The organism is Bacillus sp. FSL K6-3200, assembly GCF_038630485.1.
GTDB lineage: Bacteria > Bacillota > Bacilli > Bacillales > Bacillaceae > Bacillus > Bacillus safensis.
The window spans coordinates 979,615-1,094,957 of the sequence record NZ_CP152032.1 but is presented as its reverse complement, the minus strand read 5'-3'; the positions used below and the strand labels follow the sequence as shown (position 1 = coordinate 1,094,957).

Annotated in this window: 69 protein-coding genes and 1 riboswitch (1 of these 70 running past the window's edge); of the genes, 48 read left to right on the top strand and 21 right to left on the bottom strand. The window is 44.1% G+C overall.

Annotation, left to right across the window (positions count from 1 at the left end; all coding sequences use genetic code 11):
• Positions 1–54: 54 nt before the first annotated feature.
• Positions 55–483: a NucA/NucB deoxyribonuclease domain-containing protein gene (locus tag MHI60_RS05440; protein WP_144472865.1), complete on the bottom strand. Its 429-nt coding sequence runs from the start codon at positions 481–483 to the stop codon at positions 55–57.
• A 367-nt stretch (positions 484–850) separates the two neighbouring features.
• On the opposite strand from MHI60_RS05440, the gene MHI60_RS05435 reads away from it, so the two are divergent.
• The 12 genes from MHI60_RS05435 (at position 851) to MHI60_RS05380 (ending at position 53,813) form a co-directional block, all read left to right on the top strand.
• Positions 851–2,920, top strand: a complete 2,070-nt coding sequence (locus MHI60_RS05435; protein WP_144485906.1) for a hydantoinase/oxoprolinase family protein — start codon at positions 851–853, stop codon at positions 2,918–2,920.
• Complete coding sequence (locus MHI60_RS05430; RefSeq protein ID WP_144485904.1) at positions 2,910–4,898, top strand: hydantoinase B/oxoprolinase family protein; 1,989 nt, start codon at positions 2,910–2,912, stop codon at positions 4,896–4,898. The genes MHI60_RS05435 and MHI60_RS05430 overlap by 11 nt, the downstream gene beginning before the upstream one ends.
• On the top strand, positions 4,895–5,980 hold the full coding sequence (locus MHI60_RS05425; RefSeq protein WP_095407704.1) for an ABC transporter substrate-binding protein: 1,086 nt from the start codon (positions 4,895–4,897) through the stop codon (positions 5,978–5,980). The genes MHI60_RS05430 and MHI60_RS05425 overlap by 4 nt, the downstream gene beginning before the upstream one ends.
• An 8-nt stretch (positions 5,981–5,988) precedes the next feature.
• A complete protein-coding gene (locus tag MHI60_RS05420; protein WP_144485902.1) occupies positions 5,989–7,080 on the top strand; it encodes an ABC transporter ATP-binding protein in 1,092 nt (363 codons plus the stop codon).
• Positions 7,080–7,949 (top strand): ABC transporter permease, encoded by an 870-nt coding sequence (locus tag MHI60_RS05415; protein WP_048238120.1) that lies wholly within the window; start codon positions 7,080–7,082, stop codon positions 7,947–7,949. The genes MHI60_RS05420 and MHI60_RS05415 overlap by 1 nt, the downstream gene beginning before the upstream one ends.
• Positions 7,942–8,745: an ABC transporter permease gene (locus MHI60_RS05410; RefSeq protein WP_024424298.1), complete on the top strand. Its 804-nt coding sequence runs from the start codon at positions 7,942–7,944 to the stop codon at positions 8,743–8,745. Before MHI60_RS05415 ends, MHI60_RS05410 begins: the two co-directional genes overlap by 8 nt.
• A gap of 368 nt (positions 8,746–9,113) precedes the next feature.
• Positions 9,114–9,207, top strand: a riboswitch (cyclic di-GMP riboswitch).
• A 145-nt stretch (positions 9,208–9,352) separates the two neighbouring features.
• Positions 9,353–20,065, top strand: coding sequence for an amino acid adenylation domain-containing protein (locus MHI60_RS05405; protein ID WP_342502675.1), 10,713 nt, complete (start codon positions 9,353–9,355; stop codon positions 20,063–20,065).
• 21 nt (positions 20,066–20,086) lie between these two features.
• The gene (locus tag MHI60_RS05400) at positions 20,087–30,781 is read left to right on the top strand and encodes a non-ribosomal peptide synthetase (protein WP_263639919.1); all 10,695 of its coding nucleotides are present in this window, start codon (positions 20,087–20,089) and stop codon (positions 30,779–30,781) included.
• 44 nt (positions 30,782–30,825) lie between these two features.
• Positions 30,826–34,659 (top strand): non-ribosomal peptide synthetase, encoded by a 3,834-nt coding sequence (locus MHI60_RS05395; protein ID WP_144486097.1) that lies wholly within the window; start codon positions 30,826–30,828, stop codon positions 34,657–34,659.
• A 63-nt stretch (positions 34,660–34,722) separates the two neighbouring features.
• Positions 34,723–44,856: a non-ribosomal peptide synthetase gene (locus MHI60_RS05390; RefSeq protein WP_144486099.1), complete on the top strand. Its 10,134-nt coding sequence runs from the start codon at positions 34,723–34,725 to the stop codon at positions 44,854–44,856.
• 14 nt (positions 44,857–44,870) lie between these two features.
• Positions 44,871–53,066 (top strand): non-ribosomal peptide synthetase, encoded by an 8,196-nt coding sequence (locus MHI60_RS05385; RefSeq protein WP_144486101.1) that lies wholly within the window; start codon positions 44,871–44,873, stop codon positions 53,064–53,066.
• 6 nt (positions 53,067–53,072) lie between these two features.
• On the top strand, positions 53,073–53,813 hold the full coding sequence (locus MHI60_RS05380) for an alpha/beta fold hydrolase (RefSeq protein WP_144473071.1): 741 nt from the start codon (positions 53,073–53,075) through the stop codon (positions 53,811–53,813).
• A 36-nt stretch (positions 53,814–53,849) separates the two neighbouring features.
• Here the strand turns inward: MHI60_RS05380 and MHI60_RS05375 are convergent, their stop codons facing one another.
• The gene (locus MHI60_RS05375) at positions 53,850–54,764 is read right to left on the bottom strand and encodes a DMT family transporter (protein WP_095407721.1); all 915 of its coding nucleotides are present in this window, start codon (positions 54,762–54,764) and stop codon (positions 53,850–53,852) included.
• A 130-nt stretch (positions 54,765–54,894) separates the two neighbouring features.
• Here MHI60_RS05375 and MHI60_RS05370 point away from each other — a divergent pair, with 130 nt between their 5' ends.
• Positions 54,895–56,232: a PLP-dependent aminotransferase family protein gene (locus tag MHI60_RS05370; RefSeq protein WP_144473067.1), complete on the top strand. Its 1,338-nt coding sequence runs from the start codon at positions 54,895–54,897 to the stop codon at positions 56,230–56,232.
• On the opposite strand, the gene MHI60_RS05365 is transcribed toward MHI60_RS05370, so the two are convergent.
• The 3 genes from MHI60_RS05365 to MHI60_RS05355 all read right to left on the bottom strand — a co-directional run bounded on the left by MHI60_RS05365 (position 56,229) and on the right by MHI60_RS05355 (position 58,334).
• The gene (locus MHI60_RS05365; protein ID WP_144473065.1) at positions 56,229–56,921 is read right to left on the bottom strand and encodes a 4'-phosphopantetheinyl transferase superfamily protein; all 693 of its coding nucleotides are present in this window, start codon (positions 56,919–56,921) and stop codon (positions 56,229–56,231) included. The two genes, MHI60_RS05370 and MHI60_RS05365, sit on opposite strands and share 4 nt — an antisense overlap.
• 93 nt (positions 56,922–57,014) lie before the next feature.
• On the bottom strand, positions 57,015–57,605 hold the full coding sequence (locus tag MHI60_RS05360) for a hypothetical protein (protein WP_144473063.1): 591 nt from the start codon (positions 57,603–57,605) through the stop codon (positions 57,015–57,017).
• An 84-nt stretch (positions 57,606–57,689) separates the two neighbouring features.
• A complete protein-coding gene (locus MHI60_RS05355; protein WP_095407726.1) occupies positions 57,690–58,334 on the bottom strand; it encodes a YitT family protein in 645 nt (214 codons plus the stop codon).
• 544 nt (positions 58,335–58,878) lie between these two features.
• Between MHI60_RS05355 and MHI60_RS05350 the strand changes: the two genes are divergently transcribed.
• From MHI60_RS05350 to MHI60_RS05340, 3 genes are all read left to right on the top strand, one after another.
• Positions 58,879–63,360 carry an isopeptide-forming domain-containing fimbrial protein gene (locus MHI60_RS05350; protein ID WP_342502674.1) on the top strand — a complete coding sequence of 1,494 codons (4,482 nt, stop codon included), beginning with the start codon at positions 58,879–58,881 and terminating at the stop codon, positions 63,358–63,360.
• A gap of 6 nt (positions 63,361–63,366) precedes the next feature.
• The gene (locus MHI60_RS05345; RefSeq protein ID WP_025093656.1) at positions 63,367–63,927 is read left to right on the top strand and encodes a class D sortase; all 561 of its coding nucleotides are present in this window, start codon (positions 63,367–63,369) and stop codon (positions 63,925–63,927) included.
• Between the two features lie 104 nt (positions 63,928–64,031).
• Positions 64,032–64,316 carry an AbrB/MazE/SpoVT family DNA-binding domain-containing protein gene (locus tag MHI60_RS05340; RefSeq protein WP_111289658.1) on the top strand — a complete coding sequence of 95 codons (285 nt, stop codon included), beginning with the start codon at positions 64,032–64,034 and terminating at the stop codon, positions 64,314–64,316.
• A gap of 40 nt (positions 64,317–64,356) precedes the next feature.
• On the opposite strand, the gene MHI60_RS05335 is transcribed toward MHI60_RS05340, so the two are convergent.
• From MHI60_RS05335 to tcyA, 3 genes are read right to left on the bottom strand one after another with little or no spacing between them, the layout of a single operon-like run.
• Positions 64,357–65,100 (bottom strand): amino acid ABC transporter ATP-binding protein, encoded by a 744-nt coding sequence (locus MHI60_RS05335; protein WP_041089051.1) that lies wholly within the window; start codon positions 65,098–65,100, stop codon positions 64,357–64,359.
• 12 nt (positions 65,101–65,112) lie between these two features.
• Complete coding sequence (locus MHI60_RS05330) at positions 65,113–65,805, bottom strand: amino acid ABC transporter permease (protein WP_024427294.1); 693 nt, start codon at positions 65,803–65,805, stop codon at positions 65,113–65,115.
• Positions 65,792–66,607, bottom strand: a complete 816-nt coding sequence (gene tcyA / locus MHI60_RS05325) for a cystine ABC transporter substrate-binding lipoprotein TcyA (protein ID WP_095407730.1) — start codon at positions 66,605–66,607, stop codon at positions 65,792–65,794. The genes MHI60_RS05330 and tcyA overlap by 14 nt, the downstream gene beginning before the upstream one ends.
• 318 nt (positions 66,608–66,925) lie before the next feature.
• Between tcyA and MHI60_RS05320 the strand changes: the two genes are divergently transcribed.
• Together MHI60_RS05320 and MHI60_RS05315 are read left to right on the top strand one after the other, a co-directional pair.
• Positions 66,926–67,540, top strand: a complete 615-nt coding sequence (locus tag MHI60_RS05320; protein ID WP_144473059.1) for a dienelactone hydrolase family protein — start codon at positions 66,926–66,928, stop codon at positions 67,538–67,540.
• Positions 67,541–67,896: 356 nt separating this feature from the next.
• A complete protein-coding gene (locus MHI60_RS05315; protein ID WP_047202728.1) occupies positions 67,897–69,288 on the top strand; it encodes an amino acid permease in 1,392 nt (463 codons plus the stop codon).
• A 46-nt stretch (positions 69,289–69,334) separates the two neighbouring features.
• Here the strand turns inward: MHI60_RS05315 and MHI60_RS05310 are convergent, their stop codons facing one another.
• A complete protein-coding gene (locus MHI60_RS05310) occupies positions 69,335–70,828 on the bottom strand; it encodes a peptide MFS transporter (protein WP_144473057.1) in 1,494 nt (497 codons plus the stop codon).
• A 263-nt stretch (positions 70,829–71,091) separates the two neighbouring features.
• On the opposite strand from MHI60_RS05310, the gene MHI60_RS05305 reads away from it, so the two are divergent.
• The 10 genes from MHI60_RS05305 (at position 71,092) to MHI60_RS05260 (ending at position 82,190) form a co-directional block, all read left to right on the top strand.
• Positions 71,092–72,879, top strand: a complete 1,788-nt coding sequence (locus MHI60_RS05305) for a right-handed parallel beta-helix repeat-containing protein (RefSeq protein ID WP_144473055.1) — start codon at positions 71,092–71,094, stop codon at positions 72,877–72,879.
• Positions 72,880–73,077: 198 nt separating this feature from the next.
• Positions 73,078–74,403 (top strand): LLM class flavin-dependent oxidoreductase, encoded by a 1,326-nt coding sequence (locus tag MHI60_RS05300; RefSeq protein ID WP_144473053.1) that lies wholly within the window; start codon positions 73,078–73,080, stop codon positions 74,401–74,403.
• A 17-nt stretch (positions 74,404–74,420) separates the two neighbouring features.
• Entirely contained in the window at positions 74,421–74,924 is a 504-nt protein-coding gene (locus MHI60_RS05295; protein WP_024427303.1) for a GNAT family N-acetyltransferase, read from the top strand.
• Between the two features lie 21 nt (positions 74,925–74,945).
• Positions 74,946–75,740 carry an amino acid ABC transporter substrate-binding protein gene (locus MHI60_RS05290; protein WP_095407736.1) on the top strand — a complete coding sequence of 265 codons (795 nt, stop codon included), beginning with the start codon at positions 74,946–74,948 and terminating at the stop codon, positions 75,738–75,740.
• Positions 75,741–75,763: 23 nt separating this feature from the next.
• Positions 75,764–76,438, top strand: coding sequence for an amino acid ABC transporter permease (locus MHI60_RS05285; RefSeq protein WP_041089072.1), 675 nt, complete (start codon positions 75,764–75,766; stop codon positions 76,436–76,438).
• Between the two features lie 12 nt (positions 76,439–76,450).
• Complete coding sequence (locus MHI60_RS05280) at positions 76,451–77,197, top strand: amino acid ABC transporter ATP-binding protein (protein ID WP_111289674.1); 747 nt, start codon at positions 76,451–76,453, stop codon at positions 77,195–77,197.
• 43 nt (positions 77,198–77,240) lie between these two features.
• Positions 77,241–78,389 carry an amidohydrolase gene (locus MHI60_RS05275; RefSeq protein WP_186437344.1) on the top strand — a complete coding sequence of 383 codons (1,149 nt, stop codon included), beginning with the start codon at positions 77,241–77,243 and terminating at the stop codon, positions 78,387–78,389.
• Positions 78,380–79,714 (top strand): MmgE/PrpD family protein, encoded by a 1,335-nt coding sequence (locus tag MHI60_RS05270; protein ID WP_144486104.1) that lies wholly within the window; start codon positions 78,380–78,382, stop codon positions 79,712–79,714. Before MHI60_RS05275 ends, MHI60_RS05270 begins: the two co-directional genes overlap by 10 nt.
• Before the next feature lie 366 nt (positions 79,715–80,080).
• The gene (locus tag MHI60_RS05265; protein WP_144486105.1) at positions 80,081–80,773 is read left to right on the top strand and encodes a response regulator transcription factor; all 693 of its coding nucleotides are present in this window, start codon (positions 80,081–80,083) and stop codon (positions 80,771–80,773) included.
• A complete protein-coding gene (locus MHI60_RS05260; RefSeq protein WP_111289680.1) occupies positions 80,763–82,190 on the top strand; it encodes a HAMP domain-containing sensor histidine kinase in 1,428 nt (475 codons plus the stop codon). The genes MHI60_RS05265 and MHI60_RS05260 overlap by 11 nt, the downstream gene beginning before the upstream one ends.
• Before the next feature lie 38 nt (positions 82,191–82,228).
• Here the strand turns inward: MHI60_RS05260 and MHI60_RS05255 are convergent, their stop codons facing one another.
• From MHI60_RS05255 to MHI60_RS05235, 5 genes are all read right to left on the bottom strand, one after another.
• Entirely contained in the window at positions 82,229–83,074 is an 846-nt protein-coding gene (locus MHI60_RS05255) for a GAF domain-containing protein (RefSeq protein WP_048238099.1), read from the bottom strand.
• 164 nt (positions 83,075–83,238) lie between these two features.
• The gene (locus MHI60_RS05250) at positions 83,239–84,615 is read right to left on the bottom strand and encodes an aspartate kinase (RefSeq protein WP_144486107.1); all 1,377 of its coding nucleotides are present in this window, start codon (positions 84,613–84,615) and stop codon (positions 83,239–83,241) included.
• A gap of 174 nt (positions 84,616–84,789) precedes the next feature.
• On the bottom strand, positions 84,790–86,223 hold the full coding sequence (locus tag MHI60_RS05245) for an MDR family MFS transporter (RefSeq protein WP_144486109.1): 1,434 nt from the start codon (positions 86,221–86,223) through the stop codon (positions 84,790–84,792).
• A 16-nt stretch (positions 86,224–86,239) separates the two neighbouring features.
• Entirely contained in the window at positions 86,240–87,106 is an 867-nt protein-coding gene (locus tag MHI60_RS05240) for a TetR/AcrR family transcriptional regulator (RefSeq protein WP_223250936.1), read from the bottom strand.
• A 139-nt stretch (positions 87,107–87,245) separates the two neighbouring features.
• Positions 87,246–87,620: a hypothetical protein gene (locus tag MHI60_RS05235; protein WP_144486112.1), complete on the bottom strand. Its 375-nt coding sequence runs from the start codon at positions 87,618–87,620 to the stop codon at positions 87,246–87,248.
• A gap of 126 nt (positions 87,621–87,746) precedes the next feature.
• Here MHI60_RS05235 and MHI60_RS05230 point away from each other — a divergent pair, with 126 nt between their 5' ends.
• Positions 87,747–88,058, top strand: a complete 312-nt coding sequence (locus tag MHI60_RS05230; RefSeq protein WP_144486207.1) for a metalloregulator ArsR/SmtB family transcription factor — start codon at positions 87,747–87,749, stop codon at positions 88,056–88,058.
• Between the two features lie 31 nt (positions 88,059–88,089).
• Here the strand turns inward: MHI60_RS05230 and MHI60_RS05225 are convergent, their stop codons facing one another.
• Positions 88,090–89,514, bottom strand: a complete 1,425-nt coding sequence (locus MHI60_RS05225) for a PLP-dependent aminotransferase family protein (protein WP_342502673.1) — start codon at positions 89,512–89,514, stop codon at positions 88,090–88,092.
• Positions 89,515–89,623: 109 nt separating this feature from the next.
• Here MHI60_RS05225 and gabT point away from each other — a divergent pair, with 109 nt between their 5' ends.
• From gabT to MHI60_RS05210, 3 genes are read left to right on the top strand one after another with little or no spacing between them, the layout of a single operon-like run.
• Positions 89,624–90,940, top strand: coding sequence for a 4-aminobutyrate--2-oxoglutarate transaminase (gene gabT / locus MHI60_RS05220; protein ID WP_144486116.1), 1,317 nt, complete (start codon positions 89,624–89,626; stop codon positions 90,938–90,940).
• A gap of 21 nt (positions 90,941–90,961) precedes the next feature.
• Positions 90,962–92,350, top strand: coding sequence for an APC family permease (locus tag MHI60_RS05215; RefSeq protein WP_095407750.1), 1,389 nt, complete (start codon positions 90,962–90,964; stop codon positions 92,348–92,350).
• Positions 92,325–93,719 carry an NAD-dependent succinate-semialdehyde dehydrogenase gene (locus MHI60_RS05210; protein ID WP_144473035.1) on the top strand — a complete coding sequence of 465 codons (1,395 nt, stop codon included), beginning with the start codon at positions 92,325–92,327 and terminating at the stop codon, positions 93,717–93,719. Before MHI60_RS05215 ends, MHI60_RS05210 begins: the two co-directional genes overlap by 26 nt.
• A gap of 43 nt (positions 93,720–93,762) precedes the next feature.
• On the opposite strand, the gene MHI60_RS05205 is transcribed toward MHI60_RS05210, so the two are convergent.
• The 3 genes from MHI60_RS05205 to MHI60_RS05195 all read right to left on the bottom strand — a co-directional run bounded on the left by MHI60_RS05205 (position 93,763) and on the right by MHI60_RS05195 (position 96,801).
• Positions 93,763–94,359 carry an NAD(P)H-dependent oxidoreductase gene (locus tag MHI60_RS05205; protein WP_111289701.1) on the bottom strand — a complete coding sequence of 199 codons (597 nt, stop codon included), beginning with the start codon at positions 94,357–94,359 and terminating at the stop codon, positions 93,763–93,765.
• Positions 94,360–94,537: 178 nt separating this feature from the next.
• The gene (locus tag MHI60_RS05200) at positions 94,538–95,152 is read right to left on the bottom strand and encodes a DUF1775 domain-containing protein (RefSeq protein WP_048238085.1); all 615 of its coding nucleotides are present in this window, start codon (positions 95,150–95,152) and stop codon (positions 94,538–94,540) included.
• Positions 95,153–95,166: 14 nt separating this feature from the next.
• A complete protein-coding gene (locus MHI60_RS05195; RefSeq protein WP_144486118.1) occupies positions 95,167–96,801 on the bottom strand; it encodes a copper resistance CopC/CopD family protein in 1,635 nt (544 codons plus the stop codon).
• Between the two features lie 508 nt (positions 96,802–97,309).
• On the opposite strand from MHI60_RS05195, the gene MHI60_RS05190 reads away from it, so the two are divergent.
• The 5 genes from MHI60_RS05190 to MHI60_RS05170 all read left to right on the top strand — a co-directional run bounded on the left by MHI60_RS05190 (position 97,310) and on the right by MHI60_RS05170 (position 102,873).
• Complete coding sequence (locus MHI60_RS05190) at positions 97,310–98,752, top strand: PTS mannitol transporter subunit IICB (protein WP_144486120.1); 1,443 nt, start codon at positions 97,310–97,312, stop codon at positions 98,750–98,752.
• Between the two features lie 95 nt (positions 98,753–98,847).
• Complete coding sequence (locus MHI60_RS05185; RefSeq protein WP_012008933.1) at positions 98,848–99,282, top strand: PTS sugar transporter subunit IIA; 435 nt, start codon at positions 98,848–98,850, stop codon at positions 99,280–99,282.
• 1 nt (position 99,283) lies between these two features.
• Entirely contained in the window at positions 99,284–100,405 is a 1,122-nt protein-coding gene (locus MHI60_RS05180) for a mannitol-1-phosphate 5-dehydrogenase (protein WP_144486122.1), read from the top strand.
• 100 nt (positions 100,406–100,505) lie between these two features.
• Entirely contained in the window at positions 100,506–102,254 is a 1,749-nt protein-coding gene (locus MHI60_RS05175; protein ID WP_111927525.1) for a methyl-accepting chemotaxis protein, read from the top strand.
• Between the two features lie 226 nt (positions 102,255–102,480).
• Complete coding sequence (locus MHI60_RS05170) at positions 102,481–102,873, top strand: RidA family protein (protein ID WP_041106521.1); 393 nt, start codon at positions 102,481–102,483, stop codon at positions 102,871–102,873.
• Between the two features lie 170 nt (positions 102,874–103,043).
• Here the strand turns inward: MHI60_RS05170 and MHI60_RS05165 are convergent, their stop codons facing one another.
• Both MHI60_RS05165 and MHI60_RS05160 read right to left on the bottom strand, forming a co-directional pair.
• On the bottom strand, positions 103,044–103,337 hold the full coding sequence (locus tag MHI60_RS05165) for a DUF5316 domain-containing protein (RefSeq protein ID WP_144486124.1): 294 nt from the start codon (positions 103,335–103,337) through the stop codon (positions 103,044–103,046).
• Between the two features lie 25 nt (positions 103,338–103,362).
• Complete coding sequence (locus MHI60_RS05160; RefSeq protein ID WP_144486126.1) at positions 103,363–103,740, bottom strand: VOC family protein; 378 nt, start codon at positions 103,738–103,740, stop codon at positions 103,363–103,365.
• 184 nt (positions 103,741–103,924) lie between these two features.
• On the opposite strand from MHI60_RS05160, the gene MHI60_RS05155 reads away from it, so the two are divergent.
• The 8 genes from MHI60_RS05155 (at position 103,925) to MHI60_RS05120 (ending at position 110,620) form a co-directional block, all read left to right on the top strand.
• The gene (locus MHI60_RS05155) at positions 103,925–104,194 is read left to right on the top strand and encodes an excalibur calcium-binding domain-containing protein (RefSeq protein ID WP_144486128.1); all 270 of its coding nucleotides are present in this window, start codon (positions 103,925–103,927) and stop codon (positions 104,192–104,194) included.
• Between the two features lie 175 nt (positions 104,195–104,369).
• Positions 104,370–105,077: a Cof-type HAD-IIB family hydrolase gene (locus MHI60_RS05150; RefSeq protein ID WP_240193837.1), complete on the top strand. Its 708-nt coding sequence runs from the start codon at positions 104,370–104,372 to the stop codon at positions 105,075–105,077.
• Positions 105,078–105,255: 178 nt separating this feature from the next.
• Positions 105,256–106,014, top strand: coding sequence for a 5-oxoprolinase subunit PxpA (locus MHI60_RS05145; protein WP_144486132.1), 759 nt, complete (start codon positions 105,256–105,258; stop codon positions 106,012–106,014).
• 26 nt (positions 106,015–106,040) lie between these two features.
• Positions 106,041–107,258 (top strand): NRAMP family divalent metal transporter, encoded by a 1,218-nt coding sequence (locus MHI60_RS05140; protein WP_144486134.1) that lies wholly within the window; start codon positions 106,041–106,043, stop codon positions 107,256–107,258.
• A 5-nt stretch (positions 107,259–107,263) separates the two neighbouring features.
• On the top strand, positions 107,264–108,055 hold the full coding sequence (locus tag MHI60_RS05135) for a putative hydro-lyase (protein WP_144486136.1): 792 nt from the start codon (positions 107,264–107,266) through the stop codon (positions 108,053–108,055).
• Positions 108,056–108,073: 18 nt separating this feature from the next.
• Complete coding sequence (pxpB, locus tag MHI60_RS05130; protein ID WP_025093620.1) at positions 108,074–108,820, top strand: 5-oxoprolinase subunit PxpB; 747 nt, start codon at positions 108,074–108,076, stop codon at positions 108,818–108,820.
• Entirely contained in the window at positions 108,817–109,863 is a 1,047-nt protein-coding gene (locus tag MHI60_RS05125; protein WP_111289746.1) for a biotin-dependent carboxyltransferase family protein, read from the top strand. The genes pxpB and MHI60_RS05125 overlap by 4 nt, the downstream gene beginning before the upstream one ends.
• A complete protein-coding gene (locus tag MHI60_RS05120) occupies positions 109,847–110,620 on the top strand; it encodes an IclR family transcriptional regulator (protein WP_111289748.1) in 774 nt (257 codons plus the stop codon). Before MHI60_RS05125 ends, MHI60_RS05120 begins: the two co-directional genes overlap by 17 nt.
• Before the next feature lie 33 nt (positions 110,621–110,653).
• Here the strand turns inward: MHI60_RS05120 and MHI60_RS05115 are convergent, their stop codons facing one another.
• On the bottom strand, positions 110,654–111,289 hold the full coding sequence (locus MHI60_RS05115; protein ID WP_003214444.1) for an FMN-dependent NADH-azoreductase: 636 nt from the start codon (positions 111,287–111,289) through the stop codon (positions 110,654–110,656).
• A gap of 406 nt (positions 111,290–111,695) precedes the next feature.
• Between MHI60_RS05115 and MHI60_RS05110 the strand changes: the two genes are divergently transcribed.
• From MHI60_RS05110 to MHI60_RS05100, 3 genes are all read left to right on the top strand, one after another.
• Positions 111,696–112,328 carry a GDSL-type esterase/lipase family protein gene (locus MHI60_RS05110; RefSeq protein ID WP_111289750.1) on the top strand — a complete coding sequence of 211 codons (633 nt, stop codon included), beginning with the start codon at positions 111,696–111,698 and terminating at the stop codon, positions 112,326–112,328.
• An 89-nt stretch (positions 112,329–112,417) separates the two neighbouring features.
• A complete protein-coding gene (locus MHI60_RS05105) occupies positions 112,418–113,500 on the top strand; it encodes a C45 family peptidase (protein ID WP_144486138.1) in 1,083 nt (360 codons plus the stop codon).
• A 131-nt stretch (positions 113,501–113,631) separates the two neighbouring features.
• On the top strand, positions 113,632–115,343 hold the 5' portion of the coding sequence (locus MHI60_RS05100) for a BglG family transcription antiterminator (protein ID WP_144486140.1). Its footprint extends 376 nt past the window's final position; 1,712 of the gene's 2,088 nt are visible here — the first part of the coding sequence; its start codon is at positions 113,632–113,634; the stop codon falls past the right edge of the window.

Genomic DNA, 115,343 nt, shown 5'->3' with positions numbered 1-115,343 from the left:
ATACCTGCATGCAGTCATATGAAAATTTTTTTAATATAGAAAAGGGAAAGGCTGCTAATCGATGATAAATTGAATTCTTGTGCCATCAGGATCATCTGATAGTTGATGACTTACCCACGAGCCTGCGCCTCTATTATCTGAAGGGCTTACATATTTGACAGAAGCTCCTGTGCCCCCTTCTTTACACATCGCCATTGGCCATTCGTCCCGATCATACCCGCGCTTTGTTGGAACGCCATGTAATGATTGATCTCTCTGCTCATCGCTATGTTTACGGTCAATTGTGCAAATGGACGAATGACCTTCATCAATGGCTTCTTCTATGTGCTTGGCTGTTTCGGGATAGCGATCTGATGGAAAGTGAATGGTTTTGTCATAAGATGAATTCGCTGTCTCTTGTTTCCCTTGCTCCAGCTTGATATAGCCTGTTGCTACACCAATGACAATTAATAAAAGCAAGAGAATGATTTTAAGAAGTTTCATAGATGCTAGCTCTCTTTCTTGTTTGCGTATTTTGTAAACAGAAGTATAGCAGAATTACTTACCAATTTCTCCTGGTTTTGAAAAAACGTCTTTTAAAATTCAAAAAACAGATTTTACACGATTTCTTGATTTTCATTTTTGTAGAAATTCATAAAAATTTTAATTTTGTGGATCATATAACGAATATGTTCATTCAAAAGGGCTTTATCACTGCTTTTTGAGCTAATTTCAAGAATTTAACACACAGAAATTTTAAAAAATTAAAATTGACTAGACCGATCTGCTTTAATAATATGGAGTCAAATATCAAAAAATGTCGTAATTTATCAAAATATGATTCTAATTACATTGTAGGAGGGAAGTACAAATGGCGGATGTCTCATACCGGCTCGGAATAGACATAGGCGGAACATTTACTGATTTATCGCTGATAAATGAGGCAACTGGGGAGTTAACTGAACTCAAGACGCCCACAGTGACAGATGACCCAGCCCAAGGAATTATCAATGGGCTAAATCTTCTAAAAAAAAGAGGTGTTGATTTATCCAAAATCCAATACCTTGTTCACGGAATGACAATCGGTCTTAATACATTATTGCAGCGAAAAGGAGCAGACTTAGCCCTTTTTGTGACGGAAGGCTTTCAAGATATATTGTCACTTCAACGTTTACGATTACCCATTCCTTATGACTTCAATTCTCGTTTGCCAGAACCATTGATACCACGAAAGCATGTATATCCAATCTCTGAAAGGTTGATACACGATGGCACGATCAAAAAACCTCTCCATCTGCAGCAATTAGATGATGCAGTCCAGCATGTTATGTCTAAAAAGTTAGCAGGTATCGTCATTTCTTTTTTACATAGTTATCAAAACCCAGTTCATGAATTACAGGCAAAAGCTTATATCAATCATCATTATCCACAGTTAGAAGTCCTTACCTCATCTGAATTATGGCCTCAAATGAGGGAATACGAGCGTACAGTGATGTCTGTTGTTAATTTGTACATTCAACCAAAGGTGAAACAGTATTTAAAAACATTGAAAAGCCGTTTGAAGGAAGAAGGTGTACCAATTTCTCCATACATTACCCAATCAAATGGTGGTTTAATGGATGCAGAAAGTGCGGCTGCCTCACCTGTTAAGACTCTCTTTTCTGGTCCGGCAGCTGGTGTCATCGGTGCGGCAAGAATTGCAGCATCAGCGAGTGAACCTAACTTGATCACTTTTGATGTCGGGGGAACGAGTGCGGATATCTCGATTATTCAAAATGGACAGCCTACAATGGCTCAATCGAATCAGCTTTCAGGTTTCCCTATTATTCTTCCATCTGTTGCGATGTATTCAATAGGAGCAGGGGGGGGTTCGGTAGCATGGATTGATCAGGGCGGGCTTCTCAAAGCAGGACCGGAATCAGTTGGCTCAAACCCGGGACCAGCTTCGTATGGGAAGGGAGAAAAGGCGGCTTTAACCGATGCGTTTCTCATATGTGGTTATCTCAATCAAGAACGTTTTGCCGGAGGACATTTACAATTACAACTGTCTGCAGCGAAAAAGGCCTTTCAGCCAATTGCTGATCAGCTCAACAGAACGGTTGAAGAGGCGGCTGACCAGCTCATTCAAGTAGCCGTAGCCAATATGTACACAGAATTAAGCAATGTCATGGAGGAGCAAGGGTTTGACCCTAGAGATTTTAGTTTGCTGGCGTTTGGCGGAGCAGGACCGGTTGTGGCGAATTTCCTTGCGAGAGAAATTCATGCGAAAAATGTGGTTGTTCCTCCAAGTCCGGGTACATTATGTGCGTTAGGTGCTTTAACAGCTGATTTTATTCATGATGCGGTGCTGTCTAAGAAAATTTGCTTACAAGACTATTCGATCAACCAACTAAAACAAGATTATGAGATGCTGTCGCGAAAAGCGACTGATTGGGTCAGTCAGCAGAACATTCAGCATATCAATCAGACATCCATTCTATTATTAGCAGACGCACGTTATCAAGGACAGGCATTTGAGATTGAATTGCCATTATCGATTGATTGGCTAAAGCAGGAACAAGATATGCATCAACTCATTGAAGCCTTTCACAAATTGCATCAGCGTCAATATGGTCATAGGGATGATCAGGCAAAAATCGAATTTACGCATTTACGTGTTCGAGTCATAGGCGAGACGCCTCCGCTGCCTTTCTCACCTGTTCATGAAAGCATTGGTCAGTCTTTGAAACCATATGAATATAGACGAATTTTTATAGAAGAAAAAGAATACGAAGCATCGGTTTATAACCGGGATACGCTGTCAGTAGGTTCTATTGTAAATGGGCCTGCCATTATTGAGCAGGATGATACGACAACATTAATTTTGCCAAACTGGACAGGCAGCATTGATCTATCAGGTAACTTAGTGATTTCAAAGGAGGTGGCTTTACATGAGAACTGATCCAGCAAAGCTTGAGATGATGCGCAGTTATTTTAATGCGATTGCATCAGGCATGGGACATGTCATTGAACGAACGTCATTTACGACCTTCGTCAAAGAATCTGCTGACTTTGCGACAGCATTAGCCACGCCTTCTGGAGATTTCTTTGTTTATCCGAAGACAGTAGGTGTGACGATCTTTTTAGGGCTGAGTCTAAGAAAAGCGATTGAAGAAAGCGGGCCGATGCAGCCAGGAGACATTATCATCACAAATGATCCTTATACGACAGATGGCTTGGCGACTCACCTGCCAGATGTCCATATCATTAAGCCGATTTTTGTAGATGGTGAAATTGTCAGCTATGCTTGGTCTTTTGTTCATGTCAGTGATGTGGGTGGACTTGTGCCTTCGAGTATTTCACCGACAGCGACGGATGTTCATCAAGAAGGATTAAGAATTCCGCCAGTAAAAATTTATGAAGGCGGGGAAGAAAATCAGGTCGTACGTACCTTTTTAAGAGCTAACAGCCGCGCGAGTCATTTAAATGATGGTGATATCAATGCGATGATTGCTGCAGTCAATACAGCAGATATTCGGTTAAAAGAAATGATTGAAAAATTTGGAAAAAACGAAGTAAAACAAGGCATGATAGACTTGCTGAAGCAAGCCGAGGATCGTGCTGGAAAGGTCATTGAAGCTATACCGGATGGGACGAGTGAATTTGCTGATTATTTAGATGATGATATGATTTCGGACGTCCCTATTCGGTTGAAAATCAAGCTAACGATCAAAGGGAAACGGCTGACGCTCGATTTTTCTGAGTGTGATCCGCAAGTAAAAACAGCCTTTAACCTTGTCACCAATGGTCAGAAGCACTCCTTTCTTTATCAAGGGTTGATTAATTACATCATTAGTAAGGATCCTTTTATACCGATTAATGGTGGAATAACGTATCCAATTGACGTGGTCTCTCCTAAAGGAACGCTGGTGCACCCAGAATACCCTGCCTCTGTCGGAATTCGGCATTCGATTACAATGAGGCTGTACAATGTCGTGCTAGGCGCCATTGGTAAGCTGTTACCTGAAGCAGTGCCAGCAGCAGGTGCAGGCCAATCTGCCATTGTGGTTCTCTCTGTACCTGATGATCAAACGGGTGGCAGGAAAATGTCCGTTGTTGAACCATTAGGCGGAGGAGGCGGTGCTCAAAATGGTACTGATGGAGTGGACGGTATTGATCATTCATCTGGCTTTTTGAAGAATACCCCAATTGAGAGCTTGGAACAGCATATTGATATTCATGTTCATCGATATGAGCTTCTGCCGGATACAGGTGGAGCTGGTGAAAATCGAGGCGGACATGCGATTGGTTTGGAATTTGAAATGATGAAGCCTGAATCGATGGTGACAGCACGAGGAATGGAACGGATGAAGTTTCAGCCTTGGGGGTTAATGGGCGGCCGAGCAGGAGCGGTTGGTGAGGTCAAGCTGATCACAGCTAATGGTGAGAAACAAGATCAGCCCAAAATAGATGTTCTGAGACTTGAAAAAGGTGATATCGTTCAATTGGTCTCACCAAGTGGAGGCGGCTGGGGGAATCCGTTTGCTAGGAAGAAAGAAAAAGTCCTTCAGGAAGTGGAGGCAGGTCTATTAAGTGAAGAAAGAGCACTGCAGCAATATGGTGTAAAAGTGTATTTAGACCAAAATGAATGGAAGATTGATGAAGTGCAGACGAGCAGGGTACGTGAAAAGGTTGATGATTCTGCATCTGCTGATATGTGGGATTTTGGAGAACAAAGAGCAGCATATGAGAAAGTATGGACGGACGAAGCGAGCAGTGAGTTAGCCGTTCAGCTGCGTTCCTATCCGGCTAATGAACGTACACACTATAAACATGCTGTTCATCAACATTTCAGTCATAGAAATGAGCCATTAACAAAGGAAGATATTACTCAAGCACTTCGTCAAATGAATGGACAAAAAGGGGGAAATGAATCATGAAAAGAAGATTAATCGCTATTTTTGCAGGCATTCTATCAATCGTTTTACTGCTGACCGCTTGTGGTGGAAATGGAAAGGATCAAGGCAAACAGCAGCAGACCGTGATTGTTGGTGTATATGGAGGCGATTGGGAAAAGAATATCAAACCAATCCTTGAAAAGTTCGAAAAAGATACGGGAATTAAAGTGCAAACCGTCTCTGGGGCGGATTCTGAATGGTTTACAAAATTAAAAGCGTCAAATGGTAAAAATCCACCGTATGACTTACTTATTTTACAGCCTGATACCATTCAAAGAGGTATCGCAGCAAACGTTCTTGCGCCTATCGATGAAGATCAAGCACCGAACGTCAAAAAACTTTACCGTTCTGTCCAAAAGAAGCTCACTGTTGATGGAAAACAATATGCAGCAGGCTTTAGTATGGGGCAGCTTGGGATTGCTTATAGAAAAGACCTCGTAAAGCAGGAGCCAAACAGCTGGACTGACCTATGGAGCAGTCAGCTGAAAGGGAAGGTAGCCATTTCATCTCCGACTTATTCAGCCGGTTTACAATTTTTCTCTGCACTTGTTCATGCTCAAGGGGGGGCAGAATCAAATCCTAAGGATATTGATAAAGCATTTAAAAGTCTCGCGCAATTAAAAGGTCATGTAGCTGCTTTTCCAGATAACCCAGGATCGATTCAAACCTTGTTAGAACGTGGCGACGTCGCGGCTGTTCCATATTGGGACGGGCGAGTATTTGCACTTGAAGAAGAAGGAATGGATATTGGTTTCTCATATCCGAAAGAAGGCGCTGTTGCAGCTGTTGCGAGCTGGGCTTTAACGAAGGGAAGTCAGCATGAAGAAGCGGCATACAAACTATTAAACTACTTAAGTGGAAAAGAAGCTCAGGAGGCTTTCTCTGAAAAATCTTATTATGGCATGTCGAATTCTGATGTGAAATACGGTGACAAGATTAAGGGGAAGGTGAAAGTCGGAGAAAACTATTACAGCAAGCTGACTTGGGTAGATTATGAAACAGCGACCTCGGAGCTTGGCAATTGGACTAATCGATGGAACGAAGTATTAGGCGGAGGAAAATAGGTGATCGCATGAGTGGAATTCATTTAGAACACATCAGTCAGCACTTCGGTGAGCAGATTGCTCTCAACGATGTCAGTCTTACGGTGAATGAGGGAGAGTTTTTCTCCCTTCTTGGTCCCAGCGGCTGCGGAAAATCAACGTTATTAAACATCATTGGCGGTTTTTTAGAACCAACAAAAGGCGTCGTCTATATTGGTGATCAGGATGTGACAGCTTTGCCGCCTTACCAAAGAAAAACAGGTATGGTCTTTCAAAGCTATGCACTCTTTCCGCATCTGACTGTATTTGATAATGTAGCGTACGGACTAAAAGTTCAAAAGAAAAAGAAGGCGGAAATCAAAGAGAAGGTGATGGAAAGCTTGTCTCTTGTTCAATTAGAGGCATTTGCGAAACGGATGCCCCACCAATTAAGCGGTGGTCAGCAGCAGCGGGTAGCGATTGCAAGAGCGCTGGCCATTCAGCCGTCTGTTCTCCTTCTTGATGAACCGCTCAGCAACTTAGATGCCAAACTAAGAAAAAACATGCAGACAGAGCTTCGAAATATTCAAAGAAATGTCGGGATTACAACCATTCTTGTGACACATGATCAAGAGGAGGCCTTAAGCCTTTCTGATCGGGTTGGAATTTTAGGAGAGGGGAGAATTCAGCAGATTGGGACGCCTTTAGAGGTGTACCGCCAGCCAAATAATCGATTTGTAGCTGAATTCATCGGACAGGTGAACATCTTTGAGGCCGTGTACAATGAAGCTGATGCTGCATTTACGGTTCCGCATGTAACCCATTCAAACGGTCAGCATCTTCAGCTGCAGGCTGCGGCACATCAAGAGAAGAGGGAAAAGCAATTACTTATGCTACGTCCTGAAAGAGTCAGCATCTCTTCTGAACGGGAGGAAGTAAAGCCGAACCATGTATCAGGCGTGCTGTCAGATGTGAGTTATATCGGGCATTCATTACGTTTGGTTGTGGGGCTTGATAATGGTGAAATCATTGTCCATGCTTCTGATGCCGAATTTCCTGAGCTGCCTAAAGTTGGAGAAATCGTTCATATCCATTGGCAGCCTGAAGATATTGTTTTCTTGGATTCGAAGGTGCATACGTGATGCGAATCAAGAAAAAGAATCAACGATTTCATTGGTTTATGCTGCTGCCAGCCTGTTTGTTTCTTGTTGTATTTCTACTAGCTCCGCTTGTGATGATGCTCGTTCTCAGTTTTCGCGATGTCGATTCGATGATGAATACATTACAAACGTATAGTTTTTCTCAATATATTCATGTGTTCACGACAGATGCATATGTGAAGGCGATTGGAAGTACTGTGTGGGTGGCTTTGCAGACAACGGTGATTTGTTTATTGATGGCATACCCCGCAGCATACTTGCTCGTCAAAGCACCTAATCCGCGTCTGCGGGCATTTTTCTATATCTTACTTGTATCGCCGCTTTTGACAAGTGTTGTGATTCGGACGTTTGCATGGATTGTTCTTCTTTCGCAAAATGGTCTGATCAATGGCATGTTACTAGATTTACATGTGATTGAGAAGCCGCTCTCGATGCTGTGGAATATGAATGCGGTCATTATTGCCTATGTCCAAGTCATGCTGCCATTTGCAGTACTGCCGATCGCAACAAGCTTAACCGATATGGATCGTCACTTAAGACCGGCTTCTATGAGTCTTGGAGCTGGCCGTATTCGAACCTTTTTTCATGTCACCTTACCACTGACCATTCCAGGCATGGTGACTGGCGCGATCATCGTCTTCTCACTGGCAGCAGGAAGTTATATCACCCCGCTGTTAGTCGGCGGACGGATGCAGCCTCTGCTGCCGCTGTCAATTTATCAGCAGGTGATGCAGGTTTATAATCTGCCTCTTGCTGCAGCTATGTCCTTTACATTATTGGTTTGTGTGCTTGTGGTGGTCAGTCTATTAAGCTATTTATTGAAGCGTTGGGAGGCGAGGATGCATGCGTAAAAAGTCAATAGGGGACCGCTTGCTTTCCATCCTGATTTGGACTGCTGGATCTTTGGTTTATCTTTTTTTAACCATACCTGTTCTTGTGATCGTCCTATCTGCTTTTAGTCCAAATGCTTTTCCTGAATTTCCACCGACTTCGTTCTCTGTTCGTTGGTTTCATGAGGTCGTGTCAAATCCAGAATGGATGGAATCTCTTCGGATCAGTGTGATTCTGCTATTCATCGTGACGCCTCTCACGGTTCTTTTAGGGACAATGGCTTCGTATGCTTTAGCCAGGCTTTCCTTTAAGGGAAAGGAGGCTGTCCAAGCTTTCATTCTGTCACCTCTCATGATTCCTCAGGTGGTATTAGGGATTGCTATGCTTTACTTGTTTACGGCTATGGGCTTTACAGGATCTTTGTGGGCGCTCGTTATTGGTCACGTCATCATTGGTTTTCCCTATGTGGTTCGAACGGTAGGCGTAAGTGTTTCGAATTTAGATCCGCGGCTTGAGCTGGCTTCAATGAATCTTGGCGCAGGACCCATTCGTACGTTTTTTCGAGTCACACTGCCTTTGATTAAGCCGGGAATCATTGCAGGCGGAGTGTTTTCAGCGGTGACGTCATTTGGGGAAATATCGATCAGTTTGTTTGTTTCTTCTCCTCAAACCATCACTATTCCCGTCAGGACCTTTAATTACATTGAGCAGACCTTTGATCCGAGTGTCAATGCGATATCTGTCATATTTATTATCATTTCTATCATTGCGCTGCTCATTATTGAGAAAACGATTGGTCTGTCTAAGGTGATGTAAATATAATGAAGAAACAAGGAGTTGTCATTAGAAATGGCAGCTCTTTTTTTGTTGTTTTTACAGTAAAAAAAATCATTTTTTTTAGGGAATGTAGTTCTTAAGATTTAAGAATTTGAGAGGGACGAAAGGAGACCTCTATCCTACATTTTCGGTCATATTTACAAAATTTAAGGGAAAATATGAAATTTTTGCGGTATTTAGTCGATTATTTTCGGTTGAACGCAACTATTATTAGTTATTTTCGGTAAATATCGTCAATTATCAGGTGATCCCTTCGGTATGACGCATGAATCTTTACACCCATTTTTCGGTGAAAAAAACAATATTTTCATATAAAGTGGACGTAAATAGAAAATATCTAGAAGAAAAGAAGAAAAAGGCAAATCTATGGAAACATAGAGACGCAAAGCCATGTCCTAAGGTAAATGATTCTTTTTTTGCTATGGTCGGCAGGCTACCGAATGAAAATGGGAGTCCCTCCGTTTTATTCGGGGTGGGCTCCTTTTCTGTTAAACCGTCTATTTTAATGAAATAGACTTGGTTCTTTTGATATAGAGGGTGCAGGGTGAAATTGGTGGAGAAAACATAGAAGAGGCGGAGGATGAGAATGAATACAGTTTATTACCCCTTAACACATGCGCAAAAGCGAGTATTCTACACGGAAAGATTTTATCCAGGTACAAGTATTTCTAATTTGGGTGGTTTCGCCAGATTGAGATCAGTATCAGGTCTCGATCCTTCTTTGGTCGTTGATGTGCTTCAAGCATACCTTCGACAAACTGACTCTCTTCGGCTGAGGCTCGTGTATCGAGATGAAGAGGAGGAGCCCGTTCAATATATCAAACCTTATGAAAAACAGCCGATTCGTATGGAGAAGGGCTGGAGTGAAGGGGAAGTAAGGGCTTGGGCAAACGAGCAAATTCGTGAGCCGATGCCATTGATTGACAGCCCCTTGATTGAATTTACGGTGTTTCAAATCAGTGATCAAGAATGCTGGCTGTTCTGTAAAGCACATCATATTGTGGCGGATGGTATTTCCATCATTCTAATGGGAAATCGCATTATTGATTTATATCATGACATGCTGCAAGGAGTAGACATCTCGCCAGTTGAGGAGATTTCCTTCGTTGATCACATCATGAGTGAGCAGACATATGAATCTTCTAAACGTTTTCAAAAAGACCAAGCTTTTTGGAATGAGCAATTTGCTCTTATTCCAGACTTCGCATCTTTAAAACCGCATAAGGGATACGAGATGAGTTTACATGCGGAGCGATTTTCAGGGGATGTTCCAGATTCTTTAAAGGAGAAGCTTCGTGCCTTTTGTGAAGAGCAGAAAGTCAGCATGCTTTCAATGTTTATGTCCACTGTCTATATTTACTTACATCGGTTTAGCGGTATGGAAGATGTCGTTCTTGGAACCTTTATGGGCAACCGGACGAATGCCAAAGAAAAAAAGATGATTGGAATGTTTGTATCCACAATTCCAATGCGTGCATCTGTTCAAGGGTCGCAAACGTTTCTTGATTTCGTAAAACAGGTCATGGCGGATCAAATGAAGATCTTACGTCACCAAAAGTACCCTTACAATCTGCTCATGAATGATTTGCGGGAAAGAGAAGGGTTTACAGGACGCCTTTTTGACATTTCTTTAGAATACCAGGTCATGCAGTGGCAGAAAAAAGAGAACCTGTCGTTCATTACTGAACCGATTTTTAGCGGGAGCGGAATGAATGACATTTCAATACATGTGAAAGACCGCTGGGATACTGATACATTGACCATTGATTTGGATTACCGTACAGATGTATTCACAGAAGAAGAAATGAGTAAGATGTTTGATCGATTCTTGATATTACTAGAAGCGGCCGTCTCTCAGCCTGATCAGCTGATTGGGACACTGCCTTTACTTTCAGCAGGGGAACAAAAGGAGCTGCTGCAATTATCTGAGGGAGAATCATTTGAAAGACCAGCAGCAAAACCGGTTCATCACATATTTGATGAGACAGCAAACAAGTATGCAGATCGGGCTGCTGTTGTAGCGGAAAATGGAATATTTACTTATGGAGAGCTGCATCGACAGGCAGAAAAGCTGGCACGGTTTTTACAAATGAAAGGTATCTCACGTGATGTGCCTGTTGCTGTATTGATGGATCGGAAGACAGATGCCATGGTGGCGGTCTTCGGCATATTAAAGGCTGGCGGGGCATATGTACCAATTGATCCGGCATTACCTGAGGAGCGTATTCAATTTATTGTGGAAGATTCAGGTGCTTCTATTGTGTTAACAGAGGAATCGTTCATTCAAGAGTACCCAGCCCTCTCGGAAAAATTGATCGTGCAGCAGCAAATATTATTAGGTGATGCACAGCTGCCTGAGCTCGTAGATCAGACGGCGCCGGAGGATTTAGCCTACATGATTTATACATCGGGTACGACTGGAAAGCCAAAGGGTGTCATGATTGAGCATCTTCAGCTTCATCATTTGGTCCATGCTTTGCATCATGAGATTTATCAAGGGACGAATGAGCTTCAAATGGCGCTTCTAGCCCCATTCCATTTCGATGCATCGGTGAAACAAATCTTTGCTGCCCTTTTATTTGGACATACGCTTCATATCATCCCGCGAGAAACAACGAGAAATGGGATGCAGCTAGCGGCTTATTACAGAAAACATCAAATTGAAGCGGCAGATGGAACACCGGCGCATGTGCAGCTTTTACTTGCTGCGGATTTGGACGGGCTGTCATTGACGCACATGTTGATTGGGGGAGAAGCGCTTCCTGCGAAAGCAGCACGTTCACTCATCGAAGCGGTTCGTATGAGTCAACCTAATTTTACTCTGTGGAATGTGTATGGTCCAACTGAGACGTGTGTGGATGCGGCGGTTCATCGTCTAGATCTCAGTGAGCTGAGCGTATTAACTGAACAGCGCTATGTTTCGATTGGAAAACCGCTTGGTCATCATCGAATTTATATTTTAAATGAACATGATCAATTACAGGTGCATGGGGCTGCAGGAGAGCTTTGCATTGCCGGTATAGGTGTTGGGCGAGGCTATGTGAATCAGCCTGAATTGACAGAGAAGGTATTCACGGCAGACCCGTTTTCTCCGCATGAGCGGATGTATCGAACGGGCGATCTAGTCAGGTGGCTTCCAGATGGCACGATTGATTATCTTGGCAGAATGGATGATCAAGTGAAAATAAGGGGTTATCGCATAGAAACAGGCGAGATTGAAGCGGTGATGGAGCAGGTAGATGGAGTTGATAAGGCTGTCGTGCTAGTGGTTGATGAAGCGGATGGAGAAAAGGCGTTAAGTGCTTACTATCAAGCTTGTCAAGAAGGTGTGTCTGTTGACATGCTGCAAGCGACTATCAAACATCAGCTTCCAGCCTACATGATGCCTCTTTATTTCAAAGAGCTCGATGCTTTTCCACTCACAGTCAGCGGCAAAGTCGACCGTCGTGCACTTGCTGCGTTAAAAGGTGATAGAGCGGTTCATGCCATTTATACGGCACCTAGAAACGATATAGAAACGAAGCTTGTTCATTTGTGGGAAGACATTCTTGATCAAGAGAAGATCGGTGTATATGATTCTTTCTTCGATCGAGGCGGGCATTCGCTCAAAGCGATGACTGTACTTACACAGGTTCAGCGAGACTTTCAAGTAGAAGTGCCGCTGTCGGTTTTATTTGAACAGCAAACGATTGCTGCTTTGGCTGCTTATATTGAGCAAGCGGATAGGTCTTCTGAAACGGTGATACCAAAAGCGCCGGCTGCAGATCATTATCCATTGTCACCTCCACAGCAGCGCGTCTATATGGTGAGTCAACTGGAACAAAGCACTGCATATCATATGCCTGCTGTTGTGAGGTTAAAAGGAACCCTGCAGCTTGAGAAGCTGATTGAAGCCTTTGAAAGGCTGATTTCACGTCATGATATGCTGCGTATTTCTTTTCATACGATAAAAGGTGTTCCTCGTCAGCGGATCGCTTCATCAGTGTCCTTTCAAATAGAACAGCTGACAGGCGGTACGATAGAAGAAAACATGCAGCAATTTGTCAGACCTTTTGATCTTGAGTGTGCACCACTTCTTCGAATTGGTTTGCAGTCATTGCATGATCAGGAGCATTTGCTCTTTTTCGATATGCATCATCTGATTTCAGATGGTCTTTCGATCGATTTAATGCTGCGTGAGCTGTCAGATGCTTACGAGGGATCGGTCAGAGCACCATTGAAGCTTCAATACCAAGATTATGCAGTTTGGCAACAGCACCAAGGCTTTCAAAAAGAAGAGGCATTCTGGCTGCAAGAATTTTCGGGCGATATTCCGGCTTTACAGCTGCTGACCGATTATCAGCGTCCAGCTGTCCAGTCTTTCGCAGGTGATCGTGTCATCAAAGAAATAGATGAAACGTTAAAGAATCAATTACAGCAGCTTGCAGCGAATCACCACACGACATTGTATACGGTGCTGCTTTCTGCTTACTATACATTGCTTGCGAAATATACGGGTCAAAAGGAATTTGTAGTCGGAACACCGGCGGCAGGGCGTGTGCATACAGATTTGAATGACATGATCGGTATGTTTGTCCAGACACTTGCTTTGCGGTCAGAGGTAGATCCGAATGGAACCATGTCTCAGTTGATTGAGCAAGTAAAGAAAAAGACAATGCAGGCATTTGAGCATCAGCAATATCCATTTGAACGGCTGCTTGAAAAGCTGAATGTGCCAAGAGATTTTAGCCGTCATCCATTGTTTGATACCGTCTTTACACTGACGCCGGATCATGGAGCAGCCCAGCATATTGGAGACATGCTGGTCGAGGTTGAAGAAACCAATTTCCATATTGCGAAATTTGATTTAACACTGCAAGCCATGGAGTCAGATCAAGGCTTATCCTTTGTACTAGATTACAGTACGGCGCTATTTAAGCGAACTACAGCAGAGCAAATGCTTAAGCATTATGTTTATCTGCTGGAACAGATGGTTCAAACACCGCAGGAAGCTATTCAATCCTATCGATTACTGTCTGAACAAGAAGCAGAAGCTCAGTTAAATAGGTGGAATCCGTTACCTTCGCCTTATCCAGCAGAAGAAACCATTGTGACGCAGTTTGAAAAACAGGTGCAGCAGCATGGAGATCAGCCTGCATTGCAATGTGAAGATGTGGTTCTTTCTTATCAAGAGCTGAATGACCGAGTGAATCAGCTGGCTCATTATTTGAGTGAAAATGGTTTTGAAAAAGGGATGAAAGCGGCCTTATTCTTTGAACGGTCTAATGACATGGTGCTCTCTGTTTTGGCTGTGCTTAAGGCGGGCGGTGTCTATGTACCAATTGACCCCGATTTCCCTGATGAGCGCGTGAAGCACTTTTTAACAGACAGCGGTGCACAATTTTTACTGACACATCAAGTGCTGCGCCATCGCTCAGTGCTCACTGCATTTGAGGGAACCATCATAGAAACAGAAGATCAAGCGATTGCTCAGCATTCAGACAGCCCTATAGATGCTCATATTTTACCTGAGGACTTGGCGAATTTGACCTATACATCAGGTACAACCGGTAAGCCTAAAGGAAATATGGTGACACACCGGAACATTTTGAGAACGGTGAAGCAATCGAATTATCTCACGGTTCATCATGAGGACACGGTGATGAGCATTTCAAACTATGTATTTGATGCCTTTATGTTTGATGTGTTTGGTGCTTTATTAAACGGAGCGAAACTCATTGTTCTGCCAAAGGACCAAATCTTAAACATGAATGAGCTCTCTGGAGCGATTGAGAAGGAAAAAGTCAGTATTTTAATGATCACGACAGCTCTTTTTCACTTACTCATCGATATGAAAAAAGACAGCCTGAAAAACGTAAGAAAAGTGCTGTTTGGCGGAGAACGTGCTTCTGTGCCTCATGTAGTGACTGCACTTGAGACAGTTGGGGAAGACAGGCTTGTTCATATGTACGGACCTTCTGAGAGCACAATTTTCACCACCTATTATCCTGTGAATCACATTGAGAAGCAGGCGTTATCTATCCCAATCGGAAAGCCAGTGAGTCAAACGGCTGTTTATATTGTAGATGAGTTTGGACATGTTCAGCCGCCGGGCGTGGCGGGAGAGCTATGTGTCGCTGGTGATGGACTGGTGAAAGGATATTATAAGCAGCCAGAACTAACAAACGAAAAGTTTGTCAAAAATCCTTTCCGCCCTGAAGAAACCATGTATAAAACGGGCGATCTTGCACGCTGGCTGTCAAATGGAGATATTGAATTCATTGGACGGATCGATCATCAAGTGAAGATTCGCGGACAGCGTATCGAGCTTGGAGAAATTGAACACCAGCTGCTGCGGCATCCTCAGGTGAAGGAAGCTGTCGTCATTGCAGCTCCGAATGACACGTTATGTGCGTATTTCACAGCAGAAGGATCTGTCTCGTTAACTGATTTACGTGAGCAAGCAGGACGTGAACTGCCTGTGTATATGATGCCGGCATTTTTCATGCAATTAGACGAGCTTCCTTTGACGAATAACGGCAAGGTCGATAGGCGGGCGCTGCCGGCGCCTGATCTCAGTGAGCAGGGGGAAAATGAATACACCTCTCCTCAAACAGAAACAGAGCGTCTGCTGGCGAACATTTGGGAGGAAGTTCTTGAAGTACCGCGCATCGGCAGGCATGATCATTTCTTTGAATGCGGGGGCCATTCGCTGCGCGGCATGAAAATGCTGAACAGGCTGTATGAAGAGATGCAGGTGGAGCTCACTTTGAAGTCCTTATTTGAATCCCCAACATTAGAGGCGTTCGCCCTTGTGGTGGATCAAGCGGATCAAACGGAGATCAAGCGAGTAGAAATCGCCAAAGAGGCGGCCTATTATCCAGTGACATCTGCTCAGAAAAGACTGTTTGTTTTGGAGAAAATGACTGATGCAGAGCAAAGCTACCATATGCCGGCTGCCTTAAAGCTAGAAGGCGTCTTTGATGAAAAACGATTTGAAAAGGCGATTGATCAGCTAGTCCAACGTCATGAAGCTTTCCGAACGAGCTTTGATTTTGTTCAGAATGAACCTGTTCAACGGATTGAAACAAATGTCTCTATAGACATTGAAAAAATTGAACAGAACGGCCGAGACATACAGGAATTAATGAATGACTTTATCAGGCCATTTGATGTAGAAAAAGCGCCTTTACTCAGAATAGGGCTGGTTTCCGTCTCCGTAAATGTCCATTATTTACTGATTGATATGCATCATATCATTTCAGATGGTGCGTCTGTTGGCATTTTAATTGAGGAACTTTCGGCCCTGTATCGAGGAGACAAACTAGAGGAATTGCCTGTTCAATATAAGGATTATGCAGTTTGGTCAAAAAGTGAGGCATCTGCTGCGCAAAAAGCAGCTGAAGAGGCATTCTGGCTGGATCAATTACAAGGGGAGCTGCCTGTACTGGCACTGCCGGAAGATCTGCCAAGGCCAAAAGTGCAAACATTCGCAGGAGATCGTGTCTCATTTACAATCGAAGGTTCGCTTAAAGCGAAATTGGACGAGCTTGTAAGAGCGCTCAACAGTACGACTTATACAGTCCTGCTGGCTGGCTACAGTCTTCTTTTAAGCAAACTTTCAAGACAAGAGGATATCATCATTGGTTCTCCGGTTGTGGGCAGAACCCATCCTGATATTCAATCTGTGATCGGCATGTTTGTGAACACGCTGGCACTTAGAACAAGACCAGCAGGACATCAGACAGCTGCTGAATTTGCGTCAAATGTTCATCAGCTTGTGTTAGAGGCAAACGAGCATCAGCTGTACCCATTTGAAGAATTGGTAGATCAAGTGCAAACGGTTCGAGACACAAGCCGTCATCCAATTTTTGATGTGGTCTTCTCAATGGAGAATGCGGATATTCGTGATTTATCTATGGATGGGCTTCAGGTTGTTCCACAGCCATTCGAGGAGAATATCGCTAAATTTGATTTGACCTTAACTGGAAACGAATCCGCAGATCAAATTGAGCTCGTGTTTGATTTTAATTGTTCTATCTTTCAAAAGACGTCAATTGAAAAGTGGAAAGAATATTTCCTTCATTTGCTGGAACAAATGGTGTCAGCTCCAGATCAATTGTTAGATCAAATGCAATTATTGTCACCGCAGCAGCAGCAAAAACTGCTGATTGAATGGTCAGGGCCTGTCCTAGACGTTCCGTCAGATCAAACTGTTCATGCGCTAATTGAGTCTAAGGCACATGAAGCACCGCACCAAAAAGCGGCAACCTTCTGCGGAAGGGACTGGACGTATAAAGAGTTGAACAGCCGGGCGAATGTAGTCGCTTCAAGACTCATCGCAAGCGGCACAAAACCAGGAGACCGCGTCGGTATTCTTACCCGTCCATCCCTTGATATGACAGCTGCTGTCCTTGGCGTTCTCAAGGCAGGTGCGGCATTCGTTCCGATTGATCCAGATTATCCGGCGCAGCGTATTGCGTACATGCTGGAAGACTGCGGGGCAGAAGTACTTCTGATGCAAAAAGGACTCACTGCGCCATCTTCATTCACAGGTCATGTCCTGTTCATAGAAGATGCGGTAGAGGGAGAAGCCCACGAGATTCAGGTTCATATCAAACCAACGGATCTTGCCTACATGATTTATACCTCTGGGACGACGGGGCAGCCGAAGGGTGTCATGGTCGAGCACCAGTCCCTTGTAAATCTTGCATTCTGGCACAATGATGCGTTCCAGGTGACGGACGAGGATCGAACTGCGAAATATGCCGGCTTTGGCTTTGATGCCTCCATTTGGGAAATGTTCCCGACGTGGATCGCCGGCGCAGAGCTGCACATCATCGACGAAGCAATTCGTCTCGATATGATCAAGCTCAATGCGTATTTCAATAAAGAAGACATCACCATTGCCTTCCTGCCAACGCAGTTATGCGAGCAGTTTATGTCAATGGACAACCATTCTCTACGTTATTTACTCACAGGCGGAGACAAGCTGAAACAGGTAAAGCCAGTTCCATACAAACTCGTCAATAACTACGGTCCAACTGAAAATACAGTTGTAGCGACAAGCGGGATGATCGATCCAGAACAAGGCACGCTTCCGATTGGAACGGCGATTGCCAATACACGTTTCTACATCATGGGTTCGTTATATGACCTGTCGCCGCCAGGCGTACCGGGCGAGCTCGTCATTGCAGGAAAAGGACTGGCGAGAGGCTACTGGAATCTTCCAGAAGAAACCGACAAACGATTTGTCCCAGATCCATTTTATCCAAGCGAGCGCATGTACCGTACAGGCGATTTAGTGAAATGGACAGACGATGGTGAGCTGATCTATCTCGGCAGAATAGACCATCAGGTCAACATCCGCGGCTTCCGTATTGAGCTGTCAGAAATTGAAGCCCAGCTTCTGACGCTAGATTCGGTCAAAGAAGCTGTCGTGACCACGGTCAAAGATGCAAGTGATCAGGACGCCCTTGCCGCTTACGTGATTACGGAGAACGATACAGATACAGAGGACTTAAAAGAAAGCCTGAAATGCACGTTGCCAGAATATATGGTACCAGCATGGATCGTAAAACTAGACCAATTTCCAATGACGGCCAATGGAAAAGTCGATCTGAAAGCATTGCCAGCTCCTGATATGGAAGCGAACCAAACGGTATACGAAGCTCCAAGAGATGAAGTGGAAACACTGCTTTGCGGCATTTGGGAAGATGTCCTTGGCGTCAGCCAAGTCGGTATCCACGATCACTTCTTCTTCCTTGGCGGAGATTCGATTAAAGGTATCCAAATGGCAAGCAGGCTCACGCAAGCGGGCTGGAAGCTCGATATGAAACTTCTATTCCAGTACCCAACGATTGCGGAGCTGCGCCCATATATCGAGGAAGCCGATCTTCTCACAGCAGACCAATCACCTGTCGAAGGAGAAGTCATTTTAACACCGATTCAGCGTTGGTTTTTTGAACGAAACTTTACGAATCAGCACCATTGGAACCAATCGGTTATGCTCCAAGCACCAAATGGTTTGGATGAACAAATCGTTCAGCAAGTGCTAGAGCAGCTCATGATTCATCATGATGCATTGCGAATGGTGTATCCGCTCGAAGAAGGGCGCGTCATCCAGCGTCATCGAGGAATCGAGGAAAACAATGTGGCAATTGATGTGGTGGAAGTAAAAGGAGAGCTGTCGCAGCAGATCCAGCAGGTAGAAAAGCTGGCAAATGAAGTGCAGGCGAGTATGTCGCTAGCGGAGGGACCACTAGTGAAACCTGCCATTTTCCGAACGGACCAAGGGGATCATTTATTGCTCGCTGTACATCACCTTGTCATTGATGGTGTGTCATGGCGTATTTTCCTTGAAGATTTCATGGCTCTTTATGAACAGTCAAAGCGCGGGGAAACTCTTACCCTTCCTGAAAAAACACACTCCTTCCAAGAATATGCACAAAAGTTGACTGAATACGCTGTGTCAGATGAGGTGCTATCGGAAAGAGATTATTGGAAAAAGGTACTTGCGCATTCCGTTCGTCCGCTTCAAAAGGATCATGTCACGGAGGATCAACGAATGCTTCATACAGAGACCGTTCGTTTTACATTGTCTGAGGAGGAAACACGCAGTCTGCTGACGGATGTACATGAAGCCTACCAAACGGAAATCAATGATATTTTGCTGACGGCATTAGGGTTGTCCATGAAAGAGTGGACAGGTGAAGACAGACACTTTATTCATCTTGAAGGGCACGGGAGAGAGGATATCCTCCCTGCGGTCAATGTATCACGGACCATTGGCTGGTTTACTAGCATGTATCCAGTATTACTGGATATGTCGCATGCAGACGATCTTTCTTATCAGATCAAGCATTTAAAAGAGGAACTCAGGCACATTCCGAACAAGGGAATCGGCTATGGCGTTTTAAAATACTTAACGCCTGACAAGATGAAGGACGATATCGATTTTCAAGTCACACCAGATATCAGCTTTAACTATCTTGGTCAGTTTGATGAACAGATCGGCGGCGGTGAACTGAGACGCTCTGCATGGCATGCGGGACAATCGCTGAGCCCTGAATCCGAGAAACCTCATGCGCTGGATATTGTTGGTTTCGTAGAACAAGCCATGCTCCATGTGACGATATCCTATCATCACCTTGAATTCGAAGAACGTACGATGGAACAGTTCAAGGAACTCCTAGAAAAGAATGTGAAGGCATTAATCTCACATTGTCGATCACAGGATGAGAGTCAGATCACACCTAGTGATGTGGGGGATGAGGATCTCACCATGGATGAACTTGAAAAGCTAATGGACCTATTTTAAGCAAAACGAAGAGGTGGACTTATGAGCAAGCAGAAAATTCAAAAGGTATATCCTTTAACACCAATGCAAGAGGGCATGCTGTACCATGCCATGCTAGACCCTAATTCCTCCTCTTATTTCACACAGCTTGAGCTTGGAATAAGCGGAGATTTTGATCTCGATCTTTTTGAAAAGAGTCTCAATGAACTCGTACGGACATACGACATTCTGCGTACAGCCTTTGTCTATCAGCAATTACAAAAGCCTCGTCAGGTTGTACTGGCTGAACGTCATTTAGATGTGTATAGAGAGGATCTATCTCATCTGAATCATCAAGAGCAGAAAAAGGTATTGGATCAATATAAAAAGCAAGTGAGAAAGCAAGGATTTCACTTAACGAATGATCTGTTGTTGAAAGTCGCTGTTTTTCAACTAAATGAAACAAACTGGCATCTGATTTGGAGCAACCATCACATCATTATGGATGGTTGGTCCATGGGTGTGTTGATGAAAAAACTGTTTCATTACTATGAATCTTATCGGAACGGCCGAACGCCGGATCGCTCACAAGGTAAGCCTTATGCGGACTATATCCAGTGGCTTGGAAAGCAAAACAAACAAGAAGCGGAAGACTATTGGACGGAGCGGCTGGATGGTGCTGTACAGCACCAAGGGCTGCTGCAGCAAAAAGAAGCGAACGGACAATATGACCATCAGGAATGGACGTTTACATGGGACGCTCAAACGGTACAAGCCATTCAAGATGCGGCAAGACAATGCCAAGTGACAGCACCGAACCTTTTTCAGGCTGTCTGGTCCGTTCTTTTAGGCACCTATCATGCATCAAATGATGTCACATTCGGAACAGTCGTATCAGGCAGATCCCCAAGTGTGTCTGGGATTGAGCGCATGGCAGGGCTGTTTATCAATACGATACCTGTTCGGGTGACATTGGATCAGGAACAGACCTTTAAACAGCTGTTTCAAAAGGTTCAGCAGCATGCACTGGAAGCCGAAAACTATGATTTTATGCCGCTTTATGACATTCAGCAGAAAACAGCTGCTGGAGGAAAGCTCTTTGATCATTTGGTTGGGTTTGAAAACTATCCTTTAGATCAGGAGCTGTCTGGTGACACCATGTCTGCACGTCTCGGTTTTGCCATTGATGTAAAGGACGGATTTGAACAAACGAATTTCGATCTCAATGTTCTTGTCTATCCTGGTGAAACGTGGACATTGAAATTTAAATACAATGCGGTGGCTTTTGAAGAAAAGGTCATTGAAAACATATCAAAACATCTGACCAATCTCATGAAACAAATCATTCACAATCCTGACGTACGTCTTTATGAAGTGACATGTATTACAGAAGAAGAAAAGCAGCTGATTGAAGCGTGGAACCAAACGGAGCGAGATTATCCGAAGCACCTGTCCATTCCTGAGCTGCTCAATGAACGTATCAAGGCGCATCCTGACCATCCGGCATTAGTCGAAGGCGAGCGAACATTCACATACGAAGAGCTTGGACAGGAAATCCGTCGTTTAGCCAGCAGTCTTGTTGAAAACGGCGTTCAGCCGGGGGATGCTGTCGCAGTGTATATGAACCGATCAGCAGATGCAGTGATCTCCATTTTGGCTATTTTACATGCAGGGGCTGCTTATGTACCGATTGATCCAGCTCAGCCTGATGAGAGAATCCGTTGGATGCTTGAAGACAGCGGCGTATCCATTTTGCTCTATGCTGACAGCCAGCCGCCAGTTGATGAAAGCATCAAAGCTGTTCATGTGACCGGCATGTCTCATCACTCACAAGCGGAGTTATCGGTCGAGACGTCTCCATCTCAATTGGCATATATCATGTTCACATCGGGCTCAACTGGACGGCCAAAAGGAGTTCAAATTGAGCATCAGCATATTGTGAGGTTGGTATGCTCTCAGGAGAAAATAGGATTGAACACGTCGGATCGTATGGCGCATACAGGAGCTGTCAGCTTTGATGCGATTACCCTTGAAATCTTCACTACACTTCTGAATGGGGCGACGCTTTATCCTGTTGACCGTGATACTTTATTGGATATTCACCGATTTGAACAATTTATCCAAACACATCAGATCACAGCGCTCTTTTTAACGACTGGTTTATTTAATCAGCTCGCTCAGCAGCGGCCGCAAATGTTCAAAGGGTTAAAAACATTATTCACGGGCGGTGATGTGATCAATGTGAAAAGTGCGGAGCTTGTGAAAAAGCATCATCCAGCACTTACCTTACTGAATGTCTACGGCCCAACAGAAAATACAACCATCTCGACCTTTTACGAAGTAAGAGGAGATGAAACGGGTCCGATCCCAATTGGTCAGCCAATCAATCACACGTCAGCTTATATTTTAGATGACTATCAAAGACTTCAGCCAATAGGAGCGCTAGGAGAGCTTTATGTGGGCGGAGATGGTGTTTCAAGAGGGTATATCAAACGTCCAGATTTGACTGATCAAGTATTCATGGCAGATCCTTTTAAGCCGTCAGGACGGATGTATCGAACAGGGGACTTGGCTAGATATGGTGCGGATGGTCAGATTGAATTCCTCGGCCGTGCCGATGAACAGGTGAAAATTCGTGGTTTCCGTATTGAGCTTGGTGAAATTGAATCAGTGCTTCACCAAGAAGCGGGCATAGATGAAGCAGTTGTACTTGTTCAGCAGCTTTCTTTAGATGAAAAGGAAATCATTGCATACTTTACAGGGACGCACACAGAAGAAGAGGTGCGAGATGTATTTAATCAAAAACTGCCAGCTTATATGGTGCCGCACCATGTGATGAAGCTGGATACCTTTGCGCTGACATCGAACGGGAAGGTGGATCGAAAAGCTTTACCAAAGCCTGACGAAGTGCATCGCGAGGAGATCAAAATCATTCTGCCTGAGACTGAGACAGAAAAGGCACTCGCTGACATTTGGGAGGAGCTTCTTGGGAAAACGGTTGGGATAGACGAGCATTTCTTTATGGCTGGCGGGCACTCGCTCAAAGCGATGATGATGTCTGCGAAGGTTCAAGAAGTGCTTCAAAAGGAAGTGCCGATTCAAGTGATTTTCGAGAAGCCGACGATTCGTTCATTAGCGGCTTACATCGATCAGGATGGTCAAGAAGAAACCGGACATCCTATTTTACCAGCAGAGCAGGCGGAAGAATATCCGGTATCACCAGCTCAGCGCCGTTTATACATTTTGCAGACACTTGAACCTGACAGCACGAATTATCATATTCCGATCGTCTTAACGCTTGAGGGAACACTCGAATATCAGCGGCTCAAATCAGCATTTAATCAGTTAATCCAAACGCATGAAATCTTAAGAACGAGTTTTCATATGAACGGAGAAGACATTGTCCAAAGGGTGCATGAATGGACTGCGTTTGACCTTCCTGTTCATGACATCAAGGAAGAAGAGGCGGAGGCATTTCTTACTGAACGTCAATCGCCATTTGATTTAACAGCGGCACCCCTTTTGCGAGCTCAGCTGCTGAAAGTCAGTGAGAACCGTCACCTTCTCGTCTTGGAAGCACATCATCTCATTACAGATGGCAGCTCGATGAAGACGTTCATTCAAGATTTGGCGAAGGCTTATGATGGAGAAGCTCTTGCTGAACGAGCCATTCATTATAAAGATTACGCTGTCTGGCAGCTAAGTGAAGAAGAAACGGAGAAACAGAAGGAACATGAAGCGTATTGGCTGAAGCAATTCGAAGGAGATTTACCGGTTTTAGAGCTGCCAACTGATTATCCGCGTCCAGCAGAACGTGATTTTTCTGGAGAACGATTCATGTTTGGCTGTGATCAAGCAACGACTCAGCGGATTCATGAACTGCTTCAGAAAACCGATACGACCATGTATATGTTCTTGTTATCTGCCTTTCAGGTGCTGCTTGCCTCCTATAGCGGGCAGGAAGATATCATTGTGGGTTCGCCTGTTGCTGGACGGACACACCCTGATATTCAGGACATGCCGGGGATGTTTATCAACACCATTGCGATGCGCGGAAAACCAGAACAAAGCAAAACATTTTTACAGCTGCTTGAAGAAATAAAAGAAACAAGTGTTGACGCTTTTGCACATCAAAGCTATCCACTCGAAGAGTTAATTGCACATCTTCCATTAGACCGTGATACAACTCGGAGTCCGCTTTTTAGCGTCTCATTTAACATGCAGAACATGGAGGTTCCGGCGCTGAAGCTCGGCGATCTGCACATTTCGCCTTATGCCATTCAGCATCACTCGGTCAAATTTGATCTATCTCTAGAAGCATTTGAACGCGAGGGAGCATTAAAGCTGAGCTTTGACTATGCAGCAGCCTTATTTAAAGAAGAGACCGTCCGACGTTTTGGAACTCATCTCCTGGCGATTATTCGTGAGGCGGTTCGTCATCCAGAGGAACAGATCGGCTTGCTCCATATACTGGATCAGCAAGAACAAATAGAGCGTCTGGAGAAAAAAGCCGAAGGACAAACGAATCGTCATGAGCCATTCCATGTCCAATTTTCACGTCAGGCTAAGGAAACACCGGATGCTATCGCCGTCATGGATGATCAAAGAAAACTCACCTACCGCGAGCTTGAGGATATGTCATATGCACTTAGCTGTGAGCTTAAAAAACGAGGCGTCGAGAAAGAACAAGCTGTGGCACTGATCCTTGACCGCTCTGTCTATGTCATCGTCTCCATGCTTGGTGTGATGAAAGCAGGAGGAGCGTTTGTCCCGATTGATCCAGCTTTTCCGGCTGAACGAATCCGCTACACATTAGAGGATTCAGATGCACAAGTCATCGTGACAAATGAGTCTCTTGCAGATTCCTATCAGAATCACAAGTCGATTCAAGTGGTGCAGGTTGAACAAGCAGTGCATCAAAGCCACTCACTAGAACTGCCGGAAGTATCGGTTGATCAGCTCGCTTATGTGATTTACACATCTGGTACCACAGGGCAGCCGAAGGGTGTACAGCTCACGCATCGTAATCTATCACACTATGTCAACTGGCTGACAAATGAGGTGACATTGCAAGAATGTGATCGGACGGCACTGCTTTCTTCTTATGCATATGATCTTGGTTACACAAGCATTTTCCCTGTTTTAAAAGCAGGGGGGACACTCTATGTTCCTCATGAAGACGTGTATACAGACCCTGTACGTCTGATGCGGATGATTGATGAACAAGAGCTGACTTATATCAAAATGACACCATCTCTATTTCATATGATGGCAGATTCTAAGGAACATTCGTTTAACGCTTTACGCCTAGTGGTCCTTGGAGGAGAACCGATGATCCCTGAGGATGTTGAGACATTTATGATGCAGCATCCATGCGTGGCAGTAATGAACCATTACGGTCCGACTGAGACAACCATTGGTACAGTGACCAAGCTGATCACACCGCAAGAGCTGGACGCTTTGAAGGAACGATCTTTGATCGGGCAGCCAATTGCTCACACAAGAGCGCTCGTATGCAATCAGCAGCAGCGGCTTGTCCCGTATGGCGCGCCGGGAGAGCTTTATATATCTGGAGAAGGCGTGTCGAGAGGATATTTAAATCAGCCTGAATTAACAGCGGAACGTTTTCTTGAAAATCCATATGATCCTCAAGAGAGAATGTATCGCACAGGGGATTTGGTCAGACAGCATGCAAATGGAGATATTGAGTTTCTTGGAAGAGTCGATGACCAAGTGAAAATCCGCGGTTATCGCATTGAGAAACAGGAAATTGAGCATGCAGCACGTGCTCTGGCATCTATTCAAGAAGTCTATGTGAAAGTCTTGCACCTGTCCCGTTTACCGGAGCTTGCACTCTATTACACAGCGTCTGAACACATTGGAACACTGACGTTTAGAGAAAATCTTGCGGAGACACTGCCGGATTATATGATTCCTACGTACTTTGTGAAAGTCGATCACATTCCCCTTACCCAAAACGGAAAGGTAGATGCGAAGTCTCTGCCGCTTCCGCATGAGGTGCATATGAACCATGCGGCGCATGTGGCACCAGAAACGGTACTTGAGCGGGCGCTGTGTGACATTTGGTCAGAAGTTCTTGGAGTTGAACAAATGGGGGTTCTTGACCACTTCTTTGAATTGGGAGGTCATTCCCTCAAGGGCATGGTGCTCATTTCGAAGGTGCAGGCGAAGCTGAACAAGCATGTGCCGCTCAAAGTCCTTTTTGAAAAACCAACCATACGGGCAATGGCAGCCTACTTGGAAGAAGCGGATTCTTCGGTGGTGACATCCATTCAGCCGACGGAAAAGCAAGATTTCTATCCCGTCTCTTCTGCTCAAAAGCGGATGTATGTACTGCAGCAGCTGCATCCTGAAGCAGTCACTTATCATATGCCAGCGGTTTTAATGATGGAAGGCAGCCTTGATGTGAAGCAGCTAGAAGAAGCGCTTCAAGCCTTGATCGACAGACATGAATCATTGCGGACTGCCTTTGTCGAAATTGACGGCGTACCCGTTCAAAAAGTCTATCGCCAAGTACCGTTTACATTAGAGGTTGTTGAAATAGAGGGCGATCAGGAGCAGTCTGTCGTCGAGTCATTCATTACACCATTCTCATTACATCAAGCACCATTAATGAGGGCAAAAGTGGCGAAGCTTTCTGATGAGAAATATGTATTCATGATGGATATGCACCATATCATTGCAGATGGTGTCACACGCAGCCTGCTTATTCAAGAACTCGCAGAGCTGTATGAGAAAAAGACGTTACCGCCAGTTCAGCTGCATTACAAGGATTTTGCAGTATGGCAGCAGGAAGAAAAGCAGCAGGCGATGCTTGAGAAACAGCGGCAGTATTGGCTGGAGCAATATGCACAGCCGCCGGAAGACTTAGCATTGCCCCTTGATTTTCCGCGTCCTCAAGTTCAGTCATTTGAAGGAGGGCGAGTCGATAGATGGTTGTCTGCTGAAAAGGTGCAATCCATCAAAACGCTCATGGCGGAAAAAGGTGTGAGCTTGAACATGGTGATGCAAACGGCATTTGCCATTTTCCTTTCGAAATTAACTGGGCAGACAGATATCGTCATAGGCGCTGTAACGGCAGGACGTACGCATGCTTCAATCGAACGGGTTCCAGGCATGTTTGTCAATACGCTGGCTCTTCGAAACGAAGTGCAGCCAGAAGAAACGACAGCACAGCTGCTTGAAAAAATGAAAGATCGCAGTCTATCAGCCTATGAACATCAAGAATTCCCGTTTGAGGAATTGGTGGCTCAGTTAGATCTTCCGAAAGACACGAGCCGCAATCCATTGTTTAGTGTCATGCTGACAACAGATGACCGTGACCTGACGTTACCGGATTTGAATGGACTCAAGCTGTCGCAAAAGCAGCAAGATACCGTTCAGGCAAAATTTGATATAACGCTCGGTGTATTTGAAGAAAATGACCAAGTAGGTTTGCGCTTTGAGTATGCAGCGGCCCTGTTTAAAAAGAGCACCATTCAGCGCTGGAGCCGATATATTGAAAAAATCATAGACGATATGGTGGCTAAACTGAATCAGCCGATTTCAGCGCTATCTCTCATAAATGAAGAGGAAAAACGAGAGCTGATCAATGAATGGTCAGGACGAGACCTTGACGTTCCGTCAGATCAAACCGTTCATGCGCTAATTGAATCTAAGGCACAAGAAGCACCGCACCAAAAAGCAGCGACCTTCTGCGGTACAAGCTGGACGTATAAAGAACTGAATAGCCGGGCGAATGTAGTCGCTTCAAGACTCATCTCAAACGGCACAAAACCAGGAGATCGCGTCGGTATTCTCACCCGCCCATCCCTTGATATGACAGCTGCTGTTCTTGGCGTTCTCAAGGCAGGTGCGGCATTCGTTCCGATTGATGCAGATTATCCGGCGCAGCGTATTGCGTACATGCTGGAAGACTGCGGTGCAGAGGTACTTCTGATGCAGAAAGGACTTACTGCACCAGCTTCATTCACAGGTCATGTCCTGTTCTTAGAAGATGCGGTAGAGGGAGAAGCCCACGAGATTCAGGTTCATATCAAACCAACGGATCTTGCCTACATGATTTATACGTCTGGGACGACGGGGCAGCCGAAGGGTGTCATGGTCGAGCACCAGTCCCTTGTGAATCTTGCATTCTGGCACAATGATGCGTTCCAGGTGACGCACGAGGATCGAACTGCGAAATATGCCGGCTTTGGCTTTGATGCCTCCATTTGGGAGATGTTCCCGACGTGGATCGCCGCCGCAGAGCTGCACATCATCGACGAAGCGATTCGTCTCGATATGATCAAGCTCAATGCGTATTTCAATGAAGAAGACATCACCATTGCCTTCCTGCCAACGCAGTTATGCGAGCAGTTTATGTCAATGGACAACCATTCTCTACGTTATTTACTCACAGGCGGAGACAAGCTGAAACAGGTAAAGCCAGTTCCATACAAACTCGTCAATAACTACGGTCCAACTGAAAATACAGTTGTAGCGACAAGCGGGATGATCGATCCAGAACAAGGCACGCTTCCGATTGGAACGGCGATTGCCAATACACGTTTCTACATCATGGGTTCGTTATATGACCTGTCACCACCAGGCGTACCGGGTGAGCTCGTCATTGCAGGAAAAGGACTGGCAAGAGGCTACTGGAATCTTCCAGAAGAAACCGACAAACGATTTGTCCCAGATCCATTTTATCCAGGCGAGCGCATGTACCGTACAGGCGATTTAGTGAAATGGACAGACGATGGTGAGCTGATCTATCTCGGCAGAATAGACCATCAGGTCAACATCCGCGGCTTCCGTATTGAGCTGTCAGAAATTGAAGCCCAGCTCCTGACGCTGGATTCGGTCAAAGAAGCCGTCGTGACCACGGTCAAAGATGCAAGTGATCAGGACGCCCTTGCCGCTTACGTGATCACGGAGACCGATACAGAGGACTTAAAAGAAAGCCTGAAATGCACGTTGCCAGAATATATGGTACCAGCATGGATCGTAAAACTAGACCAATTTCCAATGACGGCCAATGGAAAAGTCGATCTGAAAGCATTGCCAGCTCCTGATATGGAAGCGAACCAAACGGTATACGAAGCTCCAAGAGATGAAGTGGAAACACTGCTTTGCGGCATTTGGGAAGATGTCCTTGGCGTCAGCCAAGTCGGTATCCACGATCACTTCTTCTTCCTTGGCGGAGATTCGATTAAAGGTATCCAAATGGCAAGCAGGCTCACGCAAGCGGGCTGGAAGCTCGATATGAAACTTCTATTCCAGTACCCAACGATTGCGGAGCTGCGCCCATATATCGAGGAAGCCGAGCTTCTCACAGCTGACCAATCATCTGTCGAAGGAGAAGTCATTTTAACACCAATTCAGCGCTGGTTCTTTGAACGAGCATTCAGCGATCAGCACCATTGGAATCTCTCGATGATGCTTCATGCGCCAAATGGATTTGACCTTTCCATTACAGAACAAGTCATGCAAAAACTGCTTTCACATCATGATGCACTGCGTATGGTATACAGGCAGGAACATGGCGGTATCCTGCAATACAACCAGCGGGAGCTCACGGAACCGCTGAAGATTATTTCTCATGATGTCTCAAAAGAGCACGACGTGAAAAAGGCTATTTCCACATATGCCAATGAGTATCAGCGTCAGTTGAATATCGAAACAGGTCCGTTAATGAAAGTGATTTGTTTCCATGCAGAAGATGGCGATCATTTACTCATCGTGACACACCATTTAGTCATTGACGGTGTCTCATGCCGGATTTTACTAGAGGACTTTATGTCTCTATATCAGCAGGCAGCTCATGGGCAAACGCTTGTCCTGCCGCTGAAAACTTATTCGTTTAAAGAATGGGCAGAGGCCATTGAACGTTATGCACAGTCACAGCCTTTAAAAAGTCAGCAGGAGTATTGGGCAGAGATTGAAAGCAAACCATTAACCACATTACCTGTTGATCATGAAGTGACGAAAAGAAAAGTTGCCGAAACCAAATCGGTTCAAATGCAGTTGACAGAAACAGAAACTGAGCATCTTTTAACCGATATTCATCTGCCGTACACAACGGAAATGAACGATATTCTTTTATGTGCTCTCGGCCTTGCTGTTCAAGAGTGGACAGGTGAGTCCCATGTACATGTGCAGCTTGAAGGTCATGGAAGAGAGGATATTTTATCAGGGCTGGATGTCTCTCGCACGATTGGCTGGTTTACGAGCATGTATCCAGTTGTTCTTGAAGTGAAGCCGGATCAGACCATAGCTGATGCTATTAAAGGAACAAAAGAAATGCTGCGCAGTGTGCCAAATAAAGGAATTGGCTACGGGATTTTAAAATACATGACAGCCACTGAACTGTCAGGACAGCACGTACATCCTGAAATCAGCTTGAACTATCTTGGTCAGATTGATCAGGAAGTGACGACAGAACTCTTTAGGCCGTCGACTTATGATATGGGACGACAAGCAAGCTCTGATTCCGAAGCTGTTTATAAGCTGAACCTTAGTGGTCTTGTTCAACACAATCGATTCATTTTGTCTTGTTCCTATTGTGCAAGTGAATATGAAGAACAGACGATACAGCAGTTCATGGCATTGTTGAAGGAAAAAATCCAATCCATCATCACTCATTGCTTAGCGCAGCACGAACGGGAATTTACGCCAAGTGACTTCTCTGCGGCTGACCTTGAAATGGATGAAATGGACGACATTTTTGACATGCTTGAGGAGAAATTGACTTAACAACACGAGATCAGTCATAAAAAAAGGAAGGGAGGATGAAATAGATGAGTCAATTTAAAAGGGACCAAGTTCAAGACATGTATTATCTGTCACCGATGCAAGAAGGAATGCTGTTTCATACCCTCCATCATCAAGAAAAGGGCTTTTATATAGAGCAGATGGATATGAACGTTAAGGGCACACTGCGTCATGACTTACTTGAGAAAAGCATGAATATCATTGTGGAGCGGTACGATATTTTTCGTACCGTGTTTCTCCACGAAAAAGTAAAGCGCCCTGTCCAAGTTGTACTAAAGGAACGTCCTTTTACAATTGATTTTGTGGATGTGCAAAATCTTTCTGAAGACGAACAGCTTGAACGTATAAAGAAATTCAAACAACAGGATCAGCTGAGAGGATTTGACCTCTCAAAGGATTCTCTTATGCGGGCATCTGTTTTCCAAACGGGCCCTGCCAGCTATCGCTGGATATGGAGCTATCATCATATCCTTCTTGATGGCTGGTGCTTTGGGCTTGTGGTGCAGGAGTTATTTGCGATTTACCATGCACTTTTACATGACGTTCCTTACAAGCTAGAACCGGTCAAACCATATAAAGAATATATAAAGTGGCTGGAAAAACAAGATAAACAAGCATCACTTCAATATTGGCAGCAATCATTAGCAGGGTTTGATGGACAATCGACCTTTAAAGAACAGCGAAAACAAACGAATGAACATGAATTAGGCGAAATTGAATGGTCCATGAGCAAAGAAGAAACGGCCGCTTTATCAGAGTTAGCGCTGCAGCAAAATGCTACGTTAAGCAGTGCGCTTCAATCCGTTTGGTCGATTCTGCTGAGCAGGTATCAGCGGTCAAATGATGTGCTGTTTGGAACAGTTGTGTCAGGACGTCCTGCTGACTTGGCTGGTGTTGACAGGATGGTTGGATTGTTCATCAATGTCATCCCAAGAAGAATTCAGCTGACAGATCACATGACATTTCGTGCGCTCCTGTCAGAAACACAGCAGCAGTCTCTTGCAGCCGAGCCGCACCAATATATTCCGATTTATGATATTCAGGCAAAGACAGGTCAGCAGCAGCTCATTGATCATATTGTTGTGTTTGAAAATGTCCCAGCCGCAAAGAAGGACGAGCAAGAAGCACGGTTAGGGTTCACGGTAGAGGACATGAATGTCTATGAAAAATCAAACTATGATCTCAATCTGCTCGCATCGCCTGGAGAAGAATTACTATTGAAGCTGGCCTTTAACAAAAGAGCGTTTGATCCTCAATTTGTTCACAAGTTAAAGGAACAGCTCAGTCTATTGATAAATGAGGCGGTCAAGCATCCCGAACAATCGGTTCATACAATCCCACTCGTCACGAAACAGGAAAAACAGCTGATTCTTGAGGAATGGAATGCACCTGAGCTTGAGCATGACCAGTTGTATTTGTCGAAATGGTTTGAGCATAATGTCCGCAAACAGCCAAATGCAGTTGCGCTATCAGCAGAAGAGCAAACGATGACATATGCCGAGCTGAATGAACAGGCCAATCGATTGGCAAGGCATTTGCAAAAAAATGGGGCCGAACATCAAACGGTCATCGCCATTTTAGCTGATCGAACACCTGAACTCATTGTGAGTCTGCTTGCTGTCTTAAAAGCAGGCGCAGCCTATGTGCCAATTGATCCTGATTATCCAGAAAGCCGCATTCAATACATGCTTAAAGACAGCGGAGCGACGCATCTTCTGACTCACTCATCCTTTATTGGTCAGGCGAAGGGACTTGGGTTTGCTGGCACGTATCTGTTTGCAGATGATCAGGAAATTTCACTGATGAGCTCAGAGAATCTGCCGCTGGAAGCAGGTTTACACGATACAGCTTATATCATGTATACATCAGGCACAACGGGTCAGCCAAAAGGCATCATGACAACCCATTCCAATATTGCCCGGGTGGTCAAAAATACGAACTACTTAACCATTTCAGAAACAGATACACTGCTGTCGCTATCCAACAGCGTATTTGATGGCTTTACCTTTGATGTATATGGTGCGCTTTTAAACGGAGCAAAGCTTGTCCTGCCGAAAAAAGACACCATTTTAGATATGCACGAGCTGACGGAGCTGATTAAAAAAGAAAGCATTTCTGTCATGTTTATCCCAACTGCTTTATTTAATCTTCTCGTTGATGAAGAAATTGATTGGATGCGCAGTGTGCGCAAGGTGCTGTTCGGAGGGGAGCGTGCATCTGTACAGCATGTGAGAAAAGCCTTTGGTGTCATGGGAAAAGGCAGACTAATCAATGTCTACGGCCCAACCGAATCAACGGTTTTCGCCACCTATTATCCTGTAGATGAAGCTCCGCCGATCGAAGCGCATTCTATTCCAATCGGAAAGCCGATTAACCAAACGGGTGCTTATATATTGAGCCAGCAAGGACAGCTTCAGCCGATTGGAATGGTCGGAGAACTTTGTCTCAGCGGCAAAGGACTTGCAAAGGGGTATTTGAATCGTCCTGATCTGACAAAAGAAGCCTTTATTACACATCCATTTGCTGCGGGAGAAAGGCTGTATCGTACGGGAGATTTGGCTTATTTTCGAGCAGACGGTCTGATTGAGTATGCAGGCAGAGTGGACGATCAGGTGAAAATTCGCGGCCACCGAATTGAGCTGACAGAAATTGAAGTCCACCTTCTCATGCATACAGGCGTAAAGCAAGCTGCCCTTATAACGGATCAGCATGGTTCGCAGCATACAAGGCTGCTCGCCTATATGACGTGTGAGGAGGAGTGGAAGGACAAAGTTGATGTGATCAAGTCAGGGCTGAAGGAGAAACTTCCGGCTTACATGCAGCCTCATGAACTGATCAGACTTGAGAAAATGCCGCTGACACCAAACGGAAAGGTTGATAAACGTCAGCTGCCAAAGCCAGAGGCGCCTCAAGGAAACCGCCATGTGAAACTTCCGGCAAATGAGGTAGAACAAAAGCTGCTTGTCATGTGGCGTGAAGTGCTTGAACGAGATGATATCAGTACAGATGACCATTTCTTTGAGCTTGGCGGACATTCTTTAAAAGCGATGTCGCTTTTATCAAAGGTGTCAAAGGAATTCGATGTTCAAGTGCCTATTCACTTGCTGTTTGAGACGCCGACAATTGAAGCAATCAGCCGTTATATTCAACAGCAGGATCATGAAGCTGCCGGCTATCTTGTATTCAATGAATCTCAAACTCCAACAGTCTTTGCTCTTCCGCCATTACCAGGCTACGGCTTTATCTATCAGGAAGCCGCCAACACGCTTGATAGCGTTCGTTTGATCGCTTTTGATTTTATTGAAGCTGATCACCGCATGATGCAATACGTTCAGCATATTCAGCACCTTCAGCCTGAAGGGCCGCTGACTTTGATGGGCTACTCTGGCGGGTGCTATCTGGCCTTTGAGCTCATTCAATCGCTTGAACAAGCAGGGCGGACGGTGGAAAAGGTCATCATGATCGATTCCTATAAAAAAATTGGAGAAAGTGATTTAGAAGGACGATCCATTGATGACGATATCGCAGCGATTGTCCATCAATCGAAGCAAAGTGAACTTGCCCAAGAAGAGCTCGTTCAAGAAGCGCTTGCTCAAAAAACGCGTGCCTATTATGAAACATTTGTGAAGGGGGTGAATCGAGGAAAGATACAAGCAGATATTGATTTCATCCAATCAGAAGAACAAATTGAGATTCCAGACTGGATGGGTCATTGGGAAGAAGCGACGACCGGTGCTTATCGCCATTATCAAGGCTATGGTCAACATGCTGACATGTTCAAAAACAAAGAATTTGCAGCTCAAAATGCCCAGTTGATCCAAAAGATCGTGAATCAAAAAAATAGAGAAGCTGTTTTGTAAACTTTAGATCAGGCAGGGGTGCACATTGGCAGCTCTGCCTGTCCAAAAAGGAAAGGAACTCATATGAAACCATCAATTATGAACCAATCAAATGTACATGAATCAATGGATACGATTTTACAAGATGTACAGAGAACCATTTTACAAACCAACGAAATCGAACGCTTCGCTGTTTTTTCTCGTGAAAAAACCATTCGACCGCGGCCATATCACCTCTCTCATTTATTTCTCGACAATCACATGGAGCAGGAGGCCGCAGTTCAATCGATACAGATGCAAACGGCTTCCCCTGCTTTAGCGGACATGCCGCCTGCCCTTTCCTATGGAGGGGATCTAGATGTTAAGGAAGGAGCCCAAACCTTGCAGGACGCCTTAACAGAGGCGGCAAAAACGACAAATGGGCTGACTTATATCGTCAATAGTGAAAATGAACTCACACAATCCTACGCGCAGTTAAAGGAGGACGCTGAGCGGGTTTTGACAGGTTTGAGGGCGCTCGGACTTGAACCGGGTGATCCTGTGTTCTTTCAGTTTTCATCCAATCATGCGATGGTAACAGCCTTTTGGGCGTGTGTGTTAGGGGGATTTGTTCCAACACTAGTGTCCGCTGCACCGACCTATCGTGAAATGAATGCCTCCGTGAAGAAGCTTCATCATGCGTGGAACCTGCTGGAGCATCCGCTCATTTTAACAGATGACTCGCTGATTGAAGAGGTGCAAGGCTTAGCATTATTGTGGCATACAGACAAGTTACGAGTCGCAGCCGTTGAACCGATGCTTTCTTTAGAAAGAGATATAGAGGCTTATCCAGCGTCACCGGATGATTCAGTCTTTTTTATCTTAACGTCTGGAAGTACAGGGATGCCCAAATGCGTAGAGCATTCTCATCGAAGTGTGCTGGCGAATGTCAAAGGAACAGTGGCAGCCAATGGGTTTACACAAGAGGATGTGTCGTTAGACTGGATGCCTTTAGATCATATTGGCGGCATTGTGATGTTTCACCTTGTCAATGTGTACACGGGCTGTGAGCAGGTTCGGGCAAGAACAGATGATTTTATCGCTCAGCCGCTGCGCTGGCTTGACTGGATGGACCGCTACCGTGCAACGAAGACATGGGCGCCTAACTTCGCATTTGCGATGATCAATGATTATGAGAAAGACATTTCGTCAGGATCTTGGGATCTTTCTGCTATGACTTGTATGATCAATGGGGCAGAAGCGGTCGTACCGAAGACGATTCACCGATTTTTACACTTGCTGGCTCCGCACGGCTTAAAGGGAGACGTCATTAGACCGGCTTTCGGCATGTCTGAAATCTCTTCAGCTGTTGTCTTCTCTTTTGCGATAGAGCGGGGAGATGAAAGCAGCGGGGTTCTAACCTTTGAGGAAACATCACTCACAGAGCAGCTAAGACCAGCGGAGGCACGTGAGACAGGAACTGTCAGCTTTACAGAGCTGGGAAGACCGATTCCTGGTATCACGATTCGTATTGTTAATCATCAGCATGAGCTTCTTCCCGAAGATCATATTGGCAGTGTTCAAATTAAAGGGCCGACGACAATGAAGGGCTATTACAAGAATGACGAAGCGAATCAAGAAGTCTTTCAAACAGACGGCTGGTTCCACACAGGGGATTTAGGTTTTCTGCACGAAGGAAGGCTGACATTAACCGGAAGAGAAAAAGACATGATCATCATCAACGGGAAAAATTATCACAACTATGAAATAGAAGTCATTGCAGAGGAAGTACCCGGCGTCGAAACGAGCTTTGTAGCCGCCTGTTCCGCTCGGATGGAAGCATCTGCATCCGACGAGCTGATTCTCTTTTTTACACCGAAGCTGTATGAACCTTCTTATATCATGAGGGCAAGTCAGACTATTAAATCCCATATTGCAACAAAAATGGGGCTGTCAGCATCGCGCGTGATTCCTGTCCAGAAGCATGCCTTTCCGAAAACAAGCTCTGGAAAAATAGAAAGGGCACAGCTCAAGAAGCGATGGCAGGAAGGCGAATTTGATGAAATCATTAAGGAGCTGGACATTAGACTTGAAAATGAACACACCTTGCCTGATTGGAGTTTACAAAAAAAGTGGACACCTGCTCCGCTTTATAAAGCTGAAAAACAAACAGCAGGGGACACGGTGATCTTTGCAGACACATTAGGGCTGACAGATCAATTGAGATCCCTTTCAAGCAATGAACAAACTTATATTACGGTTGAACCGGGTCAAGCATTCACACAACTCACACAAACACACTTCATCATCCACCCGAATCGGCCGTCTGACTACGAACAACTCTTTGAGACGCTCCGTTCGTATGGCGTTTCGGTGAAACAAATCATTCACCTTTGGAACTACACAACTCAAGAAGACACACTTCATGCGGCGTTGGCGAAAGAAGCACAGGAAGCTGGCAGCATGAGTGCATTATATGTAACAAAAGCGATCGCTGCCTATGAGGAGCCGGTAGAGATCACCTTTGTCTCTGCTCATGCGATGAATTTGCCAGAAGATCAAACACATGATGTGGAGAAAGCAACGACAGCAGGACTGATGACAGCTGTTCAGCATGAATGGCCGTTTATCAAGGTGCGGTGTCTTGATTTTTCTCTGGCAGAACCGGACGCTGGCCGTTCTCATGCATCATCAATCATGACAGAGCTCACACATGACACAAGCCATCATATCGCCGCTTATCGCGAAGGTGTTCGTTATACTCCTCTTTTAACACCGCTTCATCTGGAAAAAGAACAAAGGATGAAGAAACCGCCATTTGAATCATCCGGGCTTTATGTGATGACAGGCGGGCTTGGCGGCATTGGACGAATGCTGAGTGAGCACCTGCTGACATCCTATCAAGCGCAACTTGTGCTGGTTGGAAGAAAGGCGAGAGAGGCTTTATCTATGGAGCAGCAAGACGTATTGATTTCACTTGAGAAACTAGCGGAAAAGCGCGGAGGCACAGTTCTTTATGAAAAAGTAGACATCACTGACGCAAAAGCCATTGAAGAACTGATCTCAAGACAGGAGACGGCTTTAGGCAAAAGGCTTCATGGCGTTATTCATTTCGCTGGCATCATTCAAGAAGAGCTGCTTCGTGATATGACGTCTGTGTCATTACATGCGATGTACGAAGCGAAGGTATATGGCACGATTGCGCTTCATGAAGCAGCCTCTAAACGGCACAATGTCTTATTCCTTTCTAGCTCGTCAGCGCGAACGTTAAAGGGCGGGATGACCGTTGGGGCTTATTGTGCAGCCAATGAGTTCGTTGAACAATTTGCTCATTATCAGAGGCTGACATCTTCAGTGAAGCCGTATTGCTTTAGCTTTAGCATGTGGGATGAGACCGGAATGAGTGAAGGCTCAATGATCAAAGGCATGCTAAAAGAAAGGGGCTATCTCCCGATTTCAAAACGGGCGGGCATTCAAACAATGCTAGCATGTTTGATGACAGAGGCTCCTCTCATTTATATCGGGTTGGATCGATCGAAGCAGGAAATTCAAGAAATGATACAAGGGGAGATACAAACAGAGCAGGCCGTATATGTCTTTTTCAAGACCGATCAAACAAAGGCTGTTGAAGAAAGGCTGTATCAGTCCATTTATACGTGTATACTGTCTCGTCTCTCTGGTGAATGTTCCGTCCATCTATATCCTGAAGAATACTGGAAAGAAACAGAGGATGGGATGCCGGACGAAGTGCATTTCAATGAATTAATAGAGGAAAGTGGACATGCTTCAGAGGACAGAGCACCTCAAACCGAGACGGAGAAACTCTTGGCACACATTTGGTCCGAGCTGCTTGATGTCTCAAACATCAGCTGTGGTGATCATTTCTTTTTACTCGGAGGTCATTCGCTCAAGGCAACGCAAATGCTGTCTGCTGTTAGACAAAAAACGGGATTTGACGTACCGCTCGCTGTTCTTTTTGAGCATACGAGACTTGGAGAGTTAGCGGACTGGATGGATTCACATGCCAAAGCCGATGAAGCAATTCCGATACGGAAGATAGAAAAGGGTCAGGAGCTTCCGATGTCCTATGCCCAGCAAAGACAATGGTTTCTCTATCAATTACAGCCCGATCTGCCATTATACAATAATACAATTTCCTTTCGGATGAATGGACCTTTAGATGTAAAGGTGCTTCAACGCAGCCTGCAGGAAATGGTGCAAAGGCATGAATCACTCAGAACATCCTTTGCGATGAACGGCGATGAACCGGTACAGATCATACATGAGCATATGATTCTTCCAGCGCTTGAGGTGGTTGATGTATCAGATTTGGCATCACAGGAAGAAAAAGAACAAAAAGCGGCTGAGTGGGCGAAAAAAGAAGCGGGCACACCTTTCCGCTTAGAGCATGATGCACTTTTTCGCGCGAAACTGATTCGACTGTCAGAAACAGATCATTTGCTGCTGATGTCCATTCACCACATCGTGTCAGATGGCTGGTCGATTGGCATTGCCGCAAGGGAGCTGTCCGAATGGTATACAGCGATGATCGAGGGGAGGGAGCCTGATCTCTCACCGCTGCCGATTCAATATGCAGATTACGCACTTTGGCAGAAGGAGTATTTGACTGGAGAAACACTGCATCAGCAGCTTTCTTATTGGAAGGAGCAATTTGCGGTACCTGTGGAAGAGTTGCTGCTGCCGTATGATTATACGCGGCCGGCCGTTCAATCTTACAGAGGAAAGACGAAAAAATACCGCCTGTCGAAGCCGCTGTCTGAGCAGCTGGCTGCTCTTTCTAAAAATACAGACAGCACCCTTTATATGACATTACTTTCGGCTTTCTCTACCTTGCTGCATCGATTGTCTTCACAGGATGAGTTTGTCATTGGATCCGTCATTGCCGGGAGAAATCGAGCAGAGATGGAGCAGCTCATCGGATTTTTCGTGAATACACTGGCACTTCGGATCGATCATAGCGGGAATCCGGCTTTCACAGAGCTATTAGAGCGAGTGAAGAAAACAACAATGGGCGCCTATGCGCATCAGGATGTGCCGTTTGAGATGATCGTAGATGAGCTGAATATTGTACGTGAGGCTGGCAAGCAGCCGCTGTTTCAGGTCATGTTCGTTCTGCAAAACCTGCCCCTTGAAGCTTCTCCAATGGGTGAGGCGACATCCGTTTTAGCCATTGAGGATAACGATACGGCTAAATTTGATCTATCCCTGTTTGTTTTTGAAGGAGCGGAGGGTCTTCAATTAAAACTGGAGTATGATGCAGATTTATTTTCTGACGACACGATGGATCGGTTCCTTTGTTACTACGAGCAGCTGCTTGCATGTATTTGTGAAAATCCAGCACAGCCGATCAGACAAATGAATTATCTGCCAGAGAAAGAGAGGCAGCAGCTGCTCTATGAATGGAGCGGCAAAACAGAACAACCAGCAGGCCCGCTTCTCATCACAGAACGGTTTGAAGCGCAGGTGAAAAAGACACCTCATGCGATCGCCCTCGAATCGGGGGAATACCAGTGGACGTATCAGGAGTTGCAAGAGAAAGTCGATCGGCTTGCTGCTTATTTGCAGCAGCGAGGAGTGAAGCCGCATGAACCAGTAGGGCTTCTGATCGACAGGTCGCCTGAAATGATTTTTGGGGTGCTGGCAATTGTAAAAGCAGGCGGGGCCTATGTCCCAATTGATCCTGAATATCCAGAAGCACGCATTGATTATATGCTCAGGGATACAGGTATTCAGCTGTTACTAACAAAAAATGAATGGCTGAAACAAGTCTCGATCAGTCAAACCGAGCTCATTTGTCTTGATCAGGGGTATGAAGAGTTTTTATCAGAGGTAGAATTCAAACCTGCTGCTTTAAAACCTGATGGACTTGCTTATATCAATTACACATCAGGATCAACCGGTCAGCCAAAAGGGGTTTTAATTCCGCATCAAGCGGTCATCCGGCTTGTATGTGAAACAGATTATGTCACCCTTGATGAACATACGCGCATTTTACAAATCGCGAGCTTTTCCTTCGATGCCTTTACGTATGAAATATGGGGAGCCCTGCTCAACGGAGGAAGACTGATACTGACCGATCGAAATACGATTTTATCAATGGATACGCTGGCTGACACGCTGACATCTTACAAGATCACAACAGGATTTCTGACAGTGCCGCTGTTTAACCGGTTAACAGAGGAACATCCAGAAGCTTTATGTGGATTCGAAGCATTATTGGTCGGTGGTGATGCTTTATCAGCTGCTCATATCCGTAAAGCGCTGCCGTATTTACCTGAAGGCCTTTTAAACGGCTATGGACCAACTGAGAATACGACGTTCTCCTGTGTGCATCACATTCGGGCACTGGATGACGGGCAGACCACGGTTCCTATCGGTCAGCCAATTGCGTATTCACAAGCCTATGTACTAGACGACCAGCTGCAGCCGGTTCCGCAAGGTGTTATTGGAGAGATCTATGTAGGCGGTACAGGGCTTGCACTCGGATACCTTGGAGATGAAGAAAAAACATCGCAATCATTTATCCCGCATCCTTTCCAAGAAGGAGCGCGTTTATATAAAACAGGCGATATGGGCCGCTGGCTGCCAAACGGCATCATCGACTGCCTTGGAAGAATCGATCATCAAGTAAAAATTCGCGGACACCGCGTCGAATGCGGAGAAATTGAAGCCGCTATGCTGCGCTTTGAAGACATCATAGAATGTGCGGTCATTCCGCATCAGCATGAGAGTGGTCATAAGCGTTTGATCGGTTATTTTGTCCAAAAGGGCAGCATGACCACGCAAGACATTCGCCATCAATTAAAAGAAATACTCCCAGATTATATGGTTCCAAGCTTATTAATAGAGCTGGAGGAACTCCCGCTCACGGCAAATGGCAAGGTAGACCAAAAACGTCTCCCGCCGCCAGAGTGGAAGCAGGAAGAAGTGGACAAACCGGCTGACAGGGCACTCAGTGAGGAAGAACGTGTACTGGAAAAAGTGTGGACTCAGCTGCTCGGTACTCCTTCGATTGGCGTACATGATAACTACTTTGAGCTTGGCGGAGATTCAATTATTGTTATACAAATGGTGGCGCGCTTAGCACAGGAAGGCTACGTCATTCAGCCGAGAGATGTATTTGAAAAACAGACGATTTCACAGCTGGCACTCGCAATGAAAAGGGCAGATGTTTCTGTAACCTATGATCAGTCGCCTGTCACAGGAGCTGTTCGCCTGCTTCCGATCCAATCATGGTTCTTTGAGCAATCATTGACAAACCAAGATTATTGGAATTTATCAGCGCATATGGAATTCAAGCAATCCATACAGCTAAAGCAGCTGACACAGGTTCTCTCAAAAATTGTCGATCATCACGATATGCTGAGAGCGGTATATACAAAAGCAGCAGATGGCTCGTGGATTCAAACCATTCGTGCGCCTGGCATCACCCCTTGTGTCACCTTCTTTGATTTGACGGGTGTTTCTCAGAAAGAAGCGCTGGAACAAATCCGCATGGAGACCGCCGCTTGTCAAGGAACGTTGTCATTAGAGCGAGGAGAATTGATCAAAGCCATCCTTTTTCACACAAGTAATGGTACGTCAGAACTCTTTATCGCTGCCCACCATCTTGTGATGGATGGAATCTCATGGCGCATCATACAGGAAGACCTATTAAATGGACTGAAGCAGCTTGCGGCAGGGCAGGAAATCGAGCTTGCAAAGAAAACGGCGTCCTATCAGCAGTGGGCAGATGCTCTTTATGAATATGCACAAACCGATCAATTACAAGAGCAGGTTCCTTTTTGGCAAAAGATCACGAGCCAAGAGGAAGAGGGTTCTCCTTTTCAAACACCTGCGCTTTTCAATATAGAAGAACATGCAGAGATCCTGTCTATTCAATTGACGAAGGATCAAACAGATATTTTACTAAGACAGGCATCACAAGCGTACCGAACAGAGGTAAACGATTTACTCTTATCAGGACTCACGCAAGCCGTTGGAAAGCCACTACTCATTACGTTAGAAGGGCACGGACGCGAGGATTTATTTGAACAGATGGATTTGTCACGAACAGTCGGATGGTTTACAAGTTCTTATCCTATTTTTATTCCTTTTATTCAAACCGATGTTGAGAGACAAATCAAAGATGTCAAAGAAACCTTAAGAGCTGTGCCGCAAAAAGGAATCGGCTATGGCTTGCTTCAATACATGACAGCATCTCGTTTACTCAAAAAAGCAGCGCCGCAGATGAGCTTTAATTATCTTGGACAGTTAGATCAAATAGACGGTGAAGCACATCTTTATTTAGCAGATGAACGAAATGGACATGTACATGATCCAAAAGCAGAAAGACAGCATTTGATCGATGTGTACGGATATGTTGTGAACGGTCAGCTTCAGATGAATTTTATGATCCATCGTGAACTGCTTCAGTATGAAGAGGTGCGCTTGTTACCTGAACGATTCAAAGAAAAAATGGAGGATATTCTGACGCATTGTATAGAGACAAAAGGCGGCTTTACACCATCTGATTTTCCAATGGTTCAGCTGACACAAAAGCAAATCGATGAGCTTCCAGAGAATGTAGTGGATGTGTATCCACTATCTCCAATGCAGCAAGGGATGCTGTTTCATGCACTATTAGATCAAGCATCACAGGCGTATTTTGGTCAAGTGCATATGACGCTCGAAGGCTTAACGGACGGCGCAGCCTATGAAAAGGCCTGGAATCTGCTTGTAGAGCGTCATTCGATTTTGCGGACAACATTTGCTTGGGAAGGGCTAAAGGAGCCTGTTCAGTTGATTCAATCAGAAGGAAGCATTCATCTCACTCAGCACGATGTGCGCCACCTGAGTGAAACGGATCAGAAGGAAGCCATCAAGCAATATTTGCAAACAGATCGTTTAAAGGATTTCAAACTAGAGGATATGAATGAACCACTGATTCGTATTGCTTTATTCCATCGAGATGAAAACACATGCACGTTTGTTTTTAGCTTTCATCATATTTTAATTGATGGCTGGAGCTTGTTCAGCTTTATTGAAGAATCCTTTTCTTTGTATCGCTCTCTTGTGGATGAACGGGAGATGGATCTTCCTGCTGTACGTCCATATAAAGATTTTATCGAGTGGCTGCAAAAGCAGGATCAAGAGAAGGCGCTAGAGTTCTGGAAACGTTATATGTCAGGAGTAGAGGAGGCTACCCCGCTTCCAGGAGACGGCGGGCATGTTTCGGATGAAGAAGCAGGTGTTGATCAGCTAAGTATCAAACTAACGCCCGAGATGCAGCAGAAACTCGAAGAGATGACAGGCAAGAAGAAGGTGACAATGAGCACCTTGATTCAGACAGCATGGGGGCTGCTTTTGCATCTTCATTCAGGATCAGAGGATGTCGTATTCGGAGTGACAGTATCAGGACGGCCGGCGGACTTACCACAGGTTGAAAGCATGACAGGGCTCTTTATTAACACATTGCCGCTCCGTTTGCCGATCACGCCAGAGTGGACCATTTCCAAGCTGCTGGCACATACACAAGAAACAGTATTTCAGATGCGGGAATTCGAATATACCGTACTGCCAGATATTCAGCAGCTGACCCACATTCCGAATGGAGATTCATTGTTTAACAGCATTGTCGTGTTTGAAAACTATCCGATTGAATCTATCGAGCCATACGGAGTACGCATTTTAGATATTGCGAGTCATGAAGAAACGAACTATGACCTGACCCTTGTGGCAGTTCCGGGAGATACACTTGAGCTGCGGGTCACATACCGCTTCAATCAATATACAGAAAAGCAAATACAATCGCTGATGCAGCAGCTGATTCACACACTTGAAGCCATGACAGAACAAATGGAGATACCTCTCTCTTCCTTCACGATCGTCACGAATGAAGAAAAAGAGCAGATGATCACCGATTGGGCGAAAAACGCACAAGTCAGCGTGCTGTACCCAGATCAAGAAGAGGTCTATTCAGGTGTACATGATCCTTCCTGTGAGACGGAAATATACGTCCTGAGCGAAGAGCATCAGCTTATGCCGGTAGGATTTTCTGGAGATATTTTTATCGGCGCAAAGGATATTAAAGCACTTTGCGGGGAGCTTGCCGATTGGATGGAGACGCATAAAATTCCGCATCCATTCAAACATCAAACTGGCGAATACCTCTATCCGACAGGGGATGTCGGCGTTTGGACTGAAGAAAACAAGATTCAGATTTTGGATTGGATGTAGGAGGAGAAGAAACGATGTTAGTGAGTAGACGAAAAGGACATGCAGCAAATCATATCGTCAGAATCAACGGAAAACGGATGGATCTTAAAGCATTAGAGCAAGTCATGATGCTTCATTTTCCACTAAAGGAATGTGCAATCATTCCAAAGAAAAATCAAGAAGGCAGTCTATCGCTTGTGCTATTTGCACAGGCGAAGGACTCTTCGCTGACAAGGGAGGATCTGATGAAAGGTCCGCTTCATCCTCATGAAGTGCCAGCCGCTCTCGTCTTATTACCTTCTTTGCCAAAGACAGAAAGTGGAGCAGTCGACACAGAGGCACTGCTTTCAATTGAAATCATAGATCAAGAGGAATTAAGAAAGATAGAACAGCGCACCAAAGCTATAGATGGAGTAGAGGCAGCGGCCGCTTTCATTGAAAGTCAGTCAGAAAAACGCACGCCCTATCACTTAGATGACCTGTTTCCTGATCGACAGCGTACTCAAGGGAACGGACCGATTTCGAAAAGTGAAGCGGGCAAAACAAAACAATCATCTGTCCATGAGAAGCCGCCCGCACTTGTGTATGGCGGAGATGTGATCAAAAAACCAGGCACACCTGTCACGCTGACAGAGGTGCTGATTCGATCAGCCTTTATGTCACCAGACCGCGGGGTGACTTATATAAAAGAAGGCGGGCGTACGTTGACCCAAACCTATCCTGAATTATTAACAAGCGCTGAACGGGTTCTGTCCGGTTTAAGGGCAGCAGGACTGACAAACGGCGATCAAGTGTTACTTCAATTGAAAGATCATCAAGATTTTATCACGGTGTTCTGGGGCTGTATTCTCGGAGGAATCATTCCGACCCCGGTCTCTGTGCCGCCTGTTTATGATGAAATGAATCAAGGTGTGAATAAGCTGAAGGGCGTGTTTCAGCTGCAAAATGAACCTTTCATTATTACGAATGAAGCAAGTGTTGAGGACATTGCTGGGCTGCGTGAGACATTTGAAGCAAAGGTCATACCTATCTTAACAATTGAAGCATTGCTGGCATATGAACCAGATGAACAGCATTATGAGCCGGAGCCGGATGAGCCTGTGCTGCAGCTGCTGTCTTCAGGAAGTACGGGTGTACCAAAGTGTATCCGTCATCATCATCAAAGCATTTTATCTAGAATTGTGGCCTTTGAGCAGGTAAACGGCTTTACACATGAGGATGTGTCACTTAACTGGATGCCGCTTGATCATGTTGGTGGAATTGTCATGTTTCATGTACATGACGTCTACCTCGGCTGCCAGCAGATTAGTCCCTCCATCGATCAATTTATCGAGCGGCCGATGGTGTGGCTGGATTGGGTAGAAACATACGGTGTCACAAGGACATGGGCGCCAAACTTTGCCTTTGCCATGATGAATGAATATGAGGACGACATTCGTAAGGGGAGCTGGGATCTGTCCACTCTGACTTATATCATGAATGCAGCCGAAGCGGTTGTCCCGAAAGTCACACAGCGCTTCATGCACATGATGGGACAGCACGGATTAAACCGCCATGCAATGGTACCTGCATACGGCATGTCAGAAACATCCTCAGCCATTGTTCAGTCAAAAAAATTCATGCGGAACGGTGAACAGGATGGACAGCTGACGATTGATCAAACCTCGTTAACAAGTGAGATTGAATATGTGACGCACGATCATCCGAACAAGATGACGTTTACAGAAGTCGGCACGCCGATTCCATCTGTATGGATTCGAATTGTAGATGAGCATCACGAGGTGCTGCCAGAAGATCAGGTTGGGCGCTTGCAGGTGAAAAGTCCAACAATTATGATGGGCTACTATCAAAATGAGGAAGCCAATCAAGAAGTATTTGCGGAAAACGGCTGGTTTCACACGGGGGATTTAGGCTTTATTCACGAAGGGCGTCTCGTTCTGACCGGTCGAGAAAAAGACATCATTGTCATCAACGGCGCTAATTATTTGAATTACGAAATTGAAGCGGTTGTAGAAGAGGTGGACGGGGTGGAAGTCACCTTTGCCGCTGCGTACGGCATTTACAATCCCGAATCAAGCAATGACACGCTTGCCGTCTTTTTTGTCTCACAAAGGGATTCAATAGAGGAACAAATCACGATGATTCAACAGATTAGAGAAGCTATCATTCGAAAAATCGGCATAGAGCCTGATCACATCATACCGGTGAAAAAAGATCAATTTCCGAAAACGGAGAGTGGGAAAATTCAGCGTGCCCAGTTAGGCGTAGCACTAAAAGAAGGAGCCTTCCGTGACATTGAACAGGCACTGGATCTTGCTTCTGAAAATGAACAAACACTCCCAGATTGGTTTTTCAAACGCATTTGGGCTAAGGAGCATATCGGTCCAACTCAGCCTTTTGCTGACCATGTACTCGTTTTCGAGGATGAAAAAGGACTTTATCAATCGCTTTACGCCCAATTTGAACAAAAGAATCAGCCATATATTTCTGTGAGAAAAGGGCATGAATTTTTGCGTCTTTCCAAAGGGATGTACCAGATGAACCCGAGAATCAAGGGGGATTACGTCAGGCTCGTTGCAGCACTTGAAGCAGATGAACTAAAGACAGAGCGCATGCTCCATCTGTGGAATGTGTCAGACAAAGAAGACATCGTTGATCCGGCGCAGTTCAAAGAGCTGCATGCCTGCACCAATCAATCCATTTTGTACTTGTATCAAGCATTGAGACAAGCAAATAAAGAGCTCATCCGTCTTGTCGTTGTGACAAAAGGTGGTCAATTTGTGAAGCCTGAAGACGATCTTCATGTAGAGAAAACGCCGCTTGTAGGTCTGCTAAAAACCATTCCGCAAGAATGGGAAGGAGCAGAGGTGTCTCATCTTGATATTGAAGCGGAGAATGTAGAACAGGATGCCAAGCATATTGCGGAAGAATTGTCTGCGATTCATATAAAAGCGGAGGTATCTTACCGAAATGGAGACAGATTCGTACCAAAGCTGGAAAAAGTCGATATGCTCGAAGCGCCTCAAACAGAAGGGTTTTTAGAATATGAAGGTCTTTATTTATTAACTGGAGGACTTGGCGGGATTGGATTTGAGCTGTCTAAGCAAATGCTCCAATTTGGCTTAAAGCTCGTATTGATCGGACGGACATCTCTGGAAGACAGCTTGGAAAAGAAAGAAGCCTTCTCACAGCTAAAAGATATTGGTGACGTCATTTATATCCAAGCGGATGTGACCGATTTACGTGACATCGAGCAGGCGATTTATAAAGCAGAAAAGCATTTTGGACAATCAATTCGGGGGGTGCTGCATTTAGCCGGTGCTGGTAATGTGTCTGAGCATTTTCAGCAGGTGGACAAGTATACACTAGCTCATACGTCAGAAGAGGATTTCACAAAAGAAATGTCAGGGAAAGCAGATGGAGCTTGGGTCCTGCAGGAAGCCTTTAAGTATGATCCGACAGTACCGCTTGTCTTTTTTGGATCGGTCAATGGCTTTTTTGGCGGCACAACATTTGGGGCATACTCTGCGGCCAACAGCTTTTTAGATGGACTCGCGCATGCTCTCACCTTTCAAGAAGGAAGACGAGCGATCTCTTTGAACTTCAGTATGTGGGATAATCTCGGTTTGTCTAAGGGGCATACCGGAGCAGCTCTCACCGTTCGCAAAGGATTTCAATTGATTGGAAAGAAGCAAGGTCTCCATTCATTATGTCTAGGTGTCCGGCTGAATGAAGCGCATCTGTTTATCGGTCTGGACGGAGCAAATCCAGACATCGCCGGGTATCTTCAGCCAGCTCCAATACCGGTCTTTGAGAAAAAGCTTTTTTACACCGTTCATCTTGGCAAAGAAGTGCATGTTGAAGAGATCACGAGCGTCGCAGCAGGCAAATGGGACATTCAGCAAGTACAGGAAATACCGAAAAAACAAGATGGCTCTATTGATCTTGAAGCCCTCAAACTGAATCATGACAAAAATGCACAAAGACTTGAAAAGCAATTGCCAGAAACGAAGACAGAGCAGCTTCTTGCCGCCATTTGGGAGGACATTTTAGATGTAGATCGTGTGTTTAAAGAGGATCAATTCTTCGACCTTGGCGGACATTCACTAAAGGCGACTCAAACCATATCTCGGATCAATCATGAATTTTCAATTAAGGCGCCTTTAAAAATATTATTTGAAAGCAAACATCTGGCACATCTGGCGCAAATGGTTGATGACATCAAAGGGACGCCAGCCGTTCAGGAAGCCAAAATTCCAAAGCTTGAAAAGCAAACGAGCTATGAGCTGTCACATGCCCAGAAGCGTATTTGGTTCTTATCGACATTAGAAAAGAGCCATCATTACAATATATTAGGTGCTTGGAAGCTGACAGGACCATTACACATTCAAGCATTAACAAAAGCGATTGGTCTTTTAACAAAGCGGCATGAAGCACTTCGGGCAGTATTTAAATCACTTGGCGGCAAGCCGGTTCAACTCATTCGTGAAGACCTTCCGCCATCTGTCACAGTGGCAAATTTCTCGTTATTTAATGAAAAAACAAGAGCGAGAAGACTCAAGCAGCTCATTCAGCAAGAGGCAGAACGCGTCTATGATTTAGAAAGAGGACCTCTTGCGCAGTGGACGATAGTAGATATGGGCAAGGAGGAGTATTATCTCCTTTGCGCGCAGCATCACATCATTTCAGATGCATGGTCACTCAGCCTGCTCATTCAGGAGTTAGAAGTGGCATATGACGCACTGCTTGCAGATGAAACGCCGCAGCTCCCAGCCTTAGAAATCGAATGGACGGATTATGTACATTGGGAAAATGAACAATTAAAGCATCATCAAGAAGATCAAACCTATTGGCTCAATACGTTACAAGGTGAACTTCCAGTGCTGGAACTGCCGTTTGACCGTCCTCGTCCGCCGGTTCAAACATTTAACGGTGCTACAGAGCAAATCGTACTGGATGAACCGCTTATCCGCCGCTTGCAGGCTTTGTCCAAGCAGCAGGGCACGACGCTGTTCATGACGATGCTGTCCGCGTACTACGTCTTGCTTCACAAGCTGTCCGGACAGACAGATATCATTATTGGATCACCTATAGCAGGGCGGGATGCCAAGCAATCAGAGCAGCTTGTTGGGATGTTTGTGAATACACTTGCGCTGAGACAGGACGTCTCAACAGCAGAGACGTTCGCTGATCTCTTGGAAAATGTGAAGGAGATGACGTTAAAAGCCTTTGAGCATCAGCATTATCCATTTGACAAGCTTGTCGATGATCTTTCGTTAGATCGAGACTTAAGCCGGTCACCTATTTTTCAGGCGGCCATGGGGTATGTCACCGATTCGCTCGATGTAAATCTCAAAGGGCTGACAAGTGAACATGTGATGGTCCATCATACAGTATCTAAATTTGATCTCACCCTGCATATATTTGAACAGGAAGAGCAGCTGTCGATTCATGTGGAATACAATACGGATTTATTTGATCAAGAGACTATCCAACGTTATATGAACTATTATCTCCATTTGTTAGATGGCATGACGGCTCAGCCTGAGCGTACATTTGCTGATTATTGCTTAATGGACAAAGCGGAACAGGCGGCCATGATTATAGGAAAAAATCAAACAGATACGCTATATCCAAAGCGTACGCTTCAAGAACTGTTTGAAGAGCAGGTGCAGCGTGATCCGCATCGTATTGCCTTGTCCTATATGGATGAGCACATGACGTATGAAGCCTTGGATGAGAAGGCGACAAAGCTTGCTGCTTACTTGCAGTCAAAAGGAATTGGACCAGGCTCCCTTGTACCGATGCTATTTGATCGCTCCTTTGACATGATTGTGTCGGTCCTAGGAATCGTCAAATCTGGTGCTGCGTATGTTCCGATGTCACCTGAATATCCTGATGCACGCATCCGTCTCATCGTTCGTGATACGCAAAGCGATGTGATCATCACCCAGTCTCATCTTGCAGATCGTCTCGTAGACTTTACAGGCACAAAGATTGTCATGGACAAGCCAATACTAGAAACAAATGCAGTGTATCAAAGAGAAGCATCGATCATAGGGGAAGACCAAATAGCCTATGTCAACTACACATCAGGCTCAACAGGTACACCAAAAGGCGTGATGCTCCCTCATGCAGGAGTTGTCCGCTTGGTTAGAGAAACAAATTATATAAAGCTCGGTCCAGATGACAAAATGCTTCAGCTCTCAAACTATGCTTTTGATGCCTTTACATTTGAATTATGGGGAATGCTGCTGAATGGCGGTCAGCTGATTCTGCTCCCAAAATATGCAGCACTGAATATGGACGAATTAACGCAGTTCATCAAAACGCATCAAGTCACAGCCAACTGTCTGCCAACCGCTTTATTTAATCGATTGGTGGAGCATGATCCAAAAAGTGTGGCAGGCTACCGCACATTACTCGTTGGCGGGGAAGCCATGTCAAGTGAGCATGCACGAAAGGCATTGCTGCATATGGAAGGTGTGCTCGTCAATGCTTACGGTCCAACAGAAAACACGACATTAGCCACAACACATCAAGTCACACACGTGCCAGCAGGCGCAAAATCAGTTCCAATTGGTGTGCCAGTGTCGAATTCAACTGTCGTCATACTGGACGATGCGCTCAATCCAGTACCAGCAGGCGTCAAAGGAGAAATTTATATCGGCGGAACTGGCCTTGCGAAAGGCTACCTTCATGATCCAGAGCAGACAAAGGAGCGGTTTATTGATAATCCTTTCCATGAACTAAAGGGAGACAAACTGTATCGTTCAGGCGACCTTGGTACATGGCGGTCAGATGGCACTATTGAATATCTTGGCCGAAAAGATCATTTGGTGAAAATTAGAGGCTACCGAATTGAATGCGGAGAAATTGAGACAGCCCTGCTCAAGCATCCACAAGTCAAAGAATGTACAGTCATCGCCAAAACGTATGGCAGCTCAAAACGGCTGGCGGCCTACCTTGTGACAAACGGAGAAAATCCTGTTCCGGGCTGGAAAGCCTTTTTACAGGAAAGCCTGCCAGGCTATATGATTCCAAGTTACTTTGTCGTACTGGATGAAATGCCGGTGACAACGAACGGAAAGGTTGATCAAAAAGCACTGCCAGAGCCAACAGAAACAATCTCCCTTTCTGATAATGACGATAAACCGGTCACTGAAACGGAGGAGCGGATTGTCGCAGCTTTCAAGGAAGTACTTGGTGTGAAACAAGTAGGTATGCATGACTCCTTCTTTGATCTGGGCGGCGATTCCATCATGAGTATTCAGGCTGTCGCCAAATTAAAAGAAAAAGGTGTTCGTGTTGATCCAAAATGGATTTTCATGCACCCGGCGCCTGCCCAGTTAGCCGCACATTTAGAATCAGTGCCAGAAGCCGCTGAGAACATCGAAAGGTCTCCGAAGGACTATGTGATTGAGCTGAAAAAAGGCGACCCAGCCGAACCGAGAATATTCTTTGCACCGCCAGCTGGTGGAACGGTGATGGGCTATATCGATGTTGCTAAGCTTATGACACATCAAGGCGCTGTGTACGCCTTGCAGTCTCCTGGCCTATATGAGGATGAAGAGCCGCAATTCCTCCATTATACGGAGCTTGTGACCCTTTTTATTGAAGCCATTGAAACGTTCTACCGTCCGGGCATTGACTATCTCGCAGGGCATTCAATGGGCGGGCATCTTGCCTACGGAATGAATCAGCGGCTCTGCCATGCAGGAAAAGCACCGAAAGGACTCATCATTTTAGATACGGTCCCAGTGCTAAGAGATGAGGCAGATCAGGCACTTCATGCCGATATGAACGAAGAAGAAGTAAAAATGCTCGCACTTGTCCTTGGAATGGGGAATCTGGTCGGCATTCAGCCAGAAGCTTTACAAGGATTGAGCTTCCAAGAAGTGAAGCAGAAAATACTCAAAGAGGCAGAAAAGGATGAAGTTGTTCATCAATTCATGAATGATCAATATTTAGATAAATATTTGCAAATGCAAACGCATAATACGATCATGTCACAAGCCATTGAATTAGAAAAAGAACCATTCCCTGTGCCATTTTATATTGTCCAAAGCAGTGATCACGCAAGCGATTTCCAGAAGAAGTTCGCAGACTGGGAGGCTTATACGAAAGAGTCGTGCTCGTATTACCACATCAAAGGCGACCATGTCACCATGATGAAAAGACCGCAGGCAGATGAACTGGCACGGATTCTTCAAACGATTATAAAGGGGTAAAGACGTATGAATCAGTTATTGAAAACCTTTGAAAAAAAATCAGATCTCATTCAGCTTATTTGTTTTCCTTTTGCCGGCGGATATTCCGCCTCATACCGTCCGCTCTTTGAACAGCTAAAAGACGTGGCCGAAGTCACAGCAGCAGAGCCCCCAGGGCACGGCACCAATCTCATGCCGCTTGAATCAAGCATTGACCGGCTGGCAGAGCTGTATAAAGAAGGACTCACGAACAAATTGAACCGCCCATTTATTCTGTTCGGACATTCAATGGGAGGACTTGTGGTATACAGACTAACCCAGCTGCTAGAAAAGGAAGGAATTTATCCCGCAGCAGTGGTGATCTCAGCCATTCAGCCTCCGCAAACTAAACGGCAGATGCTGACCCATTTATCCAATGAAGCATTTGTACAGCATATTGCCGAAATGGGCGGGATTCCAAAGGAATTATTAGAGAACAAACCAATGATGGATTACTTTACACCGTCATTGCGTGCAGACTACCGGGCACTGGAAACTTTTCAGCACACAGATCAATCGATCATCGATACACCTGTTTATTTATTCAATGGAAAGCAAGATGAGAAATGCATACAGGATGCAAGCGGCTGGCTAAAATGGGTTAAAACCATCGAACGCACCAATTTCGATGGAGGCCACATGTACATCAACACACACCTTGAGCCATTTGCAGAGCAGATGAGGCATGTCATTGAGCTTGCAGCCAAGCAGCAATTGATTAGACATTAAAAAGAAAGCGGCTCTCTATAAAGAGGCCGCTTTTTCTTATGAATGCTGTTTCTTCACGACATTCCCGCCAATTACTCCGCCAATGACCAGCACCCCTCCGATGAGATGATACCAATCAATCGTTTCGTGTAAAATGAGAACCCCGGCGGCGACCGTGATAAATGCGGATAAATTGTTAAAGATGCTGACCTTTGCCGCTTCAAGCTGAGAGAGTGCATAGTTTGATAAATACGCCGTGAGAAGCGATGAAAGAATGCCTAAAAAGAGCATCGACCATACAAAGGATGCTTCTGTAAATGGACTGAAAAACTCCGGCAATGTGCCATTGATCGAATGCCGGATAAGCGCGGCGGCATTGAAAAAGACAAAGCCAAAGAAGGTCATCACAAAGGTGAGTTCGATCACATGGAAGCGTTTTGTAATCACTCTGGCAAACACACTATATGCACTGGATGACAAGGCTGAAAGTAAAATCAGCACATAGCCGATGAAGTGAGAATGCTTGACATCAATTCCCTTCATGACAAAGAGAAGCATCACCCCGCACACAGAAAGAAAGGTAAACAGTACTTGTATCCATGTCGCACGTTCCTTTAAAAACCAGGCTGCCAGCAGCATCGTCAGAATGGGAATCGTCGCTTGAATGATGCCAGCCTCTGAAGAAGATGTATACATCAATCCCCACACTTGAAAGGCAAAGAACAAAACAGGATAAAGCAAGGAAAACGGTACGATATAAATAAGATCACGCCATTGAATGGATATACGATACTTTTTTCGTAGAAACGGATACAGCAATAGAGCGGCTGCAAAAGAAATGGTAAAGCGGTGTGCCAATAAATCTATTGGGTTTGCTGATTCTAATGCTATTTTGACAAACAAAAAGGAAAAGCCAATGATAGAGGCGTATGCGATCGCGGCAGCATACGCTTTTTGTTTTGACATATTCATAACGTGACTCCTTACATGAGCATGCATGCTTCAAATGAATTGACCGGTTCTGTTCTTCTATCGTAATCGGATCATCTAACGTGTACAATAAGAGAACATGATATCTGTACCGGTACAAGGAGGAAAAGGTGTGAGAAAATATGATCAGCTTGTCTTGAGCTTAAAAGAAAAAATGGATTCTGGTGAGTACAGTGCTGGGATGAAAATTCCATCCATTCGCCACTTAGCGGCTCAATATGCAGTGAGTAAAAGCACTGTCATCAAGGCGCTTGATACATTGGAGCGTGAACACTTGCTGTATTCTGTAGAAAGAAGCGGCTATTATGTTGTGAAAACGAAGCAGCCAGCAGGCAAGCAGGACGGCACATGGATTGATTTTGCTTCATCTGCACCTGATCCCGTTGTGTTTTCATATGTCGATTTCCAGCACTGCATCAACCAAGCGATCGATTTGTATCAAAATGACTTATTTATTTACGGCACAGCCAACGGTTTACCATCACTGCTGCCAGTCATCTCAAAGCGATTAATGGATTATCAAGTGTTTGCTCACCCAGAACAGATCGTCATGACCTCTGGTATTCAGCTCGCTTTATCCATTTTAAGCACCATCCCTTTTCCAAATGGAAAACAAACCATACTAGTCGAACAGCCGGGTTATCACTTATATCTCCAATATTTAGAGAAGAATCAATTACCTGTGCGCGGAATTCAGCGGACGGAAAAAGGGATTGATCTTATCGAATTAGAGCGCATCTTTCGAGAAGAGGAGATTCGTTTTTTCTATACGATGCCAAGATTTCAAAACCCGCTTGGAACGAGTTTATCAAAACGAGAAAAAAGAGCGATTGCATTTCTTGCCGAGAAATATGATGTCTACATTGTTGAGGATGATTATATAGCAGATTTAGAATTCGACACAAAAAGAGACCCGATCTATTCATATGATCAGGCAGGAAAGGTCATTTATTTGAAAAGCTTTTCGAAAATCATTTTTCCGGGGCTTCGAACAGGAGCGGTCGTCTTACCTGAAGAACTGATTAGACCTTTTAGCGAACACAAACGACTGATTGATATCGACAGCTCGATGCTGTCCCAGGCAGCCTTAGAAATATATTTAAAAAGCGGGATGTTTGAGCGGCATAGAGACAGGATGCGGGAGACCTATCGAAACCGCTCCAAGCAGCTCGTAGCAAGTTTAAAAAATGATCAGAGCGCTTATCAACTGGGAGAACAGGAGCCGGCTACCCATACACATGTACGTGTCGACCGGTCGATTCCCATGAACCAGCTCATTCAGCAGCTGAAAAAGGCATCTGTTTCCATTCAGCCAATTGACCGTTATTACCTGTCGGCCTATCAAAAGGAACCCATTCTTCAGCTGAACATCTGGCAGGTGAAAGAAGAGCAGATCACACGCGGAGTCGATCTATTAAAGACGGTATTTCAGCAAAGCACGCGTTATTAAAGGCGGGACAGTATATCACTGCAAGTAAGTCTCTCAACGCTTTCAGCCGCAGCAGACTTTCGTGTGCATACCGCCATTTGGTAGGCAGGGTCAAGTGAATATGTTTGAACAAAGCAAGGCGCTTCATGATCAGGTAATGTCAACGCAGCCTGTCCATCCTCTGACAGACGGGCAGTAAAGGACGACAGCCCATAGGATAATCCTTTTCCAGTCAGCTTGATAAAGGCCTCCTTCATTGACCATAGATGAAAGAAATAGGCTTCCTGCCGTTCTGCCGGCTGTGAGAGTAAATCCTGATACTCATCCGCTGAAAAAAATCGTTTGGCAATCGCCAAATCAATTGGTTTGATTTCCTCAATATCAATCCCAACAGGTGCATCATCTACTGCACAAATGACCCAATTGCCAGAATGAGAAAGATTAAAATGAAAAGAAGGAAGATGCCGGACAACAGGCTTGCCATTGCCCTCAGTTTCAAAAACGATCTGATCCATAGGCAGCTCGTACATATCATGGATCGTTTGACGAACCAGCACTTCACCTAATAAGGTTCTTCTTGCATCGATCAAAAAACGAAAGCGTTCAGCGGCAGCACGCTTTTCAGATGACACAAAGGGTTTCAGACGCTCTATTTGTTGTCGTGCATTGATTTCATCTAAGTGTTGTAATTGGATAGCAAATATCTTCATAACGAACCTCTAATTTTTTACATTGATTGTACCATTGGAGAGTGCCGTGCAAAAGAGTCCATTAACGTAAAAAAGGAAGCGAGCCTCGCTGCTTTACGTCTGTTTCACGATGTGAACACCATTCGGATCAGTTGTATCAACTCCATCATCATCTGTTATGACCACGTTAAGCAGGGAAAGCCGTTCTCCTTTTTGCCAGTGAATGGGCTGATGCAAAGGTGATAGCAGCTGATCAACTTTAGGTGTCTGTGACAAATCAGGAACAGCAATTGTCAGAGCATGCAGCGCATCGTTTCCCTTTTCAATGACATCTGTACGGCGCTGTAATTCAAGCCTTAAACGAAGAGGTGTCGAAAGAAACGTTCTCCGTTCCCCAGCTTGGATTGGCCAGTTTAGTTCTTTAGCTTGTGCAAGCAGTTGATCATATTCTTCGTCTGAGACAAGAAAGCCGATGTGATCAAACAAGACTTTTTTACTATATCCGAATGTGATATTAATCTGACCTTTTCTCATTTCGATGATTCGAAAGGTCGGCTGCTTATCTCTAAAATCATCCCATGTGAACGGGGGATGAAAGGAACCATCCTTTGTGAAACGTCCTTTTACCTCAAAGCCCAGCGAACGATACGTTTGTTCTGTCTCTTCAACAAATGGTGTCCAGTAATGATAGTGGAAAAGCTGCATGAGGTCTCTAACTCCTGTGTGTGAATATTCTGTTTATTAATTTTAACACAAGAAAAGCCATTCTATGATAAGAATGGCTTACTTTCATCTTGTAAGGGTTTGAACAGGTTTCTCTGCTGTTTTTGTAATGAGCAGCTGCAGGAGCCGTGTCGATTGCGGCAAGGAAAAACGCAGGACAAGACCTGTGAAGATAGCAGTCAAAATCGTTCCAATGCCGATCGGTCCACCGAGCATCCATGCAAACAAAAGCACTGTTAACTCAATGCCATTTCGAACCCACTGAACGTTCAGCCCTGTTTTTGCTGAGATGAGCAGCATTAATGAATCCCTTGGCCCAGCGCCAAGATTGGCTGAAACATAAATGCCAACGCCATATCCAGAGACAACAACGCCGGTAATAAACACATATAAAGCCGGTAAATACCCATGTGGCGCAGGTAATATCACATTAAAGAAATCAATAAACACGCCAATCAGCACCATATTCAGTAAAGCGCCGATCTTTGGAAATGATTTCGTAAAAACAGAAGTCAGTGTCACAATGAGTGCACCAATAATAATGGACCATTGTCCAATTGTGAGTCCAAAATGCTGAAACAGCCCGTAGTGGAAAGCGTCCCAAGGACCAATCCCAAGGATCTTCCCTTTCACTGTCAGCGATAGTCCAAAAGCTAGTACGATCAATCCAACAAAATAAAAAAACCAACGTAAAAGATGTTCCCGCTTCAAAAGCATTCCCTTCTTTCTTAAACACTCGATTTCCATCGTAACATACTCTCACACCCCTTTAAATGGCTTTGCTCAATTGTAATCGCTTACTTAAGAAAAGAATTTTTTCGAATCGTAAAGGTCAAAACATCAAAACAAGCAGCAAGACTTTTGGATTGTTTTTTTTGACAAAGCGATCCAATCATTCCCTTTTTTTGAGAGAAAAAGAAAAAAAACCAATATGTGCTGACAAAAAATCATCATTATCCAATTAAAGATTATTTATCTTTTAATAGAAAGGATTGTATGTAATACACATCATAAGACCTGTTTGAGAAGATAGATAGATGAGGAAATATGAGATGAAAAAAGGTTATTTTATTGGAAGAACATAAGTAAATCACTCATTTGGAGATATGTAGTTCGAAATGTCTATTTTTGTCGAAAATAGTTATTTAGTCCTGTTGAGGCTTTTGAAATTTTATTGATATTCTTTACCAAAGTGTGGGAGGTGAACTGGTACATACCATTATGATTTAAAGCAAGTAAAAGGGGATGTCAAAAAATGAACATATTTAAAAGAACGAGTCAATTATTTCTTATATTGGTGCTGATTGCTGGAAATTTATTAACCGTCTCACCACCTGTTACGAAAGCCGCTGGGACGGTGGTTGTCAATAACGCAGATTCCTACATGATTGGAAATGGGAAGCTAGTTCTTTATCAGCTTGATGGGCAAAATCCAACAAACGTAAAGGCTAGTGTACAGGTGAAGGGAATTAATTCGACTGTAGTGAACGGTGTTGCTGTGAATGATCAAGAAAACACTGTGTATGCAACTACGACAGCAAGTGGAGAGCCAGTTCTTTATAAAATAAATGCGACCACTGGACAAGCAGAGCGTGTAGGTGTTTTAGGCGGAAGAGCGCCTAATGCCGTTGTTTATAACGGTAAATATATTCATTCGTATGTGGTTGGTGGAGAACCCTACCTTGCAACGTACGACTTAGCAACTGGTCAAAAAACGGCCAAGAAAATTGTCGGTTATGACGTTGGCCCTGGCATTAGCGGAGACATTGGCGGAGACCTTGTCGTCGATAAGGATGGCTATCTTTGGTTCGCATCTAATACCAGTGGGTCCATTGCGCAAATGAATCCTGAAACAGCTGAAGTCATTCGAGTGATTCCAATCACAAATGCAGATGGTAAACCTATTGAGGGAGGAGTACGAGGAATTAGCTTTTTGCCAAATGGACAAATGCTATTACAATCAGGAAAAGATGACTCTATTGGTCATTCTACTCTTTTTACACTTGATGCGAAAACATTAAGTACAACATATATGGGCACTGCAGGTGATTCATTATCTTACGACTTAGCTTCAAGGGTGAAGCCTGAATTCGATCCATATCCTCCTAACCTTGAATCAGAAAAATCGGTTGCTTTACAGAAAAAAGCAGAAGGCAACACAGATGAAAAGAATCCAGAAGTAGGCGACACTTTGCTTTATACAATTAGAGCAAAAAATACGGTGCAATACGGCGTTCTTAAGAATCTGACCATATCAGATAATCTTCCGAGTGGTTTAACGTATGTTTCTGGATCTCTTAAGGTAGACGGTACAAGCGTAACTGATGCCAAAGATCAAGACAAAGGTGATTATACAAACGGCACTGTTACAGGTCAAATAGGTGATGTGAAAGACACTGATTGGCACACCGTGACATTTGAAGCGAAAGTAGCAAAAGGTCAAGCTGGCAAGGATATTCAAAATACAGCGAATGTCGAAGGGGATAATATACCACCAGACAAACCAACAACAGAAATAGAAATTTATCCGCGTGATCCAAAGCTTGAATCAGAAAAATCAGCGGTCTTACAGAAAAAAGCAGAAGGTAATACAGATGAGAAACATCCAGAAGTAGGCGACACATTACTGTATACCATTCAAGCCCGTAACGCTATTGAAGATAGCGTGATTGAAGATCTTGTGATTTCTGACAAGTTACCTCAAGGATTATCTTATGTACCAAATTCACTTCAAGTAGATGGAAATCCAGTCACAGATGTAAAAGATGACGACAACGGTGATATGACAGATGGAACTGTCACTGGAACGTTCGGTGAAGTGAAAGATGTGAAATGGCATACCTTGACGTTTGAAGTCATAGTTGAAAAAGGTCAGGCAGGCAAAGACATTCAAAATACAGCCAATGTCACAACCGGCAACACACCGCCAGACAAGCCGACAACGAATATAGAAATCTATCCTCGTGACCCGAAGCTGACTTCTGAAAAATCAGCCGTCTTGCAGAAAAAAGCAGATGGTAATACAGATGAGAAGCATCCAGAGGTCGGTGACACCCTTCTTTATACAATTAAAACAAAAAATACGATAGAAGACAGTCTCGTTGAAAACTTAGTGATTTCGGATGAACTGCCAGAAGGATTAGCATATGTGCCGAATTCACTTAAGGTAGATGGACAAGCGGTGACAGATGAGCAAGATCAAGACAATGGTGATGTCACAAACAGAACCATTTCAGGACAATTCGGTGACATTAAGGATATCGATTGGCATACCGTGACGTTTGAGGTCACGATTGAAAAAGGACAGTCTGGTAAAGACATTCAAAATACAGCGAGTGTCACAGGCGAAAACACGCCGCCAGACAAACCAACAACAGAAATAGAAATTTATCCGCGTGATCCAAAGCTTGAATCAGAAAAATCAGCGGTCTTACAGAAAAAAGCAGAAGGTAACACAGATGAGAAGCACCCAGAAGTAGGGGACACCCTTCTTTATACGATTAAAACAAAGAACACGATAGAAGACAGTCTTGTTGAAAATCTAGTGATCTCAGATCAATTACCAAAAGGGCTGGAGTATGTCGCTGGTTCTCTTGAGATTGATGGAGAATCCGTCACAGATGTGAAAGATGACGATAACGGTGACTACACAGATGGAAAGGTCACGGGTTATTTTGGCGATGTGAAGGACACGGACTGGCACACTGTGACGTTTGAAGTGACAGTTGAAAAGGGACAGGCTGGTCAAGACATTCAAAATACAGCTGAAGTAACAGGCGAAAACACACCGCCAGATGAGCCAACAACAGAAATAGAAATTTATCCGCGTGATCCAAAGCTTGAATCAGAAAAATCAGCGGTCTTACAGAAAAAAGCAGAAGGTAACACAGATAAAAAGACACCACAGGTAGGCGATACCCTTCTCTACACGATTAAAACAAAAAATAGTGTAGAAGACAGCATCGTCAAAAATTTAGTCATCACGGATCAACTGCCAGAAGGTCTTGAATACGTCGAAGGATCATTAAAAGTAGATGATCAAGCTGTCACAGATGCAAAAGATGACGACAACGGAGACTACACAAAAGGCACAGTAACCGGTCAATTTGGCGATATCAAAGATACGGACTGGCATACGATTACTTTTGAAGCGAAGATCGCTAAAGGTCAAGCGGATAAAAGTATTCAAAACACAGCGAAAGTAACAGGCGAAAACACACCGCCAGATGAGCCGACAACCGAAACAAACATTGATCCAAGAGATCCAAAACTTGAATCAGAAAAAACATCTGAGATTGCTCAAAAAGCAGAGGGCAATACAAATGAAAAACAAGTCCAAGTAGGCGACACCCTTCTTTACACCATCAAAACAAAAAATAGTGTAGAAGACAGCATCGTCAAAAATTTAGTCATCACGGATCAACTGCCAGAAGGTCTTGAATACGTCGAAGGTTCACTAAAAGTAGATGATCAAGCTGTCACAGATGCAAAAGATGACGACAACGGAGACTACACAAAAGGCACAGTAACCGGTCAATTTGGCGATATCAAAGATACGGACTGGCATACGATTACTTTTGAAGCGAAGATCGCTAAAGGTCAAGCGGATAAAAGTATTCAAAACACAGCGAAAGTAACAGGCGAAAACACACCGCCAGATGAGCCGACAACCGAAACAAACATTGATCCAAGAGATCCAAAACTTGAATCAGAAAAAACATCTGAGATTGCTCAAAAAGCAGAGGGCAATACAAATGAAAAACAAGTCCAAGTAGGCGACACCCTTCTTTACACTATCAAAACAAAAAATAGTGTAGAAGACAGCATCGTCAAAAATTTAGTCATCACGGATCAACTGCCAGAAGGTCTTGAATACGTCGAAGGTTCACTAAAAGTAGATGATCAAGCTGTCACAGATGCAAAAGATGACGACAACGGAGACTACACAAAAGGCACAGTAACCGGTCAATTTGGCGATATCAAAGATACGGACTGGCATACGATTACTTTTGAAGCGAAGATCGCTAAAGGTCAAGCGGATAAAAGTATTCAAAACACAGCGAAAGTAACAGGCGAAAACACACCGCCAGATGAGCCGACAACCGAAACAAACATTGATCCAAGAGATCCAAAACTTGAATCAGAAAAAACATCTGAGATTGCTCAAAAAGCAGAGGGCAATACAAATGAAAAACAAGTCCAAGTAGGCGACACCCTTCTTTACACTATCAAAACAAAAAATAGTGTAGAAGACAGCATCGTCAAAGATCTAGTCATTGTCGATCAACTGCCAGAAGGTCTTGAATATGTCGAAGGATCATTAAAAGTAGATGATCAAGCTGTCACAGATGCAAAAGATGACGACAACGGAGACTACACAAAAGGCACAGTAACCGGTCAGTTTGGTGATATCAAAGATACGGACTGGCATACAGTGACGTTTGAAGCGAAAGTTGCTAAAGGATCTGAAGGTAAAACCATTCAAAATATCGCAGTTGTGAAGGGTGAGAATGTGGATGAACCAGACAAACCTGAAAACTCAACAACGGTAGAACCGCCGCATGTGCCAGAGGTGCCAGGGAATCCCGAACAGCCTTCTCATTCAGAACCAGATACACCTGGTCATCATCTTCCGAACACTGCAACAGCGATGTACAACATTTTACTAGTCGGATTTGCACTCGTATTAATAGGTGCGGCCCTTATTGTATGGAAAAGAAGAAAAAGAAACGGGTAATCGTCCATGGTTCAAAAAATCATCTCGGCGACACTGATCACAGCAGGTATTTGTCTTGTGATGATAGGATATATGACGATCGTTGATGGGCAAAGGCAAGTAGATCAATCTTTCCAGTCTGCGCAAGCAGCCATCCAGCAAAAGGGGGCGACGGATTCCCCTTTTGTGCCAAAGGCTGGTGAAATCATTGGGCTCTTGCACATTCCAAAGTTAAATGCTGAGTTACCAATTGTAGAAGGAACGGATGCGGAGGATTTGGCAAAGGGTGTTGGTCATTACCACGAGAGCTATTTACCTAATGAACAAGGACAAATCGTTTTATCTGGGCATCGTGATACTGTGTTTAGACGAACAGGAGAACTGGTGAAAGGGGATCAACTCGTCATTGAGCTTTCATACGGTCAATTTACCTATGAAATTGAGAAAACAAAGATTGTGAAAAAAGATGATCAAAGTATTATTACACTTCAACAGGAAAAGGAAGAACTTGTTCTCACCACATGTTATCCTTTTTCTTTCATTGGTCCTGCACCAAATAGGTATATCATATATGGGAAGCGTGTTTAGCACTGGATCAGCCTGCAACTTATCCTTTCCATAACCGATTGAAGCGCTTTATTCCTTGATAAAGAGGGAATTGCTTATATCTAGAGATGCAGGAGGGGGTCAATTTGTTAAATCAAGGCTATGTAAGATATATAGATAACGTCGGAAGAATTGTTCTGCCGACAGATATAAGAAAACGGTTGAAAATTCATCCGCGCGATTTTATGGAAATTTATCGAGAAGAAGACCAAATTGTCATAAAGCCATATTGGCAGGACAAACCCTGTATCGTCACAGGGGAAGTGACAAACTCCAACAAAGTGCTATCGGGTGGAGTGGTTATCAGTCCAGAGGGAGCGAGACTGCTCCTTCAAGACTTACTGGCACTTCGCCTTCAAAAAGAGATATAAAAAAAGGCTGTCCTCACCACGTGAGAACAGCCTTTTTTCATCATACTGGATTCAAAATCCGGTTTAAGAATTGTTTTGTTCGTTCTTCCTTTGGTCGTTTGAAGATTTCTTCTGGAGGACCTTGTTCGACGATGACGCCGCCATCAATAAAAATCACTTCGTCTGCTACTTCCTGAGCAAACTTGATTTCATGTGTGACAACTGCCATGGTCCAGCCTTCCTTCGCTAGATCCTTCATGACCTTTAAGACTTCCCCGACAAGCTCAGGGTCAAGCGCAGAGGTAGGTTCATCAAAAAGCATAAGCTCTGGCTGAATGGCAAGTGCACGGGCAATCCCAACACGCTGCTTTTGACCGCCTGACAGCTGGAATGGATACAGGTCTTTTTTATCTTCAAGACCGACCTTTTGCAAGAGCTGAATGGCTTCTTTTCGAACCATTTCCTTTGGACGGCGCTGCACCTGAACAGGGCCTTCCATCACATTTTCAAGCACTGTGCGGTGAGGAAACAGGTGATAATCCTGAAACACCATTCCTGATTTCCGGCGAAGCTTCAGCAGATCAGCTGATTTATTTTTTTTCGAAAAATCAATCGAGAAATCATCGAAGGTAAAGGAGCCGCCATTTGGTATTTCAAGTGCATTTAAACAGCGAAGCATCGTTGTTTTCCCTGAGCCAGATGGACCAAGAATCGCCACAACCTGCCCTTTGTTGATCGAAAAATCAATCGACTTTAAAATCTCATTTTCCCCAAAGGATTTCTTTAAGCCTTTGACTGTTAGCATGTCGTTCCCTCCTTACCTTGCGACATATCGATCAAGTCGTTTTTCAATTTGATGCTGAACGAGCGATAGAATGAAGCAGAATACCCAATAGATCAGGGCTGCTTCCATATAAATGAACAATATTTGATCCAAGTTCGCCGCAGCAATTTCCTGTGATTTACGGAACATCTCTGCCACAAGAATTTGGGAGGCAAGGGATGTATCCTTCACCAAACTAATGAATGAATTAGACAATGGCGGAATTGATACACGCACAGCCTGCGGTAAAATGACGCGGACGAGCGTTTTGCGATGCGTCATTCCGATTGAATAACCAGCTTCCCATTGTCCTTTTGGAACAGAAAGGACGGATGCACGGATAATTTCCGACGCATACGCACCTACGTTTAATGAAAAAGCAATAATGGCACTTGGATATGGATCCAGTGTGATATTAAATGTCGGAAAGAAATAGAAAATAATAAACAATTGCACAAAAAGCGGCGTTCCGCGAACGGCCGACACATAGATGGAGAAGATCCATCTGAGGGCTTTCATTTTAGACATTCTAGCAAGAGCTGTCACAAGCGCGATAAAAATACCAATAATAAAGGCAATGATGGCGAGGGGAATTGTATAATAAATCCCCTGCATCACCATTGGCCAAAAAGATTGCTGAAGAAGATCCCAAGGAATGACGACTCCTAGGATATTATTTTGTAACATCTTCACCAAACCATTTCTTAGAAATCTTAGCGAGTGTACCGTCTTTCTTCATTTCTTTTAATGCGCCATTCACTTTGTCAACGACTTCGCCGCTGCCTTTTCTGAATGCGAAATACGTTTCTTGAGGATCTCCTGTTTCAAATGCAACTTTTAGGTTTTTGTTACCGCTTGTTTTCAAGTAATTCAATACAGCCAATTTGTCATTGAACGTTAGATCAGCACGTCCCTGCTGAATCAATTGAATAGATTGTGCAAGACCTTCAACGCCTTCAATCTTAGCGCCAGCATCTGTTGCTAGTTTATTGTAGTTACTTGTTAACGATTGTGCTGCTTTTTTGCCTTTGACATCAGATAGTTTCTTGATGTCGTTGTTATCTGATTTTGTCACAACAATAGCTTGAGATGTCGTGTATTTATCAGAGAAATCATATTGGTTTTCACGTCCAGTTTTCCCAACTTGGTTCGCTACCACGTCAAAACGTTTTGCATTCAGTCCAGCAAACATACTGTCCCATTGTGTTTCTTTGAATTCAGGTTTTAAGTCAAGGCGTTTTGCTACTTCTGTGATGACTTCTACATCATAGCCAGTTAATTTATCTGTCTTTTTGTCATGGAAGGTGAAAGGAGCATAAGTTCCCTCTGTTCCGATGGTTAATACACCTTTATCCTGAATGGATTTCCAAAGGTCGCCTGATTCCTTAGACCCAGATTGTTTATTCGCGTTGTCGCTTGCACCAGATCCACATGCAGTGATCAATGCAACACAAACGCCTAAAATAATGGCAAAGAACATTTTTCTCATTTTATTCCCCACTTTTCTTGTTGGTATTTACAACATATGATCTTACAGAGAAGCAACCTAAAAGTAAAGCATTTGAAACTAGCTTGAGCGAATCTCACCAACTTTATGCCCTCAAACGGTCGAACGGACAAACGATAGAACTATACCCAAGTTAAAAGGTGAATAAAACAAAACGCAAGTTCAAATGTTGATTAAGATGGTTTGATTGGTGTGAACGTTAGATAGACGATTTAATGGTAAAATATGCTATGATCATCACAACGAAATTTTCCAATCGATTCAATTGACTTCTAAGTAACAAAAGGGAAGTGTGAACATTTGCATACATCGAAACAAAAACCTGTCATGATCTTAATACACGAAATATACGGAATAAATGATCATATGAAGAGTATGATCCATTATTTCGACAAAGCTGGTTTTGAGGTTTATTGTCCTCATTTATTGGGACAGGCTAAGTACTTCCCTTATGTCAGTGAAAATGAGGCTTACGGCTACTTTATGAATAAAGTTGGTTTTGATGAGCCAGTAAAGAGTGTGCTGAATCTGGCAAAAGAGCTAAAAACGAAGAATGCCGCGATAGATATATTTCTGCTAGGTTTTAGTGTGGGGGCAACAATTGCCTGGCGATGCAGCCAAAATGATCAGCTGTTTACCGGAATCATTGGATTTTATGGTTCGAGAATCAGAGATGACGTCGATCTTGCGCCTGCCTGCAAAACGCTGTTATTTTTCCCGGAGATCGAAGCATCCTTTCATCCCAAGGAGATTGCGAGTGTTTTGGAGAAAAAGGAAAAGCTTTGCGTGACAATAGTAGAGGGAGAGCATGGATTCGCCAATCCATATTCTGCGGCCTTTCACGCTGAATCTAAAAAGCGCTGCTTTCAGGAAATAGATGAATTTATCAAAGTGTGTTTGTTAAAAGCAGAATGACTTGTGACTAAAGTGATCATAAGAACTGTCTAAAATGAGACTCGAAAAGAATGAAACGAAACCAGTGTGCAACGATAAAGTTTCATGCTGGTTTTTTTGTGCAATATTTTAGATATATGGCATCCTATTAAATGACCAGATCCACCACATAGTTGTGCGAACATTACTAAAATAAAGACTTTGAGACAGTGACCATAGAAGGAAGCATATTTATTATAAAAGATGTATAATTAATAGGTTGTTTTGAAAATGGAATGAATCACATGGAGACATGTTTTGATAACAGAGCATCTTAGAAGAAGGAGGGCATCATTGTGGATGTTGGACAAAATCAGCCTGAACAATTGAAAAGGGCGATGACCTCCCGCCATTTATTTATGATTTCACTTGGCGGTGTCATTGGGACAGGCTTTTTCTTAGGAACGGGCTATACGATTGGACAAGCAGGGCCGGTCGGAGCCGTTCTTTCATATATTGTGGGCGGATTGATCATGTATTTAACCATGCTGTGTCTTGGGGAGCTGTCTGTTGCACTTCCTGTGTCGGGGTCGTTTCATACGTATGCGACGAAATTTGTCAGCCCGGCAGCTGGTTTTGCTGTCGGCTGGATTTATTGGCTCGGCTGGGCGGCAACGGTCGCTCTTGAGTTCTTATCAGCAGGGCAGCTGATGAGGCGCTGGCTCCCGCAAGTGGATGTGTGGATTTGGTGTCTCATATTCGGACTCTGTCTTTTCTTATTAAATGCCCGGTCGGCGAAAGCGTTCGGGGAGTCGGAGTTTTTCTTTTCCACCATTAAGATTATTGCGATTTTACTCTTTATTGGCGTAGGCGGAGCGGCGATGTTTGGGTTTATTGATACAACGAGCGGTGAACCCGCCCCTTACTTCAGCCATTTTGTGAATGACGGGCTGTTTCCAAATGGACTGCTTGCCGTTGTGGTCACGATGATCACGGTGAATTTTTCGTTTCAAGGAACCGAGCTGATCGGGATTGCGGCAGGAGAAAGTGAAAACCCTGAGAAAACCGTTCCCCGTTCGATCCATCAAACCGTATGGCGTACACTTGTCTTTTTCGTCTTATCTATTTTCGTTTTAGCGGGTATGGTGCCTTGGAAGGAAGCCAGTGTGCTGCAAAGCCCATTTGTTACTGTGTTTGAGAGAACGGGCATTCCTTTTGCGGCAGACATCATGAACTTTGTCATTATCATTGCTTTATTATCTGTTGCGAACTCTGGCTTGTATGCATCGACGAGAATGCTGTATTCCTTATCGAAAGAAGGAATGGCAGGAAAAGCATTTAGACGCGTCAATCAGCGCGGTATTCCGATGAATGCCTTACTGCTCACCTTCCTGTTTACAGGGATTTCGCTGTTATCCGGGTTCTTTGCAGAGAAAACGGTATTTGCTTGGATCGTGTCCATTGCCGGCATGAGTGCACAGACAGGCTGGATCACGATTACATTATCACAGCTTCTTTTCCGTAGAAAATATTTGAAAGCAGGCGGAAAGCTGGAAAACTTAAAATTTAAAACCCCTCTCTATCCAGTGCTGCCGATCATTGCGATCACACTGAACACCATCGTGTTAGTCAGCCTTGCCTTTGATCAAGAGCAGCGCATCGGGCTATATGTCGGCGTACCGCTCATGATCATTGGGTATGTTGTCTATCACCGCTATGTGAAAAAGCATCAGGCACAAAGCGAGCCGCTGAAGCTGCAAATCCATGGAGATGACGAGATTCGGTTTTAAACCATAAAAAAGAAGCCAACCTAATCGGGAGGCTTCTTTTTTTGATTTAATGAACGCCTTTCATCGCTTTCTTAATCACTGGTGTAAGTAATAGCATCACACCGCATAAAACGATGGCAAGGAATCCGATGATACCGAAATAGACGGTTTCTGGCACTTTATCAAACAGTTTGACTACTTGCGCATTGATCGCCTGTGCCATCGCATTTGAAAGGAACCAAAGGCTCATCGTTTGCGCTGAGAAGGCAGCAGGTGCCAGCTTTGTTGTCGCTGACAATCCAACTGGTGATAAGCAGAGCTCTCCGATCACGACGAGGAAGAAGCTCAGAACGAGCCATAATGGGCTCACAAGTGTGTTCGGGCCTGACATGTATGCAGGAATGATCATGATGATGAAGGATAACCCTGCAAACAAAAGACCGAGTGAGAACTTAATCGGGGTAGACGGCTGTTTCTTCCCGAGTCTGACCCATAACCAAGCAAACACTGGAGACAGCAGCACAATAAAGATTGGGTTCAATGATTGGAACCACGAAGAGGCTAATGTCATCCCAAGGAAATTCAAGTTTGTTCGTTGATCTGCATATGTCGCTAAAATGTTTGAGCCCTGTTCTTGAATCGCCCAAAACATCACAGCAGCAAGGAACAATGGAATATAAGCGAGGACCCTGGATTGCTCCACTGCGCTCGTCTTTTTACTGAAATACATGATAATGAAATAAACAATCGGAATGAGTACACCAAGGGCACTGACAAACCAAGTGAATAGATTAATTGTGAGTGCGCCTGTTTGAATGCCAATGACAGCAAAAACCGCGAGCAAAATCACAACCAATGATCCGTAAATTTTGAAGTTCTTACGTTCGGAAGCTGATAACGGATTTGTCACATAAGTACCGGCAAGACCAAGGTTCGGTTTTTTTGTGATGACAAATGTAATGAGTCCAACAAGCATTCCAACGGCAGCGAGTGAGAACCCGAGGTGGAAATTCACTTTTTGACCGAGTGTTCCGACAATTAATGGGGAGATAAAGCCACCCATGTTGATTCCCATGTAGAAAATACTAAAGCCAGAGTCCCTGCGTGGGTCTGTTTTTGTATACAGGTCGCCAACAATGTTTGAAACATTTGGCTTGAGAAGACCTGTCCCGATAATAATCAGTCCCATACTAATAAAGAGCGCTGTTGCTCCGCTTGGCAAAGCCAAAATCACGTGGCCAAGCATAATGAAAACTCCGCCATAAAAGACCGTACTGGATGATCCAAATACCCGGTCGGCGAGCCATCCGCCAATAACGCCTGACATATAAACAAGTGCACCGTAAACAGACATGATCGAATTGGCTGTCGTCTGGTCAAAGCCTAGACCGCCTTTTGTCACCTCTGTGTACATATAATAAATAAGCAGTGCACGCATGCCGTAATAGGAGAAACGCTCCCAAAATTCAGTGAAAAACAGTGTGTAAAGTCCTTTAGGATGTCCAAAAAACCCTTTTTGAGGAACACTTTTAACAATTTTATCGTGGTCAATTGTAGACATGGCATAGATCCTTTCTTAAAAAAAGAGATATGAGAAAAATGATATTCTTGTATAGTTCTTGTGTCAATATAAAACTATTCTAAAACAGGAAAATGTTAGTTCAATAGGCGTAAAGACTCAAAAAATCGAAAAATTCTTCAAAGTGAAAATTATCGGAAAGTTATTCCAAAAGAATTTATTTAAAATTTTAAACAATGTACAAGCAAACCTTTACCACATGCATAGGATGACGAGAGGACATGTGTGAAAAGGAGTGATTTAAGTTGGGGGAATTGAATGAAGCTGATCTAAAAAAACCTGTTGTCAATGTACTAGATTTTGGCGTAATTGCTGACGGGAAAACGGATTGCACAGCTAAGCTTAATGAATGTTTAGAATGGACAAAAGCACAAGGGTATTCCCATGTCTGGCTGCCGAGCGGCACGTATTTAATAGATGCGGTGTACAGAGGTGATTCATTTTTTCCTTTCCGAGGTGCAGGTATACGGGTGCCAAGTCATATATGCATTGAGATGGCGTCAGACGCTGTGATAAAGGTAAAACCAAATGATTCATGGGGATATGCAGCCTTTTATATAGGAAAGGTTCAGCATGTGACCATCCGAGGCGGGCGTATTGAAGGGGATCGTCATGAGCATATATACAAGCCGCTCCCCGCTGAACGAAGAACCCATGAATGGGGCTTTGGGATATGTATCGAAGGTGCCTCCCATGTAGAGGTCAATTATGTCCAAATAAAAAATTGTACGGGAGACGGCATCATTGTCAGTCCCCACGGTTTGTTGACAGAGGGTGAACCGTATTCGCCTGCTTCATCTATTGATATTTCTGGCTGCACCGTCACAGATTCGAGACGCAACAATATTTCGATTACAGGCTGTGATGGGGTCATTGTAGAGGACTGTCTCTTGGAAAGAGCAGGAGTAAATGGGGTCGAGCCAAGAATGGGCATTGATATTGAAGGCTATGGAGAAAATGCCGTGAATATGGAGGAGCCTCTGAATATTCAGATTCGCAACAACATCGTCAGAGGAGGTGCTGCAAGCTCCATCTATAACTTTAACGGCTATGGTGTGATCATTGAAGGTAATCATACAGATAGCAGTATCTCCTATGGCTTTTCCACCGAAACGATCATTGCCAACAATTTGATTCGTGCAGTAGGAGGAGGTGTGACAAAAGCAGGGATTACGAGCTTAGGCGTCTCACTTGGTCAAACGGAAAACAATGTGATTATTATTGGCAATATGATTGAGGGGTTTGAAAAAGGGATTGATGTGAGGGGAGACAGTGTTCACATTACAGGCAATAAGATCAGTCTTTTTGAAGATGCGGCTGTGTCCGTTTATATGGCGAATCGCATTCTAATAGAAGGAAACCATATTGAATCAGGAACGAATACCGGAAAAAGAAGCGCCTCGCTGCATATCTATCAATCGGATAGTGTCGTCTTTTCAAACAATACGGTCTACTCAGTGATCGATGCGGCCGTGGTGAGAGGCACGAATATCCTGATCCAGCACAATCAATTTAAAGAATTCAGCAGAGGAATCTGGGTGCAGGAAGGGGAAGTCGGGATTAACGGCAATCACTTTATTCAAGAAGGACATCCAGAGCTTGTATCCTCGTATACCATTAGTATTACTGGGAATGCAAAGGCTTTCATTTGGCAGAATCGCTTTAAGGACTATCAAAACTATGCTGTATACAGCAGTACGACGGGGGCATTAGAGATTAAAGATAATTCCTTTGAAGAAACATCCTTATATGTGGTGATGTATATTAAAAATGGTTCGCCACAAATTGGAGATAACCGCTTCTATTTAAATCGATCGATCGGACAGCCGACGGCGATCTTTATTGACCAGGCCGCCTCAGCCCGTGTGCTGCGCAATAACATCATCAATATATCTCCTCAAAAAGCAATTGCCGTACGCACCGCAAATTCCACTCATTCTGTCATCGCCCACAACATGCTGGAGCGTAGTCAATTGGTGACACATACCACAGACAGGCTCATCGGAAATATTGAGATTGATACACCGTCATGAACGTTTGAAATCCCTTATTTTGGAGGTTCAGAAGGCGGTTGACAATCCTGTAAAAAGGGCATATAGTAATAATTATTTTTCATTTTTCGCAACATTTGCCCTTTTTTTATTAATAAAACCGATTAATTCAATCAGAAAAATGTATCTTCTAAGGACTTCGGTTTGATACATTTAGGATATAGAAAGGATGAAGAACAAGTGTCACAGCCGAAAAGGAAGCTCAAGCTAGGCGTATTCATCGCAGGAACTGGACATCACGTTGCCTCTTGGAGACATCCGAATGCAGTACCAGACGCAGCCATGAATCTAGATTATTTTAAACAATTAGCGAAAAAGGCAGAGGAAGGAAAGCTGGATTTACTCTTTTTAGCTGACAGTTTATCCATTAATCAAACCTCTCATCCGAACGTATTAACGAGATTTGAACCGCTGACCCTGCTTTCATCCATTGCTGAGTCTACTTCCACCATTGGTTTAGCAGCAACAGCATCCACTACATACAGTGAGCCTTTCCATATTGCAAGGCAGTTTGCCTCCCTTGATCATTTATCAGGCGGAAGAGCGGCATGGAATGTGGTCACATCTTCTATTGAAGAAACAGCGAAAAATTTTAGCGGAGAAGAGCATTTAGCACACCATAAACGATATGAGCGGGCAGAAGAGTTCGTCGAGGTCGTCAAAGGTCTCTGGGATTCTTGGGAGGAAGACGCCCTTGTCAGAAACAAGGAAACGGGAGAATTCTTCGAATCTAGTAAGCTTCATGAGCTCCAGCACAAAGGTGAGTTCTTCTCAGTAAGAGGTCCTCTCAACGTATCACGCACGCCGCAAGGGCAGCCAGTAATCATTCAAGCAGGATCTTCTGAAGATGGCCAAAAGCTTGCAGCAAAAACAGCAGAGCTCATTTTCACTGCACAAAACGATCTCGATAAAGCGAAGGAATTTTATCAAAGCTTGAAGGGGAAAGTAGAGGCTGCTGGCCGTGCTAGAGAGGACGTCAGTATCATGCCGGGTATCTTCCCAATCATTGCTGATACAGAGGAAGAAGCCCAAGCGAAATATGAAGAATTACAGGAGCTGATTGTTCCTGAGATTGGACTGAGCATTCTGCAAAATTACTTAGGCGGGATTGATCTGTCTCAGTATCCTTTAGACGGGCCGCTTCCAGAGATTGATCCAAGCACCTCAAATGCGGTGAAAAGCCGTTTTGATCTCGTGATGAATATGGCGAGAAAAGATAACCTGACCATTCGCCAGCTTTATCAATCGATTGCCGGCTCACGCGGTCATAATATTTTCATTGGAACGCCGCATCAGCTGGCAGATGTGATGGAAACATGGCTTCATGAAGAAGCAGCAGACGGCTTTAATGTCATGCCGCCGCTCTTGCCAGAAGGGCTGGATGTGTTCGTAGACCGCGTCGTCCCAATCCTTCAGGAACGAGGCTTATTCAAAACCGATTACACAGGACAAACCTTACGAGAAAATCTCGGATTAACAGAGCCAAAAAATCGCTACACGACATAAGGATGAGGTGACTAACGTTGGGATACACGTTTCGTCTGGCAACAGAGGCAGATATAGAGGCGCTGCTTGAACTGACAACAAGAGCCTACGAGCCAATTCGTGAGCTCGGGATCCAATTCCAAGCAGCACATGCTGATTTCGCTCTCGTTCAGAAAAATGTACAAAAAAATCTTTGCTATGTGATGGAAGAAAACGGAGAGCTTCTATCCACTTTATCACTCCGTATGCCTTGGGGAGAGCAGCCAGGACCGTTCGGCGTCCCTCACATTTGGTGGTTTGCCTCAGAACCAGCCGCCAAAAAAGGCACAGGTTCTGCCTTGCTGGAATGGGTTGAAACCGAAGTGCTAAGGGATACACTGAAAGTGCCATACGTGTCGCTCGGCACAGCTGATAAACATCCATGGCTCATAGAAATGTATGAGCGTAAAGGCTATGTCAGAGCAGGAGAAAAAGATTTAGGCAAAGGTCATATCACGGTTTATTTCAAAAAACAATTAAGATCAGATATCACACAACCATAAGAGGAAGAAGGGTTTACAAACATGAAAAACAAAAAGTGGCTAGTCGTTCTATTTGCAGCAATGCTGGCAGTTTTAGCAGCTTGCGGCGGCAACAATCAGAGTGAAGGCAAAGACGAAAAAGTGTTAAAAGTAGGCGCTACAGGACAAAGCTATCCGTTTGCTTATAAAGACAATGGCAAGCTTGTAGGATTCGATGTTGAAGTAACAGAAGCCATTGCGAAAAAGCTTGGCTACAAACTAGACTGGCAGCTGAGTGAATTCAGCGGACTGATGGGACAGCTGACATCTGGTAAGCTCGATACAGTGTCAAACCAAGTTGCAGTCACAGACGAGCGTAAACAAACATTTAACTTTACAGATACGTACGCTTACGCAGGAACACAAATCATCGTGAAAAAAGACAACAACGACATCAAAGGTCTTGACGATTTAAAAGGAAAAACAGTGGCGGCGGTTCTTGGCTCTAACCATGCTAAAAACTTAGAGAGCAAAGACCCAGACAAGAAAATCAAGATTAAAACATATGAAACGCAAGACGGCGTATTAAATGAAGTGGCAAATGGCCGTGTAGATGCATATGTCAACGGACGCAGTGTATTACTTGCTCAAATTGAAAAAACAGGTCTGCCGCTGAAAATCGTAGGCAACCCAATTGTATATGAAGAAGTAGGCTACCCATTTGCGAAAGATAAAAAGCATGACAAACTAAGAGAAGAATTTAACAAAGCCATCAAAGAATTAAGAGAAGACGGGACACTTAAGAAATTGTCTGAGAAATATTTCAAAGACGATGTGACAGTGCCTATTAAAAAATAACGACAGCGGCGGTGAAGACAGACATGAACAAAATTGATTGGCAGTATATGGTGACGGTTTTTCCGACATTGCTTCAATACTTGCCGATAACGATCTTCATGGCGATTGTCTCCATGGTATTTGCCATTATCATTGGTGTGGTATTCGCTCTCATTACGAAAAACCGGATACCTGTCTTATACCAATTTGCCAAGCTGTATATTTCTTTCTTCAGAGCGGTTCCAACCTTGGTTCAGCTCTTTCTCATTTATTTTGGTCTCCCGCAGCTATTCCCTGCGATGACCTCAATGGATGCTTTAACAGCGGTCATTATCGGATTAAGTATTAAAAACTCAGCATACTTAGCAGAAATTTTCAGAGCGGCTCTGAATTCAGTGGATGAAGGGCAGCTGGAGGCGTGCTTATCTGTCGGTATGACAAGATGGCAGTCTTACGTTAGAATTATTTTCCCGCAGGCCATCAGAAATGCAATCCCAGCGACGGGGAATACCTTTATCGGTCTTTTAAAGGAAACATCTCTTGCCTTTACGATTGGTGTGGCAGAAATGTTTGCACAAGGGAAGATGATCGCATCGGCGAACTATAAATACTTTGAAACCTATTTAGCCGTAGGGATTGTGTATTGGGTGCTGACGATCATTTATAGCTTCCTGCAAGACCTATTTGAACGAAAAATCAGCAAACCTTACCGGAATTAAGGAGGTGTGGACATGATCAAGCTCACCAATTTGAAGAAATCATTCGGCGACCTTGTCGTCTTAGACGGAATTAATCTTGATGTACAAAAAGGGCAGGTTGTGGCCATTATCGGACCTTCTGGCTCCGGTAAATCCACCTTGCTGCGCTGTTTAAATTTATTAGAAATACCTGATGAAGGCACGATTGAAATTGGCGATGCGAAGCTCGATGCGTCCAAATATTCACGTAAAGAAGCCTATCACCTGCGTCAACAAACGGCCATGGTGTTTCAAAACTATAATTTGTTTAAAAACAAGACAGCACTGCAAAACATTACAGAATCATTGCTTGTAACGAAAAAAATGACGAAGCAGCAGGCGAATGAAATCGGTATGAAACTGCTGAAGCAGGTAGGGTTAGAGCAAAAGGCTGACAGCTACCCAGTCACATTATCTGGCGGACAGCAGCAGCGGATTGGGATTGCCCGCGCGTTAGCGGTTGATCCACATGCGATTTTGCTGGATGAACCAACGTCAGCGCTTGATCCAGAGCTTGTTTCAGGTGTGCTTCAAGTCATTAAATCTATTGCGATCCAAGAAACAACGATGATCATCGTCACACATGAAATGGCGTTTGCAAGAGAAGTGGCAGACCATGTGATTTTCATGGCGGATGGTCATATTATTGAGCAGGGGACGCCAACTGAGTTATTTGATGAAACAAAGAATGAACGGACGAAACGATTTATCCAAAAAGAAGCAGCGGCTGAAGAAGCATAAGCTGCTTTTTATTCTTTAGAGGGGTGATTATCTAGTGAAATCAATAGGAAATGAAGCTTTAAACAAACGTTTGATCAACATTCGCCGAGCGCTTCATGAGCATCCAGAGCTGGCGTTTGAAGAATATGAAACGACAAAGAAACTGCGCCGCTGGTTAGAAGAGGAAGGGATCACTGTGCTTGATATCCCAGCACTTCAAACAGGTGTTGTGTGTGAAATCAAGGGAGAACATGAGGGACCGACGATTGCTCTGAGAGCTGATATTGATGCACTTCCGATTGAAGAGGCATCTGGTGAACCATTTTCTTCAAAGGTACCGGGGAAAATGCATGCATGCGGTCATGATTTCCATACAGCTTCTATTTTTGGTGCGGCTCTTTTATTAAAAGAGCGGAAACATGAGATCAAAGGAACGGTCCGTATTTTGTTCCAGCCGGCTGAGGAAGTTGCTCAAGGAGCGAAGCACGTTATAGAGGCAGGCGTTTTAGATGGAGTCGATGCGATTTTCGGTATGCACAACAAGCCTGACCTGCCAGTTGGCACGATTGGCATTAGAGAAAAAGCATTGATGGCGAGTGTGGACCGGTTTGAAATCGATATTAAAGGAACGGGTGGTCATGCTGGTATTCCAAATCACACGGTAGACCCAATTGCCATCAGCGGGCAGATCACAAGTGCCCTTCAGCAAATCGTCAGCCGCCGCATCAGCTCCTTGCATCATGCGGTTGTCAGTATCACACGCATTCAAGGCGGTACGTCATGGAATGTGATTCCCGACCGTGTCGAGATGGAAGGAACCGTTCGGACGTTTGAGCCTGAAGTAAGGGCGATGATTCCGAAGCTTATGAAACAAATCGTCAGCGGGATTGCAGAAGGTTTTGGAGCAGAGGCTGAAGTGAGATGGCATCCTTATCTGCCTTCTGTCATGAATGATGAGCGTCTGACAAAGGTGGTAGAAGAAACGGCTGATTCGCTTGATTTACATGTCGTGCAGGCAGAGCAGTCACCGGGCGGAGAAGATTTTGCCCTTTATCAAGAACGCATTCCAGGATTTTTTGTATGGATGGGGACTAGTGGTACGAAGGAGTGGCATCACCCTGCGTTTACATTAAATGAAGACGCACTTCCAGCTGCCGCTGCCTTCTTTGCTGAGCTTGCCGTTCGGGCAATGGAGTCTCAATCATGGAATTAACAAAACAACTGGCAGAAGCAGTGCTTTCTGCTAATCCGCTGCAAGATGAACGGGCCATTCAAATGGCTGGAAATGGCCTTTTAGACGCTGCGGCATCAGCGCTTGCTGCGAAAGAGGATGAAGGGATTCAGAAGCTGATGCAGCTTGTTGAACAGGAAGGCGGAGCCGCTCAGATTCCTGTCATTGGACAAGGAAAGAAGGTGAGCCGCCAATCCGCAGCGATGCTGAACGGCTACCTCATCCATGCCCTTGATTATGATGATGTGCACTCAGATGTGAGAGGACATCCAAGTGCGGTTATCATTCCGGCGCTGCTATCACAGCTGACAGAAGGCAAAGGGTATAGCGAGCGGTTTTTAGCTGCCTACATCACAGGTGTCGAAGTGATGGCAAGACTTGGCGAATCCATCGGTAAGGCGCATTATGAGCGGGGCTGGCATAATACAGGAACACTCGGAGCCATTGCGGCAGTATGCGCGATTGGTTATTTGAAACAAGTCTCCGAGGAAGAACTGACGAAAGCAATCGGCTTTGCCGGAGCGCAATCAGCCGGAATGCGAAAGCAATTTGGCTCTGATATGAAACCATTACAAGCCGGTTTAGCTGCTAAAACAGCCGTTTGGTCTATGGATTTAGCTTGTTCAGGTTTTGGGGGGAATGACTCGGTTCTTGATGGCGCACTTGGTTTCTTTTCACTCTATGGAGATCTGGAACTTGCGAAAAGTCGTTTACTAGAGGGCTATGGTTCTACATGGCGTATTGTTTCACCGGGGCTGTGGTTCAAAGTATATCCATTCTGCTCAGCTGCCCACCATGCAGCAGATGCGATCCAATCCTTAACGAAAGAGCGGGCTTTCTTGCCGGAGCAGGTAAAACAGGTCGATGTCATATTCCCGCCAGGCGGAGATGCAGCGCTTATTGAGCAGACACCTTTAACCGGGGAAGAAGGACGATTCAGTGTCGAATACGTCATCGCACTTGCAGTGTTTGGACAGACGCTTACGCTGGATGCCTTTACGAAAAAAAACATTCCATTAGACATGCTGACATGGATGAAGCGGGTGAGCAGAGGTTATGATCAAACAGTAGAACCTCATCCCGATGCTGTTCCAAAAGGACGCTTTACGATTGTGAAGCTCACCTTATCTGACGGCACCACCATGAGCAAGCGGGTTGATATTCCGCAGGGAGCACCAGGCTGTGCGTTATCGAAAGAAGACATCATACAAAAGTTAAGCAGTATCACAAGCGCATCACAGGCACAGCAGATTTTACAGGCGGTTGAAGAGGGAAACGACGCTGCTTATTTGAAGTTGCTGGCATGATAAAAAAGCTCATCGATAGTGATGAGCTTTTTTAAATAGATCTATCATATAACTGTCAGGAAGTGATTTATCTAAATATATGAGACTTCCTCATGAGTTAAAGATCATAAATGACACTGTCCTCATCTTGATATTTTGTAAAGTCATGTTGAATAACTTCAATTAATATCTTGCCATCTTCTGCAATGCCATCATAAAAAAACCTCATGTGATTCACCGCAGTATTAGTTCTTTCAATAAGTATGAATAAAAGATGACCAAACGATGATAAGTTCATAAAAACAGTGGAATCCAATTGAGATTTGAAAGGGAACATGTAAAATAAAGCTACATAAAGAAAAACAATGGTAGCAGCGGAGGCTGATCATGAAAATATTAATGATTGAAGATAATCAGAGCGTTTGTACAATGACGGATATGTTTTTTCAACGAGAGGGATTTCAAGCGGAATTTGTCCATGATGGTTTAGAAGGATTGAATCGCTTTAAGCAAGAGGAGGATTGGGATCTGCTCATTTTAGATGTCATGCTTCCTTCGATGGATGGTCTGACCATTTGTCAAAAGGTACGCCAGATCAGTGACATTCCGATTATCATGCTGACAGCAAAGGAAACCGAATCTGATCAGGTGCTTGGTTTTGATCTTGGGGCAGATGATTATGTGACCAAGCCCTTTAGTCCACTAACCTTGATGGCAAGAATTAAAGCGGTGAAACGACGCTTTGCTCATACAACTCCTCAAGAAAAGGTGAATGAGGGCGAACGGCTGGAGACAGCACATTTTCAGTTGGATAAGAAAACGAGGGAAGTTTTCCTGGATGGAGAGCGAATAGAGAACCTCACACCGAAAGAATACGATCTGCTGTGCTTTTTTATTCAGCATCCTCGGCAAGTATTTTCACGAGAACAATTGCTTGAGCAAATTTGGGGATACCAATTTTATGGAGATGAGCGAACGGTAGATGTTCATATTAAACGGCTGCGCCAAAAAATTGGGGACGGGCCTAAGCCCTTTTTGTATACAGTATGGGGCGTAGGGTATAAGTTCGATGAAGATTAAATATTTTTATCAGCTGCTGATCAGTCACCTTGGGTTATTGCTCATCGCCATTGTCATTATCAGCACCCTTTTATCTCATTTTGTGAAAGATATTGCCTATCAAAACAGAGTGAATGAAATGAGCTCCTATGGGAATGAAATCTTGCAAGATTATAAACGACTCCCTAAAAGCGAGATGACCTTTCGTCTGCGTCCATTTGAAGATATTCTTTCGACGAGGCAAATTCGTTTTTTCGTGTTTGATGAAAAAGGAGATATACTGTCTCAGCAGCAAGAGATGCCGCCGCATGAAGTATTATTGACAAAGGATTTATGGGCCAAACTCTCAAAAGGAGAGCAAATCATTGTGAAGCGAAGTGATTCACGCCGCCTTGATCAAGAGGCATCACTTGTGGCGCTCCCTGTCATGGAGGATGGAAAGCTAAAGGGTGGAGTCGTCCTTATTGCCCCGATTCAAGGCGCTGAACAGCTCATCGCCCAAATGAATCGTTATCTGTATATCATCGTTTTTGTGGCGCTGACGATCACCTTTATTCTCAGCCTGTTCCTGTCTAAATTTCATGTGAACCGCATCAAAAAGCTGAGAGAGGCGACTGAAAAGATTGCGCAAGGTGATTACAACATCAAGCTTGAAAACAAACACCTTGATGAAATTGGCACACTTGGTGAGGATTTTAATATGATGGCCAAGCGTCTTCAGCAATCAAGAGAGGAAATTGACCGGCTTGAAAAGCGCAGACGCCAATTCATCGCAGATGTGTCTCACGAATTGAAAACACCGCTGACCACCATTCGAGGACTGGTGGAATGGCTGAACACTGCGGATGTGTCAGCAGAAGAGAAAGAGAAATGCTATGCCTTAATCACTGACGAGACAAAACGTATGCTGCGCCTCGTCAATGAAAATATGGATTATGAGAAAATTAGATCGAATCAAATTACCCTTCAGAAATTTCACTATCCACTCATTGACACATTTGAAGTGATGAAAGAGCAGCTGAGCCGAATCGCCGAAGAGAAAAACAATCAGCTGATCGTGGATGTTGATCCTGAACTAAAGGTTTATGCAGATTATGACAGGCTCATTCAAATACTTGTCAATATCACAAAGAACGCGATTCAATTCACAGAAGGCGGCCGTATTTACTTAAGAGGAAAACAAGAAAATCAAGAGACGATCATTGAAGTGGAAGACACAGGCATTGGCATTGCGCCAGACGAAGTCAAACACATATGGGAACGTTTTTATAAAGCGGATATCTCAAGAACGAATACACCGTATGGAGAATACGGATTGGGCTTGTCCATCGTGAAGCAGCTTGTGGACCTGCATGAAGGGCATATTGATATGAAAAGTGAAAAAAACAAAGGAACGACCTTTACCATTCGATTGCCGTTTCCAGAAGAAAAGGGCTAAAATGAAGTTCATTTTAGCCCTTTTTGGTGAATCACCACTTATTCATTTTTGGTAAACGTTAATCCAATATGAGCAAGTGCCTGTGGTAAATCTTTCCGGATGGTGATGTCTTTAAACGATATGTTGGATTGAATCGCACTTAAAGCAAGGTCTTGCTTAATGCCCGTTAAAACTGCCGAAATTCCTAAAAGTCTCAGCGTTTGTGCGTAGCTGACCAAATATTGAATGCTTTGTTCATTCAGGCTTTTTGTTCCCGAGACATCAATGACCAAATGAGAGAGCGACAGCCTGTAGCTTTCCTGTAAAATGGTTTCCAAAATATGCTGAGCACGTGTCTCTTCGATATCACCAAGCAGAGGAAGCACGGCGACACCGTCAACTACTGGTACGATCGGTACAGACAATTGCTGAATTTGCCGGTTAGCACGGTCTAGTTCGAGAACGTAGCTTAATAAAGAAGCCATCGTTTCAAACATATACACATGCTCTTCTGTGAACTGCTTCGGCCTCAAATCTAGTCCGCAAATCGTCCCGTAGTTCGTCCCATCTGTAAAATCAATGGGAACCCCAATAAACGAGCCGTTTTGAAGATGTTTCGTGACCTCTAAATATTTAGATCGGTCATCCCTCGAAATGTCAGGGATCACAAGTGTATCCTTATGATCGACTGCCAGCTTGCAAAATGTTTTTTCGTAAGGGAGTTCTTCTCCTTCTTCAAGAAGCTGCTCGTCATGATTTAGCACCTTTACAATCTGATTGGTGTTTTGATCATTTTTAGCAATAAACAGTGTATTCACATCAATGAATTGACTCATCATGTTTAAAATACTAGTAGAAGCATCATGAAAATTGCGAAACTGTTTTAATAGTTGTTGACGAGGCATTGTTTTAGGACTCCTTGTAGCTCCGAACATAGGCCGGAACGGATAGTTGATTTGTCTCTATCATACAAAATCAAACAAGAAATAGATACACTTTAATGCGCAAAAACACTCTGATCGTCGAGATGAAAAAAGACTGCTGATCCAAAGATCTGGCAGCCTTCTGATTAAAGAGAGACAGGGACAGTAGACATAGAGAAAAATTCCTCATACAAGGCTTGAACAGCTTCTTTTTCTTGCGCCGCTTTGACGCCGAACATCATGCTGACCTCTGAAGAGCCTTGATTGATCATTTCAATATTGACCTTCGCTTTTGAGAGCGCCTTTGCCGCTCTTGCCGTTGTGCCAACATTATGACGCATCGCTTCTCCCACAACCATAATAAGCGAGAGATTTCGCTCTAAAACGACCTCATCTGCATCAAGCACGACCTTCAAGCGGTCTAGCAGCTCCTCTTCAATATGCTGCTCCTCCAGCTGATCCTGCCGTAAAATAATGTTCATATCATCAATGCCAGAAGGGACGTGCTCATACGTAAGCCCATATTCCTCTAGTGTTTGCAGCACCTTACGTCCAAAACCGACTTCTCTGTTCATCAAATATTTGCTAATGTAAATGCTGCAAAACCCATTGTCTGAGGCGATTCCAACAACAGGTCCATTTGTATGATCCCGCTGATTCACGATTTTTGTCCCTTTTGCCGAAGGATTATTCGTGTTTTTAATCTGAACCGGAATGCCTGCACGGAAGGCTGGAATGAGTGCTTCATCATGGAACACAGAAAAACCAGCATAAGACAGTTCGCGCATTTCCCGATACGTCAGCTCTGTAATCTCTTTCGGTTCATGAACGATTGTTGGATTGACAGCGTAGACAGCATCCACATCTGTAAAGTTTTCATATACATCTGCCTTCAGGCCGTTCGCCAAAATGGAGCCGGTAATATCGGAGCCGCTTCGCGAAAAGGTGACGATGTCTCCTGCTAGACTAAAGCCAAAAAAGCCAGGGAATATAATAATGCCAGAGCGCTCTCTTAATTTGTACAAATGATCATATGATTCCGGCAGGACTTGCGCTTGGCCAGGCTCATCGCTCACAAACAAACCAGCTTCCTTTGGATTCACATAATGAGCTTCAACACCCTGATGACGGAAATAGGCGGCAATGAGCTTAGCGTTATTGTCTTCACCGCTTGCTTTAATGGCATCAAGATAGCACTCAGGGCGGGATGAATCAGCCTGTAATAGTGTCTCTAGATCTTGCCTGATGGTATCGATAATGTCATGATCTAATCCGAGTTCATCTGCTATTGAGGCATACCGCTCGATAACCGCTTCCTTTAAATCATCTGCTTCACCTAAACGTAAATATTGTTCACCGCAGCTAATTAATAGATCGGTGACCTTCGTATCCGTTGAATGCCGTTTTCCTGGTGCGGAAACAACGACTGCTTTTCGAGCTGGATCTGCTGTTACAATGTCAAATACCTTTTGCAGCTGCTTGCCAGAAGCAAGTGAACTGCCACCAAATTTAACGACCTTCAATGCATACATCTCCTATAGTAAAAATTTTCTCACAAATTGAATAGTTCCTATTATCAACTCTTTTCCTTAAATTATCAAGGTTTTTCTTCACTAGAAATACAAATGTGTTTATAGAGAGGACGATATTGTGTGAGTATATGAAAAAAGAGCCGGCTATATGCCGAGCTCTTTTTCTTATGAAGAAGACGAGGAGGAAGATATCTCCTGCTTCATCACTTTGTTATCACGTTTTGCCTTTAAGAAAAAGGAGAGGACGAGTCCAATGACAGCAATCAGACCAGAAATGAAAAATGACGTATTCATTCCATGAACGGCCGATTTTAATGGATTGGCCAATTCTGCATTTGCAGCAGAGCTGCTCATGATGGAAACAAGCACAGCCGTTCCAATGGAACCGCCTACTTGTCTCATCGTGTTATTCATCGCTGTCCCATGCGGGATCAAATGAGGCGGTAATGCGTTAATACCTGCGGTTGTCAGCGGCATCATGATCATCCCAACCCCGATTAAGCGAAGCGTATAGGCGACCGTAATGAGAGCGATCGATGAATCAAGGGTGAGCAGCATAAATGGCAGGGTGGTAACGGTGAGGATCGTAAATCCGCCTAATGCCAGCCCTCTTCCGCCGACTTTATCAAAAATCCGTCCAATAATCGGTGACAGGAGTCCCATGAAGAGAGCACCCGGCAATAAGATCAGCCCTGTATCAAGTGCAGACAGCCCTCTGACATTCTGCGTATAAAGCGGCAGAATCGTCTCTGTACCAATCAATAAAGCAAAGACAAGCATCCCGAGGAAAGTTGTTAAGCTAAAGATCGCAAATTTAAATACGCCAAACTCAAGCATCGGTCTTGTTAAGTTCGACTGGCGCAGGATAAAGAAGAACAAGCTCACGGCGCCGACAATCAGCGAAATGAGAACAGTTGCACTCGTCCATCCATACGTGCCGACACTAGAAAATCCGTAAAGCAGCCCGCCGAAACCGAAGGACGACAAGATGACAGATAAGACATCAATACGTGTCTCTCTTTGCTGCGTCACATTTTTCATTAAGAAGAAAGCAAGAATGAGATCAATGATACCGATTGGCATAACAATATAAAACAGGGCCTTCCAGCTGAAGGAATCGACAATCCAGCCGCCAAGTGTTGGTCCAAGCGCTGGTGCGAACGAAATGACAAGTCCGACCATGCCCATTGCCTGCCCGCGTTTTTCTTTCGGGAAAATGGTTAAAAAAATCGTTTGCATCAGCGGCATTAAAATCCCTGCACCGGCTGCCTGTACGATACGCGCTGCAAGTAACACCGGGAAATTCGTTGCAAATGAAGCAAGAATTGTACCGGCTGTAAAGATGCTAAGTGCCGTTAAAACTAAAGAACGGCTTGAAAATTTCTCAATGAGGAAAGCCGTAATGGGGATGAGAATCCCGTTTGTCAGCATAAAGGCTGTTGTGAGCCATTGTCCTTTGCTGACATCAATATTGAAATCTTCCATGATATGCGGGATCGCTGGAATGAGAAGCGTTTGGTTTAAAATCGCGACGAATGCCCCAACGAGGAAAATCCCAACAATCACAGATCGATTATACGATGTAGTTGATTGGTTCATGTTATCCCTTCTTTATCTATAAAATGATGCTTTTCAGCTGTGACACGTTTTGTGATAAAACGCTGTTTTTGCCTAAATAATCGAGCAGTGAGCTGACTAAAAAGGTTCTCGGTTCATCCTTTGATAATTCTTGATTGAGCAGCTCATACGCAGAGAGGAGATCGTCCTTTTCTTCTCCGTTTGGCAGTGCGTGCAGCTCTTGTTTGATCTTCGTTAAGTACGAGATGACAAGCTTCTCTTCATCATATTCGTCCTGTGAGGAAAACAAATAAGAGTCCATCAGTTGATCTGTTAACACAGGCTCAATCGAGCAAGGCTTTTTCGATACACGATCCATCACACCGATGATCATCTCGGCAGCATTTTCTAATTTGATGTTCTTGTGCTCAATCGCCAGCATTAAGATGAATTCTCTCATTAATCCATTGAGAACAATCACAAGATCCCAAACATAAGGAGCGACAGATTCTCCATAGGTGCTCAAAATAATGTCTCTGTGGCGCTGCATGATAATGGAGCGTGTCTCGCGCAAGTGTTTAATGACAATAGGCGAATGCTGTGAAAAAGCTTCAAAGGACAGCATATTCAAAAATTTATGATTCTCTTTAAACTCTTCAAGCTCAAGCTTGATCTTCTTTGTGAATTTTTCCTTTTTGGACAGCGTCGTTTCTGAATGAATGATCTGAGAAATCTCTCTCATTTTGCACTGATTGTATTTAATCAGTTCTAATAGAAGAGCTTCCTTTGAATCAAACAGTTTATAAATAGACGCTTTTGATATTTTACAGGCATCGGCAATTGACTGCATGGAGACACTCATATAGCCTTTTTGAGAAAATAATTTCTTCGAAACCCGCAAAATCTCTTCTTGCTTTTCGTTCATCTTCATAAGTCCTTTCCGAATCGGCAAAACCATATGGTCACAATGGAAACCGAGTGGTCACTTTTGCTATGATAACAAAACCAATGACCCATGACAAGAAAATGAACTTAAAAAAATACCCGTCTGCATGACAGGTATTTTATCCTTCCGCATGTGCGAGATATATTTTTGTTTTGCCGTGAAGTTCGACGACCAACATATCTTCTCTCTCTTTCACAGAGTAAATAGCGGTTCCTTTTTGTAACCGAGAGGCTGTACCATGTTTAAAATTTTTGGCGGCTGTTTTCTGAATGACACCTACTTGCTGCTGTTTTGTGACGTGTAAGGATGTCGTCCAATCTACATTTGTTTCATAGACCGTTCCTTCCCATTGAAATAAATCTGCCGTCTGATCGATAGCTAATAACTCTTCCGCACTAGGTGGTTTTGACTGAAAAGATTGAACGGACTGGCAGGCGCATAAGGAGATCGTGAGCATCATCATCAATAAATTAATCCATATATTACGTGTCAAAATGGGTTCCTTCCCTTCAGACAGTCTCATGAATAATGGACGTTTGTGAAGTCATATCGTTACTTGACTAGTCAGTTCCAGGTGAATGAGATTGTATGTGAGCACAAAATACGATACATTTATCGTATGACGAATCCAAACCATCCAAACCAAGAAGATATGAGACTGATTTCTGTTCTGCACGCATTGGCTGATCCAATCCGGTTAGAAATTGTTCGCTGCTTAGCAGAGGCGGGGGAGAGGACATGCGGCACGTATGAGATGAATATTGCCAAATCTACGCTTTCCCATCACTTCAAAGTACTGAGGGAGGCAGGCGTCGTGAAAGTGAGAATTGATGGGAAGCACCGTTACTATTCTTTAAGAAAAGAAGACATCGAGACTGCTTTTCCTGGGCTTGTGTCATCTATTTTAAGAGTAGGTAAAGAACGGTGGTAAGCCAGCTGTCTATGAAGAGCAGCTGGCTGTTTTATGTCCCGAAAATGGCGTCATACAGCCGTTTCACAGCCGGTTGAATATCCTCTCGCCTCATATGTGAGAAGCCGAGGACGAGCGGAACAAAGCCTGGCTGATGCCCTGGCAATTGCTCATCAAGGGTAAAACGATCCATTCCGTACATTTTCAGCTTTCTGTCTTTCGCTCGCTGTAAAATCTCATGCTGCGACCGATTTGAACGGAACTCTGCGATAAAATGAAGTCCAGCATTTTCTCCAATAATCCGCACATTGTCAGTAAAAACCGTATTGAGTTCTTCAATGAGCTGCTTCCGTTTTTCCTCATATAAACCATTCATTCTTTTAATATGCCGTTGATACGCCCTATCTTTTATAAAATGAAGAAGGGTGTATTGTGTAAAAAGATTGGCTGTTTGAATGAAAAAATGCTGTTCCTCCTTATAACGTCTCAATAAATGCTGAGGCAGTACCATATAGCTTAGCCGCAAGCCGGGCAGCAATGATTTTGAGAAGGTGCCCATATAAATCACTTTGTCATATCGGTCGAGACTTTGCAGCGCTGGAATGCTGTCTGTGCCATATTTAAATTCACTGTCATAATCATCCTCAATAATATAACGATCTGGCTGATCAGCTGCCCAGTTTAACAGCTGAATGCGCCGGGAAATCGGCATAATCACCCCTGTTGGAAATTGATGTGAAGGGGTAATGATCAACACATTCGGCTGTTTCTTATGAATGTCGCTCATTCGCACCCCTTTTTGGTCAATGCCAATCGTTTCAATTTGGTGATGATTGTTTTTCAGCATTTGATAGAGCCGGCGGTAGCCAGGGTTTTCTAACCCGTATATTTGATCAGGCGGAAGAATGCTTGATAACGAATGGATAAGTGACTGTGTGCCTGCACTTAAAATGAGCTGTTCCGGGTAGCATTTGACTCCTCGTGCAAGTCCGATCAGCCGCGCAATTGTTTCCCGCAGCTCATACACACCTTGTGGATGCGGAAGCTCACCGAAGGCTTCTTGGTGAAGATGGATCGCCTTTTGTTCACTTTTCAGCCAGCTTTTAAATGGAAAGTTCGCTGTATCGACGGAGATATGTGAAAAAGAATACCAGTCGTCTCGTGCAATCGGTTCTTCCTTTAAATCTATAGGAAGAGAAGAGGGTTTCAACTGCCCTGATTCATGAAACGTTTCTAGTGACTCCACGAAAAAACCTTTGCGCTCAACCGAGTATAAATACCCCTCGGCAAGCAGCTGCTGATAGGCGCCATTCACTGAATTAACGCTAACGTTTAATGCACCCGCTAACTCTCGTTTGGACGGTAATTGATCGTGCGGCTGCAGGTTGCGATTTAAGATTTCTTCTTTGATTTTCATATAAATTTGATGATAAATATATCCGTTTTGCCCTGTTTGATCTAGTTGAATTGTCAGCATCTCACCATTCCATCCTCTCTGGTACCATGAAAAAAATGATATTGGTACTTTCTATCATACCAAAAAATATTCAGAATAATAAAAAAGGATATAAAGGGGATGGATGACAATGAGTCAAACGACAACAAACCGTTTTTCAACTGAAGAATGGCAGGGGAAAAGAGATCAATACGTCGCAAGAGGCGTGAGTAATGGCAACCGTCATCTTGCAGCGAAGGGGAAAGGAGCCGAGCTGTTCGATATTGATGGAAAGCGATTTATCGATTTTGCAGGCGCCATTGGCACATTAAACGTAGGACATTCACATCCAAAGGTCGTGGAAGCGGTCAAAGCACAGGCAGAGAGCCTGATTCACCCAGGATTCAACGTGATGATGTACGAATCGTATATCGAATTGGCAGAGAAGCTGTGCCATCTCACACCAGGTGACCATGATAAGAAAGCCATTTTTCTTAATTCAGGTGCAGAAGCTGTTGAAAATGCGGTGAAAATTGCACGTAAATATACGAAAAGACAGGCCGTTGTGTCGTTCACAAGAGGTTTTCACGGCAGAACGAATATGACAATGAGCATGACAAGCAAGGTCAAGCCATATAAATTTGGCTTCGGACCATTTGCGTCAGAGGTGTACCAAGCACCATACCCGTATTACTATCAAAAGCCAGAAGGATTAAGCGATGCCGCGTACGACGAGTACATCATTGACCAATTCAATCAATTCTTCGTCGCAGCCGTTGCACCAGAAACGGTTGCTTGTGTGGTCATGGAACCAGTCCAAGGGGAGGGCGGATTCATAGTGCCATCGAAGCGTTTCGTTCAGCATGTCGCTTCCTTCTGTCAGCAGCACGGGATTGTCTTTGTTGCAGATGAGATCCAAACCGGTTTTGCGAGAACAGGGAAATACTTTGCGATTGAACACTTTGATGTGGTGCCGGACTTAATCACTGTGTCAAAATCTCTTGCAGCTGGCTTACCGCTGAGCGGTGTCGTTGGCAGAAAAGAAATGCTTGATGCGGCAGATCCAGGGGAGCTTGGAGGAACATATGCAGGCAGTCCATTAGGCTGTGTAGCAGCACTGGCGGTTCTTGATATCATTGAAACAGAACAACTGAATCAACGATCTGAACACATTGGACAAGTCATTGAGGACAAAGCAAATGAATGGAGAAAGGCGTATCCATACATTGGGGAAGTCCGCCGGTTAGGGGCAATGGCGGCAATTGAAATTGTGGAAGATCAAACAACGCGTACACCAGATAAGAAAAGAGCCGCAGCGATTGCAGCATATGCAAATGAGCACGGGCTGCTTCTTTTAACGGCAGGGATTAATGGGAATATCATTCGCTTCTTAACACCACTTGTCATCACAGATGAGCTGCTTCACGAAGGACTAGGGATCATCGAGGACGCCTTCAAAGCACGCTAAACAACAAAGGGGGATGGTTGTATGCAAAAACAACAAATGGGAAAAACGATGTCGCAGTCTGACGTACTGTTTTTGTCCATTGGTGCAATGCTTGGCTGGGGCTGGGTTGTACTTTCGGGAGATTGGATTTTAACAGCTGGATTTTTAGGCAGTGTGATTGCTTTCGTTATAGGCGGTATTCTCGTCATCTTTATTGGACTTACGTATGCCGAGCTTTCATCTGCGATTCCAGAGACAGGCGGAGGGCTCGTCTTTGTCCAGCGGGCATTTGGGATGAAAGCAGCGTTCGTCTCAGCATGGGGCGTATTGTTTGGTTATGTGTCTGTGATTACGTTTGAAGCTGTCGCCTTGCCGACCGTCATTGATTATGTGATTCCAACACAGCATGTTGGCTTCTTATGGAATATAGGGGGCTGGGACGTTTATTTCACGTGGGTATTGATTGGATCTGGCGGTGCATTGTTTTTAACAGCGCTGAATTACATTGGGGCGAAGCCTGCTGCCATTTTTCAGTCCGTGTTCACAGTGGCGATTATTCTGACAGGTTTTCTCCTTTTAGGCGGCGCAACATTTAATGGAGATTTTGCAAACCTTGAGCCGATGTTTCAAGGCGGGGTGGGCGGTCTTATGGCGGTGTTAGTCATGATTCCCTTTTTATTCGTTGGGTTTGATGTCATTCCGCAAGTAGCGGCGGAGATTAACGCACCAAAAAAAATCATTGGGAGAATCTTGATTATCTCCATCGTGAGCGCGGTCATTTTTTATCTGCTTATTGTCTTTGGGGTAGCAGCTGGGCTGTCAAAAGGACAGCTTGAAGCTTCTTCATTAGCAACAGCAGATGCGATGGTACAGCTTCTCGGTCATCAAGCGTTTGGAACAGTGCTTGTCATTGGAGGGGTAGCAGGAATTGTGACGAGCTGGAATGCTTTTATTATCGGTGCAAGCCGTATTCTATATGCTATGGCGGAAAGAGGTATGATTTCCAAATGGTTTGCGTATATTCATCCAAAGTATAAAACACCGACAAATGCCATTTTATTTCTTGGAGCTTTGGCTTTTTTCGCTCCATTACTAGGGCGTCCTGCCCTTGTATGGATTGTCAATGCAGGCGGTGTAGGAATCATCGTTGGGTATTTAATCGTGTCCATTGCCTTTATGAGGCTTCGCAAAACAGAACCTGAGCTTGAGCGTCCATACAGCATTAAATATTGGCGGACGACAGGTGTTTTAGCCATCGGACTGAGTCTTCTTTTCCTTTCATTTTACTTTCCGGGAATGCCGGCCTCCTTATCGTGGCCAGCTGAATGGATATTGCTTTTAGGTTGGGTACTCATTGGGTATATACTATATGTAATGAATCCAAGAACGAAGGAGACGGTAGAGCATGACAAACGAACTCAAAGTGTATAATCCTGCAACAGGAGAAGAAATTGCTTCAGTTGCTCAGCATACAAAAGAACAGATCGAAGACGCAATTTCCCGTTCACACAAAGCATTTAAATCATGGGCGAAAACGTCAGCGCATGAACGTGCCAATATCATTCGCAAGTGGTTTGATCTGATGATTGAGCATAAAGAAAGGCTTGCGAAAATCATCACAGAAGAAAACGGAAAGCCATATCAAGAAGCATTAGGAGAAATCGTCTATGCGGCTGGTTATATTGAATGGTACGCGGAAGAAGCAAAGCGAATCTACGGCAGAACCATCCCGTCACATACGACGAACAAACGCCTTTTTGTCACAAAACAGCCAGTTGGTCCGGTTGCTGCCATTACTCCGTGGAATTTCCCTGCGGCGATGATTACGAGAAAGGCAGCTCCTGCGCTTGCAGCAGGCTGTACGTTTATTGTAAAACCTGCTGAAGACACACCGCTGACAGCCATTGAACTAGTGAAATTAGGTCATGAAGCCGGCATTCCAGAGGATGCACTGCAATGGGTTGTGGGAGACGGCAAAGAAGTGGGTGAAATCTTCACAGATAGTCCATTGATTCGTAAAATCACGTTTACAGGCTCAACGCCCGTCGGAAAGCATTTGATCAAAAACAGTGCCAGCACAGTCAAACACGTATCAATGGAGCTTGGCGGTCATGCCCCGCTCATCGTAGACAAGGATGCAAACCTTGAATTAGCTGTCAAACAAGCCGTAGCATCTAAGTTTCGGAACGCAGGACAAACCTGTGTCTGTGCCAACCGCTTAATTGTGCATGAAGACATTCATGAAGCATTTGCACAAAGCTTCAGCAAAGAGGTAGAGAAGCTGAAAGTGGGAAATGGCTTTGAAGAAGGCACATCCATCGGTCCAATTATCAACAAACGCGGCTTTGATAAAATTGTCGACCAAATTCAAGATGCAGTGGATAAAGGAGCGAAAGTTCTTGTCGGCGGCGATACGCATTTCGACGAGGACAAATCATATTATTTTGTCCAGCCAACGGTCCTTACACATGTGGATAATTCGATGAACATCATGCATGAAGAGACCTTTGGTCCAGTGGCACCAATTACGACATTCAAAACGTTAGACGAGGCAATTGAATTAGCCAACGATACACCTTTTGGCCTTGCAGCTTATTTCTTTACAGAAAATTATCGGAACGGGCTCTACATTTCAGAAAACCTCGATTATGGGATTATTGGCTGGAATGATGGCGGTCCATCGGCTGTCCAAGCACCTTTTGGCGGTATGAAAGAGAGTGGGATTGGCCGAGAAGGCGGCATCGAAGGGATCGAACCTTATTTAGAAACAAAATATGTATCTATTGGGTTAGACGAATAAACGTGAAAAAGACTGTCCGAGAAATCTCGGCAGTCTTTTTTTATTAAACAGCCGGCGGAAAAAGCTGATCCACCGTTTCTTTCGTTTCTTTCAGAATTTCGTGTATGTAATCTGCAGATGCCTGCTCCATGCTGCTGAACAAAAGCCGTTCGACTGGCTGAACGCCAATAAAATTGAAGACTTCAGTATCAGTTGTCATGTGATGAGAGGAGGTGAAGATTTTATTGGAATCAAGAAAAGTCCTCGGGGCATCATGCGTGTTGATAATGACACCTTTTTTGTGCCGAAGCAAATTTTCAATCTCTCCATCCTCATTGATCTGATAAGCAAAACCCTCAGAAAAGACGCGCTCTACATAACCCTTTAGCATAGCTGGCAAGCCGGTCCACCATATTGGAAAAATAAATGTCAGCACATCCGCCTGCTGAATCAGTTTCTGCTCTCTTTGAATGGCAATCGGCACATCACCGCATTTGATGGCAGCCTTTTCTGTAATGGTGAGCTCTGGCGAAAAACCTAGAGTATAGACATCACGAACAGTCACTTCATGACCATTGTTCAAAAGAGTGCTCACAACAAGATCTAATAAGGTTTGATTTAAGCTTTGCTGGGGATGAGCAAAAATGATTACATGGTTCATCTCATAGCCTCCTATGTGGTCATGTGTCTCATTATGGCATGCGGCTTTATCCTATTCAATCCTATATTGGAAATAATAAGTTGGGAAAATGGAAAAAATTGATTTCTAATAAAAGTAAACAATCTGTGGTGCAAGAAAAAGCGACCGTTTCCTAGATAACGATCGCTCATGTATCTCTTTATTTCTTTCTAAAAGCAAGCCCAAGTGCAATCAGCGCCACGACTAGGGCAGCAATGGATAGACCAAGGACAAGCGGTGAGGAAGAAGCAGAGGCTGTTTCAGAGGCCTTTTCTTCTTTTGGTTTTTCCTGGCCATGTGAATCCGTTACGGTATTAGATGCCACAATGTTTGTGATGGAATGAGGTTTATCAGCATCTTTATCGCCAGTCCATTCAACGACCGTTCCATCCTTATAATATTGATACGCATCCCAAGCAGCTTCCCCTGCTTTTTCAGGGTTTTTCGCTACAAAAACGAATTGCTGGAATTGTCCAGCAAGCACACCTTTACCAGTAGCTTCCCAAGTCACTCTTGTCACCTTGCCATCTTTCTCTTCAGTTGACGTTTTCCAGCCAGGTACTGGCTCATATTGCTGGAATTCTACGCCTTTAGGTATTGTCAAAACAACCTTTGTCGTCGGGCTGTCACTCTCAGAAGGAACCTTTAATGTATAGGTCTCCCAAGCATTTGCCGCAGATGTATCAGGCTTGACTGTCACGTGCGCACTCACAGGAATCGCCAATAAAAATGAAGCGAGAAGCATTGGTAATAAAGCTTTAACGTATTTTTTCATAGTGATAACTCCTTTTAGTTTCTTCTAATAAATGTAGTATCGATATTCTTAAAAGAACCAGTTAACGCATGGATTTCAATTTTCCATGTGCCTTTTTCATTTAATAAGAGATTTTCAGCAGAGAAATGACCATTTTTTAATCGTTTCAGTTGAAATTCACTTGGTGTCTCATCACCGAATAAAGCCACCTTATGGATCTTGGCTGTCACAGATTGAATATCAGTGATCGTTTCTCCATTCTTCTTTGTAAATGCCACTTCGAACGAGTTTTTCCCCGGGGCATTCGGGGTAATGCTCAAGGACACAATGTCACGATGCTCGACCTGATTTGCGCCAAAGAAGGGCTCAGGTGCAGGCGGAGGAGGGCTCGGAATATTGGTAAAGACAGCCGTTAATAACAAAATGGCAATCCCGATCATCCATTCAGCTCGTAAGGAAACGCTGCGTTTCAGCATCTTTTCCCATCTCAGCATCAAGTAATGCATAAGCCCAAGCAGGCCCATGAGGATAAATAAACCAAGCTTGATTAAAAAGGTGCGTCCGTATGCTGATTGGAAAAGAGCGTCAAACGATTGCAAAATAAAGATGGCATTCACAAATCCAGAGAACACAATGAGCCCAACAGAGAGCAGTGCCCAAGGATGAAATGCTGCTAGCGTACTCCGAATGAGCGGCTGATCTTCATTTGGCAGTTTCTTCACCAATAGAAGGACAATGGCTGTTAAACCACCGACCCAAATCGAAGCAGAGACGAGATGGATGAAATCAAGTGATGTTGTGAGTATTTTATTGTCTGTTGCGGCTGGATGTCCGATTTGTGCTTTCACCCAAAGGAGCACTGTGAATAGGAGCAGTGGAAACAGCCAAATCCGAAAAGAAGAGAAGTCCCCTTTTCTCACCGCTACAATCGTCCAGATGGTAAGAAGAACAAATGACGCCATAAGCATCATCCACAGACTACCGCCAGAAGTGGACGCAATCGTTTCTTGTAAAAGCGAAGGCTGGAATGCCCCCCAAAAGGACACGTCTGCCGCTGATTTTGTTTGAATCGGCAGCTGGAACACAAGTGCTCCGCCCATCATGATCAATGACACGGTTAAAAGCCGCTTCATTCGTTTCGCCAATACAGGTGAAATCGCAGTCTTAAACCAAAGCAGTCCAAACAAAATGGTCCCAAGGAATAAGCTGAATGACGTATAAAGAAAGGCTTTATCAATAGTGGAGGCCACATCAATGGATTCATCCGTTTGACCTTGTTCTAATTGGTCAAAACCGCCATCCGCTTTTCCAATACTAAACGGAATCATGCCAGAAACAGAGTGTCCGTCCGCTGATACCGCATTCCACTGAATGGTGTAAATTCCTTTTGGTAAATTCTTTTTTAAAGCCGCTTCCATGATCTTTTGATCTTTAATGACCGTATCTCCTTTATCCACACGATCCCCTTTTGCATTTAGCACCTTAATGGCATGAAATCCGCTTTCAATCCCTTCACTAAATGTGATCGAGACGGAAGGAGGCTGCTGATCCAGCTCTTCATTTGCCGCTGGGTTCGAGCTCACGACGTATGCATGAGCAAATGCTTCCTTTGGAATGAAAAAAGCGAACATGACCATAAGAAGCAGAAGCCATTTACTATTTTTAAACAAGGTGAATAACCGCCTTTCTACCTATGAAAGTGTCTCATGTATCAGAAAGAAAGCGGCAGTAAACTGTGAGTCACAGAAAAAACCGCTCTTCCTATTGTACCGCCCTCTCTAAAAGGTAAACGAAACAAACAGCAAGATGGTTCACTTTTTCTGTTTCATGTCTGCGCAGACATTTCTTAATTGAATAGGTTTCATCCAATTATAAGCCTATTCGATTTAAGAAGAGGAAACAAGAAGAGACCATTTGAAAGTTGTGAAATTCCAATGAATTTTGCGTAAAAACAACGGCAGATCAGGCTTTTCACCCATTATATGTTGGGATCTGACAGAAAGTTCATGTCATATTTCAATTTTGTCACACACTAAGTGACAAAGTGACATTTAGTTTCAATTGAAGAGATAGTGAAAGCGTTTTACGATAGGCATAAGGGCTTCACTGAATCTTGTTCTTATATCTTTTGACCTATAAAGCCCTAAATAAAGGGAGAGAAGAAAGGAGTTTTCATAGATGCAGGAAAAAAGCGGATTTCGCGTAAAAGTACAGCGCTTCGGAAGCTATTTAAGCGGTATGATCATGCCGAATATTGGAGCATTTATCGCTTGGGGACTCATCACAGCATTGTTCATTCCAAGTGGTTATTTTCCGAATGAACAATTAAATACACTAGTTGGCCCAATGATCAACTACTTGCTGCCGCTTTTAATCGGTTACACAGGCGGGAAGCTCGTATATGACCATCGAGGCGGGGTACTCGGTGCAACAGCTACGATTGGGGTTATTGTCGGTTCGGACATCCCGATGTTTTTAGGTGCAATGATCATGGGGCCGCTTGGCGGTTATCTCATTAAGAAAATCGACCAGCTGTTTAAAGACCGAATCAAATCAGGTTTTGAAATGCTGATTAATAACTTTAGTGCAGGTATTCTAGGTGCCATTTTAGTCGCCATTGCTTTCTACGCCATCGGTCCAGTGGTACTAGGTTTAAATAAAGCCCTTGCGGCAGGTGTAGATATCATTGTCAATGCACATTTACTTCCGCTGGCAAGTATCTTCATTGAACCAGCGAAAGTATTGTTCTTAAACAATGCCATTAACCAAGGGATTTTAGGTCCATTAGGAGTAGAGCAAGCAGCGAAGACAGGCCAGTCCGTTCTGTTCTTGCTTGAAACAAACCCAGGACCAGGTCTCGGTGTTCTTCTAGCCTACATGTTCTTTGGAAGAGGGACGGCGAAGCAGTCTGCACCGGGTGCGATTGTCATTCAATTCTTAGGGGGAATCCATGAGATTTACTTCCCATACATCTTAATGAAGCCAAAGCTCATTTTGGCGGTTATTGCTGGGGGAGCAAGCGGCGTGCTGACATTTACACTGTTAAATGCAGGCTTAAAAGCAGTGCCGTCACCAGGAAGTATTATCGCTCTTATGCTCATGTCACCAAAAGGCGGTCACCTTGCCGTTCTAGCAGGTGTTGTCGTGGCAGCGGCCGTATCGTTCCTTGTCGCTTCTGTCATTTTAAAAGCGTCTAAAGAAGTGGACGAAGACTTAACGGCAGCAACAGAAAAAATGCAAGACATGAAAGGCAAGAAAAGTGCAGCCGCAGCTACTCTTACAGCACAAAAAGAAGGTGCTGAAGCGAACGAGCAAGCAGCATCTCCAGATGAAATCAATCCAGATGACGTGAATAAAATCATCTTTGCCTGTGATGCAGGAATGGGCTCAAGTGCGATGGGCGCATCCGTCTTAAAGAATAAAGTCAAAAAGGCAGAGCTTGATATTGATGTAACAAATACATCCATCAGTAACATCCCAGATGATGCCGATGTGGTCTTTACTCATAAAGATTTAACAGATAGAGCCAAGGCAAAACTGCCAGGAGCTGTGCATATCTCAGTTGATAATTTCTTAAACAGCCCGAAATACGACCAGCTGATTGAGAAATTGAAAAAATAACATGACGAAACGGGTTGAGTCCAATTTTTCCTAATTGAACTCCCCGTTTTGGTTGTTTTCTGATTTTCCATTCTAAAAAAGGTGTGTGATCTTTCATGAAACAAGTACTTTCAAAAGATAATATTTTTCTAAACGAACAAGCGGGCTCTAAAGAAGAAGCCATTAAAAAAGCAGGCGAAGTCTTAGTGGCAAACGGCTATGTCACGAGTGATTATGTTGACAAAATGTTTGAAAGAGAAAATATTTCTTCTACATTTATGGGCAATGGAATTGCCATTCCTCATGGAACAGAGGATGCGAAAGCGGCTGTCCTTCATTCAGGAATTTCCATTATCCAAATTCCAGATGGCGTTGAATATGGAGAGGGGAATATTGCCAAAGTTGTATTTGGCATAGCTGGTAAAAACAATGAACATCTCGATATTCTTTCTCAAATTGCGATCGTCTGTTCAGAGGAAGAAAATGTAGAGCGTATCATTCATGCAAAGGATCAGGATGAACTGATCGCCATCTTTAACGAGGTGAACTAACATGAAGGCACTTCATTTTGGAGCAGGCAATATTGGCAGAGGATTTATTGGATCTTTGTTAAAAGCATCAGGCTTTGAGCTCGTTTTTACCGACGTAAATGAAGCGGTCATCAACGAGCTGAATGAAAAAGGAGAATACACGGTTGAACTCGCAGCACCAGGGCAGCAGCAAGAAGTAGTTGGTCCTGTGTCAGCCATCAATTCCGCAAAAGATCCCGCTGCATTAACTGAGGCGGTAGCAACAGCTGACCTCATTACAACAGCTGTTGGACCAGCCGTTTTGAACATCATTGCTTCATCGATTGCTGAAGGTTTAAAACAGAAAAAGCCTGATCATATCATCAACATTGTGGCGTGTGAAAATATGATTGGCGGCAGCTCTCATTTAAAGGAAGCCGTTTTCTCTCATTTAACAGCTGATGAACAAGAAGCGCTGTCACACACAGTTGGTTTTCCAAACGCTGCGGTTGACCGCATTGTCCCGATTCAGCACCATGAGGACATTTTGAAAGTATCAGTCGAACCATTTTTCGAGTGGGTCATTGATGAGACAGGCTTTATCGGAGACGTTCCTCAGATCGATGGAGCGACCTTTGTACAAGATTTGACGCCTTATATTGAGCGTAAGCTCTTTACTGTCAACACAGGACATGCACTAGCTGCTTATGTCGGGTACGAGAAAGGTGTGCAAACGATTAAAGAAGCTGTCGATACACCAGAGATTCGTCAAGTGGTCGAAGGTGCACTTCACGAAACGGGCAGTTATTTAATCGACACATATGGCTTTCAAAAAGAAGAACATGATGCGTATATTCAAAAAATCATCAAACGATTTGAAAATGCCTTTATCTCTGATGAAGTCACGCGCGTCGCACGTTCCCCGCTTAGAAAGCTTGGAGCAGATGACCGTTTAATTGGTCCAGCGAAAAAAATCAAACAGCCACAGTATTTAATTAAAGGTATTGTGGCAGCTTTGTCTTATGACTTTACTGGAGACGAAGAAGCTGTTCGTTTGCAGGCATTAAGAAAAGAAAAAGGCATTGAAGGTGTGCTGGAAGAGGTATGTCGACTCTCGCCAACAGACGATCTTTATCAAGCCATTCTTAAAGAAACAGCTCGATAATGAGAAAAATCCCTTTCCATCGTGTGAAAGGGATTTTTTCTATGACTTTTTTAATACTTTTCCCTGCTTGACGATATATAAAGTAAGGGGGAATTTGTACATGAAAAAGAAAGCGTTTGCGTCAAGAAGTGTCTTTTTTCAATTAATGTCTGCCATTATCGTGATCACGATTTTAACAGGCGGACTAGTTGGAACAACGGGATATTTGTTAGCGAAACATGTATTAATTGATGCAGGGAAAGCAGATTTAAAGCACATTGTGAGCGGAGCGATGGCCACACTTGAACAGTTGAATGACCGTGTGGAGAAAAAAGAACTGACGCTTGAGCAGGCGCAAGAACAAGCCCGGCTTTACTTGAGCGGACCCAAAAATGACAACGGGAAGGGATACCAATCTCAAAAATCAGATTTTATCTATAAAAATAAAGGCTATCTTATCGCTTATGGCACTGACTATTCAACCCAGGTTCATCCAGTCAACGACATCGGCGTCATTCCAGATAACACGACCAATCGTCAAAAAATGGTCGCTGGCGCCAATGCAAAAGGCGAGGATGCACACTATGTGACCTATATGGATAAGGACGATGCAACCGGCGAAGAAAAAGAAAAGCTCGCCTATATGAGCCAGTTTACGCCTTGGAATTGGAGTGTAGGCATCGCTGTCTTCCAAGACGAATTTTATAAAGAATTAGAGCAGATGAAGCTCTATATTATTCTTATTACAGCGGGTGTCGCCCTTCTGAGCCTAGGCGTATTTTATTTAGCTGCTCGAGGAAAAGTCAGACTGCTGAAGCAAGTCACTGCTGCTTCAAAGGAAATTGCGGCAGGGAATATTGAACGCACGAACTTAAAGGAAACAACGGATGAAATCGGACAGCTGGCAAAAGGCTTTAACCATATGTCAGGAGAGCTTAGAACACTGGTGAGCGGTTTACAGGAAACGAGCAGTCAGCTTGTTGAATCAGCGACAGATTTATCGGCAATATCTGAAGAAACCTCAGCCAGCAGTGAAGAAATTGGACGAGCCATCGGAGACATATCGACTGGAACACTTCATCAAGCATCCGATCTTGAAGTCGCCAATCAACAAATGACCCAGTTTAATCAATCTATTGAGAATGTCAAAGAACAGAGTGATCAAATTAAACGGATTTCCGACCAATCAAGTCAATCATCACAGCAGGGCCAGCAAATCGTACAGCAATTAAAACAATCGAATGAACAATCGATTCAGGCGTCTCAAGGCATTAGAGCAGGAATCGAGCAGTTAAGTACAAAAGTACAGGATATCTCTCAAATCACAGATACGATTGAAAGCATTTCAAATGAGACGAATTTACTGGCGCTGAATGCAAGTATTGAGGCAGCACGTGCAGGAGAGCATGGCAAAGGCTTCTCAGTTGTGGCGAGTGAAGTGCGGAATTTAGCTGAGCAGACAAAACAATCAGCCGTTCAAATTCAGCAAATGATCCAAGGCATTAAAGAAGAAACGACAACAACAGCTGGTATCATGTCTAACACAATGGATCGTTTTGCCGAGCTGGATGAAGCGGTGCATGCAACAGAACATGAATTCAATGCCATCTCTACATTGATTTCACAAACCATCGTTGAAACAAACGCGATGGCAAAAGAGCTGAATACACTGCTGGAGCAAAACGACCTCATCACTAAAGCCATGCACGGAGCAGCACATGTTTCTCAAGAAAATGCTGCGGCGATCGAAGAAATCACTGCATCCACAGACGAACAAGTGACAGCCATCTCTAATGTGGCAAAAGCAGCAGAAAGACTCAATGAACTTAGCATGCGATTAAATCAGGACATTGCACGTTATCGTCTATAAATCATTTTGACTATGTATCACTAGTCAGGTACGATGAAGTTAATCAAAATCTTGCTCACGCAAACAAAAGGAGTGTACCGGTCATGAAAAAGAAGATATTGATGTTCTTACCTTGTGGCTATGGATACTCCACTGCTGTTTTCTTTTAGGATAGATAGAAATTGGTGAAGTCTGTCTACAAAACGAAGAAACTAGCAGAAAAATAAACGTGAGTGAGGGACATAACATGGAAAAAATCACGAGAAAAAACCCGGAAAGTATGCCGAAACCTGTTGGTCACTACAGTCATATCACAAGGGTGCCAAAGGGTGCGGGATTATTTGTTACATCGGGTCAGGTAGGGACAGATATAGATGGGCAGATCCCATCAAGCTTAAACGACCAAGTAACGAATACGTTTGAAAACATCAAAAAAATCCTTGAATCAGAAGGATTGAATGAAGAACATGTGATCAAGGTCAATATATGGGCAACAGAAGAAATCGACTGGGACCATCTATATCCTCAGTGGGATACGATCTTCAAAACAGCTTACCCATCAATGACGGTTGCTTATGTATCAGCTTTAGGATGGCCGGAGCTGAAAATTGAAATTGAACTATGGTGTGCGGATATATGATTCAAAAAAAGAACAGTGGAAACTGTTCTTTTTTACTTGAGCCGCTAGGCATCCAAACATTCTTCAAAAAAAGCGTGCCAAAAATGCCAATCAGCACAGAGAGAATAGGAAAGCCAAATACAATGAATAGAATAAAAACAGCCATATGACTAACTCCTTTTAACAAGTGTTTACATCAAAACGTATAAGACCGACGCAGCCATGTGTGGAAGTGCAAAAATGATCACAAGAAAAGCCGTATCAAGACGCCACATGCGGTGTTCTTTTGTTTCAGAATGATAGGCTGCTCGTGTCTCTTCTCCACTTGTCCAAGCACCCATTAGCACCCCAGATATCACGACCCCAATAATAGAGATCCCGCCGCTGACAAACCCAATCCATTCAAGGTGCTGCAACATCATAGCGGCACTGCAAATCACAATCATTGAGCAGACACCGGCGAAAAAGGCATGTTTTTTTCTCATTTTGGTTCACTCCCTTCAAAGACAATTAGGAGACCGCATCACATATTTCAATGAAATGACCATCAGGATCAGACACATAAGCGACCGTTTGACCCCATGGTTTTTTGGCAGGTTCTTTGATGATCGAAACCCCTTTTTCCTTCATTGATGCAATCGTTTGCTCCACATCATCCACAACAAAGCCAATCTCAAACGTTTGAGACGCTTGATTTGCTTCAGGGACAGGCAATCCGAGTGCCTCTTTGACATCCTGGCGTGAATTAATCGATAACGTCACGTCTCCAGTGTCAAACTCAACATAGGATTCAACCCTCAATTTTATCGGGAAACCAAGGACATGTTGATAGAAATGAATGCTAGCCTCCACATCGTTTACATATAGAATGGTATATTTCATTTTCATGTGAAAAACTCCTCTCTTCATATACGTGTCAAAAACGGAAAGGTTTCCCACTCATTGTATCACATAGGATATAAGGTTTATTTCATTCCAAAAAAATCAAAATATTTAGCTCGATAGTCTTGAAAAACAAAAAGTGGTGACATATGATAAAAATGTAAAATTAGAAAAAATAGGGGGATTTTACATGTTGAAAAAAATCATGGTGGCTGTCTTGTCTTTAGGTCTTTTACTAAGCTTTACACAAGTCGACACCCACACAGCAGATGCAAAAACAGTCAAGTCCTACAAAAACTGCAAAGCGCTGAACAAAGTCTATAAAGGCGGCGTGGCAAAAAGTAAAAACACAAAAAACAAAGGCGGCAAAACAAAGTACAAGCCGTATGCATCAAAAGCACTTTATCTTAAAAATAAGCACCTTGATCGTGATAAAGACGGCATTGCATGTGAACGCTAAGCCAATCTGAAGAGACCTGTAACCAGGTCTTTTTTCTATGGGATCAAACTCGTCCCTTTGTGCCAGCTTCATCTTTATATTAAAATAAAGATAGTTTCAAAAATCGATACAAAGTGGGGTACTCAATTTGTCAACACAAGCTCATAAGAAAGACATCCGATTGATTGCCATTGATATGGATGGCACGCTGTTAAACAGTGAGCACATCATTCCAGAGGAAAATAAACAAGCCATTAAAGAAGCTGAAGCAAAAGGGGTCCATGTGGTCATTAGCACAGGGCGGACACTGATGACATGCCGAGAGCTGGTTGAGCCGCTCAAGTTATCGTCTTACCTCGTGACAGCAAACGGAAGTGAGATCTGGGATTCAAACTTCCAGCTGATCGAACGAGATCTGCTGCATCCTGATCACGTCCAAATGATGTGGGATTTAAAAAATAGGTACGAAACCGATTACTGGGCTTCGACTGTGGATAAGGTGTGGAGAGGTGAATTCCCAGAACGAATTCATGACCATGAATGGCTGAAATTTGGCTTTGATATTCATGATGATGACGTTCGCGAGGAAGTACTCAATACATTGAAAACAAATAAGTACCTAGAGATCACAAACTCAAGTCCGACTAATATTGAAGTCAATGCAGCCGGCATTAACAAAGCGGCAGCTCTTGCAAAAGTAGCAGAACGCATTGGCTGTACGATGGACAACGTCATGTCCCTTGGCGACAGCCTCAATGATATGGCCATGATTCAAGAAGCTGGATTAGGCATTGCGATGGGAAATGCCCAGGAAGTGGTGAAAGAGGCGGCGGATTGGATTACAGCGCCTAACACAGAACACGGCGTTGCAAAGGCCATCCAACATTGGGTGCTGTCTAAATAAGGTGCATTTACAGAAAAAGTGAGAGGGCTTTACCTCTCGCTTTTTTTGTTTTCTCCTAGTTCTATTGTTATATTTTCTGACAATTTCATGTGCAGTCTATCCAAAGTTGGTATAATCAATATAAATTCGAATATTCGGACTTTATATTCCGTATTTCGGAACAATAAGGAGGGATTCTATGTATCAAGTGGATATCAACTGTGATCTGGGAGAAAGCTTTGGTCAATACACAATCGGTGCAGACGAACAAATCTTAGAATATGTCACCTCAGCCAATGTTGCTTGCGGTTTTCATGCAGGAGATCCAACCGTTATGAGAAAGACGGTCAAAATGGCACTGGATAAAGGGGTCAAAATTGGTGCACATCCAGGTTTGCAAGATTTGGCCGGCTTTGGCAGACGTCCAATGGCTATCTCCGCAGAGGAAGCCTATGATCTTGTCATCTATCAAATTGGCGCTCTATCAGCCTTTCTCAAGGCCGAGGGCGGCACGATGCAGCATGTCAAACCACACGGCGCTCTCTACAACATGGCGGCTAAAAATACTGAATTATCTGAATCAATTGCGAAGGCAGTGTATGATGTGGATCCTAACCTAGTATTATTTGGTCTGTCAGGCAGTGAACTTGCGTTAGCAGGTGAACGAATAGGTCTTCAAGTGGCACATGAAGTTTTTTCTGATCGGACGTATCAAACAGATGGGACGCTGACATCCCGCCGCGAACCACATGCACTCATTGAAGAGGATGAACGGGCCGTCCAGCAGGTTGTTCGTATGGTGCGAGAAGGCAAGGTTCGTACAGTTCAAGGAGAAGATATCGAGCTCAAAGCAGATACTGTCTGCATTCACGGAGACGGCAGCCATGCGCTTCAATTTGCGAAAACCATTACAGCGGAGCTAAAAGAAGCCGGTATTCATCTCAAGGCCTTTCAATAAAAATTGTCATCAAAGGGGGAAACAGCATGAAAACAGAGAAAGTCAAACACATGAAGGCTCCAAAGGGGAATCGGTCTATGCTGATGGGCGCTGCCTTTTTAATGGCGACGTCCGCGATCGGACCGGGATTTTTAACACAAACGACCGTCTTCACACAGCAGCTTGCAGCTAGCTTTGGGTTTGTCATTTTGATCTCCATTTTATTAGATATTTTTGCACAAACAAATGTATGGCGCATCATTGCCGTCTCAGAAAAACGAGGTCAGGATATTGCCAATATGGTACTCCCGGGTCTCGGGTATGTGCTGGCCTTTTTGATTGTCATAGGAGGACTTGCCTTTAACATCGGAAATATCGCTGGAGCTGGGCTCGGTTTTCAGGTGATCACAGGAATTGATCCGCGAATCGGAGCAGCCATCAGTGCTGTCATTGCCATTTTGATCTTTGTGATTAAAGAAGCTGGGAAAGCAATGGACCGTTTCACACAAATAGCAGGTTTTGTCATGATTGGCCTGATGCTGTACGTGGCGGTTTCAACAGCGCCGCCAGTTGGAGAAGCAGCCGTGAGAACATTTGTCCCAGAAACGATTGATATTTTATCTATTGTGACACTTGTGGGCGGAACAGTAGGTGGCTATATCGTCTTTGCTGGCGGGCATCGCTTGCTGGATGCAGGTATTAAGGGGAAGGATGCACTTCCTCAAGTGACGAAAAGCTCTATTTTCGGTGTCTTAATTACATCTGTCATGCGTGTAGCACTCTTTCTTGCCGCATTAGGAGTTGTCTCAAAAGGCTTGCAGATAGATCCATCCAACCCGCCTGCCTCTGTTTTTCAATTAGCTTCAGGAAATATCGGATATAAAATGTTCGGAATTATTATGTGGGCTGCGGCCATTACATCCGTCATTGGAGCGGCATATACATCTGTTTCTTTTTTCAAAACCTTCTCACCAAAAATTGAGCAAAACCAGCGTGGTATCATCATTGGCTTTATTGCCCTCTCAACCATTTGTTTTATTACGATCGGAAGACCAGTGAACATATTGATATTAGTTGGAGCGATCAATGCATTGATTTTGCCGCTCGCCCTTGGCACATTACTCGTTGCGGCGTATAAGAAAGACATTGTCGGAGATTATCGTCATCCATTCTTTTTGACAGTGACTGGTGCATTTGTTGTGGTCATTATGACGATGATGGGCGGCTATACCATCATTAATGAAATCCCGAAACTATGGAGCTGATTCAGATGAATACTTATCAAACATATGAGCCATCACAGATGAGAGAATTGATTCGCGAAAAAAAGATCACAGGACCAACGGCTGGCTTTGCAGAAGGGTTTGCTCAAGCCAATTTAATGATTGTCAAAAAGGAACTTGCCTTTGATTTTCTTTTATTTTGTCAGCGGAATCCGGCTGCATGTCCCTTGCTTGATGTACTGGACCCAGGTGATCCAGTACCAAGACGGTCGGCGCCTCAAGCGGATATTCGTACGGATTTTCCTAAGTACCGTATTTACCGAAAAGGGATTCTTGAAGAAGAGGTCACAGATATCTCTGCTTATTGGGAGGATGATATGGTTGCCTTTCTCATTGGATGCAGTTTTACGTTTGAGCACGCGCTTATGCTGAATGACATTCCTGTCCGCCATATCGAAGACGGTCATAACGTACCCATGTATCAAACGAATATAGCTTGTGAAAAAGCAGGAGTCTTTCATGGCCCGATGGTAGTCAGCATGAGACCTATTCCGGCGCATCAGGTCACAAGAAGTGTTCAAGTGACGTCTCGATTTCCGTCAGTCCATGGCGGCCCGATCCATATAGGGGACCCAGCGGTGATTGGCATTTCCAATGTAGGTCAGCCTGACTTTGGAGAACCGTCTGTGATCAAAGAAGGAGAGGTCCCGGTGTTTTGGGCATGTGGTGTGACGCCGCAAGCCATTGTCATGCATACAAAACCCGACATTGCGATTACTCATGCACCCGGGCATATGTTCATCACAGATCAAAGAGATCAAAAGCTCGGTGTACTGTAGAAAGAGAGGTGTCCTCAAGTGGCTTTTTCAACGATAAAAGATTCTATCACCTACCACCCGCTGGGAGATGCAGCGATCGTCATCCAAGCTGGAGCTGATATACGTGAGGAGATTCATGCACGTGTTGAGCAGCTGTTTGCATGTATTGAACAGCACCCATTTGAAGGATATGTAGAAGCGGTTCAAGCCTTTACAAACGTGACTGTTTTTTACGAGCCTTATACCGTACATCAATCGGCCCAGCTGCAAACACAAGACCTGTCTCCGTATGAATGGGTCAAAGGCTATATTGAACAACTTCTTGAAGACAAATGGCAGGAGGGAGTTCAGGTAAAGCGCCGCATCGTTGACATTCCAGTCTGTTACGGGGGAGCGCTGGGCCCTGATTTAGAAGAGGTTGCCCGTATCAATGGTTTAACGCCAGAGGAAGTCGTGCGTATTCACACTGCCGGGACGTACCTTGTCTATATGATTGGATTTGCCCCAGGGTTTCCGTTTTTAGGCGGGCTGTCTGAAAAGATCGCAGCACCACGCAGAGAAACACCAAGGATGTCCATTCCAAAAGGCTCTGTTGGTATTGCGGGAAAGCAGACAGGCGTTTATCCAATTTCCACACCCGGGGGCTGGCAGCTCATTGGACAAACCCCGCTGCCGCTTTTTCGCCCAGACGAGGAAATTCCGAGTCTATTGAAAGCAGGGGACGAGGTCAGATTTGTCCAAATGTCTGAAAAGGAATTTTTCAGCATGAAGGAGGCAGAACGTTGAGTATTCATGTCATCAAGCCAGGGATGTACACAACCATTCAAGATAAAGGGCGGCAAGGCTATCAAAAGTATGGCGTCTTAACGAGCGGCGGCATGGACCCGCTCTCACTTAGAATCGCCAACATTCTCACAGGCAACCAAGAAAACGAAGCCGTGCTGGAAGTCACGTTGATGGGGCCGGGTCCTGTGCTCACATGTGAGAAGGATCAGCTCATTGCCGTCACTGGTGCTGATGTAGAGATTGATATTGATGGAGAGCGGGCACCATTATGGAAGCCGCTCTTTGTTCGATCAGGAAGCACGATCACTTTTGGTCTTTGTAAGAGAGGCTGCCGCGTTTATCTTGCTGTGGCAGGTGGATTTGATGTGGAGCCAGTCATGCAGAGCAAAAGCACTTATGTAAGAGCAGGGATCGGTGGACTGAAAGGACGACCGCTTGAAAAAGGCGACGTTCTGCCTGTTGGAGAGCCGTCTATCGTAGCGGATCATTTGTTTGATAGGCTAAAAAATAAAATGAAACAGGCGGGATACGGCGCACCCGATTGGACAGTGAGTCATGATCATTTTTTACCGCTGCGGAAATCACCAGTGATTCGTGTGCTGGCAGGCAGGCATCTTTCTTATTTTCAAGAAACATCTCAAACCGCGTTTTTTGAGCAGCCTTATCAGGTCACACCCCAATCAGATCGCATGGGCTGCCGGCTGAAGGGAGAGCCGGTTCATTTAAAAGAAAAATTGGAATTGATCTCAGAAGCGGTCGCCTTTGGATCTATTCAAATTCCTCCTGATGGCCAGCCGATTATTCTGCTGGCAGATCGGCAGACGACAGGCGGATACCCGCGTATTGGAGAAGTAGCGACTGTTGATTTGCCGCTTATTGCACAAGCAATGCCTGGGGCAAATCTGTATTTTGAACAAATAGATCATCGGGAGGCGGAGGAGGTGTTATTTAAGCAAGAAGCAGAACTGAAGGAGCTGGCCGCAAGAATCAAGCTGGAAGCATTCTCGTTTAGAAAAGGTGAAGAAGATGCAAAACACAAATAAAACGGTCGTGAAATCAATGGAGATTTTGCGGCTGTTTATCGCTCACGATCAATTAACATTAAATGAAATGATTGAGCTTTCCGGTATGCCGAAAACATCTGTCCATCGTATGGCGAGCTCTTTAGCCGATATGGGGCTGTTAGAAAAGCAAGAAACAGGTGTTTATCGATTAGGCTTAATGTTCCTTGAATACGGTCAGCTTGTGGCGGACCGCCTTGATATTCGGAAGATTGCAAGACCATTTATGGAAAGCTTACGGGATGAAGTAGGAGAAGCTGTACAGCTCATTGTTCGTGAGGGCGACGAAGCCATTTATGTGGAAAAGATTGAAGGTACGCAGCCTGTTCGTCTCTACACCGCCGTTGGCAGACGGTCTCCCCTATATGCAGGTGCTTGTGCGAGAAGTATTCTCTCTTTTTTGCCAAAGAGCGAGATACTTGCCTATATTGACTCAATTGAGCTGGGGAAGATCGGAATTGGGACCATCACAGATAAAGAGGTTCTAAGAAACATGCTGGAAGAATCAAATGCGCGGGGATATACGCTAAGCTATTCTGAGCTTGAAAACTATACAGCTGCGATTGGAGCCCCTATTTTCAATCATCTTGGGGAAGTGACAGCAGGTATTAGCATTGCAGGATTTGAAGCAGGCTATCAAAAAGAACGCCTGCCTTACTTAATTCAACACGTGAAAAAAGCCGCCAGTGATATTTCGAGAGAATTAGGCTTTTCATCTGAACAAATAAAAAGCCAATGACCGTAAAGATCATTGGCTTTTTGCGTGCAGTTATTAGAAAGTTTTTCCTAAAGCTTTCGCACGTTCGATTGCATCTGCTTTAATTTGCTCTGCTTTTGCAGGCTCAGCATTGTGACCTTCAACGATAAGACCTTCGAAAGAAGGAATTCCGAAGAAGCTAGCGATTGTACCAAGGTAACGGTGACCTGCTTCAAGTTCAGCAGCAGGACCTTCAGTGTAGTATCCGCCACGTGCTTGGATGTGAAGAGCTTTTTTGTCTGTTAATAATCCAACAGGACCTTGCTCAGTGTATTTGAATGTTTTACCAGCTACAGCAACAGAGTCGATGTATGCTTTAAGAACTGGTGGGAATGAGAAGTTCCAAAGTGGTGAAACAAATACATATTTGTCAGCAGAAACGAATTGATCACTTAATTCGTTTAGGCGAGCAACTTTCGCTTGCTCTTCAGCTGAAAGTGTATCGAAACCAGCGCCAGATTGAAGTTTGCCCCAGCCAGCGAATACATCTGCATCAATGTGAGGGATGTTTTCTTTGTACAAATCGATATGTACAACCTCGTCACTTGGATTTGCTTCCTTATAAGATTCGATAAACGCCTTAGCAGTAGCCATACTGTAAGAAACTGTTTCATCATGCGGATGTGCAGTGATGTATAAAACTTTTGCCATGTTCATTCAATCCTTTCTGTTTCAGTGATTTTTTTAGTGTATCCCAAAGATACACTGAATATGTGGCATCTTTAATCATATTGGAACGCTATGAAAAAGATGTAACAAGCACAGTTACATGAAAACTGATATTTTCATTGTAATCACAATGTAGTTTGAAGTCAAGGTATAAAGTCTCGAAATCAAGATAAAAAGTTTGTAAATTTTTCTGGAACGCGTAAACACGCAGTTTTCAGCGCAAAAAGCCTACTCTTATTGAACAAAAAAACGTTTGATATCGCAAGTAAAGAGTTTGTAAAGGCGCTGCATCTCAAAAAAAGATGGATGCCCCTAAGTCATCTGCTACAAGCATCTGTTCTCCGAATTCGTATATATAAGAGAAGGCAGGAGAGAGTGAGGGATAAGAGTGGGACGATCCTATGTTGCGATTGGAGATTCCTTAACAGTTGGGGTGGGGGCACGTTTATTTGGCGGAGGATTTGTTCAGCGGTTTTGGTGGATGCTTGAAAAAAAGACGCATGTACCAGTCGAGCTGTCCGTATTTGCAAAATCAGGGTTAACGACCGAGCAGATTTTACAGCTCTTCAAACGGTCAGAGGTGAGACGTTCGATTGCGGCAGCTGACATCATCACCATCACAGGCTGTGGGAATGACCTTGTTCAAGCTGTTCAGCAGTATGAAGAAAGTGAAGATGAAAAGAAACTGCTGCAAGCAGTCATGCATTGCCAGGCGAATTTTAGCAAGATGATTCAAGAAATCGCTCAGATCAAAAGAGGGCAGCATCAGCCCTACTACGTGTATTTCATGAATTTATATAATCCATTTCCGCAAATACCAATAGCCGGTAGGTGGCTTCAGCAATATAATCAACAACTTCGTTTGCTTGCTGCGAATCCGCATGTAGAAGTTGTGGATGTGTACAAAGCGTTTGAAGGGCATGAAAGAGCTTACTTATCGATTGATCAATTTCACCCGAATCCTAAGGGGTATGATGCAATGGCAGAAGCATTGTTTCAAGCACACTGTAAACAGCTGTAATCCGGTGGGATTGCAGTTTTTTTCATCCTTTTCAATAAATGACGGTTTCGATATGATAAAAGAAACGAAGGCGAAAGAGGTGTACAGGCATGGAGGAGATCAGTGCATATTTTCAAGAGATGACAGGAACGGCTTATGAAGTGGGAAAACAGCAGGCTGCCTGGCTTAAGGAGAATCCGTTGCTAAAGACACAATATATTCGGACAGAACCGGCAAGAAAGGAGGCTGTGAAGGAAACGAAGCAGCTGATGCGTCCTTATCTTCCACAGTTAGATGAAGAGATTGCTGGATTTTGTGATGAACTGCAATTAGATGAGCGTTATTTAACCTTTTTCTATTCATCTCATCTTCAGCCGGGCTGTTCCCACTGCGTGAGGCAGGGGAATATGGCGGCAGGTCAACAAACAGTCATGCTGCGTAACTATGATTTCTCTCCGATTTTTGATGATATGCGTCTTGTGACGACACATGTAAAAGGCTCAGCATATCATACAGGCTCGTCACTGCTCTTGTTTGGCAGATCTGATGGGATGAATGAGCATGGTCTTGCTGTGACTTTCTCTGCTTGTGGTCCGCCGGTTGGCAATGAACCCGGTCTAAAGCCTCCAGCAGTAGCCGGTTTGCAGGTGTATCATGTGATTCGCTCTGTTCTGGAATCCTGTCAAACGGTTGAGGGAGCCATTCGCTCTATCAAGGAAATGCCTGTTGCCTCAAATGTTCATATCATGCTAGCTGATCGAAAAGGAGAGGCGGCTGTGATTGAAATCATTGATGGTCAAAAAAGGGTGAGAAGACCGGAGAGAGGTTATATTGCCGCAACGAATCATCCGGTAGCTGATCAAACAGCAAAAGGGATGACCAAACATCATTCTGTTGTCAGATACGATATGTTAATGGAAGCTTTAAAAGAGCAACGATCAAGTGATTCTCTTGCTAAACTGTTCCAGACAGAATATCCTGATGGTCTGGCTGTGCACAATTATGAGGAGCTGTTTGGAACGATGCGAACCGTCATGTTCCGTCCGGAAGAAGGCACAATCGATTATTGCTTTGGCTCTCCAGTATACAATCCGACTTATTCTTTAAAAGCCGGAGGTTCACTGCCTTTTCAAAAACAAAAGGTTCAATTTCATCAAAAGGATTATGGGCCTTCATTTTGGAGAAGCGTCTGATGAAACCTTTGTTTTTAATTTTGTCATAGCCGCTGTGCCAAAGTCAGATTAACTTAAGATTGCATCGCTTGTTGAAAGCGTTTTATATTAAGGTGTGACTATAGACCTATTTATGCAGAAGGAGGCATTTCATGTACATAACGGCACGAGAACAGAAAGTCATTAAATACATCATTCAGCAAAATCGTTATGTCACCATTCGTGAGATAGCCGATTCTGTTCAGGTAAGTACTAGAACGATCCATAGAGAACTAAAATCCATTAAACCAATATTGAAAGATTATCATCTTTCATTAGATAAACAGCCGGGGAAAGGCTTGAAGGCAGTCGGCGAACAGGAGGATAAACAGCGGCTTCTTGCTCATATGTCAAATGAGGATCAAATCGAATATAGCTCAGATGAACGAAAGCTCTTAATCCTATGTGCGCTGCTTGAAGCGAAGGAACCGGTGAAATTATACACACTCGCAGCTGACTTACAGGTAACAAATGCGACGATCAGCTATGATTTAGATGAACTGACGGAGTGGATTGCTCCATATGGTTTGCAGCTTATCCGCAAGCGCGGGTACGGCATTGAATTAAAAGGGGCGGAGGAAGCAAAACGAAAAATTGTCGGCAATCTCATTGTTGACCGGCTCGACATTCAATTATTTTTAGAAACGATTGAAATGAATATCAAACATCGAACGAAAGCGACGGAAAAAGTGTTTGGTGTTGTCAGCAGAGGACAGCTGCTTAAGGTAGAAAGACTGCTCTTTCATTTGAAAGATCGATTGTCACTCTCATTATCTGATAGTGCCTATATTGCACTTGTTGTTCACTTAACCTATGCGATCGAACGTATTCAGCTTGGGGAAACCATTCGAATGGAAGAGAAAGAGCTGCTGGAATTAAAGAGGACGAAGGAATTTGAATCATCACTTCGAATGGCAAGAGCGCTTGAACGCATGTTTAATGTCGAGATTCCTGAAGCGGAGGTCGGATATATGACCATCCATCTTCGCAGTGCAAATCGCAGCTTTGGGGCAGAATACCGTATTGATGAAATTGAGCTGGATATAGCGCTGAGAACGAAAAAGCTCATTGATTTTATTTCAAATAAAACCGGCTATCATCTCAATGAAAATGATTCATTGTATGAGGGGCTCGTGTCTCATCTCGAACCTGCCATGAACCGTCTAAAGGAAAAGATGAGAATCTATAATCCGCTCACACAACAAATTAAAAAAGACTACTTTTTGCTGTTTATGGCGATTGAAGAAGGAGTCGAGCGTTTCTTTCCAGAGATTGAATTTCCAGAGGATGAAATTGCCTTTCTTGTGCTTCACTTTGGCTCAGTGCTTGAAATCAAAAAAGAAGAAACAAAAATTCATGCGCTGGTTGTTTGCTCAAGCGGGATTGGTTCTTCGAAAATGCTCGCCTCCCGGTTGAAAAAAGAATTGCCGGAGATCGCCAAGTTCGATCTATCCTCTTTGATGGAACTAAAGGAAATCGATGCATCGAGCTATGACATGATTGTCTCGACCGTTCCAATCCCATATGAGCATATCGATTACATCATGGTCAGCCCGCTTTTAAACGAGGATGATGCCATGCGTGTGAAGGCTCATATTAAACGGAAGATTCCTTATATCATCGAGAAAAAAAGAACAAAAGAATCTCCGAAAGAATTGGTGCAAGAAATCGTTGATATGATGGCGGTTGCAGAGCAGGTGACAAATTATATGTTTGTGATTCGCAGCATCCTGTCCCATTTTACCATCGAAAAAAGAAAGACGATGCCGCAGCATGATGAAACCATCAGGCAGCTGCTTCGTCAGCTTGAAGAGGAAGGGTTTAT

Bases quoted from the DNA above. Each gene is read 5' to 3' on its own strand.
- MHI60_RS05440 (WP_144472865.1), bottom strand. From the start codon at position 483: ATGAAACTTCTTAAAATCATTCTCTTGCTTTTATTAATTGTCATTGGT.
- MHI60_RS05435 (WP_144485906.1), top strand. From the start codon at position 851: ATGGCGGATGTCTCATACCGGCTCGGAATAGACATAGGCGGAACATTT.
- MHI60_RS05430 (WP_144485904.1), top strand. From the start codon at position 2,910: ATGAGAACTGATCCAGCAAAGCTTGAGATGATGCGCAGTTATTTTAAT.
- MHI60_RS05425 (WP_095407704.1), top strand. From the start codon at position 4,895: ATGAAAAGAAGATTAATCGCTATTTTTGCAGGCATTCTATCAATCGTT.
- MHI60_RS05420 (WP_144485902.1), top strand. From the start codon at position 5,989: ATGAGTGGAATTCATTTAGAACACATCAGTCAGCACTTCGGTGAGCAG.
- MHI60_RS05415 (WP_048238120.1), top strand. From the start codon at position 7,080: ATGCGAATCAAGAAAAAGAATCAACGATTTCATTGGTTTATGCTGCTG.
- MHI60_RS05410 (WP_024424298.1), top strand. From the start codon at position 7,942: ATGCGTAAAAAGTCAATAGGGGACCGCTTGCTTTCCATCCTGATTTGG.
- MHI60_RS05405 (WP_342502675.1), top strand. From the start codon at position 9,353: ATGAATACAGTTTATTACCCCTTAACACATGCGCAAAAGCGAGTATTC.
- MHI60_RS05400 (WP_263639919.1), top strand. From the start codon at position 20,087: ATGAGCAAGCAGAAAATTCAAAAGGTATATCCTTTAACACCAATGCAA.
- MHI60_RS05395 (WP_144486097.1), top strand. From the start codon at position 30,826: ATGAGTCAATTTAAAAGGGACCAAGTTCAAGACATGTATTATCTGTCA.
- MHI60_RS05390 (WP_144486099.1), top strand. From the start codon at position 34,723: ATGAAACCATCAATTATGAACCAATCAAATGTACATGAATCAATGGAT.
- MHI60_RS05385 (WP_144486101.1), top strand. From the start codon at position 44,871: ATGTTAGTGAGTAGACGAAAAGGACATGCAGCAAATCATATCGTCAGA.
- MHI60_RS05380 (WP_144473071.1), top strand. From the start codon at position 53,073: ATGAATCAGTTATTGAAAACCTTTGAAAAAAAATCAGATCTCATTCAG.
- MHI60_RS05375 (WP_095407721.1), bottom strand. From the start codon at position 54,764: ATGAATATGTCAAAACAAAAAGCGTATGCTGCCGCGATCGCATACGCC.
- MHI60_RS05365 (WP_144473065.1), bottom strand. From the start codon at position 56,921: ATGAAGATATTTGCTATCCAATTACAACACTTAGATGAAATCAATGCA.
- MHI60_RS05360 (WP_144473063.1), bottom strand. From the start codon at position 57,605: ATGCAGCTTTTCCACTATCATTACTGGACACCATTTGTTGAAGAGACA.
- MHI60_RS05350 (WP_342502674.1), top strand. From the start codon at position 58,879: ATGAACATATTTAAAAGAACGAGTCAATTATTTCTTATATTGGTGCTG.
- MHI60_RS05345 (WP_025093656.1), top strand. From the start codon at position 63,367: ATGGTTCAAAAAATCATCTCGGCGACACTGATCACAGCAGGTATTTGT.
- MHI60_RS05335 (WP_041089051.1), bottom strand. From the start codon at position 65,100: ATGCTAACAGTCAAAGGCTTAAAGAAATCCTTTGGGGAAAATGAGATT.
- MHI60_RS05330 (WP_024427294.1), bottom strand. From the start codon at position 65,805: ATGTTACAAAATAATATCCTAGGAGTCGTCATTCCTTGGGATCTTCTT.
- tcyA (WP_095407730.1), bottom strand. From the start codon at position 66,607: ATGAGAAAAATGTTCTTTGCCATTATTTTAGGCGTTTGTGTTGCATTG.
- MHI60_RS05315 (WP_047202728.1), top strand. From the start codon at position 67,897: ATGACCTCCCGCCATTTATTTATGATTTCACTTGGCGGTGTCATTGGG.
- MHI60_RS05310 (WP_144473057.1), bottom strand. From the start codon at position 70,828: ATGTCTACAATTGACCACGATAAAATTGTTAAAAGTGTTCCTCAAAAA.
- MHI60_RS05290 (WP_095407736.1), top strand. From the start codon at position 74,946: ATGAAAAACAAAAAGTGGCTAGTCGTTCTATTTGCAGCAATGCTGGCA.
- MHI60_RS05285 (WP_041089072.1), top strand. From the start codon at position 75,764: ATGAACAAAATTGATTGGCAGTATATGGTGACGGTTTTTCCGACATTG.
- MHI60_RS05280 (WP_111289674.1), top strand. From the start codon at position 76,451: ATGATCAAGCTCACCAATTTGAAGAAATCATTCGGCGACCTTGTCGTC.
- MHI60_RS05270 (WP_144486104.1), top strand. From the start codon at position 78,380: ATGGAATTAACAAAACAACTGGCAGAAGCAGTGCTTTCTGCTAATCCG.
- MHI60_RS05265 (WP_144486105.1), top strand. From the start codon at position 80,081: ATGAAAATATTAATGATTGAAGATAATCAGAGCGTTTGTACAATGACG.
- MHI60_RS05260 (WP_111289680.1), top strand. From the start codon at position 80,763: ATGAAGATTAAATATTTTTATCAGCTGCTGATCAGTCACCTTGGGTTA.
- MHI60_RS05255 (WP_048238099.1), bottom strand. From the start codon at position 83,074: ATGCCTCGTCAACAACTATTAAAACAGTTTCGCAATTTTCATGATGCT.
- MHI60_RS05245 (WP_144486109.1), bottom strand. From the start codon at position 86,223: ATGAACCAATCAACTACATCGTATAATCGATCTGTGATTGTTGGGATT.
- MHI60_RS05240 (WP_223250936.1), bottom strand. From the start codon at position 87,106: ATGAACGAAAAGCAAGAAGAGATTTTGCGGGTTTCGAAGAAATTATTT.
- MHI60_RS05230 (WP_144486207.1), top strand. From the start codon at position 87,747: ATGACGAATCCAAACCATCCAAACCAAGAAGATATGAGACTGATTTCT.
- MHI60_RS05225 (WP_342502673.1), bottom strand. From the start codon at position 89,514: ATGCTGACAATTCAACTAGATCAAACAGGGCAAAACGGATATATTTAT.
- gabT (WP_144486116.1), top strand. From the start codon at position 89,624: ATGAGTCAAACGACAACAAACCGTTTTTCAACTGAAGAATGGCAGGGG.
- MHI60_RS05215 (WP_095407750.1), top strand. From the start codon at position 90,962: ATGCAAAAACAACAAATGGGAAAAACGATGTCGCAGTCTGACGTACTG.
- MHI60_RS05210 (WP_144473035.1), top strand. From the start codon at position 92,325: ATGACAAACGAACTCAAAGTGTATAATCCTGCAACAGGAGAAGAAATT.
- MHI60_RS05205 (WP_111289701.1), bottom strand. From the start codon at position 94,359: ATGAACCATGTAATCATTTTTGCTCATCCCCAGCAAAGCTTAAATCAA.
- MHI60_RS05200 (WP_048238085.1), bottom strand. From the start codon at position 95,152: ATGAAAAAATACGTTAAAGCTTTATTACCAATGCTTCTCGCTTCATTT.
- MHI60_RS05190 (WP_144486120.1), top strand. From the start codon at position 97,310: ATGCAGGAAAAAAGCGGATTTCGCGTAAAAGTACAGCGCTTCGGAAGC.
- MHI60_RS05185 (WP_012008933.1), top strand. From the start codon at position 98,848: ATGAAACAAGTACTTTCAAAAGATAATATTTTTCTAAACGAACAAGCG.
- MHI60_RS05180 (WP_144486122.1), top strand. From the start codon at position 99,284: ATGAAGGCACTTCATTTTGGAGCAGGCAATATTGGCAGAGGATTTATT.
- MHI60_RS05175 (WP_111927525.1), top strand. From the start codon at position 100,506: ATGAAAAAGAAAGCGTTTGCGTCAAGAAGTGTCTTTTTTCAATTAATG.
- MHI60_RS05170 (WP_041106521.1), top strand. From the start codon at position 102,481: ATGGAAAAAATCACGAGAAAAAACCCGGAAAGTATGCCGAAACCTGTT.
- MHI60_RS05165 (WP_144486124.1), bottom strand. From the start codon at position 103,337: ATGAGAAAAAAACATGCCTTTTTCGCCGGTGTCTGCTCAATGATTGTG.
- MHI60_RS05160 (WP_144486126.1), bottom strand. From the start codon at position 103,740: ATGAAAATGAAATATACCATTCTATATGTAAACGATGTGGAGGCTAGC.
- MHI60_RS05155 (WP_144486128.1), top strand. From the start codon at position 103,925: ATGTTGAAAAAAATCATGGTGGCTGTCTTGTCTTTAGGTCTTTTACTA.
- MHI60_RS05150 (WP_240193837.1), top strand. From the start codon at position 104,370: ATGGATGGCACGCTGTTAAACAGTGAGCACATCATTCCAGAGGAAAAT.
- MHI60_RS05145 (WP_144486132.1), top strand. From the start codon at position 105,256: ATGTATCAAGTGGATATCAACTGTGATCTGGGAGAAAGCTTTGGTCAA.
- MHI60_RS05140 (WP_144486134.1), top strand. From the start codon at position 106,041: ATGAAAACAGAGAAAGTCAAACACATGAAGGCTCCAAAGGGGAATCGG.
- MHI60_RS05135 (WP_144486136.1), top strand. From the start codon at position 107,264: ATGAATACTTATCAAACATATGAGCCATCACAGATGAGAGAATTGATT.
- MHI60_RS05120 (WP_111289748.1), top strand. From the start codon at position 109,847: ATGCAAAACACAAATAAAACGGTCGTGAAATCAATGGAGATTTTGCGG.
- MHI60_RS05115 (WP_003214444.1), bottom strand. From the start codon at position 111,289: ATGGCAAAAGTTTTATACATCACTGCACATCCGCATGATGAAACAGTT.
- MHI60_RS05105 (WP_144486138.1), top strand. From the start codon at position 112,418: ATGGAGGAGATCAGTGCATATTTTCAAGAGATGACAGGAACGGCTTAT.